Origin of the sequence: Streptomyces solitudinis, assembly GCF_036323765.1 — a bacterium.
GTDB lineage: Bacteria > Actinomycetota > Actinomycetes > Streptomycetales > Streptomycetaceae > Streptomyces.
This window is the reverse complement of record NZ_JAZDCW010000001.1, coordinates 115,344-229,206: the sequence shown is the minus strand read 5'-3', so window position 1 is coordinate 229,206 and position 113,863 is coordinate 115,344. Positions and strand designations below refer to the sequence as shown.

Genomic DNA, 113,863 nt, shown 5'->3' with positions numbered 1-113,863 from the left:
GGATGCTGCTGGCCGCGCGCGAGACCGGTCGTCTGCCCAGGCTCCACGAAACCGTTGGGACCCGGTGGGGGACGAACGGCGACCACCTCCCCGTGATCAGGACCGCCGCCCTGCCGATCGGGGCCAGGCAGGGCGGGCCCGCGGCCGTCCTCGTCCGCAGCCACGACGGCACCGCCACCGTGATGCACTCACCGATGCCGCTGCCGGCCGGAGCGGGACTGCTCCCCTGCGTCGGCATGGGCATCTCCGACCGGTTCGGAGAGTGGACCTACTCCTCCGCCACTGGTGACACCCGACTGCAGTGGGAGACGGGAAACGACGCCACCGCCCGGCGCGCCGTCGGCGAACTCGCCGAACAGGTCGCGCGGCACACTCCTGGCGGTGGTTCCGTGATCGATCCGCCGAGTGCCTACCCTCTCATCGCGCACCCGGTCGGCGGAGCCATGCTCGGCGAGGCCACCGACGCCTACGGGCGACTCCACGGCTATACCGGCCTGTACTGCCTGGACGGCGCGCTGATGCCCGGCTCGACCGCCGCGGTGAATCCGGCACTGACGATCGCCGCCATCGTCGAACGTTGTCTCGACCGCATCATCGATGACTTCGGCCCGGGGAACGGCTGACGCCGCGCCGGTGGCGGGGCGGACCGGCCCGCGTGTGCCACGGGCCGGGGGTCACAGCAGGTCGTCGAAGAGCGGCGCGGCGGGGACGGGCCGGCCGTCCTGGAGCGGCTGTTCGGTCCAGATGACCTTGCCGTCCGCCGTGTAGCGCGTGCCCCAGCGCTGGGCGAGGCGGGCGACGAGGAACAGTCCGCGGCCGCCCTCGTCCGTCGTCGCGGCCCGGCGCAGGTGCGGGGAGGTGCTGCTGCCGTCGGCCACCTCGCAGATGAGGCTGCGGTCGCGCAGGAGCCGCACCCGGATCGGTTCGCCGCCGTAGCGGATCGCGTTGGTGACCAGCTCGCTGAGGATGAGTTCCGTGGTGAAGGCCAGCTCCTCCAGGCCCCAGTCGAGCAGTTGCGCCCCGACGTCGGCACGCAGCCGGGTGACGGCCGCGGGATCGCGGGGCACCTCCCAGCGGGCGCTCTGCCCGGCGTCCAGCAGCCGGGTCCGGGCGACCAGCAGCGCGACGTCGTCCTCGCGGCGCTCGGAGAGCATGGCCGCGACGACGGCCCGGCAGGTCTCCTCCGGGGTGCGGGTGCCCCGGTCGGCCAGCGCCTGACCCAGCAGGTCCAGGCCGTTGCCGAGGTCGCGGTCGCGGCTGCGCACGAGTCCGTCGGTGTAGAGGACGAGCCGGGTGCCCTCGGCCAGCCGCAGTTCGGCCGTCTCGCACGGCAGTCCGCCCAGGCCCAGTGGCGGCGAGACGGGCACCTCGGGGAAGTGGACCTCTCCCGCCGGGCTGACGAGCGCGGGCCCCGGATGGCCGGCGCGGGCCAGTGTGCAGCGCCCCGAGGTGGGGTCGTAAACGGCGTACAGGCAGGTGGCGCCGGTGATCTGCGTGCTGTCGTCCGCGGCGGCGCGGTCCTGGTCCAGCCCGGTGACCAGCTCGTCGAGGTGGCCGACGATCTCCTCGGGCGGCAGGTCGAGGGCGGAGAAGTTGAGGACGGCCGTGCGCAGCCGTCCCATCGTGGCGGCGGCGTGCAGGCCGTGCCCGACGACGTCGCCCACCACCAGGGCGACCCGGGCGCCGGGCAGCGGGATGACGTCGAACCAGTCGCCGCCGACCCCCGCCTCGGCGGGCAGGTAGCGGTGGGCGACCTCCAGCGCGTTCTGCCCCGGCACGTCGCGGGGCAGCAGGCTGCGCTGGAGCGCGACGGCGATGTGGTGCTCGCGCGTGTAGCGGCGCGCGTTGTCGATGCAGACGGCGGCGCGGGCGGCCAGCTCGTCGGCGACGGCCAAATCGTCCTGCTCGAAGGGCTCCGGCCGCCCGGCCCGCCAGAACCCGACCCGGCCCAGGGCGACGCCGCGCACCCGCAGCGGCACCGAGGCGTGCGCGTGCAGGCCGTGGGCGCGGGCCTGCTCGGCCCACTGCGGGTCGTCGCCGGGCACGTCGCGGAAGGCGGCGGGGGCCGCGGGGACGGTGCCCGGGACCGGCGTGCCCACGGGCAGGAACGGGTGGTCCGCGCGGTGTCCGGCGAAGGCGGTGCGGCGCAGCTCCGCGCCGGCGCCGGACGGCTCGTCGCCCCGCAGGACGGAGTCGAGCAGGTCGACGGTGACGAAGTCCGCGAAGCGCGGGACGGCCACCTCCGCCAGCTCTCCGGCCGTGCGGACGACGTCCAGAGTGGTGCCGATGCGCACCCCCGCCTCGTAGACGAGCGCCAGACGGCCGCGGGCCACCTCCGCCCGTCCGGAGACCGCGCGCAGTTCGGTCGTGTCGCGCAGGGTGACGACGCTGCCGGCCGGGCCGCCGTGCACGGCCGTCGGCCGGACGTTGACGGCCAGCAGGCGGTCGCCCGCCGGGTGCACCTCGTCGGTGCACGAGCGGCCCGAGCGCAGCAGCGCGGTGAGGTCGTTCCCGAGGCCGAGGCCGTCCAGGGAGCGTCCCTCGGGGCGCGGGCCGAGGTCCAGCAGGCGCCGTGCCTCGTCGTTGGCCAGCGCCAGCCGGCGCTGCGCGTCGAGGATCAGGACGCCCTCGCGGACGGCGTGCAGCACGGCCTTGTGGTGCTCGTAGACGCGGGTCATCTCGACGGGGCCGAGCCCGTGCGTCTGGCGCCGCAGTCTGCGGCTGACGAGCGCCGCCCCGCCGGTGCTCAGCACCAGCGCGCCCGCCGCCGCGGCGAGGAGCACCGGGAGCTGCCGGTCGACCATGTCGCCGACGCTCTCGGTCTGGAGGCCCGCGGAGACCATGCCGACGACGGTGCCGCCGTCGTCGGTGACGGGCACGACCGCCCGGACGGCCTGCCCCGGCTCGCTCTGGTGGGTGTCGGTGAGCGTCTCCCCGGCCAGTACCCGGGACAGGTCCCCGTCGGCGCGCTCGCCGATCAGCTCGGGCACCGGGTCGGTGTAGCGGACGCCGTCGCGGCCGAGCACCGCGACGAAGTCCACCTGGGCGTCCCGGCGGGCCGCCTCCGCCCGGGGCTGGAGCCGGGCGGTCGGGTCCGGGGAGCGGAGCGCCTCGGCCGTTCCGGGGGCCTGGGCGAAGGCCCCGGCGGCGGCGAGCGAGCGGTTGACGGCGTGGTCGCGGCTGTCGATCCTGGCCTGGAGGACGAGCGCGAGCAGGGCTCCGGCGACGAGCACCGCCGTCACGGCGAGCTGCCACAGGAACATCTGGCCCGCGACGCTGCGCGGGCCGCGCAGCCCGCTCTCCCTCCGGCGGCCGGTGCGCGGGCGGGCGGCGCGGGGCGCCGCGCGGCGCCCCGGCACCCTGAGACGGCCGAACCAGCGCATACCCCCCTTTGTAGCACCGCTGTGCGGTCCGCCCCGAAAGGCGGGACCGGGCGGGCGGCGGCTGAACCGGGGCGCCCGGACCGCCGCCCGCCCCGGTTCAGCCGGCCGGCAGGCCGCCGAGCGCGGCGGCGACACCGAGCAGACCGGCCCCCAGCAGGGCGGGGACGACGCCGCGCCGCGCGGCCAGCAGCCACACCGCTGCCGCGGCCAGCACCCCGTACTGCCAGGCGTGCTGGAGCGCGAGCGTCAGCGGGATGGCGGAGCCCGCGATCGCCCCGATGACGGCGGGGCCCGCGCCGAGGAAGAAGTGCTGCGCGAAGGGCCGCGAGCGCAGCCGGTCGAAGCGCCGTCCGCCCGCGATGACCAGCAGGAACGACGGGCCGAACGCCACCAGCGCGGCCAGCAGTCCGCCCGCGGGACCGGCCGCCGCGTAGCCGACGACGGCGACGGTCTGGACGACCGGGCCCGGCGTCACCTGGCCGAGGGCGACGGCGTTGAGGAACTGCGCGTCCGTCATCCAGCCGTAGGTGTGCACGGCGTCGGCCTGCATCAGGGGGATGATGACGAACCCGCCGCCGTAGGAGAGCGCGCCGACCTTGAAGGCGACCCAGCTCAGTGCGGCCAGTCCGCCCGTGGCGGCGGCCGCGGGGGCGGCGGCCAGCAGCGGCCAGGCGCCGGACGCGGCCCGGGGCCCGCCGCCGTCCGGGGGCCCGTTCCCGTCCGGGGGGCCGCCCCCGCCGTCCCCGTCCGAACCGGGGGCGGGCCGGGGACGGCGGCCGCGCACGCCCGCCTCGAAGGTGCCGCAGGCCAGCAGCACCAGAACCAGCCAGGGACCGGCGGACACCGCGCCGAGCGCGCCGACCAGCAGGTAGCCGTACCAGCGTCCGCGCGCGGCCCGGCCGGCGGCCCGGCGGCGGCTGGCCGCGAGGAGGCCCGTGGCGGCGGACACCGCGACGGCGGCGACCGCCGCGCCCGCCCCGGCGGCCGCGCCGCTCACCCAGCGCGGCGGGTCCCCGGCGAGGAAGAGCGCGGCCAGCGCCAGGATGAGCAGCAGGCCGGGCGCGATGAAGCACACGCCGCCGACCAGCGCGCCCGCCGTTCCGCGCAGCCGCCAGGCGGTGAGGATGGCGAGCTGGGTGGAGGCAGGCCCCGGCAGCAGGCTGGTGGCGGCGATGCCGTCCTCGAAGTCGTCCGGCGTGATCCACCGGCGCCGGGTGACGCACAGGTCGCGCAGCAGCGCGATGTGCGCGGGCGGACCGCCGAAGCCGAGGCAGCCGATGCGCCCCCACTCCCGGCCGATCGTGCCCAGCCTGACCTGCGGGGCGGTACCGTCCACCGCGCTCCCCTCCCGTCACCGGCGCCGCGGCGGACGCCCGGAGGCGACCGCCGCGGCTGTCGTCGAGGACAGAACCTAGCGGGCCCGGGTGACGGGATCAGGACGCCAGGGTGGCGACGAGGACGGCCTTGATGGTGTGCATCCGGTTCTCCGCCTCGTCGAACACCACCGAGTGCTCCGACTCGAAGACCTCGTCCGTCACCTCCAGGGACGCCAGCCCGTGCCGCGCGTGGATCTCGCGGCCCAGCGTCGTGCCGAGGTCGTGGAAGGCGGGCAGGCAGTGCAGGAACCGCACGCCCGGGTTGCCGGTGGCCCGCAGCACCTCCATGGTGACGGCGTAGGGCCGCAGCAGCGCGATGCGCTCGTCCCACACCTCCTTCGGCTCGCCCATGGAGACCCAGACGTCGGTGGCGACGAAGTGCGCGCCGCGCACGGCCTCGGTGACCTCCTCGGTGAGGGTGACGCGGGCGCCGGTGCGTGCGGCCAGCGCGTGGGCGCGGTCGATGACGTCCTGCTCGGGCCACAGCTTCCTGGGCGCGGCCAGGCGCACGTCCATGCCCAGCAGGGCGCCGGTGACGAGGTAGGAGTTGCCCATGTTGGAGCGGGCGTCCCCGAGGTAGGCGAAGGCGGTCTCCTCAAGCGGCTGCTCGCCGTGCTCGGTCATGGTGAGCACGTCGGCCAGCATCTGCGTGGGGTGCCAGTCGTCGGTGAGCCCGTTGTAGACGGGCACCCCGGCGTGCGCGGCCAGTTCCTCGACGACCTCCTGGCCACTGCCCCGGTACTGGATCGCGTCGAACATGCGGCCCAGGACGCGGGCGGTGTCCTTCACCGACTCCTTGTGCCCGATCTGTGAGGCCGTGGGGTCGAGGAACGTGGTGGAGGCGCCCTGGTCGGCGGCGGCGACCTCGAAGGCGCAGCGGGTGCGGGTGGAGGTCTTCTCGAAGACGAGGGCGATGTTGCGCCCGCGCAGCCGCTGGGTCTCGGTGCCCGCCTTCTTCTCGGCCTTCAGTCCGGCGGCCAGGCGGACGAGGTGGCGGAACTCCTCCGGCGTGAAGTCCAGTTCCTTGAGGAAGTGGCGGCCCGTGAGGTCTGTCGCCATGGAAGGGCTCCTCGGTGGCGTGCGGGAACAAGAGGCGAACGGAAGTATATACGTCATCTCGTATCCCTATGCAGGGCGGCTCAGCCGTCCACCGGGTCGCGCTGCACGGGGCAGCTCATGCAGCGCGGGCCGCCGCGCCCGCGGCCCAGCTCGCTGCCCGGGATCTCCAGCACCTCGATGCCCTGCTCGCGCAGGTGGGTGTTGGTGGTGACGTTGCGCTCGTAGGCGACGACGACGCCGGGTTCGACGGCCAGCACGTTGCAGCCGTCGTCCCACTGCTCCCGCTCGGCGGCCCGCACGTCCTGCACGGCGGTCAGGACCCGGATCGCGTCCAGTCCGAGGGCCGCCGCGATGGCGCGGTGCATGTGCTCGGGCGGGTGGTCGCTGACCTTCAGCTCGTCACCGGCCGCGCCGGGCTCGATGGTGTAGGAGCGCAGCATGCCGAGCCCGGCGTACTGGGTGAAGGTGTCCCCGTCGACCATGGTCATCACGGTGTCCAGGTGCATGAACGAACGCTGCTTCGGCAGGTCGAGGGCCACGATCGTCCGCGCCGAGCCCGCCTCGAACAGCGCCCTGGCCAGCCTCTCCACCGCCTGCGGGGTGGTGCGCTCGCTCATGCCGACCAGCACCGCGCCGTTGCCGATGACGAGCACGTCGCCGCCCTCGATCGTGGAGGGGTGGGTGCTCTCCCCGCGCGACCAGAAGGTGAAACCGCCCCCGGCGAACAGCGGGTGGTGGCGGTAGACCGCCTCGTAGTGCACGGTCTCGCGCTGCCGCGCGGGCCAGCGCATCGCGTTGATGGCCACACCGTCGTAGACCCAGGCCGACGTGTCGCGGGTGAACAGGTGGTTGGGCAGCGGGCTGAGCAGGAAGTCGTCGGGCTCCGCGACGTGGAAGCGCACCGAGACGGGCTCGGCGTGCCGCTCCAGGAACTCACGCTTGGTCTCCCCGCCGATGAGTATCCGGGCCAGCTCGGGCGAGGACAGCTCGTCGTGGGCGGCGCGCAGGTGGCCGGCGGCCAGCGGGCCGTACTCCCTCTCGTCGAAGACCCGGTCCAGGACGAGGGCCCGGGCGGCGGGCACCTCCAGCGTCTCGGCCAGCAGGTCACCGAAGAGGTGCACCTCCACCCCGCGGTCGCGCAGCAGGCCCGCGAACGTGTCGTGCTCCTGCCGGGCCCGGCGTACCCACAGGACGTCGTCGAAGAGCAGGTCGTCCTTGTTGGTCGGGGTGAGCCGCTTCAGCTCCAGGCCCGGGTGGTGCAGGATGACGCGGCGCAGCCGCCCGGCCTCGGAGTCGACGTGGAATCCCATGCGCCCATCCTGTCCGAGCCGGGCGCCCCGTGCCCAGGGGACGCCTGGGCACGGGGCGCCCGGCTCAGCCGTCGTTCCCGGCGAGCGCGGCGCTCAGCCGGGCGATGCGGGAGGGGCCGACGCGGCAGCAGCCGCCCACGAGCCGGGCCCCGGCGGCACGCCAGCGGATGGCCGCGGCGACGTCGTAGGTGCCGGGGCCGCGCCAGGCGCGGCGGGCGGCGTCCCAGTGCTCGCCGCTGTTGGGGTAGGCGACGCCCGGCTTGCCCGTGACGCGGACGGCCGTGCGCACCGCCTGCTCGACGTCGCCGGGGGCGCAGCAGTTGACCCCGGCCGCGATGACCTGGTCGTTGCCGGCCGCCACCGCGAAGGCTTCGGCCAGCGGCTGGCCCGCGCGGGTCCGGCCCCCGGCGACGGTGTAGCTGAGCCACACCGGGAGGCCGGTGCCCTCCGCGGCGCGGAGCAGCGCCTCCGCCTCCGTCACGTCCGGGACCGTCTCCAGCGCCAGCACGTCCGGCGCGGCCGCCGCGAGCGCCTCCACCCGCGGCCGGTGGAAGCGGACCAGCTCCGCCGTGGTCAGCCCGTACCGGCCTCGGTACTCGCTGCCGTCGGCGCGCACCGCCCCGTAGGGGCCGACCGAGGCCGCGACCCACACCGGGCGCTGCCCCGCGGCCTGGCGGGCCAGGTGCACGCTGCGGGCGAACAGCGCGGCCGACTCCGCCAGTCCGGTGCCCCGGCGGGCGAAGCCCGCGAAGGACGCCTGGTAACTGGCGGTGATCAGGACCCGCGCCCCCGCCCGCACGTAGGCCGCGTGCGCGGCCGTCAGCTCCCCGGGGCCGTCCGCGAGCAGCCGGGCCGACCACAGCGCGTCGTCGAGGTCCGCGCCCTGGTCGGCGAGCTGGTTGGACAGCCCGCCGTCCAGCACGAGCGTGCCTCCGGCGAGGGCGGCGGCGAGCGGGAGCGCGGGGCGCGTCACGACAGCTGCGGCTGGACCTGGGCCGAGATCAGTTCCAGGTGGTCCAGGTCACCGAGGTCGAGCATCTGGAGGTAGATGCGGGAGGAGCCCGTCTCGGCGTAGCGGCCGATCTTGTCCACCACCTCGTCGGGCGAGCCGGCGAGCCCGTTCTCCTTCAGTTCCGCCACGTCACGGCCGATCGCGGCGGCGCGCCGGGAGACCTCGGCGTCGTCCTTGCCGACGCAGGCCACCAGGGCGTTGGAGTACACCAGGTCGCCGGGGGCGCGTCCGGACTCGGCGGCGGCGGCCCGGACCCGCCCGAACTGGCGGTCGCTGTCCTCGACCGAGGCGAAGGGGATGTTGAACTCGTCGGCGTACCGCGCGGCGATGCGCGGGGTGCGCGTCGCCCCGTGGCCGCCGACCAGCACCGGGATGCGGTCCTGCGCGGGCTTGGGGAGGGCCGGGGAGTCGGTGAGCCGGTAGTGGGTGCCCTCGTAGCTGAAGGTCTGCCCGGACGGGGTACCCCACAGACCGGTGATGACGGCCAGTTGCTCCTCCAGCCGGGCGAACTTCTCCTTCGGGAAGGGGATGCCGTAGGCCAGGTGCTCGGCCTCGAACCACCCGGTGCCCAGCCCGAACTCCACGCGCCCGCCGGACATCGCGTCCACCTGGGCGACCTGGATCGCGAGCACACCGGGCAGCCGGAACGTGCCCGCCGTCATCAGGGTGCCGAGCCGGATGCGGCTGGTCTCCCGGGCCAGCCCGGCGAGGGTGATCCAGGCGTCGGTGGGCCCCGGCAGGCCGTCCGCGTCGCCCATGGCCAGGTAGTGGTCGGAGCGGAAGAAGGCGTCGAAGCCCAGGTCCTCGGCGGCCTTGGCCACCGTCAGCAGCGTGTCGTAGCTGGCCCCTTGCTGGGGCTCGGTGAAGATGCGGAGATCCATGCCCCCCATCCTGCCGCCCCCGGTCCCCGCTCATGCGCGGCGGGCGGCGCGCGGCGTCCGTCCGGGCGCACCGCGCCACCGGCCCGGCGGTGCGGCACCTGAGCGGCCCGGCGGCCCCCGGGGCGGCGCGGCCGGCGGCCCGCTCAGCCCGGCGGCCCGTCCGCCGGAGCGGCGGTGAGACGGTGCAGCAGCCCGGCCGCGCGGTCCGCGCACTCGCCGGTCGCGTCGATGGCCTCCAGGCACTGCCAGTACAGCGCCTCCTCCTCCGTCCCGGCCGCCACCTCGGCCAGCACGGCGCCCACCGCGCCGAGCAGCAGGCCGAGTTCACGCACCGCGCGGCCCGGCTCACGCACCTCCGTGAGGCGGGCGGCCCGCACACCGGCCCCGCCGCCCGGCAGGGCGCGCGGCCAGGCTCCCGCCTCGCACAGTGCGCCCGCCTCGGCCCTGGCCCCTTCCGGGCCGGTGCGGGCCAGCAGGCCGCCCACCGCCTGCGCCAGGGCGTGCGCCTGCCACGCCTCCGCCACGATCTGGGCGCCGTCCCCGCACCGCGCGAGCGCGGAGCGGCCGACGCTGATGAGCCGTACCGCATCCATCGGTCCTCTCCGTCCGGCCACGAGCCGTGGGGCCCGGTTCGTCACTCACCGTGAGGCACGAAAGGACACAGCGCCAGAGGGGTCCGGACATCTGTGGAGGAGCCGTCCCCTGTGGACAACGTCGTCACCCCGCAGGGTGAGGACCGCCGGGGGAAGAAGGTGATCCGCCCGGTACGGGGAAGCGCCGCTCGTTGCGGTCGATCTTCGCGTCGAGGGCCTGGAGCGCGTCGACGCCGAGCACCTCGCAGAACTGGAGCAGGTACGCCAGCACGTCGGCGACCTCGTCGCGCACCCGTGCGGCCGTCTCCGGTTCCGCCATGACGCGGGACGCCTCCCCGGGCGTGAGCCACTGGAAGATCTCCACCAGCTCGCCCGCCTCGACGCTCAGCGCCGCGGCGAGGTTCTTCGGGTTGTGGTACTTCCCCCAGTCGCGGGCGGCGGCGAAGGCCGCCAGCCGCCGCTGCCGCGCGGCGAGTCCGCCGTCGTTCTCCGTGCTCATGCGCCCAGGTCTACCACCGGCCCCCGCGGGCCGTTCGCCGGGGCCGCCGTCAGCGGCGCCCGCGGCGGGTCAGCGGCCGCTGACCTCGATGCCGACGGGTGTGATGAGGAAGACGTCGGTGTCGACCCGGTGCATGCTGCCGGACAGGCCGAAGACGACTCCCCCGGCGAAGTCGAGGACCCGCCGGGCCACGTCCGGTTCGGCTCCGCTGAGGTCGAGCAGCACCGGCAGCCGCTCCATCAGGTACTCGGCGACGTCGCGGGCGTCGGCGAAGACGCGCACCCGGGCGACGACCAGCTGCCGCCCGTCCCCGGCGCGGTCCTCGGCCGGGCGGGCCGCCCGCGCCGCCGGGAGGTGCGGGACGGTGTCCCACGATCCCCACGCGTGGCCGCCGCGCAGCGGGACGACCTCGGCCAGGCCGTCCCACTCCTCTTCGGTGGCGTCACCGGGTATCCGCATGGTCACGAGTGTAGGGAAAGGACGCCGGTCGGCGGGTCGTCCGACGCCGTGTCGCGGTGCCCGGTCCGGCGGGGCCGGGCACCGCGCCTCACCCGGGGGTGAGCAGCGACGTCTCCGCCGGGGCGATGTCCAGGCACAGCACGTCGGCGCCGCCGGGCCCGAACAGGGCGATCTCGCCCTGCGCCAGCCCGCCGGCCAGCCGCCCGGCGCCCTCCCCGAGCACGGGCGTGACGGCGTCGGCGTACCCCGCGTCCAGCACCAGGACGGCGTCGAGGCGCTGCCAGTGCCCGGAGCGCGCGGGGGGCCGCCGGGTGACGTGCACGACCGTGGTCCACGGCCCGTCGGCCGCCGCCGTCGCCGGGGGCCTGCGCAGGTCCGTGACGAGGGCCTGCGGCCCGTCCCCGGCGTCCGGGGGTTCCCCGGGCGTGTCCGGCCAGCCGCCCGCGTCGCCGGTGACGGCCAGCCGGTCCCCGCAGGCGGCCTCCAGCAGCGTCCACTGGTCGGGCACCCGCGTGGCCGCGGTGACCCGCGCGCCGACCGCGACGAGGCGGCACGCCAGCAGCCGCCCGAACAGCGACTCGCCGAGCACCCCGATCCGGGTGCCGCGCGGACCGGCGCCGGGCAGGGTGACGGGCCGGCCCACGCGGTCGGCGCCGAGGTGGACACCGCTGTGGGCGGCGCGCAGCGGGAAGCCGGGCGTCTCCTGCCGCGGCCAGTCCACGGCCGGCAGCACCGACAGGTCGGGCGGCGGCACGGCCGTCCGCCGTGGCGTCGGGTTCATCTCACAGCTCCGTTTCCCTCGTGAAGCCGGTCGCCGCGGCGAGCGGCCGGGCGGGGTGGGCCAGGGGCAGCGTCGCCACCACACCGGCGCGCTGGGCGTCCGTCAGCGGCTGGGCGGTCCCGTCCGCCAGCAGCCGGTCGCGGGCCTCGGCGCAGCGCTGGGCCGCGGTGCTCACCAGCCGCACGGCCGTCCGCACCCGGGGGTGCTCGGCGCCGCGGGTGACGGTGGCGGCGGCGACGGTGCGCTCGGCGCCGGACCCGGCGAGGGCGGTGAGCAGCCGGTCCCACGCCCCGGGGCCGGTGACGCGGGCGGCCAGGGCGCAGTGCGTGGCGTGGCCGCCCGCCCAGCTGTCCGGCAGGGCCCGTCCGTCGCCCGCCGGGTCCCCGGTGCGGCGCAGCAGGTCCCGCAGGGCGGCGGCGTCCAGCGGCCGCGCGGGGACGTCGAGCCGGGCGAGGCGGGCGCGCAGCCGGGCCGAGGCGGCGGCCAGCGCGGTGTGCGCGCCGGTGGCGCCGCCGCCGCGCGCCTGCGCCACCTCGGGGGCGTCCCACGGCTCGTAGCGCAGCACCAGGTGCGAGACGACGGCGACGGGGCGGTGGACGACCGGGAGCTGCCGGTAGCCGAGCGTGGGCGCGAAGCGCCGGTGGAAGTCCCAGGCGGGCGGCCCGTGCTGCTCGACGAGGAGCTGGACGGCCGCCGGGCGGCAGGGGTCGCCCGCCAGCCAGTCGGCGAGCGTCCCGGCCGCGAGGGCGGGCAGCACACCGGGCGGCAGGGCGAGGGCGGCCGCGTAGCCGCGCCCGTCGCACAGGACGCCGACGGCCGGTCCGTTGCGGTCCGTCACCTCGCCGACCTCCAGCGCGGGGAGCAGCGCGGCGGCCAGGCCCAGGTCCGCGGCGGCCGGACGGGCGTCGGGCGGGGCGAAGGCGTCGCGGCGCAGCCGCTTCAGGAAGCGCGCGTCCGCCCAGCCGCCCTTCACGCGCAGCAGGGCGAGCACGGCGGTGGCGCCGCCCGTGGCGCCGAGCGCCCAGCCCTCAGGGCCGCCGAACGCCGCCGCGGCCAGGCCGCAGGCCGCGGCGGTCTGCACGGCGACCAGGCGGCCCCGTCCGAAGGTGCGCGGTGCGGTGGTGGTCATGAGCCCTCCCCTTCGCTGGAGTCCTCGCCCGGAGCGCCGGGGTCCGCGTCCACACCGGCGTCGGCGTCCGCCCCGGCGCCGGGGCCGTCGGTGTACCGGCCGCGCTGCTCGACGGCTGCGGCCCGGGGGTCGAGCACGGGCCCCTGCGGCAGCAGCGCGACGAACGGCTTGGGCACCGTCGGCGCGTCCTGCGGGCGGTAGCGCAGCCGCTCGACGGCCTCGGCGGAGGCGAACGGGTAGGCGGTGCCGCTGTCGGTGACCAGGGTGTGCGTACCCCCCGACCCGGCCGACGCGCTGGCCCGCACGAGCGCGCCCCGGCCCGCGGGGACGTAGACCCGGTCCACGGGGCCGAGCGCGGTGCCGTCCGCCGGGGCGACGGGCGTCAGTCCTTCGGGCGCGGGCATGCGTGCGGGCAGGTGCACGGTGGCCTCCCAGGCCGTGTCGCCCGGTGTGGAGCCGGGCGGGGTGCTGACGCACAGCGGGCCGTTCCGGTCGGGCTGGCGGGCCTTCGGCAGCCGCTCGGGCCAGGCCGGGTCGCCGGGCGCGGGGGCGGCGGAGCGGGCGGCCGCGGCGGCCTGGGCCGGGGTGAGCCGGTGCTCGGTGACGCCGGTGGTGCGCAGCAGTGTGTAGACGAGTTCGGAGACGGCGGCGAGCCCGTCCGCCCGGACGACGTGGTACTGCGGGCTGACACCGCCGAGGTCGCTGTGGGCGAGGTCGCCGACGGCCGCGGGTACCGGCAGCGGCACGTCCGGGGCGCCGCCCCGCTCGGTCTCCGGCGTGGTGAGGGCGGGGCCTTCCGGCACGGTGGCCAGCAGGGCGTCCGGCAGCGGCAGCGGTTCGGTCCGCTGGAGGCCGAGCGCCCCGCGCAGGTTCTCGGGCAGCAGGTGGCGGCGGCCCTCGGTGAGGAGCCACAGGTCGTCGCCGGGGGCGCGGACGAGGACGGTCGCCGACGGCGCGGGAGCACCGGAGCGCGTCGCCGGGGCCGCTTGGGGCACGGCGACGTACAGGGCCGTCTCCGGGCGCTGGTCGGTGTCCTGGCCGGGGACGGTGCACACCGTCCAGGCGTCCTGGCTCAGATCGCCCGTGCCGGGCAGCGCGTCGGGGGCGGCCGGGATGCCGACGGGCAGTCCGCGCGGGGCCGTCCGCAGCGCCTCGGAGCGGACCTCGGTGAGCTGGCCGCCGCCGACGAGCAGGGCGGAGGCGAGGTTGAGCGCCGGGTGGACGGTGCCGTCGCTGACGACGTACCGGTCGCCGCTGCCGCTGACGACCACCGCCCCGTTCCCGGGCAGCTCGGGGCCGCGTCCGCCGCCGAGCCATCCGGCGATGCCGAATCCGGCCATGATGAGGACGCCGACGGCGACGCCGCCCGCCAGCGAGCGGTTGAGCCGCCGTCTGGGGTCGCGCAGGGCCTCGTCGGCGCCCCGGGTGAGGCCGGTCGTGCGGCGCCGGTTCTCGTACGCGTGGGACTCGGCCCGTTCTCGTGTCGTCGCCATGCCGGTCTTCCTGTGGGTCTTCGTCGTGCGGCCCGGTGCTCGGCGCACCGGGCCGGGGGCGGGGAGCGGTCGGGTGCGCTACCCGGTTCAGCGGCCGCGGGCGGCGCCGGGTGCGGTCCGGGCGGGGCCGGGGCGGGCGGAGCCCGGTCGGGGGCCGGGCGCCGGACCGATCCGCTCCAGGGCGGCCGGCTCCGGGCGGTGCTCCCGCCGGGCCCGCGGGGCGGCGGGGGCACCGCCCGGCGGTCCCGGGCGCCAGCCGCGGGCGGCGGCCCGGCGGACGGCCGGGGCGCCGAGCAGGGTGAGCGCGACGGCCAGCAGCAGGCCGCCGCTCCACGCCAGCGCGGTGGCGGCGGCCGGGGTCAGCAGGGGCTCCTCGCGGGGGACCGCCTGGACGGGGACGGCTCCGGGGCGCCCCGCGTCGTCCGCCGCGCCCGTCCCGCCGCCGGCTCCCGCGCCCGCGTCGCCGAGGTGGGTCAGTGCCGCGAACGGGTCCACGAGTCCGGCGCCGGTGCGCGGGTTCGGGCCGCCGCCGACGGGGGCGGCCGACTCCACCAGGCGCCGGGCGACCTCGGGTGCGCCGAGTCCGGGGAAGCGGCTGCGGATGAGGGCCGCGGCCCCGGAGACCTGGGGGGCGGCGAAGCTCGTGCCCGTGACCTGCTGGTAGCCCGAGCCGCCGGACGCCGGCGCGATCTCGGCGTCCCCGTAGGCCGCGAGGTCCACCCAGTCGCCCTGGTTGGAGGCGTCCAGCGGCTGCCCGTCGGCGTCCACCGCGCCGACCGCGAGCACGCCCGGGTAGGCGGCCGGGTACACCGGTGTCCCCCGCGTGCCCTCGTTGCCGGCGGCGGCCACGACGACGACGTCCCGGGCGACGGCCCGCGCGACGGCCCGGCGCACCGGTTCCCGGTCGACGGGCAGGGCGAAGGACAGGTTGAGCACCCGTGCCCCGGCGTCGACGGCCGCGTCGATGCCCGCCGCCAGGGTGCGGCCGGTGGCGCGGTCCACGCCGTCCACGACGCGCACCGGGTGGATGCGGGCGCCGGGGGCGACGCCGGTGACCCGGCGCTCGCCGCCGCGGCGCGCGGCGAGGAGTCCGGCGACGGCGGTGCCGTGCCCCGCGCAGTCCAGGTGCGGCGCCCGCGGCCGCTGCTGCCGGAACTCCTCGGCGGTGCGGACGGTGGCCAGTTCCGTGCCCGGCTCGACGGCGCCGGACAGCTCCGGGTGGCGTCCGTCCACGCCGGAGTCCACGATGCCGACGGTGACGCCGGTGCCGTCGGCCAGGTCCCACGCCTGGACGAGGCCGAGACGGTCGGCGAGCGGGCGGCCCGGCAGCACGTCGGGCAGCGGGGCGCCCTCCTGCGGCGGGCGGGAGCAGGCGGTGTCCACCCGGTCGGGCGCGGCGTGGGCGGGCTGCGCCGGGGGCAGCGGCGCGGCGAGGGCCGCCGCCGCGGCGACCGCGGCGGCCCGCGCCCGGTGGCGGCCGCTCATGCGCGCAGCTCCAGCAGCGCGGTGTAGACCTCCCAGACGGCGAGCACCAGCGGCACCGCCGCCAGCAGGAACAGCGTCTCGACGGCGTCCAGGGTGCGGGCCAGTCGGGGGTTCTGGCGGCGGCGCCCGCTGAGCACGCCCACCGCGCAGGCCACCAGGGCCGCCACCGCGCACACCGGCAGCGCGACGCCCAGCAGCGGCACCGGCCGTCCGGCGAACGCGGCGACGGTGAACGCGGCGGCGCCCGCGAAGACGGTGAGCGCCGCGGCCAGCGCGGTTCCCACCTGGGCCGCCTCCCGGAACAGCCGGGCCCGCAGCGCGGCGAGCAGTCCGAGCGTCCCGGCCAGCACCGGGGCCCACAGGCCGCCCGAGGCGAGCAGCAGCAGGGCGCCGCCGGTGACGACGGCGAGGCTGCCCGCGAGCAGCCCGGTGAGCAGCCGGCGGGCCCGTTCCACCCGGCGGCGGAGCTGGTCGTGGCCCATCGGCGCGGGCAGGCCGGCCAGTTCCTCGGCGTCGGCGGCCAGTTCGGGGCCCGGGATGTGGGCCAGCCGCAGCGCGAGCGCCGGGAGCAGCGGGGTGACGGCGAGGGCGAGCGGGGCGGCGACGGCGGCGGCCCGGGCCGGGTCCGTGGACCACACGGCGGCGATCAGGGCGCCCGGGGCGGCGAGGACCCCGGCGGTGACCAGCGCCGCGAAGGTGCCGTCGCCGCCGCCGACCAGCAGCGGTCCGGCCGCGCCCAGCACCGCGACCACCGCGCAGACCAGCAGCAGGTGGGCGGCGCCGAAGCCGCCGTCGTCGCCGAGCAGGGCGGTGGCGCCCACGGCGGCGAGCGGCGCGGCGAGCACGGCCGTCCAGGTGCCCGCGGCCGCGTCCGCGAAGGCGCGGGAGACGAGGGCGGCGACGCCGAGGGTGAGCAGCGCGGCGGCCAGGGCGAGGATGCCGGGCAGCAGTCCGGGGGCGGCGGCGAGCGCGGCGGCCGCGCCCAGGGCCGCGGCGCTGCCCGCGGCGGCGGCGCCGCGCCGTACCCCGGCGGGCGGCCACGGATCGCGCACGCCGTGCTCGGTGATGACCTCGACCACGTCGTCGTAGAGCGGTTCGGTGGTGTCCTCGGTGCCGTGCGCGAGGAACAGCAGGTCGCCCTCGCGGACGTCCTGGGCGGACAGCGGGCGGGCGGCGTCCAGCCGGGTTCCGTCCGCGCGGCGGAGCACCCAGCCGCCGTGGGAGACGCCGCCGTCGGGCCCGGGGTCCTCACCGGCGTGCCGGACCAGGGCGGGCATCAGCCGGGCCAGCGGCACGCCGAAGGGCACGGCGAGGTCGGCGCGGCTGCGGGGTCCGGCGAGCGCGAGGCGGCAGAAGTCGCCGCCGGCCGGCCGTTCGCCCGGGCCGCCCGCGCTGTCGGGCTCCGCCGGGGTGGGGGCGAGGGCAGGGACTGCGTTCATGTGCGTGTCGTCCACTTCGCTTCGGGCGTCTTCTCGGTGCCGCGTCCGCGTGCGGGCGGCGGCTGCGTCCGCTGCCGCGGCGCGCGGGGTCGGCGGTTCACTGGGGGGCGTCCAGGCGGGCGAGCTGCACCGGGGTGGTGCCGTGCCTGCGGTGCAGCAGCAGGCCGCGGCCCTTCCTGCGTTTGGCCGAGCGGTGCCCCCAGATGCCGGGCTCGTCCTTGGGGACGCTCATCAGCACGCCGGGGAAGTTGAGTTCGCGGGCGCGGCCGAGGACGGGGTCGCCGCTGGCGCGGGCCGCGCCCCCGGCCTGCCGGGCGACGTACAGGTGCAGCCCGATGCTGCGGGCCTGCGGCAGGAACTCCACCAGCGGGCGCAGCGGGTTGCCGGCGGAGGTGGCCACGAGGTCGTAGTCGTCGACGACGAGGTAGATCTCCGGGCCGCGCCACCAGGAGCGCTCCCGCAGCTCCTCGGGGGTGACGTCGGGCCCCGGCAGCCGCTTGCGGAAACCGTCCACGAGTCCGGCGACGATGTCGGCCGCGGTCTCGTGGTTGGTCGCGTAGCCCAGCAGGCTGTCCCCGTCGAACTCCTGGAGCATCGTCATCCGGTAGTCGAGGAGCACGAGTTTGGCCTGGGGCGGCCGCCAGGTCTCCACGACCTGCCGGGCGACCGAGCGCAGCAGGGCCGTCTTGCCGGTCTCGCTGTCGCCGATGGCGATGAGGCCGTTGTCCTCGCCGGGCCGGAAGACGACCGGTTCCAGGCGGGTGCCCTCGACGCCGATGACGACGCCCGGGGCGGTGCCCGCCCGCTCGGCGGGCGCCTCGATCGCGGCGTGCGGGTAGGTGTCGGGCAGCATCCGCACGCGCGGCGCGGGCGGGCCCTGCCACGCCCCGGCGACGCGCCGCACCAGGTCGGTGATGCCGGCGGCCAGGTCCTCGTCGGTGTGCCGCCCGTCGATGCGCGGCACGGCGCCGAGGAAGTGCAGCCGGTCGGCGGTGAGGCCGCGTCCGGGCCGGTCGGCGGGGACGGCGCGCTGGAGCTTGCGGTCGACCTCGGAGTCCAGCGCGTCGCCGAGCTTCAGCTCGATCTTGGTGCCGAGCAGGTCGCGCAGGCCCATGCGCAGGTCGAGCCACCGGTTGCCGGTGACGACGAGGTGGATGCCGTAGGTGAGCATCCGCCCGGCGACGCCCATGAGGGTGGCCTCCAGGTCGGGGTAGCTCTGCCGGAGCACCTGCCAGCCGTCCACGACGAGGAAGACGTCGCCGAAGGGGTCGTCGGTGATGTGGCCCCCGGCGCGCAGCCGCCGGTAGTCGGCCATCGAGTCCACGCCCAGCTCGCGGAAGCGCAGCTCGCGCTGTTCGAGCACTTCCAGCGTCTCGGCGACGGCGCGGTTCACGGCCTCCGCGTCGAGGCGCCCGGCGACGCCGCCGACGTGCGGCAGCCCGCCGAGCGCGAAGAGGGTGCCGGAGAAGTCCAGGCAGAAGAACTGCGTCTCGCGCGGGGTGTGGCGCAGGGCGAGGGAGGCGATCAGGGAGCGGACGACGGTGGACTTGCCGCTGCGCGGTCCGCCGACGACGGCGACGTGCCCGCCCGCGCCGGAGAGGTCCAGCGTCATGGGGTCGCGCCGCTGGTGGAAGGGGCGGTCCACGGTGCCGACGACGGCGCGCGGCCCGCGGCCGTCGTCGGCGGTGGTCAGGCCGCGGCCCTCGCGGACGGTGAGGCCCGGGTGGAGCGCGTCGAGGCTGTCGGGCTCCTCCAGCGGGGGCTGCCACACCTGGTGGGCCTGCGCGCCGCGGCCGACCATCTGCTCCGTCATGACGCTCATGATCGTGGTGCCCAGGTCCTCCTCGTCCCCGAACTCGTCGTCCGCCAGGACGGGGGCGGGTCCGGCCGGGCGCAGCGCCGCGGGCACGGTGACGTAGTCGGCGGGGAAGGGCCGCACGTCCACCGGCCCGCCCAGCGCGGTGCGGCCGCCGCCCTCCCCGGTGCGGTAGGCGCCGGAGACGTAGGCGGCGCGGAACCGCTTGAGCGTGGTGGTGTCGGTGCGCAGGTAGCCGTGCCCCGGCGCGCTGGGCAGGTGGTGGGCGTCGGTGACGCCGATGGCGGTGCGGCTCTCCTGTTCGGAGAACGTGCGCAGGCCGATCCGGTAGGACAGGTGTGCCTCCAGGCCGCGCAGCCGGCCCTCGTCCAGCCGCTGCGAGGCGAGCAGCAGGTGCAGGCCCAGCGAGCGGCCGAGCCGTCCGATCTGCACGAACAGGTCGGCGAAGTCGGGCTTTTGGGCGAGCAGTTCGGAGAACTCGTCGACGACGATGAACAGGCTGGGCAGCGGCGTCAGCTGCGCGCCGCGCTGCCGGGCCCGCTCGTAGTCGCGCACGGAGACGAGGTTGCCCGCGTCCCGCAGCACCTCCTGGCGGCGGTTCATCTCCCCGGACAGCGCCTCCTGCATGCGGTCCACGAGGGTGAGGTCGTCCTCCAGGTTGGTGATGACGGCCGCGACGTGCGGCAGGTCGGCCATCCCGGCGAAGGTCGCGCCGCCCTTGAAGTCCACCAGGACGAAGTTGAGCTGCTCGGTGGAGTGGGTGGTGGCCATGGCCAGGACGAGGGTGCGCAGCAGCTCCGACTTGCCGGACCCGGTGGCGCCCACCAGCAGCCCGTGCGGGCCCATGCCGTTCTGCGCGGACTCCTTGATGTCGAGGTCCAGCACGCCGCCGTCGGCGGAGAGCCCGATGGGGACGCGCAGCCGGTCGCGCAGGGGGCGCGGGCGCCACAGCGTCTCCAGGTCGAGGCGGCCCGCGTCGTCCACGCCGATGAGGGCGGGCAGGGTGGTGTCGGCGGAGTCCAGGTCCTCGGTCTGCGCGGTGCGCGCGTCGAGCCGGTGGCCCGCGAGCTGCTGCGCCAGGGCCTCGGCCTCGGCCCGGCTCAGCGCGTCGGCGTCGCCCAGTTCGTCGGTGGTCTCCCCGCTGCGGACGGCGAGGGTGCCGTCGCTGACCTCCAGCCGCACCCCGTGCGCCTCGGTGAGCACGCGGGCGTGCCCGTCCAGGTCGATGACGGTGACGCCCTGGAGCCCGTCCGGGTCGAGCAGGGCCTCGGAGCCCATGGCCAGCCCGCCGTCGAGGACGACGAGGAGCTGCGGCGCGTCGGGGTCGGGGGCGGCGTCCCGGCTGAACCGGGTGCGGCGGCTCAGTTCGGCGCCGAGCATGTCCTCCAGACCGGCGAGGCTGCGGTGCACCATGCGGACGGGCCCGGCGTGGTCCACCTCCTCGGGGTGGTGGGCGTGCGGCAGCCACTTGACCCACGCCCAGTCGGGGCCGTCCACGTCCCGGGTGCACACCAGGACCCGCAGGTCCCGCGGCGCGTGGAAGGTCACCGCCTGCGCGAGGACGGCCCGGGTCAGGGCCCGCGCGGCCTCCGGTTCCCCGGCGCACGCCAGGCAGGCGAAGCGGCGCAGGGCCAGTTGCACCGGCAGGCCGGGCACGACGGAGTGGGCGCTGACGAAGCGCTTGAGCGCGACGGCGCTGAGCGGGTCCAGGTCCTCCACCGGCGCGGACTCGGCCGGCACCAGCGGGGTGGCCAGGTAGCGGGGTCCGGTGCCGATGCGCACCACGCCGAAGTCGTCGTCGCCCGCGCGCCGTTCCCACAGGCGCCGGCTGGCGGCGACGCCCCACAGGGTGCCGGGCTCCGGGGCGTTCCACCGCAGCGCCGCCCGCTGCGCGTCCGCGGTGCGCCGCACCTCGGCGCGGGTGCGCTCCAGGTAGCGCAGGTAGTCCCGCCGTTCGTTCTGCGCCTGCCCCCGGGACTGGCCCCGCTGCCGCAGCAGCGAGCCGGCCACCATGGCCAGCGAGGAGACGAGGAACATCGTCCCGATGACGTACCCGACGGGCCCGCGCCCCATGGTGAGCATGTACAGGACGGACCCGAGGCCGCTGAGCGCGGGCAGCGCGGTGAGCCACACGTTGTTGTTCGGGTCGGGGCCCGGCAGTTCGGGCGGCGCCTTGAGGACGACCTCCCCTTCGGGCACGACCGGCTGCGCGGCCCGGACCGGGCGCCGGAAGGTGGTGGTGGGCGTGGTCACCCGGTGTCCCCCTGCTCGACTCGTTCGTGGAAGCGCGGTGGCAGTCCGCACCGGCCGCACGGTCGCGGCGGCCCCGCCGGCGCGGACCGCGGCCGGTGCTACTGGCCCAGGACGCCCGGGGTGGCGGGCCCCGCGGGACGCCACACGGAGGCGTCCTCGGTGAGGCCCGGGCCCGGGGCGCGACGGCGTTCGCGGCCCTGCCCCGGGGCGGTGCGGGCGGCCGCCGGCGCGGGCGGCGGCCCGGCGAGGCGGTGGCGGGCGGCGGCGTCGGCGGCCCGGCCGCGCCAGGTGGCGGCCGGTTCGCCGGGGGCGGCCCGGCGCCCTCCCCCCGTGGGGGCGCCGGACCGGCCGCCCTGGGCGGGGCGCTGGCCGCCCGCGCCGGGCGGCGGCACGTAGGGCCGGCCGCCCTGGGCGGCCTCGCGGGCGGCGTAGCGGTCCGCCACCCGGGCCCGCTCGGCGAGGCTGCGGGACGCCTGGCGGGCGACCTGCTGCTGCGCGGGACCGCTGTGCGCCACGCTGGGCGGCACCGTGCCGCCGTAGAGACCGGCGAACGCGGACGGCGTCCCCACCACGCCGCCCGCGCCCGCCGGGGCGACACCGACGCCGCCGGGCCCGGCCAGCGGGCCCGGCCCGCCGCCCAGCCCGGCCAGCCGGGTCGCGTACTCGGTGACATCGCCGAAGGGCCGCCCGGTGACCGGGTCGATCCAGCGGCCGGTGACGGTGTCGAACTCGCGGCCCGTCGCCGGGTCGACGAGGAACCCGGTGCCCGGCGAGCGGACCCAGCCCGCGAAGTCCCCGCCCTCGGGGCCGACGACGCTGGAGTAGGGGTACTCCCCCACCCCGATCCGGCCGCCGCTTGCCGTCGTGACGTAGGCGGCCGGCCGCGCGTCCTCGCCGCCGTGCCCGCCCGCAGGGGCGGCGCGTCCGGTGGGCCCGCCGCCAAGGCCGGCGGAGCCGACCTCGGGCGCCGAGGGCGCGGTGCCGCCGGTGACGGTCGCGTACACGGCACTGAGCGCGTCCAGCTCGTCGCGGGCCTCGTCCTTGAGCTTCTGCATGCGCTGGGCGTGCATGGAGGCCGCCGTCGTCACGTCGGCGGCGGCCGTCTCGCGGTGGAGCCGGTGCGACTCCTCGTAGCGCTCCTCCAGGTGGAGCGCCCGTTCCACCGCCTTCGCGGTGGCCTCGGCGGCCGTCTGGAGCTGCTGGGCGATCCCGGCGGCGACGGCGCCCGCCCCGGCGCCCCAGCCGCCCACCGTGTCCAGCCGGTCGGCGAGGTCGAGCAGGCCGACGCCCGGTTCCGCCGCCGTGTCCTCGGCGATGGTGCGCAGCCGCCCCTGGCTCTGCGACGCGGCGCCGGCCAGCGCCGTCCAGGCCCCGGCCGCCGCCCGCATGGCGTACTCGCTGGGGCTGCAGATGGTGTCGGCGATGTCGTGGAAGTCGTCGGCCACCGTCAGTACACCTCGGCGAAGCCGCCGCCGCCCGAGGGCGGCGTGAGGCGCTGCTGGAAGGCGGCCTCCTCGTCCGTCATCTCCGCGATGCCGCCCGCGACGCCCGCGTTGTGCGCGATGTTGGCGACGGAGATGCCCGCCCGTTCGGCCTCCGCCAGCATCGCCGTCGCGGCCTCGGTCAGGGCCGCCTCGGCGGCCGCGCCGTTGCCGACCCGGCCGAAGATGCCGTCCACCGCGGCGATCTCCACGAAGCGCTCCCGCATCGCGGACAGCCCGTCCAGGTCCTCCGTCCGGTTCTGGGTCCGGTACAGCTCCCAGGCGTTGAGGTGTTCGGTGTCCCCCGCACCCATGGCGCGTCGCTCCTTCCGCTACCGCGTCACAGCCGGGCGGCTCGGCGCATGGCCTCGCCGCCCTCGATGCCGATGTCCCGGGTCTGGCCGATGGCGGTGTTCTTCAGGCCCAGGTCCTCGACGAACCGGTTGACGTCGCGCACGTACTGCTCGTTGCGCTCGGCTAGGACGCCCGCGAGGCCGGCGTCGATGGCGCCTTCGGGGAAGAGCGCCTCGATCCGCGACATGACGTCGCTCCAGATCTCGTTGCACTCCTCGACCTGGTCCCTGCCGATCCGCTGGATGGCGGACAGTCCTTCGCTGTTGAACGAGATCTGGCCGTCTCCGTACATCTCCCTGCTCCTCTCTGGTCAAGCGGTGGCGCGGTCGGCTGCGGGCCGGTCAGCCTTCCATGCCCTGCGACACCGAACCGGCGCGGCGCATCGCGTCCTGGGCCTGCACGTCCGTCTCCTGGCCGTGCTCGCCGGTGAGGTTCAGGTCGGACTTGAGCCCGTCGAGGGCCTCACCGAGCGCGCTGCCCGCACCGGCGAGGTTGGCGTAGTTGTCCATGGCGGTGGCCGTTCCGGCGCCGCGGTAGGCGAGGGCGACCTGCTCGCCCTGGGCGCCGATCGTCTTCGCGGACTGCGTCATGCGGTCGTAGGCGTCCGCGACGATGCCCTCGATCTCCTTGAGCCTGTCGGTACTGACGTTGACGTCGAACTCGGTCACGGCCCTCGAACCCCTTCCGGACGTGCTTCCCCGTGCGGTGCCGCCGTGCGGACGGCGGCACCGTCCTCACGGTAGGGCGGGGGCGTATCAACGGCGTATCAGCCGCGTGGCGGGGTGCCCGGTGACGCGCCGGGGGACGGTTCGCCGCCGGTGAGCAGCACGGACAGGGAGGCCGCCTCGCGGGAGTTGAGGTCGTCGAGCATGTGCCGGGCGCGGGCGTCGGCGGCGGACGCCTGCTCGGTACGGCCGAGTCCGCGCAGGGCCGCGCTCAGCATGGCGTGCAGGTGGGCGACCTGGAACGGGTCGAAGGGCTGCTCCGCGGCGTGGCCGATCCCCCGGTCGGCCCAGCACGCCGCGTCCTCGAAGTCCCCGGAGTCCAGCGAGCACTCGGCGAGGACCGAGGCGATCGACGCCAGGTGGTAGTCGAGGGGGGCCTCGCGGTAGGCGCCGGTGAGCAGGTGCACCGCCTCGTCGCGCTGGCCCAGCATCAGCTGGCACCGGCCCAGGTTGTTCAGCGCCGAGTAGACGATCTCCGGCGGTCCGCCCGCCCGGCCCTCGGCGAGGGCGGCCCTGGCCGTCTCCACCGCCTCCTCCAGGCGCCCGCTGATCGCCAGGCACGGCGCGAGGTTGTTGAGCGCGCCGAGTTCCTCGGGGTGGTCGCCCAGCCCCCGGAAGAGCCCGATGGCGCGTTCCAGGTGGACGCGGCCGCGCTCGCCGTCGCCGCGCTGGCCCGCCGCCTTGCCGAGCTGGCTGTGCGCGATCGCCCGCGCGTAGTCGTCGCCGCGCCGCTCGGCCGCCCGCAGCACCGCACCGCACAGGCGTTCCTGGGCGCGCCAGCTCAGCCGGACGACGAAGTACGTCTCCAGCGCCCGGCACGCCTCCAGCGCGAAGGCGGCCAGCGGGCGTTCCGCGGTGTCGTACTCGGGTTCGGAGAGCTGGCCGGCGAGCGCGAGGACGTCGTCCATGACGGAGTCCGCCCAGGCCATGGCCTCGTCGGTGCGGTCGAAGGTGCGGCCCTCGGGGTAGCGCGCGGCGCCCTCCCGGTAGCGCCTGCGGAAGGACTCCGGCAGCGTCAGTGGTGAGTTGAGGCGGTGGAGCGAGCCGAGGTACCAGCGGGACAGCCCGCTCAGCGCGCCGTGCGCCCGCGCGGTGGGCAGTGCGGCGGCCTGCCGGACGGCGGCGGCGCGCACCAGGTCGTGCAGGGAGTAGGCGCCGGGGCGGGGGCTGGAGGCGATCTGGGCGTCGGTCAGCCGCTCCAGCGCGTCCCTGGCCCGGGCCGGGCTGTGGCCGCCGAGGGCCGCGACGGCGGGGACGCTGTAGGTGGTGACGGCGGTGGTGCCCAGCAGCGGGAAGAGCGCGGCGGCGCGCTGGTCGTCCGGGTCGTCGGCGGCGGCGAGCTGGTCGATGCTGAGCATGAGGCTGGCGCGGGCGTCCAGGTCGGCGGTGACGAGTTCGTCGAGCCGGCCGCGTTCGTCGCGCAGGACGGCCGCCCAGTCCGCCACGCTCCAGCGGGGCCGCGAGGCGAGCCGGGTGGCGATGATGCGCAGCGCGAGCGGGAGCCGTCCGCACAGGGCCGCCAGTTCCTCCCAGTGGGCCTGGTCGCCGGGCTCCGCCGGGCGCCCGGAGACGGCCTTGATCAGGGCGACGGCGTCGGACGTCGTCAGCGCGTCCAGGTGCAGGTGCTGGGCGTGCGGGACGCCGGTGAGCACGGCCCGGCTGGTGACGACGGCCGCGCTGCCGGGCTCGGCCGGCAGCAGCGGGAGGACCTGGCGGGTGTGGACGGCGTTGTCGAGCACGAGGAGCGTGCGCCGCCCGGCCAGGAGTTCGTGGTAGAGCCGGGTGGCGGCCCCGGTGTCCGCGGGGATGTGCTCGGGGCTCACGCCGAGGGCGCCGAGCAGGACGTGCAGGGCGTCGACGGTCTCCAGCGGGGCGCGGTGCGGGTCGGCGCCGCGCAGGTCCACGTGGTGCAGCCCGCCGGGGAACCGGTCGGCGACCTCGCGGGCCGCGCGGACGGCGAGCGTGGACTTGCCGACGCCGCCGGGTCCGTCGATGAGGCAGACGGCGGGCGCGGAGGGCGCGCCCGTCAGCCGCTCGCGCAGCCGGGCCAGTTCGACGCCGCGGGCGACGAACGCGGCCGTCCCGGCGGGGAACGCCGCGCCGGGCGGCGGTCCGGCGGACGGCGCGGCGGCGGGCCCGGGGGCCGGGGAGGCGGCGTGGCCGGCCGGGGCGGGCGCGTGCAGGGCCGGGTCGGCCCGCAGGATCGCCCGTTCCAGCTCGCGCGTCTCGGGGCCGGGCTCGATGGCCAGTTCGTCGACCAGGTCCCGGCGGGCGTCCCGGTAGGCGGCGAGCGCCTCGGCGGTGCGGCCGCAGCGGTGCAGGGCCAGCATGAGCTGCCGGGTGAGGCGTTCGCGCAGCCGGTGGCGGCGGGCGGTGGCGCTCAGCTCGTCGACGACCAGTGCGTGGCGGCCGAGCGCGAGTTCCAGCTCGAAGCGTTCCTCGGCCGCGGTGAGGTGCAGCTCCTCCAGGCGGGGCCGCTCGTTGGTGCGCAGCGGGCTGTCGGTGAGGTCGGCCAGCGGGGTGCCGCGCCACAGCGACAGCGCCTCGCGCAGCAGGGCGGCGGCCTCCGCGGGGGCGGCGGAGGTCCTCTCCCGGGAGCGCAGCAGCAGCGCGCGGAAGCGGCCGAGGTCGGTCTCGTCGCGTTCGGCGGCGAGCAGGTAGCCGCCGGGCACGGTGCGGATGCGGTCGCCGGGCACCGCCTTGCGCAGTCGCATGACGTAGTTGCGCAGCGCGGTGCGGGCGTTGGCGGGCAGCCGTTCGCCCCACAGCTGGTCGGCCAGCTCCTCGGCGGGGACGGGGCGGCCCGGGTGCAGCACCAGCGCGGCGAGCAGCGTCCGCAGCATCGGCGCCGTGACGGGCAGGTGCTCGCCCCGCCCGTCCAGGGCGACGACGGGACCCAGGATGCGGAACTCCAACGGACACCTCCAGAGCCAACCGCGCCGGCCCGCGGCCGGGTCGGGTACGTACGCCGAGAGCGGATCGGCTGCGGGGGACTACAGCGGCACCGCAGACTCTACGCAATCGGCCGTGCGCACCGGTCATACGCCTGTGACGGGACGGTGGAGAACCGGCGCGTACCGGCGGGAGCCGGTCGGGAAACGGGCGAAAGCACACATGGCGCCCATACAGCCCAACAGGGAGCCTTTGCCGCTGGACTTCCGAAAACGGAAGGCTCCCCGCAGGACTGTGGCGGAGTTCACAGACCCGTATGCGAATGCAACATCATCACGACGGCACCGCAGCTGCGACACCGTCAGACCGGCGGTGGCGGGCCAAATTTGGCACCGGTCCGCGAGGCGCCCCTTTCCACCCGGTACGTCGCCGATCATCCTCTGGTGTCCGGCCGCGCCCCCCACCGGGCCGCACCGGGCGGCCCCGGCCCCGCCGTCTCCTTGTCGCAGCCTCGAACGCTGTGCTTACGTGTCCCCGCCACCGCACCTCATGGCGGGGGCCCTCCGACCGGGACGCCGAATCCTGCCGCCCGGACGGGGGTGACACCAGCCGTCGCGGCAGGAGCGGGGGAACCAGGTAAGCGCCGGACACGCACGTCGCGTGACCGGCTAGGGGTGAAGCCTGTCCCCGTTCGCATTTGCGCATCGGGGCATGGCCGGGCAGCTCCAGCCCGAATCCGACAGCTCACCTCGCAGGCGCAGGAGAGGAACCCACCCATGTCCCGTGGACGTCACAGCCGCCCGCGTCACCAGCTCGTTCTCCGGCACGTCTCCCGCGCCTCCGCGATCCTCGCCCTCGGCGGGGCCAGCGTGGCCGTGCCCCTCGCCACCGCGGGCAGCGCCGCCGCCGCTCCCGCCGCGGCCCCGGCCGCCGCGGTGGCCGCGGCCGCCCCCTCCCAGGCCGCACAGCAGTCCGCCGCCTCCCACACCGTGGCCTCCGGGGAGACCCTGCACGGCATCGCCGCCGCCCACGGCGTCGAGGGCGGCTGGGAAGCCCTCCACGAGGCCAACCGCGAGGTCATCGGAGCCGACCCGGACCTGATCCGGCCCGGCCAGGAACTGGTCCTCACCGCACCGGACGCCCGCGCGGACGAGGCCAGGGCCAGCCGCACGGCCGAGCGCACCGCCGCCCCCGCCGCCACCGCCGCCACCGCCGCCGCCAAGAGCTACCCGGACTCCCTCGACGGGTGGATCACCGAGGCCCTGGACATCATGGCGGCACACGGCATCCCCGGCTCCTACGACGGCATCCACCGCAACATCATGCGGGAGTCCAGCGGCAACCCGAACGCGATCAACAACTGGGACATCAACGCCCAGAACGGTGTCCCGTCCATCGGCCTGCTCCAGGTGATCAAGCCGACGTTCGACGCCTACCACGTGCCCGGCACCGTGAACAGCCAGTACGACCCGGTGGCCAACATCGTCGCCGCCTGCAACTACGCGGCCGACCGCTACGGCTCGATCGACAACGTCAACGGCCCCTACTGACGGGACCGCGCACCGCTGTACGGGCGGGCCGGTACCGGAGACCTCTCCGGTACCGGCCCGCCTTCGTGCGTACGGACGCGGGGCGCGGGCGAGGCGGAGGCGGGGGCGCACCGGCGGGTGTTGACGCGCCGGGGACACGGCGGTGTAATACCCGCTTGGCGTTCGAAACTGTTCGCTTGTGTTGTTTGCTGGTCGATTGAAGGAGTGGTGGTTCCGATGCGACGCACCCCACCCGGCGACCCTCCCGCCCACCACGCTCCCGCCCCGGCACCGGCGTCCCCCGCCGCGTGCCGCCGCCCCGAAACCCGGCGGCGGTGCCACGGGGCGGACGAACTCCCCACGAGAGAACCATGCCCCTCACACAACCGCTGACCGGCGGTGCGCCCCTCCTGGTCGCCCAGGACGCGCTGCGGCTCGACGCCAACGCCGTCGACTACGCGCTGCTCGCCCTCTACTTCGTCTTCGTCCTCGGCGTCGGCTACGTGGCCAGACGCTCGGTCTCCACGAGCCTGGACTTCTTCCTGTCCGGACGCTCGCTCCCGGCCTGGGTGACGGGCCTGGCGTTCATCGCCGCGAACCTCGGCGCGATCGAGATCATCGGCATGTCGGCCAACGGCGCCCAGTACGGCATGCCGACCATGCACTACTTCTGGATCGGCGCCATCCCGGCCATGCTCTTCCTGGGCCTGGTCATGATGCCGTTCTACTACGGCTCCAGGGTCCGCAGCGTGCCCGAGTTCATGCTGCGGCGGTTCGGGCCCGCCGCCCACCTGGTGAACGGCGTCAGCTTCGCCGCCGCCCAGGTCCTCATCGCGGGCGTCAACCTCTACCTGCTGGCCACCATCGTCAACGTGCTGCTCGGCTGGCCGCTGTGGACCTCCGTGCTCGCCGCCGCCGCGATCGTGCTGACCTACACCGCGCTCGGCGGCCTGTCGGCGGCCATCTACAACGAGGTGCTCCAGTTCTTCGTCATCGTGGCCGGACTCGTCCCGCTCACCATCGCCGGGCTCAACAAGGTCGGCGGCTGGGACGGGCTGGTCGACCGCGTCACCGACAGCCCCGGCGGAGCCGAACAGCTCACCGCCTGGCCGGGCACGCAGCTCACCGGCTTCGACTCCGAGCTGCTCAGCGTCATCGGCCTGGTCTTCGGCCTCGGCTTCGTGCTGTCCTTCGGGTACTGGACGACGAACTTCGTCGAGGTGCAGCGGGCGATGGCCTCCAAGTCCATGTCCGCGGCCAAGCGCACCCCGATCATCGGCGCCTTCCCCAAGCTGCTGATCCCGTTCGTCGTCATCGTCCCCGGCATGATCGCCGCCGTCTCCGTGCAGGAGCTGGCCGACTTCAAGCGCACGGGCGAGGGCGGCGTCGACTACAACGACGCCATCCTGCTGCTCATGCGCGACCTGCTGCCCAACGGCATCCTCGGCGTCGCCCTGGCCGGTCTGCTGGCCTCCTTCATGGCGGGCATGGCGGCCAACCTCAGCTCGTTCAACACCGTCTTCACCTACGACATCTGGCAGTCGTACATCGTGCGGAACAAGCCGGACGGCTACTACCTGCGCATGGGCCGCTGGGTCTCGGCGGGCGGCACGTTCGCCGCCGTCGGCACCGCGTTCATCGCCTCCGGCTACGCCAACCTGATGGACTACCTCCAGCAGCTGTTCTCGTTCTTCAACGCGCCGCTGTTCGCCACGTTCATCCTCGGCATGTTCTGGAAGCGCATGACCCCGGCGGCCGGCTGGCTGGGGCTCGTCGCGGGCACGGCCTCGGCCGTCGCGGTCTTCTGGCTCTCCGAGGCGGGCGTGCTGGAGCTGTCCGGGCAGGGCGCGAGCTTCGTCGGCGCGGGCGCGGCCTTCGCCGTGGACATCGTCGTCAGCGTCGCCGTCAGCCTCGTCACCCGGCCCAAGCCGGACGCGGAACTGGAGAACCTTGTCTACTCGCTCACTCCGAAGGAGAAGCTGCGCGAGAAGTCCACCGGCGAGGACGCGGGCTGGTACCGCCGCCCCGGCCTGATGGCGGGCATCGTCCTGGTGATCACCATCGTGCTCAACATCGTCTTCGGCTGAGAGGGAGGTACCCGTGACCGCGCAGAAGACCCCCGGGGGCCGCCGGACCGCCGGCGCCCTGGACATCCGCCTGTTCATCGCCCTCCTGCTGGGCATCTACGGCGCCGTCCTGACCGTGACCGGCGCCGTCGCGTCCGACGCCGACATCGCCAAGGCCGCCGGCCTCAACATCAACCTGTGGTCGGGGCTCGCCCTGCTCACCGTCGCCGCGGCGTTCACCCTGTGGACCCGCCTGCGCCCGGTCGTCGTCCCGGAGGAGCCGGAGGCCCAGGACTCCCCCGGCGGGGACGGCCCGGCCTGACGCACCGGGACGGCCGGGCGGTGGGGCCCCGCGACGGACCCACCGCCCGGCACGGGCGCGGCACGCCGCGACGGCACAATGGGACGTCCGCCCGTCCCCCGCACCCGACCGCCGAGGACCCGCCGTGCACAGCGACACCCCCGCCACCCCACCGTCACCTCCCGGCTTCTGGGAGGAACGCCGGACGTGCTTCCTCACCACGCTCCGCCCCGACGGCAGCCCGCACCTGGTGCCCGTCGGCGTCACCTACGACCCGCTGACCCGCGTCGCCCGGGTGATCTGCGACGGCGGCAGCACGAAGGTGCGCAACGTCCGCAAGGCGGGGCCCGGGGCCCGGGTGGCCGTCAGCCAGGTCGACGGGCGCCGCTGGTGCACGCTCGAAGGCACCGCCGTCGTCCGGGACGACCCCGGCGCGGTCGCGGAGGCCGAACGGCGCTACGCCGAGCGGTACCGGACGCCGGGGCCGAACCCGCGGCGCGTGGTCATCGAGATCACCGTCACCCGCGCCCTGGGCACCGCGAAGCCGCCGGGCTGGTGAGCCCCGCCGGGCGGGGCGGAGGCCGGACGCGTCCGGGCGCCGTGGTCAGCCGCGGGTGCGGGACGCTCCCGGTTCACGGCCCCGGCCGGGTCGCGGGGCCGCCGAGGCGGTCCAGGGCGGCGGTGGCCAGAGCCGAGATCGCGGACGGCAGGGCGGTGCGCACGTGCGGCGCGAAGTGCGGGGAGTGGTTCGGCGGCGGGCTGGAGTCCCCGGCCCACTCCCCGGGGCCCACGACGCCGACCATCCAGTACACGAGCGGCACGCCCTCCTCGCCGTGGAGGCTAAGGCCCCGGTCCCCGAAGAGGGGGAAGTCCTCGGCCGCCATCGACGGCGGCCAGTGGCCCACGCGCGCGGGTCCGTAGCGGGCGGTGTGGGCCCGGCGGACGGCCTCGGTGGCCCACGGGTCCCCCCACAGGGCGGGCGAGCGGGAGACGAGGGCCACCTCCGGCTCGCGCGGGCAGGCCGAGGCGGCGCACTCGGCCCGCACGATCCGTTCGACGGCCGCGACCGCGCGTTCCAGGGCCTCGTCGGTCGCCGCCCGGACGCCGACGCCGAGCTCCGCCCGTTCGGGCACCACGTTCGCGGCCGTCCCGGCGCGCACGCTGCCCACGGTGAGCGCGACCTGCTCCGCGGGCGCCGTCTCCCGGGAGACGACGGTCTGCAGACGGGTGATCACCGCGGCCGCGGTCACCACGGGGTCCACCGTGAGGTGCGGGGTGGCGGCGTGGCCGCCCCTGCCGTGCAGCACGACGGCCAGGGTGGCGCTCGCGGCCGCCACCGGGCCGTGGCCGCCGCCGTGCGCGACCATGCCGGAGGGCAGCGGGGCCGCGTGCTGCGCGAGCACCACGTCCGGCCTGCCGAAGCGCGCGTACAGCCCGTCCCGCAGCATCGCGCGGGCCCCGGTGAGCGTCTCCTCGGCGGGCTGGCCGACGACCACGACGGTGCCGCGCCAGTGGTCCGTGCCGCGGGCCAGCAGGTCCACCGCGCCGGACGCCGCCGCGAGGTGCAGGTCGTGGCCGCAGGCGTGCATGGCGTCGTTGCCGCTGGCGTACGGCAGTCCGGTGCGCTCGCGCAGGGGCAGGGCGTCGAGTTCGGCCCGCAGGTACACGCGTGGGCCCTCGCCGTTGCGCAGCACGCCGACGACGCCGTGGCCGCCGACGTCCCCGGTCACCTCGCAGCCGCTGCCGGCCAGCCGCTCCGCGAACAGGCGGGCGGTGCGGCTCTCGTGGCCGGAGAGTTCCGGGTGCCGGTGCAGGTCCAGGTAGAGGGTGAGCGCGGGCCGCAGCACCTCCCCGGACCGGCGCAGGACGGCGGAGGCGTCACCGGTGTCCGGCACGGCGCCGGGCTCCGGGACGGGGCCGGGAGGGCCCGGCGGGGGCGGGGGTGCGGGCGGGTTCATGGCGGGACGTCTCCTGACCGTGTGTGTCCGGGGCACCTGCCGCGTCGTGGCCCGGCGCCGGACGGTGCGGGCCTGGCCGGTGCGGTGCGGGGGCGGCGGGTGCGGTGCGGGGGCGGCGGGGCGGGCGCCGCGGACCGCTGGCACCGCGCGCCAGCGAAGTGACAGCGGGGAGAGGGCGCGGTGGTGAGCGGCTGCCGGTCCAATGAGAAGCGCACGGTACCGGGCAGCCGTCTCCCACGGCCGCCCCGACGCGAAGGAGAGAGCATGAACAAGGACCTGAGCACCCTCGCCGACGAGATCCTCGAGCTCGAGGCCGAGACCTTCGAGATCTCCGACTACTCGGACGCCAGCGAGGTCGTGCTGGCCGGCTCCACGAGCACCAGCTCCACCTCGACCTGCAGCTCCACCACGAGCACCACCTCCTGCTCCGCCTGACCTCCCGTCGGCGCGGCCTGGCCGCCCGGCGTCCGGCCCCCGGCGCGGCGCGCGCCGGGGAGCGGACGCCGGGCGTTCGCGTTCCCGCGTCCCCGCCGGGGCAGCCGCCCCCATCAGGGGAAGGGGTGCGGGACCCGGCGGATCTCGGCGTCCGTGAGGTCCGTCGCGCGGTGACCGCCGCGCCGCAGCGCGGTGCGCAGCCGGGGCAGCAGCAGGGCCCGCTGCCGGTTCCAGCCGAAGTCGATCGGCAGGAGGCCCGGCACCAGGGTGCTGACCGTGCGCAGCCCCATCCGTTCCTGCTCCGGCGTGGTCTGGTCGACGGCGATCACGTCGTGCCCGGCGCCGACGAGGGCGTCGCGGACGGCCAGGACGTCGTCGCGCAGGTCTCCGGTGCGCGGACGGCCGCCGTCCTCCCAGTCCCGGTAGACGTCGGCGAAGGAGTGCGCGGCGGCCGGTTCCAGGTAGTCACGGGCGTGTTCGGCCATGCGGGGCAGGCCGTAGAGCTGGGCGTGGTCCTTCAGGTGCCGGACCTTGGAGAAGTCGTCCGCCATGGCCTCCAGTTCGCCCCGGCGCTCCCGGGTCTGCCGGGGCAGGTGCGGCAGGTAGGTGAGCACTTCGGACAGGGCGCCCTCGACGGCCTTCCGGGGGTCCAGCGAGGCGGCGGCGGCGAAGGAGAGCGTGCCCGGTCCGCCGTCGCGGCGGACGGCGACGGCGGTGGCCACCGGCACCGCCAGGTCGATGCGGTTGTCCAGGACGTGCACGTCGTACCCCTGGAGCGCCGCCCTCTCCACCATGACGGCGGCGGTGCGGCCGCCGACGGTGGACAGGTCGACGCGGGGCAGGCGGGCCGCGCCGTACCAGGCGTTGAGGAAGGCGTCGCGCTCGACGAGTTCCAGGAGGCCGCCGAGCAGGGCCTCCTCCAGGCAGCCGCCGATGGCGCAGCCGTTGGAGCACTCGAAGACGAAGTTGTCCGCCGCCAGCCCGGCGCTGTAGTAGACCAGCCGCGAGGGCACCAGCACCGGGCGCTCGTCGCGCAGCGACCAGCCCCACTCCCAGGGGATGGGCCGGTCCGGGTCGAACGGGTCGACGAGCGGGTCCTCCCGGTAGGTCCGCGGGTCGTAGAACCCGCAGGCGGCCGGATCGACGGCGTCCGCCCGCAGCGCGTTGTAGGAGCCGGTGACCGGCACGGCGCGGCCCCGCCGGTGCGTCCCGGCGTAGCGTTCCAGCCCTTCGAGGAAGGCCAGGGTGCGGCTGGTGGCGAAGGAGTTCTCCTGGCCGCTCCAGGTGACGTCGTTGAGCCCGGCGTACCCCCGGACGAAGACGCTTCCGGCGACGGGCGCGGTGGTCGGCGAGGTGACGCTGCTCCAGGTGCCGCCGCCGAGGGCGCCGCAGACGGGGTTGGCCAGCGCCTCGGCGGGGAGGGGCAGGGCGGAGGCGGGGCGCAGGCGGTAGGTGCCCGCATCCGGCTTGGTCCGGCTGGCCGGTGTCAGCGGTGCCGGGCGGTCCGCCCCGGGGGCCGGTGCGGTGCCGGGTCCGGGGGCGCGGCGGACGCCGCAGTCGGGGCAGAGCGGGTCGGCGAGCAGCGGATACGTGCGGACCGCCAGGCTGCGCAGGTCGATCCGGGACACCTGGGGCAGGGCGCGGTCGGCCGGGTCCGTGGCGGGTGCCTCGGCCAGCGGCGCGGGGGTGAGCACGGCGGCGCACAGCGCGGCGACGGCGTCGTGCGCGTAGGGCGTCAGCAGCGGCCACGGTCCCGCGGGCCGGGGCCCGTCCGGGCCGCCGGTCTCCAGGGCGTCGCGTTCGCTGCGGCTGCGCAGCCGCTGCCAGCGCAGCGCCAGGCATTGTCCGCAGGCGGGCGCGGTGCCGTCGCCGCCCCAGGGTCCGACGAGGACGGCGGATGCGGTGACGTGGACCCGGGCGCCGGCGCGGACGGCGGCCCAGGGGTCCGCGGCGCCCCGCTCGCCGAGGGTGGCCGCCGCGTCCGTGGCGCCGACCGGCACGGCCACCGGGGCGTGGCGGCCCATGCGGCCGGTGAGGGCCGAGCGGAGCGTGGCCAGGGCCTGTTCCATCGGTTGCGGCAGCGGCCGCGTGCCGGTGCTCATGAGCTCTTCGTCCAGCGGAACGTCTTCACGGCGACGGCTCCCATCAGGAGGGCGAAGACGGCGAGTCCGGCGCAGCCCACCGCGATGTCCCCGCCGTCGCCGCGGCCGGTCAGCGCGGCGGACACGGCGTCGTTGAGGTAGCGCAGCGGCATGACCAGGGAGACCTGTTGCAGCCAGGAGGGCATGGAGTCCAGCGGGAAGAAGGACCCGGACAGGAACGCCATGGGCAGCATGAGGAAGTTGGCGACGGCGGCGACCGACTCGGGGGTGTCGGCGAAGGAGCCGATGATCACGCCCAGCAGCAGGAAGGTGGTGATGCCCAGCAGCATCACCGGGACCAGCAGCGGCCAGCCGGACGCGGGCCGCAGCCCGAACAGCGGGAGCATGGCCACGCCGACGAACAGCAGCGACTGGACGAGGCCGACGACGAGGGCGATGGCGTAGCGGGAGCCGATGACGGCGGACAGCGGGGCCGGGGACATGCGGATGAGCCGCAGGATGTCGTCGCCGCGCCACTGCATGAGGGTGAAGGCGATACCGAACACGGCGGCGTTGGCCACGCCCCAGGAGAGCACTCCGGCGGCCGTGTAGGAGATGTAGGACAGGCCGCTCTCCTCGACGGCCTGGCCCCGGAAGATCAGGCCGAAGACGACGAGGAAGAGGAGCGGGAAGGCGAAGGTGAAGAAGAGGGTCGTCTTGTCGCGGACCTGGGCGCGGTAGCCGGCCGCGGCCAGTGCGGTGTAGGTGCTCATCGCTGCTGCTCCGTGGCGTCGGCGGGGGTGGCGGGGGCGGGGCCGCCCGGCGCGTTCGCGGCGCGGGCGGTCAGGTCGAGGTAGACGTCCTCCAGGCTGGCGGTGCGGGTCTGCACGCCGTCCAGCCCGGTGAGGCGGTCGACGGCGCTGAGCACGCGTCCGGCGGTGCGCGTCTCCAGGACGAGCGAGCCGCCCTGGACCGTGACGCGGTCGACGCCGGGGAGGGCGGCGGCCTCCTCCTCGTCCAGGCGGCCCAGCGGCAGCAGCAGGCGGCTCGGCGTCTTCGAGGCGTCGACGAGGTTGTGCGGGGAGTCGGTGACGGCGATGGCACCGGCCACGAGGATGGCGACGCGGTCGCACAGGGCTTCGGCCTCGTCCAGGTGGTGCGTGGTGTAAACGATCGTGCGGCCCTCGGCCTTGAGGCCGCGCAGCACCTCCCACAGGTCGCGGCGGGCCTGCGGGTCGAGGGCGGCGGTCGGCTCGTCGAGGAAGATCAGTTCGGGGCCGTGCACGAGGGCGGAGGCGATGGCCAGGCGCTGCCGCTGGCCGCCCGACAGGTTCTCCACGCGGACGTCCCGCTGCGCGGTGAGGCCCGCGGTGGCCAGGGTGGCGTCGACGGCCGTCTTCGGGGCGCCGTAGAGCGCGGCGACGGTGCGCAGGTGCTCGTGCGCGGTCTGCCGCACGAAGAACGCCGAGGACTGGGTCTGCACGCCCAGCCGGGGCAGCAGGGCGGTGTTGCGCGGCCAGGGGGACTCGCCGAACACGGCGACCGAGCCCGCGTCGGCCCGGCGCAGCCCTTCCATGATCTCCACCAGGGTGGACTTCCCCGCGCCGTTGGGCCCGAGGAGGCCGAAGAACTCGCCCCGGTGGACGCGCAGGGTGACGTCGTCGAGGGCCTGCCGTTCCCCGTAGCGCTTGGAGACGCCCCGGACCTCGACGGCGACGGGCGGGGGGGTGCCTTCGGGGGGTGTGGGCCGCATGGCCAGTACCTCACTCATGGGGTTGCGTGCGTCCTTAAGCGTCGTGCCCTCGGATGGGGCGGGTGGCGAGGGCATCGGGCGGGGGTGGGGGCGGGGGCCGGGAGCGGGTCAGCCGAGCACGAGGACGGCGGCGGCCGCGCAGGTGCCGCCCACGGCGAGGCAGACCAGGGCCGCCCACACGGCGCCGTACGCGGTGTAGAGGACCCGGGCCCGCCGCGGGTAGGCGGTGGTGGCGGCGGCCCGGCCCTCGCGCCGGCGCAGTGTCAGGTAGGCGCGGGTCTCGGGGGCGAGCTGGGCGGCGCCGAGGGCGTGGCCCAGCATGCGGTAGCCGTCCAGCGGCGGGATGGGGACGATGTTGCTCAGCGCCTGGACGCCGCCGAGCAGCAGCAGGCCCGCCAGCAGGGGACGCTCGGTGCCGTCTTCCGGCGCGAGCGCCCACCACACCGCGAAGGGGAGCAGGAGCAGCAGGTTCACGTGGGCGCCGGCCCCGGCGATCACGAGTTTGGCCCTGCGGCCGGGCAGGAACAGGTAGTTGTCCACGGTGCAGTACATGATGGCGACCGGGAAGCGCCAGCGCAGCCCGATCTCGGCGACGCTGCCGCCGTAGTGCTGGGCGGCGACGCCGTGGCCGAGTTCGTGCAGGGTGATGCTCAGCCACAGCAGCAGCGCCACCGCGACGAGCACCGCGGGCTGTCTCACCAGCTCGGCCGCGCCGCCGAGCAGTTCCCCGGCGTGTACGGCGAGCACCACGACCATGGCCGCCTCCGCGGCCAGCAGGGGCAGTTGGACGGCCGGGTGCAGCAGCGGGCGGAGCAGCCGGTGCAGCCGCGCGGTGGTCGCGTCGGCGTCGGCGACCATGCGGCGGGTGCCCCGCCACAGGGTGCCGGTGCGCGGCGGCGCCGGTGGCGCGGGCGGCGGGTCCGGGGCGCCGTCCAGCAGGCCGCGGGCGCCGAGGAGGCCGAGCAGCCGGTGCCAGTTCTCCACGGTGAGACGGCGGCCGAACCGGGCCGCGTACTCGGGGCCGATGTCGTCGAAGTTCCGGGTGCCGTCGAGCCGGGAGATGACGAAGTGCTCCTTGGTGCCGACCTCGAACGCCGCGCCGCTGACCGGGTTCCTGACGAGGTGGACGGTGCGCGGGCCGCGCAGCAGGGGCGGGCTGAGCAGGACGCCGCCGCGCAGCGCGGGCCGGTAGGCGCGCGCTGCGGCACCGGCCCGCGCGGAGGGCTCCGCCGGGGACGGGACGCCGGTGGTCCCGCCCCCGGTGTCCGGGCTGGTGCCGGGGCCGGGGCCGGGGGCGGGGGCGGGGGAGGTGCGGTCGCGGGCGGCGGTCACGCCTCCGCCTTCCCGGCCGCGGCCTCCGAGGCGGCGGCGCCGGCCGGATCGCGCAGCACCTGGCCGAGCACGAAGGAGAGGTACGCCTCGTCGCGGATGGTCACGTGAAGCCGGTTGTTGGTCATGTGCATGTAGGGGGAGAGCAGCCGTGGCAGCACGGCCGCGGTGTCGGTGAGCGGCTGGAGCGGTCCGGTCCCGGCGGGTTCCGTGCGCTCCTGCCCGGCGTCCTCCCGGGCGGGGCCGTCCCAGGCGGGGAAGAGGAGCCGGCCGCGCCCGGCCAGTTCCACCGCCCGCGCGCGCAGTTCCAGGCAGTGGTCGGCCCAGCCGCGCAGGAACGCCGGCAGCCGCTCCGGTTCCCCGGCGGCGACGGCGGCGCGGATCGCGGCGAACCGCCGCCCGAGGGCGGGCGCCATCTCGGCGTAGGTGCGCTCGTACTCCTCCGAGCCGATGAACCCCGTCCCGGGGAAGGCCCGGTGCCAGAACGCGTAGTACCCGTCCAGGTAGTCCGCGAGGCGGTCGTCCTCGGGCAGGAAGCAGCTCGCCATCACCATCATCAGCTGGGCGGAGGTGCCGAGCAGCACGGTGCGCAGGTGCAGGTTCATGGTGCGGAAGGCGTTGATGACCAGGTCGCTGGAGTGCCGGAAGTGCCACTCGGCCAGTTCCACGCCGGCGGGCCCGCCGTACTTGGCGTACTCGGGCGCGTAGGTCTCGTAGGAGAAGGTGTTGTTCGGCCGCAGGCTCATCCGGCCGTCCTCCCCCATGTAGCGGTCCCGGTCGCCGCCGGGGAACTCGATGTCGAACAGGGCGTTGTAGAAGTCCTTGAGGAACCCGGCGTCCACCTCGTACAGGGCGGGCCGGGTGCGGAGGAACGCGGTCAGGGCCTCCTCGGCCCGCCGCCGCACCTCGGGCGCGGCGGCGTCGTGTGCGGGCCGCAGCCGCAGCCGGACGTGCGGGCCCTCCAGCCAGTAGTTGATGAAGAAGTAACCGGCCAGCAGCCCCTCCGCCGTGAGCCGCTCCACCAGCGGGCGCACGCAGTTGACCAGCATGGGCTGCGGGTTGGCGGCGTAGAAGACGTGCAGCGCGATCCACTCCCCCGGTGTCCCGGTGTCCTCCGGGGCGGTGCCGTGGGCGGCGGTGCGGGCGGGGGTCAGTTCCGGCATGCTGCGGGCTCCTCGGGGCGGGTGCGGGAAGTGAACGTCTCCACGGCCAGTTCGGCCACGTGGCGGCCCCGCTGCGAGGTCACGTGCAGCCCGTCCTCGGCCGGGAGCGCCTCGCGCAGGGTCACGCGGCTCCCGGGCTCCCGGTCCACCAGGGCGTCGAAGGCCGTCAGGGAGAGGTGGCTGTCGAAGTCGACGTGGACGGGCTTGGCGCCGGGACCGCCGCGCGAGACGGTGGCGAAGACCTGGTCGGGCAGCCCGTGGGCACGTCGCCAGCGCTGCCACTCCAGGTACCACTCCGCCTCGCCCGTCCCCGGGCGGCGCACCGGGAGCACGGACGCGTCCGCGCTCCAGCTCCGGCGGCTGATCACGACGTCGCCGTGGCGCACGCGCGGCCTGCGGGTGACGCCGTCCGCGGCGGGCCCCTGGGGGACGCCGCCCCAGATGTCGGTGGGGGTCATGGTGCTCGGGGAGAAGAGCAGCAGCGTGCGGGGGATCTCCGGCAGCGCGACGGGGACGAGGTAGCCGAGGTAGACGGGGACGACCTCGCGTCCCAGCCGGCGCGAGCGCAGGACGAGCCGGTCGGCCGCCTCGTCGTGCTCGACGTACAGGTCGTCCAGGTGGACGCGGTCCTCTTCCGGGACCGTGCTCGTCTCCCCCGGGCAGACGATCTGGTAGTCGGTCAGCCGTCCGTGCTGGTTGAGGTTGCTGGTGACCGGCCCGCCGGTCAGTTCGGCGAAGACCGCTCCGTGCGGCTGACGGGCCCGCATCTCCTCCCGCAGCAGCGCCGACAGGCCCTGCCCGGTGGACGCGGGAGCGCCGCCCGCCGCGGTGTCCCCGTGGACGGCGTCCTGGGCGGCGCCGTGGGTGGCGCCGTCGCTCGCGGTGCCGTCGTAGACGTGGGTGAACCGGCTGAACGGGAACGCCAGCCCGCCGTACGAGCGGTTGAGGACGGCCAGCGGCTGGCCGCCGCCCGGAGCGGGACGGGCGAGCTGGAGGTGGTGGCTCAGCGGCGCGAAGCCGGGCGTGATCGGGGCCAGCCCGGCGCCGACCGCCGCCAGCAGCCCGCCGGGCAGCTCGATCTCCTCGGCGCCGGTCTCCCGGGCCCGCGCCCACAGCTCCCGCATGCCGTCGACGAAGCGGCGCCGGGCGTCGTCCAGCGTTCCGAGCGCGGCCTGGCCGAGCCAGTTCTCCTCCGGGACGTAGGCGCCGTTCTCGTCGAAGGCGCTGCGCTTGGCGGTGAAGGAGACGTACTGGTCGAAGAAGTCCTCGTGGAAGTCGTGCACGAGGCCGAGCAGGTCCTCGCACCGCCCGCCGCGCCCGTAGCGGGCGGTGAAGAAGCCCCGGAGGGTGATGCGCTGGGGCAGCGTCACGTCGAACATCGGCAGCACGCCCTCCACCGCCCGCAGTGCCCGTCCGGTGGCGCCGGTCAGCACGCCCGGTCCGCACTCCAGGTCGTCACCGGCGCTCACGTCCTCGTACAGCAGCGTCTGCGGCAGCACGGGGTCGGGCGCGCCCAGTTCCCGCTGGATCTCCAGGAGCTGGCCGCGCAGGCCGGCCAGGAGCGTGCGCCGTTCGGCGATGCCGGCGGCGGGGTAGCGGTCCAGGCACGCGGCCGGACCGTCCAGGCTCCGGGCCACGTGGTCGGCCCAGGGGCTGTCCAGGTCGCGCAGCGCGTCCTGGAAGGAGCGCAGCGGGTCGGGGCTGTGCACGTCGGTGTGCAGGCAGGGCACCTGCACCATGCCCAGTTGCAGCAGGGCGGCGGCGTACCGCTCGCACTCGGCGCGCTCGGCGCCGTGCTCGTGCTGGAGCCAGTCGACCAGATCGCGGTGGCGCAGCGCGGACCGGCTGCCGAAGAGGTCCAGGAGCCGCTCCAGGGTGCCGCTGCTGCGCAGGTAGAACAGGCGGTCGCGCACCGCGTCGAAGGTGACGGCGGCGCGGTCGTCCCCGGCCGTCACCAGGTGCCGCACGTAGCGGATGCGGTCGTCGTCGCGTCCCCAGCCCGGGGACAGGACGACGGGCAGGTCCTGGCGGCGCACGGGATCGGCCGTGATCAGTTCGGCCAGCCGCCGCAGGACGACGACGTTCAGCCGCACGTGGCTGGTCCACTCCTCACCGGTGTGCAGGGCCGCCCGGCCGTCGGTGCCCTCGCCCGCGAACGTGCCCAGGGCCACGGCGGTGAAGGAGCTGAACGGGCTGGTCTTGCAGGCGGTGCGGTAGAGGTATGTCAGCGCGGAGCGCTCGATCTTGCGCATCCGCTTGCCGGGCTCGGGACCGGTGCCGCCCAGGTGGGCGTCGAGCTCGCGCAGGTAGGCGTCGAGCCGGCCGTCGAGCGTCGGGGAGGCCAGCAGCAGGCCCGCGCGGAACCGCTCCTCGCTCAGCGCCCGGCGCAGCGCGCCGCGGGCGGTGCGCAGTTCACCGGCGAGCGACGCGGCGCCGCGCTCGCGGAGGTCCGCCAGGGCCGCGCGGTCGTGCAGCCAGGCGGCGACCCGCTTCCCGGCCGGTCCGTCGAGACCGGCGACCAGGGCGGCCGCCGCCGCGGGGTCGGCGGGCAGCCGGTTGTTGAACAGGTGGCGGCGCAGGGCCAGCAGGGTGCGGCGGGCGGCGTCCCCGCCGGTGGCGTCGGCCGCCTGGACCAGGCCGTGCAGCAGCTCGCTGAGGACGGCGCCGTCGGCGCGCAGCCGCTCCTCCTCGGCCAGCACCCGGTCGGCCCAGCGGCGGGTCGCGGGGCAGCGCAGGCCGTGCACGGTCTCCACGGGCAGCCCGGCGACGCGCAGCAGGAACCGCCTCCCGGGTTCCCAGGTGGCCGCGGGCGGGGCGGGCTCGCCCTGTGCCGGGGCGGGTGTGTCGGACGTCGTGAGTGTCATCGGGTGTCTCCCAGCCCGGTCAGGCGATGTCGTGGCGGAAGTCGGCCGGCCCGGGGCGTTCGTTGCCGAGCGGCATGATCAGCAGCGGGGCCTCGTCGCCGTCGCCCAGGCCGAGCCGTTCGACGAAGGAGATGTTGTCGAAGCCGAGGGCCACCCCCGCGCCCAGGCCGAGCGCGGCGGCGGCCACGTAGAAGGTCTGGGCGACGGCTCCGGCCGTGCCCACCGCGAGCCGGTAGCCCCGGTCGCCCACGGCGTCCAGGACGGCCGTGGTGCGGACGGTCGGCACCAGGACGGCCCCGGCGCGCTCCAGGTTGTAGTTGGCCAGGAAGTAGTTCTCCTGGAGGAACGCGCCCTGCGGGCCGGGGACGACGAGCCGCAGCTCGTGCGCGTCCGCGTCGTACGCGTAGGCGCCCGGCGCGATGCCCTCGACGTGGTTCACGAAGGCGTACAGCGCGGCCAGGCGCTCGGGCGGGGGCGGTGAGGTGTCCCCCGTCGCGGCGGTCCCGGTGGCGGCGGTCCCGCCGGCGCCGCCGCCCGTCGTCGTGCCCGCGGGGCTCGCGTCGCTGTCCAGGGTGGTGGCGGCGCAGGCCGCCAGGACCGCCCCGAGCTGCCCGCCGGTGACGGGGCGGGCGGCGTCGAACCGGCCGAAGCTGCTGCGCCGGCCGCGCAGCGCGGAGCGCACCGGCACCTCGTCCGGGAAGCGCGGCGCGGGCAGCGTGAGGCGCTGCCCGCCCGGCGGCACCGGGCGGGCGGCGGCCGCGGCCAGGGCGCCGGGGGCCGGGCGGTCGGCGGCGCCCGCCACGGTCGCCTCGTGCATGGCGAGCACCGTCGGGAAGGTCAGCACCGTGCGGGAGCGCTCGACGTCCCGGTGCCGGACGGCCGGCGGGCTTCCCCCGGGTGCGGCCTGCGGCCCGGGCGGGGCGGGGCGGGGCGCGGACCCGCCCCAGGGCAGCGGGACGACGGCGAAGAGGGCCTCCTCCTGCCCGGTGAGGCCGAGCAGTTCGCCGAGCCGGGGTTCGTCGAACCACAGCACCGGGGCGACCCGCAGGCCGCGCGCGGCGGCCCAGATCCGCCAGGTCGCCACGAGGGTGCCCAGGTCGGTGGAGACGACGTGGTAGGAGAAGCTGTTGTACTTGAAGGCGTTCTGCCAGTACTTGACGCCCAGGACGAGGTACTGGTCGGTCTCCCGCGCCCAGGGCGGGGCGTCCGGCCCCAGCGCCGCGCGGACGCGGGACGAGACGTCTCCGGCCAGCAGCCGCTGCGCGGCGTGCTGCTGGACGTCGTAGTAGTGGACGCCCGGGGTGAGCGGCCCGGAGGGGCCGGTGATCCAGTAGACGGAGACGGGGTAGAGCCCGCCGCCGCCCGCGGTGCCGCGCGACCAGTTGGCGTGGGTGTAGAACGGCAGGCCGGACAGGTCGCTGTTGGCCTGGATGCCCAGCCTGCGGCCGGTCAGCCCGTAGGAGTCCTTGAGCATCGCCGACAGCAGCGGCAGCGTGAAGCCCTCCGGTCCGTCGTGCCGCGTGTCGTGGCCGGGCGCCGGGAGCAGGCCGCGGGCGACCGGTGGATCGGCGATCCGGTCGCCGTCCGGCAGGGCGAAGGACTCCACGCCCGGGTAGAACTTCCCCCGGCGCGGCGCGTCGGCCCAGTCGGGTACGAAGTCGGCGGGTTCCATCGGGACCCGGCCGCGGTGCATCACGGCGTCCGCGTATCGGTGGGCGTATCCCATGGGCTGTCCCCTCTCGGATGGCTGTCGTGCGTAGGTGGCCGGCGGTGCGGCCGTCGCTGGCGGGGGCGTCACGGGAACGGGTGCGGGGCGGGGTTGAGGTCGGCGGCGGTCAGGTCGTGGGCGCGCAGCCCGGCCTGCCGCGGCGCGGTGCGGGTCCTGGGCAGGTGCCGGGCGCGCTGCCGGGCCCAGCCGAAGTCGATGGGGACCAGCCCGGGGACGAGGACCTTCACGGTGTGCAGGCCGAGGGCGCGCTGCTCGGGCAGGGTCTGGTCGACGACGACCACGTCGAAGCCCGCGGCGGTGACGGCGCCCACCGCGCGCAGCAGGTCCGTCCGCAGGTCGTCGCTCACGTGCGTGCCGTCGGCGTCCGGCCAGGCCAGGGCGGCGACGTCCACGGCGGGGCGCGGCTTCGGCTGCCGCAGCAGGAAGTCGGCGTGGTCGCCCATCCGGGGGATGCCGTAGACGAGGGGGTGGTCGTGCAGGCTGGTGACCTTGTCGAAGTCCTCGGCCATGGCGCGCAGCCCGGCCTCGTCGCGGCGGGTGCGGCCGACGAGGTTGACGGCGTCGGTGGCGATCTCGCACAGCGCGGAGTCCAGCGCGGACTCCGGGTCGAGCCCGGCGCCCGCGCCGAAGCACATGCGTCCCAGCCCGCCGTCGAAGCGTTCGGCGACGGCGGTGACGACGGGTACGGGGAAGGTGATCCGGGTGTCGAAGAAGCGAGCCCGGTAGCCGTACAGGGCGAGCCGGTCGACCATGTGGCGGGTCGCCGTGCGGGTGCTGCTGGCCGGGTCGATCTCGGTCAGCGGTATCCGCCCGTACCAGGCCAGGAGGAAGGCGTCCCGTTCGACGACCTCCATGAGCCCGAAGTAGACGGCCTCCTCCAGGCTGCCGCCCGAGGCGCAGCCGTTGCTGCTCTCCTGCACGAACCGGTTCTCCAGGCCGGGCGCGTGGTAGTAGGCCAGGACCTCGGGGACGGGACGCGGACGCGCGTCGCGCAGCGACCAGCCCCACACCCAGGGGATCTCCCGGTCCGGGGTGAAGGGCCGCACGCGCGGGTTGGCCCGGTGGAACTCCTCGGAGTACAGCCCCGTCTCCCGGGGGTCGACGGCGTCCGGGCCGAGGTCGTCCAGGGAGACGACGAGCTGGGCGGCCCTGGTGCGGGCGCGCATCCCGGCGTAGCGTTCGAGCCCTTCCAGGACGCCGATGCGCAGGCTGTCCGCGAAACTCGCGGCGTGGCCGCCCCAGAACGTCTCGCGCAGGTACTCGCCCGAGCGGGTCGAGAAGCAGCCGACGGTGGCGGAGGTCGTGGTGGAGGCGACGTCGCAGATGACGGACGGGCCCAGCGCGCCCCAGTGCGGGTTGGCGAACGCGTCGACGGCCAGGTCGTAGGCGTCCAGGGGGCGCACCCGGAAGGCCCCGGGCCGGTGCTTGGGCGCGGGTCGCAGCGTGAGGGCGGCGCCCTCGGCCGTGTCCGGCTCGGGCCTGCCGCAGGACGGGCACTCGGGGTCGGGCACCAGCGGGTACCGGCGGACGGTCATCGTCTCCAGGTCGAGCAGGCACACCTCCGGGCAGGGCGAGCCGGAACCGGCGGGCCCGGCCGGTGCGGCCGCGGTGTCCGCCAGCAGCGCGGCGACGGCGGTGGCGGCGAACGGCGTGGCGTACGGCCAGGGGCCCGCCTCGCGGGTGCCCGTGCCGCGCTCCAGCCCTTCGCGCAGGGTCACCGAGCGGACGCCCTGCCACCGGCGTTCCAGGCAGGTCCCGCACAGCGCGCCGCCCTCGGCGGTCCGGCGGCCGATCAGCACCTGCTGCCCGTACAGGTGGACGCGCAGCGGCGCGCCGGGTCCGGAGCCGGCCGGTGGCGCGGGCGCGGTGTAGGCGTCCCGGACGCCGAGGGCGACGGCCTCGACGGCGGGCGCGGACGCCGTGCCGAGGACGTCCGCGAGGGCGTCCCTCACGTCCTCCGCGAACCGGCGGCAGGTCTCCGCACGGGCGGCCGGGGGCGTGGCCGGGGCCGGGGGCGCGAGCTGGTCAGCGGGCATCGGCGACCGCCCGGGTGAGCAGGACGCGGACGGTGTGGATGCCCGCGGTGGGCAGGTCCGCGGCGTGGGTGGGGACGACGAACGCGTCCCGGCCTCCGGCGGCGAGGCGGTCCAGCACACCGGTCCAGCCGGGCGCCGTCCCGGCGGGGCTCCAGCCCGTGCCCGTCACCGGGACCAGCGCGGCGTCGAGTTCGCGCAGCAGCGGGTCACCGCCGTCGGGCGCGTCCTGGGCGCCCTCGGCGGCCAGCTGCTCCGCCCCGAGGAGGTCCCGCACGGCGTCGACGGCGGCCCCGGCGGCGTCCAGGGCGGCGCCGACGGCCCAGCGGGCGGTGCCGCCCGTGCCCGCGCTGCGGGCCAGGACGACGGACACCCCGGTGTGCGCCCGCTCGCCGAGGTCGAGCAGTTCGACGTCCAGGCCGAGGTGCCCGGCGGACCGCAGCAGGAAGGTCATCTCAGGGTCGTCCCCGAAACCGCCGGGCGGGATGGTCACCACCCCCGCGGCGCCCCTGACAGCCCGCTGGAGCGCGTCGTGGGCGAGTGCCGACAGCAGCCCTGCGGCGGCCGCCTCCGGGAGGCCGCCGCCCGCGCCCGCTCCGGCGCCGCCCGGCTCGAAGCGCCGGTCCGCGTTGTCCGGGCCGAGCGGGCGTACCGCGGCGGCCGGGACGAGCACCTGTTCCTTGGAGAGCAGGGAGGTGGCCAGGGCCCAGGTCCCGGGCACGCCGCCGTCGGCGCCCGCGCCGGTGGCGACCGTCAGGGCGGCGGCGTCCACGGTGGGCAGCCGGCCGAGGAGTTCCGTGAAGGAGGTCCCGGCGGGGGCGGGCGCGGCGGGCACGACGTGCTCGGCGTAGACGGTGGCGGCGGCGTTGAGCGCCCGCAGCCGGGCTCCGGCGGTGTGGTGCACGTCGAAGGCCGTGATCGTGCGGGGGCCGCGCGGCCCCAGGCCCAGTTCGACGGCGCCCACCTTCAGGGGCGTCTGCGTCAGGGGCTCGTCCACGTACCGGGAGAAGACCCCGGCGTGCGGGCGGACGAGGGCCGAGCGGCGCTCCAGCTCCGCGAGGGGGCCCTCGGCGGCCTCGTCGTCGGGGGCCGTGGCGACCGTCGGCAGGAACGCGGGCCGCGCCGGGGCCGCCGCCAGGTCGACCGCTTCCGGGCCGGAGGCGGTCGCGTCCGGCGTGCAGAACGGGCAGCGCGGGTGGGGCAGCAACGGCTCGGAGGCGACGTCGAAGGAGGCCATGTCCTGGATCAGCAGCCGCCCGCGCGTCTCGTCCGGCAGGGCGCCGGTGACCAGGCGGAACACCTCGTATCCGAGGAGGTTGCCGAGCATCGCGGCGAGCGGTCCCGCGGGCTGCTGCCCCCGCGTCCCGGTGCCCAGGGCCACCCCGCTCCACAGGTCCGCGGCGGCCGGGTCCGGCCCGGCGGCGCCCAGGCGCAGCGCGGCGCAGGACCAGCAGCCCGGCGCGCCGTCCGTCATCACCGGACCGACGACGGCGCGTCCGCCGAAGGTCCAGGCCGGCAAGAGGGTGCGGCCTTCGGGGACACCCTGCCGCAGCAGCCGCAGCACCGCGCCGGGAGCGGCGGGGCCCGAGGCGGCCACGACGACGTCGTACCCCCCGTACGCCTCCCAGCCCGCGTGCGGCTCGTCCGCCGCCGCGCCGGACCGCGTCCCCGGGAGCACCGTCAGCTCCACGGGGCAGCCCTCGGCGGTGAGTTCGGCCGCTTCCCGGCCCGCCTCCTCAAGCCACCCGGGAGCGGCCTGCCCCGGTGCCCGTCCGGGGGCGGCGGCGACGGCCGCGCAGCCGTTGCGGATCAGGGACAGCACGCACCAGCGGGCGACCGGGCCGTCGCCGAGGACGGCGACGCGGGTACCGCGGAAGCGGGCGAACCGGGTGTCCGCGTCGTCGGCGTAGTGGTCGATGTAGGCGATCTGCTCGGCGAAGCGGGCGGCGGCGGCCGGGTCGGTCGCCGCCGCGCCCGCGCCGGGCTCGGGCACCGGGCGGGCGAAGCCGCGCTCGTAGAGGGCCTTCACCAGCGCGCCCACCATGGCCTTCTGCTGGTCCCCGAAACCGGCGCAGAGGTCGGCCACGGATCTGCTGCCGTCCAGGTGCGGGACCATGAGCGTGGCGAAGCGGTAGGCGGCCTTGGCGGTGAGCTGGAAGCCGCCGTCGGCGTTGTGGAAGATCACGCCGGTGGGCGTCTCGGTGAACAGGACGTCCCGGCGGACCCGGGGCCGGGTCCCGGCTGTCTCTTCGTACGCTGTCGTGGCCATGCGTGCTTCCCACCTCTGGGTCGGGGGCTGGTCGGGACGGGGTCGGACGGGCGGCGGTGCGGTCCGGGGTACGGGGCGGGAGCCGCGGGGCGGCCGGGGGGCGTGGCCGGGGGGCCGCCGGGTTCGGGTGGTGGCCGGGTCCGTGCCCGGTGGGCGGTGCCGCCGCCGGGCCGCCGGGGCTGTGGCGGCGCCCGGCGGCGGGGTCAGGGCAGCGCGGCGGGCCACCTGCTTCCGTCCGGCGAGAGCGTGCCGTTCCGGGACGGGCTGCCGAGAACGGCCGGCGGGTGGTCCGGCGGCTGGCCGGGCGGCTGGTCCGCCGGGTGCGGACCGGCCCGGCGGGCGTGGGCCCGCAGCAGTGCGTGCATCCGGAACGCCCCGGGCCGCCCCTCTTCCAGGAGTCCGGCGTCGTGGAGCCGTTCCAGCACCTCCTCGGCGCTCTCCTCGGAGACCTTGAGCGCCTCGGCGGCCCGGTGCGCGGTCAGCGGGCCCTGCGCCACCGGGCCCAGCCGCAGGTACGCGTCGGCCAGCGGCGGGGGCAGCCGGCGCAGCGCACCGTCCAGGAGCAGCGGGACGGACATCCGCGGGTCGTCGGCCAGGGCGAGCCGGTCGGGCAGGCCGCGCCGCAGCCACGCGGCGCAGTCGGCGATCCGCAGCCGGGGCCTGGTCAGCAGCCGGGCGGCGGCGATCCGCAGGGCGAGGGGGAAGTGCCCGCACACGGACGCGAGCAGCCGCGCCGCGTCCGGCTCGGCTTCGACGCGTTCCGCGCCCAGTACGGCGGTGAGCAGGGCGTACGACTCCTCCGGTTCGAGGGCGCCGAGCCGGTGCACCGTGCCGCCGTGGGTGGCGACGAGCGCGGCCAGCCCCATCCGGCTGGTGACGACGGCGGCGGCACCGGGACGGGCGGTCAGCAGCGGGCGCACCTGGTCGGGGTGGACGACGTCGTCGAGGAGCAGGAGGGCGCCGTGCCCGTCCGCCGGTGCCGCGGGCCGGGCGCGGCGCAGCTCGGCGGCGGCCTCCTCACCGGTGAGGGCGGTGCCGTCGGGCCGCGTCATGGGCAGCAGCACGCAGCCGTCGGGGAAGTGGTCGCGGACCAGGTGCGCCACGTGCAGGGCCAGCGCCGTCTTGCCGACTCCGGGTGCGCCCGAGAGGACCACGGTGACCGGGCGCGGCGGGGCGGCGTCCCCGGCCGCCGGGCCCGCGGGCCGCCCGGCCGTGAGCCGGGCCGCCAGGGCGTCGAGGGTGGCGGCGCGGCCGGTGAAACTGGGCACGACGGGCAGCGGGGCGGCGGGAACCGGCCCAGGCTCCGGGCCGGGCTCCGGGCCGGAGGAGGGCGCGCGGTCCCCGGGCGGCTCCCCGGGGGCGTCCCCGTTCCGGGCGGGGCCGGGGAGCCGCCCGGGGCGGCCGGGGTCCGCGGACGCCGTGGACGCCATGGACGCCGGGGACGCCATGGACGCCGGGGACGCGGGCGGGGAGTCGTCCGCGGGTGCGGCGGCGGGCAGGGGCGGCGGCGGGTCCGCGGCCGGGAGCGGGGCGGGGGCGGCGGGGGCGGTGATCCGGGCGGGCGGCGCCGGGTCGGGCGGCCCGAGGTAGTCGCCGCGCAGGATGGCCAGTTCCAGCCGCTGGAGTTCGGCCCGGGGGGTGACGCCCAGCTCGTCCCGGAGGTGCCGCTTCACCCGGTGGTACTCGGCCAGCGCCTCCGTCTGCCGGCCCGTCCGGTACAGCGCGAGCATGAGCTGCTCGGCGAAGCGCTCGTGCTCGGGGTATACGCGCGTAGCCTCCCACAGGTCGACGAGGACCTCCCGGCTGCGACCGCGCTCCAGTTCGATGTCGCAGACCCGCTCCAGCACGCGCAGCCGCTCCTCGGCCAGCCGGGGCACCTCGTCGCGGTGCAGCACGTCGGAGGGGACGTTCGTGAGCAGCGGGCCCCGCCACAGCGTGAGCGCCGTGCGCAGGCCGTACAGCTCCGCCTCGCCTCCCGCGGCGGCGGCGCGGGCGACCACCTGCCGGAACTGGAGCAGGTCCAGGGTGTCGGCGTCGGCCTGGATGCTGTAGCCCCCGGCGACCGCGACGACGGCCTGGTCCTCGATGCCGTACTTGGCGAAGATCCGCCGCAGCCGCAGGACGCAGCTCTGCAACGCCGCCTTGGCCGTCGCCGGCTGGTCCGCGCCCCAGACGACGTCGCGCAGATGGCCGGTGGAGACCACCGAGCCGGGACGGATGAGGAGGGCGGCCAGCAGCGCCGTCGGTTTGGAAGGCGGCAGGACCACCACGTCGTGCCCGTCCGTGATGCTCAGCGGTCCCAGCAGTTGAAAGCGCACCCCGCTACGTCCCCCTCCCTCTGAGCTACTGCCAGCCGAAGTCGTCGGTGCCGTGGCCGGGCCGGTCGGACTGCGGGAGCGGCGGGCCCGGGTGCGACGGCCCGGCGGCCCCGCCCCCGGCGGAGACAGCGGTGGCGGTGGCGGCCACCGTCAGGGGGAGGACCCCAGCCCCGCCCAGAACCAGAACCCCGCAAACGAGCCAGGACGTGTGACGCGCGTGGACCATCTGCCGAAGCCCCTTCCCCTCATCGGGTGGATCGGATCGACGTCATGGCGAGTTTTGTACGGACGGACTGACCCGGTGAAGGACGAAGCCATGGCCCGAAACGGCCATGACCCCTTCCGGCCACCGCTCCCACGTCCGGCGTCTTGACGATCCGCCGCCGGGCCGTCGCCAGGCCGACCCCCCGGCTTCGCCCCCGCGTCACCCGGGTGCGCCCGCCGCGCGGGACGGCGCCCGCGCGGGAACCGGCCACGGCGGGGACGGCCCGGCTCCCGCGCGCGGCGCACCAGCTCGCACGCGGTTTTCACCGGACCCTCACTTCCGGAGAATTGAACAGCCGTCACCGCTGTGACGGCCGTTACGCTCTTGGTGACATGCGTCCTGGCAATGGGGGAGACAATGCTGGACCAGTTGGGACTGAACGCGGTGGCGGAGACGGTGTACCGGGCCCTTCTCCGCCAGCCCCGGGCATCCCTGGAGGAGCACCGGGCCCGGCTGGGGCTGACCGCCGGGCAGGTCCGCGAGGCCGTCGAGCGGCTCCAGGAGCTGTCCCTGGTCCGCCCGGCGGCGGACGGCGACCCCCAGGACCGGGTGCACGTCGTCAGTCCCGGCCTCGGCCTGGAGTCGCTGCTGGCCCGCCAGCGCGCCGAACTCGCCGCCCACCAGCAGCGGGTCGAGGCAGGCCACGCGGCGGTGGCGCAGCTCGTCGGGGAGTTCGCCCACGCCCACCCGCTGCCGGGTGAGTCACCGGTCATCCACCTGGACGGCGTGGACCACGTCCGTGACTACCTGGCCCGCCTGCACGAGGACGTGAAGGAGGAGATCCTCACCTTCGCCACCGGGGGCGCCCAGACCGAGGAGAACATGCGGGCGTCCTACCCGCTCAACCAGGAACTGCTCGAACGCGGCGTGCGCATGCGCACCATCTACCTCGACAGCATCCGCAACCACGCCCCGACGGTGACGCACGCCGAACGGCTCACCGCCCTGGGCGGCGAGATCCGCACGGCACCGTCGCTGAGCACTCGCATGATCATCGCCGACCACCGGCTCGCCCTGGTGGCGGTGGACGACCAGGACTCCTCGCTGGGCGCGCTCGTCGTCTCCGGACGGGGACTCATCGCCGCGCTGGAGGCACTGTTCGAGAGCGTCTGGGACCGCGCGGAGCCCTTCGGCACGGTGGCGTCGCGGCAGAAGCAGTCACTGAGCCGCCAGCAGGTGGAGGTGCTGCGGCTGCTGGCGCAGGGCCACACGGACGCCGCCATAGCGACCCGTCTCGGCGTCTCCCCGCGCACCGCCCGCCGGATCGCCACCGACCTCATGGGCCACCTCGCGGCCCGCAGCCGCTTCCAGGCCGGCGTCCACGCGGTCCAGCGCGGACACCTGTCGACGAGAACGGCGTGAGCCGGGACGGGCCCGGGCCGCCCCGGGGCGCTCCGGCGTGACCGGCGCCCCGGGACCGGACGCCGGCCGGACGCGCCGGCGCGGTTTGCGCGCACGGCGCCGGGGAACCCCGTACGGCCGACCCCGGTCACCGTATGAGAGGTCCCTGAGCTGGTGAGGACGGAATCCGCTGACCCCGCGCCGCGGGCGGCCCTGTTCGACGTCGACGGCACGCTGGTCGACACCAACTACCTGCACGTCGTGGCCTGGTGGGAGGCGTTCCGGCAGGCCGGGCACCCGGTGCCCATGGCCGACGTCCACCGCGCCGTCGGCATGGGCGCGGACCGGCTCCCCGGGCACCTGCTCGGCGACGAGGGCGAACGGCTCGTCGGCGAGCAGGTCCGGCAGGCCCACTCGGTGCTGTACGCGACGTACTTCCCCACGCTCACCCCGCTTCCCGGCGCCGCCGGACTGCTGCGCGCGGTGGCGGACGCGGGCTGGCGGGTGGTCCTGGCCAGCTCCGCCAGCGGTGCGGAGCTGGCCGCCATGCGGGCGGCGCTCGACGTGGACGAGGTGATCCACGACGCCGCCAGCGGGGACGACGTCGACGTCACGAAACCCGCCCCCGACCTCGTCCGGCAGGCGGTGCGGCTGGCCGGCGTCGCCCCGGAACGGGCGGTGTTCGTCGGCGACACGGTCTGGGACATGCGGGCCTGCGGGGACGCCGGTGTGCCCGCCGTGGGCGTGCTCTCCGGCGGCGTGCCCCGGGCGGACCTCGAAGCGGCGGGCGCCGTCCGCGTGTACGCGGGACCGGCCGAACTGCTCGACCGGCTCGACACCAGCCCCCTGGCCCGCCCCCGGTCCTGACCGGCGGCCCGGCCCGGGCGCCGTCCCCTCCGGGCGCCGTCCCGTCCGCCGGGCCTACGGGCGGTGGCCGCCCCGCACCGGTCCGGCGTCAGCCGCGCGGGCGGCGCGCGCCCTGTTCCTCCCGCTGCTGCGCCTGCTTCTCCTTGAGGCGCACGGCCTCCTTGCGGACCTCGGCCTGCGTGGCGCGCTCCTTGCGCAGCCACCCCGGGTTCTCCTGCTTCAGCTCGTCGATCTGCTCCGTGGTGAGCGGCTCGGTGACCCCGCCGCGCGTCAGCCCCGAGATGGACACGCCCAGCTTCGCCGCCACCACCGGACGCGGGTGCGGGCCGTCGCGCCGCAGCTCCCGCAGCCACTCGGGCGGGTCGGCCTGGAGCGCGTTCAGCTCCTCGCGGGAGACGACGCCCTCCTGGAACGCGGCGGGGGTGGCTTCGAGGTACACACCCAGCTTCTTCGCCGCGGTCGCGGGCTTCATGGTCTGGGTGTTCCGGTGCGCCGTCATGGGGCCAGGATATCGAGTGTCCGCCCAGGTCCCGACCACGCCGGTGGCCCGGCCCGGCGGCGGGCCCGTAGCCTGGCCTGGTGACAGGCCCGCAAGCAGCCCCTCCCCCGCCCCCCGGCCCGCCGGCCGCGTTCCGGCTCGCGTACGTCCCGGGCGTGATCCCGGGCAAGTGGGTGCGGATCTGGCACGAACGCCTGCCCGGGGTGCCGCTGCACCTGCGCGACGTCGCCGCCGCCGACGCGTCCGGCGTCCTGCTGCGCGGTGACGCCGACGCGGCCCTGCTGCGGCTGCCCGTCGACCGGACGGTGCTCAGCGCCATCCCCCTGTACACCGAGACCACGGTGGTCGTGGTGCCGAAGGACCACGTCGTGACGGCGGCGGACGAGGTCTCGGCCGACGAGCTGGCCGACGAGGTCGTCCTGCATCCCCTGGACGACACGCTCACCTGGGAACAGCGCCCCGGGCTCCCCGCGCGGGACCGCCCGGCCACGACGGGGGACGCCGTCGAGCTGGTGGCGGCGGGCGTCGGCCTGCTCGTCGTGCCGCAGTCGCTGGCCCGCCTGCACCACCGCAGGGACCTCACCTACCGGACGGTGACCGACGCCCCGCAGTCCGGCGTCGCCCTGTCCTGGCCGCAGGACCGGACCACGGACTGGGTGGAGGACTTCATCGGCATCGTCCGCGGCCGGACCGTCAACAGCACGCGGGGCCGCCGCCCGGCCGCCCAGGAGCAGCCGCAGGAGACGCGCTCCCGCGCCGGCGGCAGCACCCGGCGCGGCAAGCCGTCGGGCAACCGTTCCACGGACAGGAACCCGCGCGGCGGCTCCCCCGGCCGGCGCGGCACCGGGCGCGGCACCCGGCGCCGCCGCTCGTAGCCCGCCCCCGGCTCCGGCGCGGGCGCCTTCGGCGCGGAGCCGGTGCGGACGTCGCCGACCTCAACGCGTCACCCCGGAAGACCGCAGCACCGGGTTGCGGCACTAACCTGCCGTGGTGACCGGAACCGAGCTGGACGAGTTGATCGTTGCTGACGGCGCGGCACTGCGCGCGTGGCTGCTGGACAACCACACCGCCTCTCCTGGCGTGTGGCTCGCTCTGACCAGGAAGGGCGGCTCCGTCACCACGCTGACCTGGCAGCAGGCGGTCGACGAGGCACTGTGCTTCGGCTGGATCGACGGGCAGGCCCGCAAGCGCGACGAGGGGAGTTCCTGGAGGCGGTTCACCCCGCGCCGGCCCCGCAGCGTCTGGTCCCAGCGCAACGTCGCCAACGTGGCCCGGTTGGAGGCGGCCGGCCTGATGCTGCCCGCCGGCCGCGCCGCGGTGGACGCCGCGAAGGCCGACGGGCGGTGGACGGCCGCCTACGCGCCGTCATCGGAAGCGGAGGTGCCGGCCGACCTGCGAGCCGCGATCGCCGCCGATCCAGCGGCGCAGGCGATGTTCGAGGTGCTCACCAAGACCAACCGCTTCGCCCTCATCATCCGGGTCAATGCCGCCAAGCGGGCCGAGACGCGCACCCGGAAGATCGCCGAGTGCGTGGCGATGCTGGCCCGGCACGAGACGGTCCACCCGCAGCGAGCCAAGCCGGTGGACCCGCCGACGTCGTGACTGGGCGTCCGCCGGAACGGACAAGACCACGCTGTTGAGCGGAACTGCTCCCGAAACTCTGTGCCCTCCTGCCCCCTACGCGAGTCGCTGACCCCACACCCCGCGCGGACGCCCGCCCGGTGGACCGCCGCGGCCGGTCGGCGAAGGACCACCCGGTCCGCGTGGCAGCCCCGGCCCCGGCACGCGGGCCCGGCACCGGCCTCGCGGACGGACGGAGGCAGAACCGCGCCTGCGTGGCCGAATCCGTGCGGACCTCTTCCACGGTGGCGGACCGGCCACGGTGGCAGCGGCGGGGGGAGGCCCGCCGCCTCCCACCACTGCCCGGACGCTCCAGCTACCCGTAGGGCCCGGCCGTCCCGGTCCGTCCTCCCGCAGTGCTTCCACGACACCTCCACGGGGTGCGGGGTGTTGCGTCCCCCCATCCGCGTGCGCCCCGTGGACACCGCCACGGACGGCGCCATGGCAGGCCCGCACAGCTCCACGACGGCCCCGGACGTTCACGGGCGGACGCCTCCCGGTTCGGGCGGACGCGGGCGCGGAGCCCCGGGAGGGGCCCCGGGAGCGGTTCCGGCACTGACCCCGCACGGCGCGGCCCGACGTGACGACAGGTGCCGTACGTGCTGGCAGGGGGCGTGATAACGGCCAACTTGAACCACCCGCGTCCCGCTTGTTGTCACGCCCTCGGCCTCTTCCTAGCCTGGGAGCGCTCCCACGCTTTCTCGGTGGCGCGCGTTCCGCGCGCCGCCCGCTGCGTGCTTCCCTCTGGAGGTCCCCCATGCGCATGCACCGACATCAGCCCCGGATGTGGGCCGCCGCGGTCTTCGTGGCCGTGGCAAGCCTGACAGCCACCGCCCTCGGCACCCAGGCGGGCACCGTCAGCGGCCTCGGAACCGCCGCACAGGTGACGCCCTTCACCGAGGACGACGGCGCGGACTGCCCGGTCCCCGGCCAGGGAGGCCCGCCCGCCACCTCCACGCTCCCCGACCCCTTCCGGAAGCTCGACGGCACGCGCGTCACCTCCACGTCCGACTGGCGGTGCCGGCGGGCGGAGATCAGGAAGCTGGCGGAGCGGTCGGTCTACGGCGAGAAGCCCGGGAAACCGGCGAGCGTCACGGGGACGGTCTCGCGGACCGGTGTCACGGTGAACGTGAACCACCAGGGCAGGAGCGCCAGTTTCTCCGCGAACGTCGAACTGCCGAGCGGCTCAGGCCCCTTCCCCGCCGTCATCGTCTTCGGCGGATTCGGAGCCGACACCGCCACCATCAAGGCGTCCGGCGCCGCCGTCATCAGCTACGACCCCTTCACCGTCGGACGCGAGGGCACCCAGCGCAGCAACAAGCAGGGCGCGTTCTACAGCGTCTACGGCTCCCAGAGCCGCACGGGGCTGCTCGCGGCCTGGGCGTGGGGCGTGAGCCGGATCATCGACGTCATCGAGCAGTCCGGCGGCAGCACGCTGAAGGCCGACGCGACGGGCGTCACGGGATGCTCCCGCTACGGCAAGGGCGCCTTCGTCGCCGGCGCGTTCGACCAGCGCATCGCGCTCACCATGCCGATCGAGTCGGGCAGCGGCGGCGTCGGGGCCTTCCGCTCGATCGCCAGGGAGAGCGGCGCCCAGCCGCTGAGCAGCACCTACTCCGAGCAGCCGTGGCTCGGCGACGCGTTCGGTTCCTTCACGGGCAGCCCGAACTCCCTGCCGGTGGACACGCACGAGATCGTGGGCATGATCGCGCCGCGCGGACTGTTCATCATGGACAACCCGCACGTCGACTGGCTGGGGGCCCGGTCCGGGGCCGTGGCCGCCCTGGGCGGCGCGGAGGTCTACAAGGCGCTCGGCGCCGGGAGCGACATCAGCTACTGGTCCGACGTCCAGGACGGCAGCCACTGCGCCGTCCGGTCCGAATGGCGCACCCCGCTCCAGCAGAACATCCGGAAGTTCCTGCTGAAGTCGGACAGCAGCCCCGGCGTGTTCCGGATCGCCAGCAGCAAGTCCGCCAGCCTCGCCGAGTGGCGGAACTGGCAGACGCCGACCCTCACCGGCCCCGGGACCACCGGCGGGACCACCGGGGGCGACACGGGCGGCGACACGGGCGGTGACACGGGCGGTGCCAACGGCGGCAGCACCGGAAGCACCGGAAGCACCACCGGGGGTACGGACGGCGACGCGTGCACCGCGAACTACCGCGCGGTCAACACCTGGGCCGACGGCTTCCAGGGCGAGGTGACGGTCCGCAACAGCAGGACCAGCGCGCTGAACGGATGGAGCGTCGGCATGACGCTCGCCCCCGGCCAGACCATCAGCAACCTCTGGAACGGCGAGAACTCCGGAACCAGCGGGTCGGTCACAGTGCGCAACGGCCCCTGGAACGGCACCCTCGCACCCGGGGGAACCGTCACCTTCGGCTTCGTCGCCACCGGCAGTTCCTCGACGGCCCCCGGCAACCTCACCTGCACCAGCCCCTGACCCGTCCACCCCCGCGCACGGGCCCGCCACGGGCCCGCAGCACCCACCGGGGCTCCGCCCGCCGCACGGCCGTCACCACCCGGCCGTGCGGCGGGTCGTCCGGCGCCCGGCGGGCTTCCGCCCCCAGGGGGCGTCAGGCTCCGGCGACGGGCGTCAGGCTCCGGCGACCTCGACCGCCGCCAGGTTCCTCTTGCCCCTGCGCAGCACCAGCCAGCGTCCGTGCAGGAGCTGGTCGGCCGTGGCCACCTCGTCCTCGGCGGTCACCTTCACGTTGTTCACGTAGGCGCCGCCCTCCTTCACGGTGCGGCGGGCGGCCGACTTGCTCGCCACCAGGCCGACCTCCGCGAACAGATCGGTGATCTGGCCGAGTCCGCTCACCCGGGCGTGCGGAAGCTCGGAGACCGCGGCGGCCAGTGTCGCCTCGTCCAGCGCGGCCAGCTCGCCCTGGCCGAACAGCGCCCTCGAGGCGGCGATCACGGCGGCGCACTGGTCGGCGCCGTGCACCAGCGTGGTCAGCTCCTCGGCGAGCGCGCGCTGCGCGGTACGGGCCTGCGGCCGCTCCTCGGTCGTCCTCTCCAGCTCCTCCAGTTCCTCGCGGGACTTGAAGGACAGGATGCGCAGGTACCGCGAGACGTCCCGGTCGTCCGTGTTCAGCCAGAACTGGTAGAACGCGTACGGCGTGGTCATCTCGGGGTCGAGCCAGAGCGTGCCGGTCTCCGTCTTGCCGAACTTGGTGCCGTCCGCCTTCGTCATCAGCGGCGTCGCGAGCGCGTGCACCCCGGCCTGCGGCTCCAGGCGGTGGATCAGGTCCAGACCGGCCGTGAGGTTGCCCCACTGGTCGCTGCCGCCCGTCTGGAGGGTGCAGCCGTAGCGCCGGTACAGCTCCAGGAAGTCCATGGCCTGGAGGAGCTGGTAGCTGAACTCCGTGTAGCTGATGCCCTGGTCGGACGCGAGGCGCTGGGCGACCGATTCCTTGGTGAGCATCTTGTTCACCCGGAAGTGCTTGCCGACGTCCCGCAGGAAGCCGATCACGGTCAGGCCGCCGGTCCAGTCCAGGTTGTTGACCATGGTCGCCGCGTTGTCGCCCTCGAAGGAGAGGAACGGCTCGATCTGCGCACGCAGCCGGGCCACCCACTGGGCGATGGTCTCCGAGTCGTTCAGGGTGCGCTCGGCCGTCGGCCGGGGGTCACCGATGTGCCCCGTCGCGCCGCCCACCAGCGCCAGCGGCCGGTGCCCGGCCTGCTGCAGCCGCCGGACGGTGAGCACCTGCACCAGGTGGCCGACGTGCAGGCTGGCCGCGGTCGGGTCGAAGCCGCAATAGAACGTGACGGGGCCGTCCGCGAGAGCCTTGCGCAATGCGTCCTCGTCGGTGGACTGGGCGATCAGCCCGCGCCACCTGAGCTCCTCGACGATGGCCGTCACGGTTCCGTGTCTCCTCGGGTCGCGTCTGTCGGTCGGCGGCCAGTCTAATGCTCCGCCCGTCCCGGTGACGCCGCTGCTCAGCGGCCGCCCCCGGGAGCCTGGGAGCCGGGCCGGACGGGGCGGGCGGACACGCGGTGGTCGGCCAGATTTCATGTCCGCGTCACTTGCACCCCCACATCCCGAGGCAGGCGTGGTGCGTCCTACAGGCATGCAGAGACGACTGTTCCCCTCGACGCGCCGCCACGCCCGGAAGAGAAGCCGGGACCCGCACTGGGACAACATCCGGTACATATCCGGAACCCTGGTCGTCTTCGGGCACATGACGGACTCGATCACGGACCGGGACGGGCTGCGCTGGCTGCAGATCGCCACGTGGGCGCTGCGCGTCCCGGTGTTCGTGATGGTCGCCGGGTACTTCAGCCGGGCCGACTCGCTCACCCCCAGGGAGGCGCGGCGGCTGGTCGAGTCGATCCTGGTGCCCTATCTGGCCATCGGGCTCCTGCACACGCTGGAGCAGCGCCACTTCTACGGGGACTGGACGATCCAGATCGTCAACCCGCCCTGGGCACTGTGGTTCCTGCTGTCGCTGCTCTTCTGGCGGATGGGACTGCCCTATCTGGCCCAGCTGCGGTACCCGCTGGCCACCTCCGTGGTGGCGGCCCTGGCCGTCGGCTACGTGTCCGACTTCGGACCGGCCCTCTCCCTCTCCCGGACCTTCTGCTTCCTGCCCTTCTTCGTCCTCGGCTGGAAGCTGGGGCAGGGTGCCTACGCCGACGTGCTGCGTGCCGCCTGGAGCCGGTACGCGGCGCTGGCCGTGCTCGCCGTCACCTTCGTCGTGGCGTGGTTCGTCCGGCACGACGTGCCGTTCAGCTGGCTGCGCATGAGCAGTCCGTACGACGACACCTACGGACTGCCCGTGCCGTGGGACTGGGCGATCCGTGGCGGCGTGCTGCTGTGCGGCACGGTCATCGCGCTCAGCTTCATCCGGCTCGTGCCCCGCGGCCGCATCCCGCTGATCACCTACCTGGGCGCCGGTGGCCTGTACATCTACCTGCTGCATCCGCTGGTGCTGCGCCCGGTGCTGCGCTGGTGGGGCATGGACTGGGTGGGCCCCTGGTACGAACAGGCCCTCGTCGTGGTGCTGGCCGTCGCGCTCTCCGTCGTCCTCGGCTCGGCGCCCGTGCGGCGGCTGACCCGGCCGCTCGTCCAGCCCCGGCTGCCCTGGCTCTTCCGGGACACGCCCGGCACCGCCGGACGGCCCGCCGCGCCCGCTCCGGTCGCCGGGGCCCCCGCTCCGGAGGACCGGCAGCTCGTCGCCTCACTCGCCGGTGACAGCCCCCAGCCCACCGCCGCCCGGAAGTAGCCGGGCCGCGCACGCGGCGACGGCTCCCGCGGCGGGTGTACCGCCGGGGCCGTCGCCGTACGGCGTCAGCCGCTCAGACGGCCGCTCCTGACCGCCGCCACGAACGAGGACCAGCCACCAGCCGGAAACACGAGCACCGCCCCCTGGGCGACCTTGCTGTCCCGCACCGGAACGACAGCGCCGAAGTCGTCACAGACCTCAACGCACGCGCCACCGTCCGAATTGCTGTGGGAACTCTTGCGCCATGTCAGGGCGCTCGCATCTATGGTTCGCACGGTGCTTCCTCCAACATGCGCAGGACGGTCTTCCGGGACTCGGCTGGGGAGAACGCCAGGTCACGCACAGCATCGTAGGCGCCCTGGAGCTTCTCAACTGCCGCGTTCTCCCGGATCAGTTCCCCCCGGTACGCGTTCTCCGTGTAGGCCACCGTACGGGCATCCGGCAGCCGGAGGAACCACACGTCAGTGCTGTCAAGCCCGTACGGGCCAGCGCTGAACGGAAGCACCTGGACCACGATGTTCGGCTGTTCCGTCATCTTGGTGAGGTACTCCAACTGCGACCGCCACTCCCCCGCGTCCCGCAACGGCGTCCGGAGGACCGCTTCCGACAGGATCGTCCGGAAGGGTGGGGCGTCCTCGCCCTCCAGCAGGGCGCGGCGGCTCATCCGGGCCTCGACCTGCTGGTCCAGCTCCCTGCCCCGCAGTCCACCGGCCGCCAGGACCTCACGGGCGTACCCCGGCGTCTGCAACAGTCCCGGGAGCACGCTCACCGCGAAGTGCCACAGGCTCACCGCCTTCGACTCCAGCGCCATGTAGCGCCGGTACTGCTCGCGGAACTGCGTGTGGTCACCGGCGGCCAGCTCCCACAGCGCGAGCAGCAGCCCGGGGGTGCCGTAGTACGTGTCCAGGGCCTGGACGACCTCCGGGCTCCCCAGGGTCTCGCCCTTCTCCATCTTGCCGAACAACGACCAGTCCCAGCCCAGCCGTTCACCGAGCTGCCGCAGGCTCGTCCCGCCGGACACGCGCAGCGTACGCAACTCCTCGGCGAACCGCTGGCGTGGTTCCTGGCTGCGGCCGGTGACGGCGCGTCGCTGCGGCATGCCGCTCCCTCCGGGAGGTGCGCGTGAACGGTGTGGAAGGTGTGGAACGACCTTCCCGCCGCGGGGAAGCACCTCCCCGTCCACGGCACGGCCGTCCGCGTTCGGGCGCATTCTCGTCACACCCGCGCTACGCAGCGTAGTCCGCGCTGCGCAGCCGGGTGAGGGATTCCGCAGGACCGGACCGAGAAGGATGCTGATGACGCCCACCCCGCCCCGCCCGGACGCCCCGGCGGCGGCCCGCGACGCCGCCACCGCTGACAGCGCGCCCCGCCTGACGCCGAAGATCAGGGAGGCCCACGACGCCCGTGAAGCCCTGGCCGCCGCCCTCAGCCGGGCCGGTATCCAGCTCCCCGCGATGGCCGTCCGCACGCCCTGGCCGGACGACCGCGGGGGCAGGACGCCGTACGCGCTCCTCCACCTCGGGGTGTGTTCGGCGCCCGTGGCGCTCATGCTCGCGGACGTCGTCCGGACCGGGGTCGCGCGCATGGCGGAGGAATGCGGCGGAACGGCGACGGTGGGAGCGGCCGTCCGCGACACGGCCCTGGACCGCGTCGGCCGGGTCACCGGGTACAGCGGGCCCTATCTCAAGGTGCAGCCGCTCGGTGGTGGCGCCAGCTGGGAGGCGGACCCGGGCCGCGTCCGGAGGCTTGACCAGGACGAGCTGCTGAGCGCCCTGGTCGCCGAGGCCAACGCCTGGAGCCGCCGGAACACCCGGTGACCGTGCCACCGCACCGCCGGGGTGCGGGCGCCCGCGCCCCAGGGTTTCATCCCCGGCTGTCCGTCGGCGGCGCGGTGTGTTCCTGGAGGCGCCGCGCGGTCTCCCGGCGGCGGCGCTGCTCGGCCACGTCCGCTACGGGGGCGGAGAGCATCAGGGCCCGGGTGTAGGGGTGCCGCGGCTCGGTGGTGACGGTGCGGGCGTCGCCCGCCTCGACGAGGCTCCCGTGCCGGATCACCGCCACCCGGTGGCTCATGAACCGGACGACCGACAGGTCGTGGGTGACGAAGAGGTAGGCCACCCCGGTCTCCTCCTGGATCTCCAGGAGGAGGTCCAGGACGGTCCGCTGCGTGGTGAGGTCGAGGGCGGACACGGGTTCGTCGCAGATGACGAGGCGGGGGCGCAGCGCCAGCGCACGGGCGATGGCGACGCGTTGGCGCTGGCCGCCGGAGAACTCGCGGGGCAGCCGGGACGCGGCGTCGGCGGGCAGGTGCACGCGCTCCAGCAGTCCGCCGACCCTCCCGCGTGCCTCCCGGGCACCGATGCCGTGCCCGAGCAGGGGTTCGGCGAGGGTGTCGCCGACGGTGAGGGAGGGGTTCAGGGAGCTGTAGGGGTCCTGGAAGACGACCTGGAGGTCGCGGCTCAGCGCGCGGCGGCGGGCGGGTGCGGCCCCGTCGATGCGCTCACCGGCGAAGGTGATGGTGCCCGACCGGGCGGGGACGAGCCCGAGGACCGCGCGGCCGATGGTGGTCTTCCCCGAGCCGGACTCGCCGACCAGGCCGAGGGTCTCGCCCTGCCGGATGTCGAGGGAGACGCCCCTCAGCACCTCGGTGTGCGGTGCGCGCAGGCCCCGGCCGGGGAAGGAGACGCGCAGGTCCCGCACGCGCAGCAGGGCGTCCCCGGCGGGGACGGTGGCTTCGGCGGGGGCGGTGGCTTCGGTGGGGGTCATGCGGGGGTGCTCCTCACCTCTCGCGGCTGCCAGGGGGCACGGACCGGCGCCTCGTCGAGGACGGCGTCGAGCAGGGTTTGCGTGTAGGGGACGCGGGGTGTGCGGAGGATCTCCTCGGTGCTGCCGGTCTCCACGACACGTCCGGCGCTCATGACGGCGACGCGGTCGCACAGGTCCGCGACGACGCCGAGGTTGTGGGTGACCATGAGCACGCCGAGGCCGCGCTCCCGCTGGAGGCGGCGCAGCAGGTCGAGCACCTCCGCCTGGACGCGTACGTCGAGGGCGGTGGTGGGTTCGTCGGCGATGAGGAGCGCGGGGTCGCAGGACATCGCGCCGGCGATGAGGACGCGCTGTGCCATGCCGCCCGAGATCTCGTGGGGGTAGCGGCGCATCACGCGCCCGGGGTGCGGGATCTCCACCTGGTCCAGCAGCTCGGTGGCGCGGCGGACCGCTTCCTCGCGGGAGATGCCGAGGACGTGGCGCATGGGTTCCGTGAGCTGGCTGCCGATGGTGAAGGAGGGGTCGAGGTTGCTCATGGGTTCCTGCGGGACGTAGGCCACGGTGCCGCCTCGCAGGGCGCGGTGGGCGCGTTCGGGGCCGCCGGCGGTCTCCTGCCCCCGGATGGTGATGCTGCCGCCGCTGACGCGTCCGCCCTCGGGGAGGATGCCGAGCACGGAGAAGGCGGTCTGCGTCTTCCCGGAACCGGACTCGCCGACCAGGCCCACGATCTCACCGGCGTGCACGTCGAGGTCGACGCCGTGCACGACCTCCTTCTCGGTGCCGTCGGGCCGCGCGTACGCGACGGTGAGGCCGCGCACCGAGAGCAGCGCCGAGCGGTCGGCGGAACCGGCGGCGGCGGAGGCGGCGGCAGCCGGGGCGGTGGCGGCGGCCTCCAGTGCCGTGCCGGTGCCGGGGCGCCGGGCCCGGCGCGGGGCGGCCGCCGGTCCGGTGCGCTCCTCCAGGCTGTCGCGCAGGGCCCCGGCGAGCAGGACGAGGGCGCCGTTGGTGAGGCCGAGGGCGAGGCCCGGCCACAGCATCAGCAGCGGCGCGCGCTGGATGTTCTGGAACGCCTCGTTGAGCATCGCGCCCCAGGTCGCGCCCGAGCCGCTGCCGATGCCGAGGAACTCCAGACCGGCCTGGAGGCTGATGGCGATCCCGGCGACGAGGGCCACCTGGATGATGACGGGGCCGCGCACCACGATCAGGACGTGCCGGGCGACGATGCGCAGGTCGGACAGTCCCGACACCTTCGCCGCGTCGATGTACAGCTCGCCGCGTACGCCCGTGACGATGCCGCGGACCAGCCGGAAGAAGCTCGGTGCCGCGAGCACGCCGAGCACGACCATCAGGGCCCAGACGTTGGGACCGAGCACGGCCCGGGAGGCGAGCAGCACGACCATGGCGGGCAGGGCCATGACGAGGTTGACGGCCCAGTTGGCGGCGGAGTCGAACCAGCCGCCGCGGTAGCCCGCGTACAGGCCGGAGGGCACGCCGAGGGCGCAGGCGATCGCCAGGGCGATCAGCGCTCCGCCGAGGGTGCTGCGGCCGCCGTGGAGGATGCGGGAGAGGACGTCGCGGCCCGCGGAGTCCGTGCCCAGCGGGTGTGCGCCGCCCGGGGCGGCGAAGGCGTCGCCGAGTGAGGCGGCGCCGGGGTCCTGCGGTGCGAGCAGGGGCGCCAGGACGACGGCGGTGACCAGGAGCAGCAGGACGGCGGCGGAGACCGCGCCGAGGGGGTTGCGCAGGAGCGGCCCGAGCACACCGCGGCGGGTGGCGGGCGCGTCGGCCGGGAGGCTCTCGGTCATGAGGTCCTCACCTTCGGGTTGAGCCAGGCGATCACGATGTCGACCAGGAGGTTGATCAGGACGACACCGACCACGGTGAGCATGACCAGGGCCATGATCACGGGGATGTCGCCGCGGACGGTGTAGGTGACGGTCATGCTGCCGATGCCGGGGAGGCCGAAGATCTGCTCCACGATCACGGCGCCGCCGAGCAGGCCCACGAACTGCATGCCGAGGACGGAGAGCGCGGGCGCCGAGGCGTTGCGCAGGACGTGCCGGAGCACGATCGAGGAGGACGGCAGGCCGCGGGCGCGCAGGGTGCGGACGTAGTCCTGGCGCAGCACGTCGATCACGGCGCCGCGCACCTGCTGGGAGACGCCGGCCACGGAGGCCACCGACAGGGACAGGACCGGCAGCGTGATGGTGGACAGCCAGCCGCCGGGCGACGTGGTGAACGGGGTGTACCCGATGGCCGGGAACCAGTTCAGCTCGACCGCGAAGACCAGCACGACGACCAGGGTCACCAGGAAGCCGGGGAGGGCGTAGCCCACGACGCCCAGGACCTGCACGAAGCGGTCGGCGGCGCCGCGCCGGACCCCCGCCCAGACGCCGAGCAGGAATGACACGACGGTGGTGACGAGCGTGACGCCCAGCATCAGGCTCGCGGTGACCGGCAGCCGTCCCGCGACGGCCTGGCCGACGTCCTCGCTGGTGAACCAGGAGGTGCCCAGGTCGCCGCGGACGGCGTGGCTCAGCCAGTCGGCGTACTGCGTCAAGACCGGCCGGTCCAGGCCGAGGGAGGCGTTCTTGGCGTCGACGGCCGCCTGGTCGGCGCCCTGGCCGAGGAGCTGGCGGCCGATGTCCGTGTCGGGGATCGACAGCAGCTGGTAGGAGAGGAAGGAGACGACGACCAGGAGCAGGGCCCCCGACGTGATCCTGCGGGCGATGAAGTTCAGCATGGCACTCGGTATCCGTGACCGGGCGCCGGGGCGGGCCGTGTGGCCCGCCCCGGCGCGGCCTCACTCGACGGGGGCGTAGTTGTAGATCGACGGCGCGGCCATGCCGGACTGCGGGGTGATCTCCACCGTGCCGTCCGAGACGTGCAGGTAGGTCATCCGGTAGAAGGGCACGAACCAGCCCTCCCGCACGAGGTGTGCGTTCAGCTCCCGGGCGGCCCGCCCGGCCTGCTCGTCCACTCCGGCCTGGATCTCGGGGATCAGCTTCCGCACGGTGGGGTCGGTGGTGCCGAACATGTTGAACGCGCCGGGGGTGACCAGTTCGTTGACCACGATCCAGTCGGACGCGGCCTGGCCGATGTTCATGACCATGCCGGGGTAGGCGCGGTCGGTGAACACCTTCTGGATCGCCGTGCCGCCGTCGAGTTCGTCCCAGACGAGGTCGACGCCGACGGCCTCGAAGTCCGTGGCGAGGGAGGTGGCGAGGGCGTCGTTGACGATCGCGGTGATGCGCGGGAGCTTCAGCGTGAAGCCCTCGGCGTAGCCCGCCTCCGCGAGGAGCTTCTTCGCCCTGGCCGGGTCGTGGGAGTAGTACGTGTCCAGCTTCTCGTCGTAGCCCTGGGTGTCGGGGCCGAAGACCTGGCTGGTGATCTGGCCGCGCTCCTGGCGGATGACGCTCAGCATGGTCTTGCGGTCGACCGCGTAGTTCAGCGCCTGGCGGACGCGGGAGTCCTTCAGGGCCGGTGCCAGCTTTCCGTCGCGGTCGAAGAGCAGCAGGCCCTGGAAGTCGAACGCCTGCTCCACCGTCTCCATCCCGGGATCGGACTCGATGGCGACCTGCTGGTCGGCGGTCTGGAGCAGGGCCGCGTTCACCTGCCCGGTCTTCAGGCCGTTGACGATGGCCGTCTCGTTGTCGAAGAAGCTGATCGTGAGGTTGTCGTACGGAAGCCGCTCGCCCCAGTAGTCCTCGTTGCGCTCGTAGACCCACCGGGTGCCGATGGTCGTCTTCGCCTGGTCCAGGCGGTAGGGGCCGGTGCCGTCGGGGGTGGTCTTGAGGCTGTCGCCCTGCCCGAACTTCGCCGGGTTCGCCATCAGTCCGGCCGCGTCGCTCAGGTAGAAGAGCATGGCGGGGTTGGGCTGCTTGAGGTGCAGCGTCACGTGTGCGGGGTCGACGACCTGGACCGACTCCAGATCGTTCAGCCACTTCGCGTCGGCGCCGCCGCCCTCCTTGAAGCGTTCCATGTTCGCCTTGACCGCCGCGGCGTCGAAGGCCGTGCCGTCGGCGAACTTCACGTCCTTGCGCAGGGTGAGGCTCAGTCCGGTGCGGTCGGCGTCGTACTCCCACTCGGTGGCGAGCATCGGGCTGAAGCCGCCGTCCGGTTCCCGCTTGACGAGCGTGTCGTACGTCGCCTGGAAGAACGGCAGGGCGCTGCCGACGGCCTGCGTCGGGTCCAGGCTCTGGGGAAAGGTCAGCGTCGCGACGTTCAGGGTCGACGACCCGGCGCCAGCGGTGCCGGAGTCGGCGCATCCCGCGAGGACGAGGGACGCCGCCACGCAGGCGGCGAGGGCTCCGCTTCGGGTGGTTCTGCTCATGAGGTGTGCTCCGTCTGGAGAGCCGGGCAGTCGCCCGGCCGGGATTGGCGGTGAGCCTACATGCGGAATTAACCAGTTGGTAGGTTTTTCCGCACGCAAATTAACCGACTGGTAAGTTCTGGCGCGCTCCGGTCGCGGGACCGGCCGGTCCTCCCGGCCCGGGCACCCGCCGTCCCACGCCGTAACGTGCTGTTCCACAGCCCGCCCGGGCCGGACGCACCCCGCGCGCCGCGCCCCGATGCCAGCAGGAGACCGCCGAGTTGAGCGAGCCCCCCGAGTCCGAGACCCCCCCGCCCCGCTCCCCCAAGGGCGAGCGCACCCGGGCCCGCATCCTCGACTCCGCGACCGAACTGTTCTCCCGCTCCGGCTTCCACGCCGTGTCGCTGCGCGACATCGCCGCGCACGCCGGACTGACCCACGCCGGACTGCTGCACCACTTCCCCGGCAAGGACTCCCTGCTCATCGAGGTGCTGGGCCGCCGCGACAGGACCGACGCGCAAGCGGTCTTCCCCGGCATCACCCATCCGGGCGCCCCCGAACCCGGCCCGGACGAGCGCCTGCGCCGGCTGGTCGGCCTGGTGGTGCGCAACAGCCGCACCCCCGGCCTCGTCGCGCTCTACGCGAAGCTGTCCGCCGAGGCCACCGACCCCGGACATCCCGCGCACCACTACTTCCGGGAGCGCTACCGCGTCCTCCGCGAAGAGCTGACCGTGCTGGTCGAGGCCCTCCAGGCCGCGTCCCGTCCGCCCGTGCAGGGCGACCCGGCCGTCACGGCCAGGCAACTGCTGGCGCTGATGGACGGCTTGCAGACCCAGTGGCTGCTGGAACCGGACGCCGTCGTGATGGAGGACCTGGTGACCGACTTCCTGCACCGGCTCGGGCTGGGGCCCGCAGCCGGTGCGGAAGGCGGCGGCGTCAGCCCGTGACGGACGCGAGGACCGCATCGGCCATGCTCCGGTGACCGGCCGCGTTGGGGTGGAACCCGGCCCCCTGCGCGGTGTCCTCGGGCTCGATCCAGCGGGTGCCCGCGGGCTTGCACACGTCGTGCCCGACCGACGGGCCGTAGGTGTCCACGTAGGTGGCGCCGTGGGCCCCGGCCTGCTGGGCGAGCATCGCGTTGAGCTGCTTCTCCTTGTCCCTGACCCAGGGGAAGTCGCCCGTGGCGAGCGGGACCGTCTGACGGCACGCCGTGCCGTCGTCGGGGAAGAGCGCCGGGTAGCCCACGAGGAGCACCTCCGCCTGCGGGGACCGGGCGTGGATCTCCGCCAGGACCGCTTCGATCCTCGGCGCCGTGGCGTTGACGCGGGCACCGATCTCGTCGGTGCCGAACAGGGTGAAGCTCCGCTTGCAGGGCGAGCCCTGCGGGGCCAGGTACCCCAGGAGCACGCAGCGCGTGATCACGCCGGTCAGGTCCAGGTCGTTGCCGCCGACGCCGAGGGTGACCAGGGTCGTGTCGGGGCGCAGCGCGTCGAGCTGCGGCGGGACCGGCTCCTGGCTGGCCGCCATGTGGCTGGTCTCGGCTCCCGCGCAGGTCACGTCGGTGAACGAGGCCGCGCCGACCGCGTCGGCCACCAGGGACGGGTAGTTGCTCGATGAGCGTCCGCACACCGCGTCGGTCTGTTCGGGGACGCCGGGGCCGGAGCTGAAGGAGTCGCCGAGCGCGACGTAGCGCACGTCCTCGGCGGCCTGCCCGCCGAGGCGGTGCTCCACGGGCGCCGCGAAGGCGGCGGGGGCCGCGGAGGCCAGGGCGGCGAGGGCGGCGACGGCGGCGATCCCGGCGCGTGCCGCCGGGCGGGAGGCGCCGGGGAGCGGAGCGGGGTGCTGGACGGTTGCGGGCATGGCCGTTCCTCGTTTCGCGGGAAGGGAGAAGGACGGCGCGGCCGCGGCAGGTGGGGTCGTCTCGCGGCGGCGCGGCCGAGCTCGAAAACCGTAAGGTGATCGGTTTCTAGCCGTCAATAGGTCTGCGCGGGTGCGGACCGGTCACCCGCCGCCCCGCACCCGCCGGCGGACCCGCACCCTTGACAGTGAAAACCGATCACCTTACGGTTTTCGGATCGCGGGGCCGCCGGGGCAGACCGGACTGCCTCGCTCGCCCCGGGGACGCCGGCCCGCCACCGCGAGCGCCGGCCGCTCCCCGTCCGCCAAGACCCGGACAGGTACGCCGTATGACTTCGCACACCCCACCGCCCCCGGCCCCGGACCCGGCCCTGCCCCGGCTCTCCCTCGCCGAGAAGGCGTCGCTGACCAGCGGCGCCGGCGACTTCGTCACCACCGCCGTCCCGGCCTCCGGCATCCCCGCCGTCACCCTGTCCGACGGCCCGCACGGGCTGCGGCTGCCGAAGGAGAGCGGCGACGGGGGGCAGCTCGACCTGCACAGCGCGGCCCCCGCCACCTGCTTCCCGCCCGCCGTGGCGCTCGGCAGCAGCTGGGACCCGGAACTCGCCCGCCGCGTCGCGGACGCGATCGCCGCGGAGGCGACCGCGCACGGCGTGCGCGTCGTCCTCGGGCCCGGCATCAACATCAAGCGGTCCCCGCTGTGCGGACGCAACTTCGAGTACTTCTCGGAGGACCCGCTCCTCACCGCCGAACTGGGCGGGGCCATGGTCCGCGGCCTCCAGGAGGCGGGCGTCGGGGCGGCGCTCAAGCACTACGCGGCCAACAACCAGGAAACCGACCGCATGCGCGTCAGCGCCGACATCGACGAGCGCCCGCTGCGGGAGATCTACCTGCGGGCCTTCGAACGCATCGTCCGCCGCGACCGCCCCTGGTCCGTCATGGCCGCGTACAACGCGGTCAACGGCGTCCCCCTGGCGCAGAACGCCCGTCTCCTCACGGACGTCCTGCGGACCGAATGGGGCTTCGACGGCGTCGTCATGTCCGACTGGGGCGCGGTACGCGACCGGGTCGCCGCACTGCGCGCGGGACTCGACCTCCAGATGCCGGGCACGGACGGGCGCACCGACCGCGAGGTCGAGGCCGCGGTGCGCGGCGGCGGTCTCGACGAGGCGGTGCTCGACGCCGCCGTGGAACGGCTCGTCCGCTTCGCCCGGCGCGTGACGGACGGCGCGCCCCCGGCCCGCGGGACGGCGCCCGGCGAGGAGCACCACCGTCTCGCGGGTCAGGCCGCGGAACGGTGCGTCGTACTGCTGAAGAACGACGGCGGGCTGCTGCCCCTCGACCCCGCCCGTGGCACGCTGGCGGTCATCGGCGAACTGGCCCGCACCCCCCGCTACCAGGGTGCGGGCAGCTCCCAGGTGACGCCGACCCGGCTGGAGACGCCGCTCGACGGCCTGCGCGCACTGGCCGGCGGCGCCCGGGTGGACTTCGCCCCCGGCTACGCGCTCGCGGACCCCGCACCGGCGTCCGCGGACCCGGCCCAGGACCCGGCCCCCGCGGCGGAGCTGGCGGAGGACGCCGTACGGCTCGCGTCCGCGAGCGACACCGTGGTGCTCTTCCTCGGGCTCGCCGCCCAGGACGAGTCGGAGGGCTTCGACCGCGACCACATCGACCTGCCACCGGCCCAGCTGCGCCTGCTGGAGCGGACCGTCGCGGTGAACCCGCGCGTCGTCGTCGTGCTGTCCAACGGCGGCGTCGTGCGGACGGCGCCCTGGCACACGGCCGTGCCCGCACTGGTCGAGGGCTGGCTGCTCGGCCAGGCCGGCGGCGGCGCGCTCGCCCGGGTGCTGTTCGGAGCGGCCAACCCGTCCGGCAAGCTGGCCGAGACCATCCCGCTGCGCCTGGAGGACTCGCCCAGCCACCTCCACTTCCCCGGGGAGGAGGGCCGGGTCCGGTACGGCGAGGGCGTCTTCGTCGGATACCGCGGCTACGACGCCCGCCGCTGCGAGGTCGCCTTCCCCTTCGGCCACGGACTGTCCTACACCACGTTCGCCTACTCCCGGATGCGCGTGGCCGAGGACGGGGACGGCGGCCACACCGTGACGGTGACCGTCACCAACACCGGTGGACGCGCCGGGCGCGAGGTCGTCCAGGTCTACAGCAGCGGTCCGGACGCCTCCGCGGTCGCCCGGCCGCCCAGGGAACTGCGCGGCTTCGCCTCGGTGACCCTCGCCCCCGGGGAGAGCGCCGAGGTGGTGGTGCGGCTGGACCGCGAGGCCCTCGCGTACTACAGCGAGCGCGAGGGCGGCAGCCGGGTGGAGGGCGGGGTCTACCGCATCGAGGCCGGCGCCTCCTCGCGCGACATCCGCCAGTCGGCCGAGGTGACCGTCGCCGGTGACCCCTCCCGCCTGCGGCTGGACGGACGCAACACGCTCGCGGAGTGGCTGCACCACCCGGTGGGCGGGCCGCTGCTCGCGGCACGGTTCGCCCGCACCGGGGCGCGGGGGGCGGGGCCGGGCGCCATGGACGACCCGGTGATGCGGCGCTTCCTCGCCGGGATACCGCTCGACGTGATCGCCGACTTCCCGCAGAGCCCCGTGGGACCCGCGGACGTGGCGGAACTGACCGCCCTCGCCGCCGGCCGGGACGGGCACGAGGGGTGAGCCGGCACCAGCCGGTGGGCGGGAGCGTGCGGCCCGGCTGGGAGGCCGTGCGGGACGCCTTCGCGCACGGCCAGGCGCACGACCCGGGCGCCGCCCAGCTCGCCGTCCACCACCGTGGCCGGCTGGTCGTGGACCTGTGGTCCGAAGGCCCGGCGACGAGAGCCGGGACGCGGTTCGGGCCGGAGTCGGTGAGCGTCCTGATGTCCGTGTCGAAGGGCCTGACCGCCGTCTGCGCCCACCTGCTGAGCCAGCGCGGAACCCTGGACCTGCACGCCCCCGTCGCACGCTACTGGCCGCGGTTCGCGGCGGGCGGCAAGGCGGACACGACGGTGGCCGACCTCCTCGCCCACCGCGCGGGGCTGCCCGCCTTCACCGACGAGGCCGGGGGCGTCAGGCTGCCCGGACTGCTCGACGCGGAGGCGCGCGTCCGCGCCCTCGCCGCGATGCGGCCGGTGTGGGAGCCGGGGACCGCCTTCCTCTACCACCCCCTCACCCAGGGCCACCTGATCGGCGAGGTCGTCCGCCGGGTCACGGGGGCGAGCATCGGCGCCTTCCTCGCCCGGGAGGTGGCCGCGCCGCTGGGACTGGACCTGTGGATCGGGCTGCCGCAGCGGGAGGAGCGCCGCTTCGTCCCGCAGTCCGCCGTCCGGCCCGCGCCCACCCCGGGCCAGGTCGCGGCGGCGATCGGCAGGCTCGGTCTTGCCCCGGACGACCGGCTGGCCACCGCCCTGGGCGCGTCGGCGGCCGAACTGACCGCGGCGACCGAGGCGTTCGGCACGCGCCGGGGCAGGGCCGCGGAGTTCCCCGCAGCGGGCGGCATCGGCAACGCCCGGTCCCTCTCACGGCTGTACGCGGCGCTCATCGGCCCGGTCGGCGGAGTGCGGCTGCTGTCGGACGCCGCCGTCGACCGGGCACGCGCCCCGCACACCGACCACCTGCCGCCGCCGGCGCCCCTGCACCGGCTCGACGGTCCCGACCGCTCCCGCTTCGGGCTCGGCTTCGAGCTGCCCCGCCCCGGCAACCCCCTGCTGGGCGAGGGCTCCTTCGGCCATGCCGGAGCGGGCGGACGCCTCGGCATGGCGCACCCGGAGAGCGGACTGGCCGTCGGATACGTCTGTACGGCGATGTCGTGGGACCCCGCAGCGGGCCCCGACCCGCGCTGGACGGGATGGACGGCGGCCGTCCGGCAGGCGGCGGGCGTCACCGGCACGGGCTGAGAGCCGCCCGGCCCCGCCGGGGCCGGGCGGCTCCGCCCGGTCAGGTACCGGCCGCCCGCGCCGGCCCGAGAAGCCGCATGAGGTCGTCGACCGGCTGTTCCATGTCCACCGAGCGGTCGATGAGCCACTGCAACTGGATGCCGTCGGCCACCGCCAGCAGCAGGACCGCCAGCCGTTCGGCGGGGATCACGGTGGTCATCCGCCCCTCGTCCATCCGCTCCTGCACGAACGCGGCGACCCGCTCCCGCAGCGCCGGATAGCGCTCGGCGAAGTGCCGGTGCGCCGGGTGGGCGGGGTCGCCGGCCGCCGCCGCCATGGACACGAACAGCTCCACCAGGCCGGGGGTCTTCGCACCCTCCCGGATGATCTCCCGGTAGCTCTCGGGGTCGGTGCGCTCGTCCTGCCGCAGCCGGGCCGTCTCGTCGCGCATGCGCAGCACCTGCGTGAGCAGGTCCTCCTTGGAGCCGAAGTAGTGCATCAGGCCGGGCAGGCTCAGGTTGCACCTGGCGGCCACCTTCCGCAGGGAGGTGCCCCGGTACCCCTCGGCCGCGAAGATCTCCAGAGCTGCGTGCAGGATCTCGGCGCGTTTCGCCTCGCCCTTCTCGTACGGGCCCCGTTTCGCCATGGCGGTCAGCCTAACCCGTGATGAGGGCACCGGCGGGGGCGGCGGCCCGGCCGGCGGGGAGCCGTCCGGAGCGGGCCAGGGAGCCCAGCCAGCGGGCCGACGGCTTGGGTGTGCGGGCGAAGGTGCGGGGGTCGACCGCGACGAGGCCGAACGTCGGCCGGTAGGAGCCCCACTCGTAGTTGTCCAGCGCGCTCCAGTGCAGGTAGCCGCGGACGTCCGCGCCGTCGCGCATGGCCGAGGCCAGACTCGCCAGGGCGTCCCCGGTGTACGCGATGCGCAGGTCGTCGTCGCCGGTGGCGATGCCGTTCTCGGTGACCAGCAGGGGGACGCGGGGCCCGACCACGGCGGCCGTGTGCCGCACCGCCTCGCCCAGCGCCTCGGGGTAGATCTCCCAGCCGGTCAGCGTCGTACCGGCGCCCGGCGGTACCGGCAGCGGCCCGTCCGGGCCGATCAGGTGGCGGGTGTACGCCTGCACGCCGACCCAGTCGTCCTCGCGGGCGGCCTCCAGGAAGACGTCCTCGCGCGGCCAGGCGTACGCGGCGGCACTCTCCTCCGCGCCCGGCGCGGGGTGGTACACCTGGTTGGCGACCGTCCAGCCGATCCGCAGGGCCGGGTCGGCCTCCTTCAGGACGGCGAAGGCGGCCCGGTGGGCCCGGATCAGCGCCCGGGTGACCCCGGCGTCCGGTTCGGCGGCTCCGGGGCCGTGGGCCGCGGCGCCCGCGTGCTCCCCGCCCGGCGCCGCGCCGGTCCCGGCGTCCGTCCGCCGGGCGGCCCGGCGCATCAGGGTGTGCATCAGCGCGATCATGTTCGGTTCGTTGATCGTGGCGACGTGGCGGACGCCCGCCGCCAGGATTTCGGCGGCCACCTCGGCGTAGGCCGCGAAGAGGCCGGCCGACTCCGGCGACGTCCAGCCGCCGAGTTCGCTGAACCACCGCGGCGAGGTGAAGTGGTGCAGCGTCACCACCGGCGTCAGGCCGCGCTCCAGGGCCCCGCGCACCATGGCGCGGTAGTGCTCGACGGCGGCCCGCGACACCCGTCCCCGCTCGGGCTCGATGCGGGCCCACTCGATGCTGAACCGGTAGGCGTTGAACCCGAGTCCGCTCAGCAGGTCCATGTCCTCGGGCCAGCGGTGGAAGCTGTCCGCGGCGTCCCCGCTGCGCTCGGCGACGAAGCTGTCCGGCCGGTTCTCGATGGCCCACCAGTCGCTGGAGACGTTGTTCCCCTCGACCTGGTGGGCGGAGGTGGAGGCTCCCATGAGGAAGCCGTCCGGCAGCACGAGACCGGTGTCGGTCGAGGGCGTCATGCGTGAGTTCCTTCCGCGTCGGAGCCGGGCGGCGGGCGCCCGGCCCACGACCTCATGAAAAGCGTTCATTGATCGGTTTTCGTGTTAGCGTACAGGTGGTACCGGGTCGGCAGGAAGAGGCCGCGGCGCGGGAGCACCGCCCTCCCGCCGGGCCCCGGCACCCCCGGGGCCCGGCCCCTCCCTGACGAGGACGCCGGGCCCTCGGGCCGACGCCCGCACCGGCCGGAAAGCCGACGCCACCTGGGCCGACCGCACCCACCCGGGCCGCAGACCGGCCCCGCACTACCGTGGAGGCCACCATGGACGCCGTCATCCCCCGCCCCGCACGCCGCACGCCGGCGGCGGCCGGCGGGACGCTGCCGACCGCGGGCCCCTGGCGGGTCCGCGCCGCCGACGACCGGCTCACCCCGGTGGCCGGGGCCGTGCACGCGCTGCTGGGACCGCACCTGGGCGACCGCCTGCTGCCGCTGGACCGGAATGACGGCGCCCCCGGAACCGTCCTCACCCTCGGACTCGCCCTCGACGACGCGCCGACGGCACCGCACCGCGACCCCGTGGGCGTCTCCCCGTGCGGCGCCGCCCGCCCCCCGGACCAGTCCTACCGCCTGGCGGTCACCGGGCACGGGATCTCCTGCCGGGCCGCCACCGCCGAGGGCGTCTTCCGGGCCGCCACCACGGCGCTCCAGCTCATCGCCGCGTCCGACGGCGCGATCCCGTACCAGGAGTTCACCGACGCCCCGCACTACGCCTGGCGCGGCCTGCTGGTCGATCCGGCGCGCGGCTACCTCACCCCGGACGAACTGTGCCGCGTCATCGACCTCGCCGCGCTGTACAAGCTGAACGTGCTGCACCTGCACCTGACGGACAACGAGGGCTGGCGCCTGGACCTGCCCGCCATGCCCGAGCTGACCGCCCCCGGGAACACCGGCACCGGGGACACCGCACCCGGCAGCGAGGACGCCCCGCGGGACTTCTACACCGCCGAGGACTACCGCGCCCTCCAGCGGTACGCGGCCGAGCGCTTCGTGACCGTCGTCCCCGAGATCGACCTGCCGGGCCACTGCGCCGCCCTGCGAGCGGCCCTGCCGGAACTGCCGCCCGCCCCCGCCCCGGAGGGCCTCACGGGCCGCTTCCCGTTCGTCCCCCCGCTGGACCTCGCCGACCCGGCCACCCGTGCGGCCGTCGAAGCGATCCTCACCGACGTGTGCCGCCTCACCACCGGCCCCTTCGTACACGTCGGCGGGGACGAGTCCTTCGGCATGACCCCGGACAGCTTCGCCCTCGCGGTACGCGAGCTGCGCGCCCTGGTGCGGGCCCGCGGCAAACGGCCGCTGGCGTGGCAGGAGTCCTCACGCGCCGGGATCGAGCCCGGCGACGTCGTCCAGTTCTGGGTGGACGTGCCGATGATGGACCTGCCCGACACGCAGGAGGAACTCGACCGCAGGCCCGAACTGCTCGCGGCCGGGCACACCCTCGACCTCATCAGGGCCCTCAAGACGTTCTTCGCCCCCGCCGACCACGACGCCGCCCGCACCGTGGACGGAGGCGGACGCGTCCTGCTGTCCCCGCAGTCCCACCTCTACCTGGACCGCCCCTACAGCCCGGACGTGACGCCGCCCCGTCAGGGGGCCGCCGCCCGCCTGGGCTTCCCGGCCTACCGGCCGCGCGACGTCCGGCACACAGCGGAGTGGGACCCGGCCTCCCACGGGATCCCCGAGGAGCGGATCGCCGGAGTCGAAGCCACGCTCTTCGGCGAGTCGGTCGGCGGGATCGACGACCTGACCACCCTGCTGCTGCCCCGCCTCGCCTCCGTCGCGGAGACCGCGTGGAGTGGCCGGGCACCACGGTGGGAGGACCACCGGACCCGCGTCGCCCGCCACGGGCGGCTCTGGGAGGAGCGGGGCCTGGCCTACCTGGCCTCCACGGAGATCCCCTGGACGTGACCGGGCCCGGTCACGCCCGGGTGCGCCACCGCCTACCCGACGACCGGACCGCGACGTTCCTGCCCGGCACGCCGCGCTCCACCAGGACCTCCACCGCCACCCCGCGCTGTCCGGACGGGAGTTGCGCACCGGCGTCGCCGCCGTCCTGCTCCCCGGCCCCGGCCCCACCGTGATGCTACGGGCCGGCATCGACGCCCGGCCCGTCGAGGACGACGCGGAATCCACCATCAGGTCCCAGCCACAGGGGCGTGGCACCCGCCATGCCCACCCGGCCGGGGCCACACACGCCGGGCCCGGTGCCCGGGAACACCCGCGGACCTGTGCCCGGCCCTTCCGAACCGGAGGGCTGCAGCAGTCGGAGCGCGGCTGCACGCGTTTACCGACCCCTCCCGGACCACGGGCAGCTCCTCGCGTGCCGACGCGGTGACCGGGCACTTCCCGATGCGCCAGCAGAGCGGTCCGCAGCCGGGCTTCGGCCGGAACTCGCCGTTCCGCGCTTCCTGCCCCGGGCACTCGCCCTGTGGTGGACCGGACACCGAGCGGTCGGCATGTCACAGGACCGCGCGGCCCGCTGGCCGGTATGGACGGCACGGTTCCAGGAGCAGAGCGATTCCTCGGCCTCCAGCCCTCCTCACCCCGGTGCGGGACACCCCCGAGCACGGACGACTCTTCCGAGGTAATGCACATGAACGGAAACGAGTACGCGGATTACCTGCACCTGCCGGATCTCCTGACCCTGCAGGAGCCCCGAAGCCGGAGTCAGGGGGCGGCGATCCGGTCGTCCGAGCACTTCTTCATCGTGGTGCACCAGTCGACGGAGCTGTTGCTGCGCCAAGCACTCGGCGACCTGCTCGCCGTCGTCCGTGCCAGCGGCACGGACGACTGGAACTGGGCCGGGGCACGGACGCGTCTTAGGCGCGCCGGTGGGGTGATCACCCTCCTCGGCGGGCACCTGCACGTACTCCAGCATCTCCCTCGACAGCATTTCCACGCCTTCCGCACGGCGCTGGGGGAGGCCAGTGGCGCTCAGTCCCGTCAGTTCGCCGACCTGTTCGAGCTGCTCGGAGTCGCCTCGGACACCAGCCCCCTCAGGCAGGCGGTGAAACGGGCGGCGGGGGCGCAGGAATCGGTGCCGTCGGACGTCAGCGCCGAACTCGACTGCCTGTGGCACGAAGTGTGTGACTGGCAGGTGGCTCACGCCGCCCTGGTGCAGAGCATGCTGGGGGACGAGGAGGGAACCGGGGGGACCAGCGGTGCCGACTGGCTGCGGTCCCGCATCTCCCGGCAGCACGAGGACGCCGGCGGGCCGGCGGCGGACGGCGCCCGCTGCCCGTTCGGTTCTCCGGCGGCGCTGGGGCGCGGGCCGGAAGCCGGCCATGAGCACTGAGGTCGGTCCGGCTGGTGTGACGAGCGTGCGTGCCGCCGTCCTGGCGGGGGATACAACGGCGACCGAGCAGGTGCGCGCGTGTGCTGTCGCTACGCGGCGCGGGACGGCGCTCCAGGCGTTCACGCAGGTGGACGTGGCGGCTGCGCTGTCGGCAGCCGCAGCGTCCGACCGCTGCCAGCAGCCGGAGTCCCTGCCGCTGCACGGCGTGGTTCTGGGCGTCAAGGACAACATCGACACGGCCGGTTTCGCGACGACGGCGGGGACACCTGGGCTCCGGCGGCACCGGCCCCAGCGGGACGCACGGGCGGTGGCGGCGCTGCGTGCCGCAGGTGCTCTGGTGATTGGCAAGTGCAACATGCACGAGCTGGCGTACGGAGCGACGAGCGACAACGCGGCCTACGGGCGAGTGCGCAATCCGCTGCGGCCCGAGCGCATTGCGGGCGGTAGCAGCGGGGGCTGCGCGGCCGCCGTCGCCGCCGGTATGACCACCGCCGCCATCGGCACGGAGACGGGATGCTCGGTGCGCGTTCCCGCGGCGCTGTGCGGACTGGTCGGGTTTCGGCCGACCACCGGCGCCTACCCGGGGGACGGGGTGGTGCCGGTGTCATGGACCCGGGACACCATCGGGGTACTCGCCCGGAGCGTGGCGGACGTGCAGGTGCTGGACCGCGTCCTGGGCAAGCGACCTCCCGCCTTCGGGGACGGGCGGGCCGCGGACGTGCGCGGGATGCGGCTGGCCGCTCCTCGGCTGCCGTTCCTGCTCGGCATGACAGCGGCGCTGCGGACCGCCTTCGACACGCGTCTCGCCCGCCTCGACGCGGCCGGGGCCCAGATCATCGAAGCACCTCTCCCCGCCGGAACGGATGAGCACGTGGCCGCCTGCGGAATGACGATCACCTTGTACGAAACGCCCCCCGGCGTGGAACGCTACCTCTCCGCGGCCGGGCTGCCGTCGTCGTTCGACGGGGTGGCCGCCCAGGTGGCCGGACGTGACGTCCGGGCGATCCTCGATCCTCTCCGCACCCGGCGGGTGCGGTATGACGCGTACCAGCAGGCTCTGGACCGCCGTGCGGCGCTGGGCCACGCCCTGTCCGACTACTTCCGCACCCATCAGGTCGACGCCCTTGTGGTGCCCACCACCACCATGACCGCGCCGCGGCTGCTCCCCGGCGACCGCATCGACCACAACGGCCGGATCCAGCCGGCCTTTCCCGCGCTGGTTCGCAACTGCGACATCTCCAGCGTCCTCGGGTGGCCGGCAATCACCCTTCCTTCCCTCCGTGACGAAACCGGCCTGCCCCTGGGCATCGACCTTCAGGCGCCCCCCGGCACCGAGGCACGCCTGCTGGCGGTCGCCCGTGCCTGCGAACGGGAGTGGCTGCTCCCCGGCCACCGCCGCTGACCCCGCCGGGCGAATGCGCCCGCGCGTTTCCGCCAAGCCTGCCACGCCTGTCAGGAGCAATACCCATGCACTCCCTGAACGACATCACCGGCACCGGCGACCTGTACAACCCCTACGGGGACGCGGAGCTGCTCGCACGCGCCCAGCGATGTGGGCTCGACCCCACCGACATCATCTACCTCAGCCTCGGTGAGACCTGGAACCAGGCGGCTGAGGGGCTGCGTTCGGCACTGGCCCGTGCCGTCGCACCGCACCACCACGGGTACGTCCTGACGCCCTACGGCCTCCCCGAGCTCCGGCGGCTTCTGCGTTCCTGCATCCCAGTGGATCACCACCTGCCGGACGCGGCGGTACTCGGTGAGGACTACGACGTCGCGGTGTCCCAGAACGGCACGCGCAACGCCATGTTCCACTTCGCCCGCCTGCTCGCCGAGCGGGCGGACGGTGACGCGGCGCGGCCGGTGGCCGTCTGCTCCTCACCGGGCTGGGACTACTCCGGGGTGTTCACCGCCGTCGGCTACACCATGCGGAGTTTCTCCGTCACGTCGCGGTCCTGTTACCAGCCCGACGCCGAGGAGGTGCGCACACTGCTGCGCGGGGCCCGCGCGAGGACCCGCGGACCGGTGCTTCTGGTGGTCAACGCCCAGCACAATCCGACCGGCGCCAACTGGGACGCCACCACCGTGCGTACCATGATCCGCTCCGCCCTGGAGACTGACTGTTCCATTCTCGTCGACGACGCCTACTACGCCCTGCACGACCCGCACACCGCCCCCACGTCGGCCCTGCGGATCCTGCTGGAGGAACTGGCCCCGCTGCCTGCCGCACGACGCCCGCCCTGGCTCGCGGTGCGGTCCCTGTCCAAGCAGTTCCACTGCAACGGCTGGGGGATCGGTGCCACAACGGGCCCTCCCGCGCTTCTGGAAGAGCTTCTGGGGAGGCTGCTGCCGCAGTACTGCTTCGTCTCGGCCGTCCCCCTCCAAGCAGCGATGGCCACCTGGCTCCAGGACGGAGCCAGTCGGGCCCACCTGGAGCACCAGCGGCAGGAGTACGCGGCGAAGCGGACGGAGGTCACCCGGCGCCTCACCCGCGACCTGGGGTATCCGGAGGGCTCCTACTTCGCCGGACCGTGCGGCCCCTACCTGCTCCTGCGCGTCCCGCCCTGGTTCGACGAACACGTCGCCCGGGAGGACTACCGCACGTGGTGCCTGCACCGCAGCGGCGTGCTGCTCGGTGAGGCCCGCATGTCGACACCCGGCAAGCACCACCGCGGCGACCAGGACCACGTGCGGCTCTTCCTCGGACCGCCGCGGAGCGACCTCGGCCAGGCCCTGGACCGCATGGTGGCGGCGGGCCTCGGCTGGAACGTCTCTTCCGCCTCCAGCCCCTGCTCCGTCCCCTCAGCTTCGTCCGCGCCCGTCCGCTGACCGGCGTCTTCCCGGAGGGCAGCCTACGCACTCCCCCATTCACTCCACGAAGTGACCGCTCGAAGGAGCGCATATGAACGAGCAGGAGAACAACCGGCTGGAACGCGGTCGTGCCCTGATGCGCCGCCTGTCACCCCACCTCGGTGACGCCATGACGAACGACCTCAACAGCGTCGCCCCCGACTTCGGGGACCTGCTGGCGGGATTCGCGTTCGCCGACGTCTGGGCGCGGCCGGCGCTCCCTCTGCGGGAGCGTGCCCTCGTCCGCATCGCCGCCCTGACCGCCCTCGGCGCCCCCGCCACCGCGACTGGCGCCAACATCGACTCGGCGCTCCAAGCGGGGCTGTCGCTCGAAGACGTCTCCGAAGCCATGCTTCAGACGCTCCCCTATGCCGGCTTCCCCCACGTGATCGCTGCACTGGAGCACGTGAAGCAGTACGCGGAGGCCCCCGCCGGGCCGACTGCCTCCGAAGGCCCTGATTCCGGGGGCGGGTGAGCGCCCTTCCCAGGAGGAGACGACCGGAGGCGCGCTCCGGCCCACAGCGTTCGACGCCCCGATCGCCGTGCGCAGTGGCCCGTACGCCTACCCGGGGGCCGGTCGGCCCAGCGCCTGCGACGTCGCTACCCACCTGTCGAGCAGAGCCCCGGCGGCCCCGCTGTCGATGGCGGCAGCGGCCCGCTCCACACCGTCCCGCCATTCCGCGCACCGGTCCGCCGCCCGCAGAGCCGCTGCCGCGTTGAGCAGCACCACGTCACGGCGCGGGCCCGCCGCGCCGGCCAGCACCTCCCGCACCAGGGCTGCGTTGCGCGCTGGCGGGCCGCCCGCGAGTGCGCTGGGAGCTGCCGGAGCCAACCCCAGCGCTCGGGGGTCGAGCTCGTAGTGGTCGGCCGAGGTATCACGCACCTCGACGACCCGGGCTGGCGCGGAGAGGCTCAACTCGTCCATGCCGTCTCGTGACCAGAAGGCCAGGGCATGCTGGCAACCGAGCCGGGGAAGGGCTTCGGCGAGCAGGGGCAGCATCCCCTCGTCCGATACGCCGATGATGCGGTACCGGGCGGACGCGGGGTTGCACAGCGGGCCCAGCACGTTGAACACCGTGCGGGTGCGCAGTTCCCGCAGCGAACCCATGGCGTAGCCGAAGGTGGGATGGAACACCGTGGCCGACAGGAATGTGATACCGACACGGTCCAGACAGCGGGACGCCGCCTGCGGCGTCAACTCGATGTCGACTCCGAGAGCTTCGAGAAGGTCCGCGCTGCCGCACTGGGAGGACACGCTGCGACTGCCGTGCTTGGCGACAGGCACCCCGCAGGCCGCGGTCACGATGGCCACGGTGGAGGAGATGTTGAACGTGTCGTGCCCGTCTCCACCGGTACCGCAAGTGTCCAGGACGTCCGAGCCTCCCGGGAACGGATGTGCCGACTCCATGACGGTACGGGCCAGGGTGACCGTCTCCAGGGCGGTGACGCCCTTGCCGGCCAGCCCCATGGCAAGTCCGGCGATCTGTACCGGGGACGCCTCACCGCGCATGACACTCGCCATGGCGTCCCTGGCCTCGTCCTCGGACAAGTCCCCGCGCGAGGACAGCTTGCGTAACGCCGCCAGCATCACGGACCTCTTTCGGACAGGCTGCCCCCGCCTGCTGATGATGCACCCGCCCGACTGGACCGTAAAGACCGCCCGCACCACACCTGATTTCCGCCAGGATGAGCGTCGCCTCGGAGCCGAGACATCGCCCGTCACGCCCACCGCGGGTATAACGCACACCACCCGGACCGCTCCGGAGCGGTCCAGGTCGCGGTGGCGTACCCGGCTCACCTCGCAGGTACCGCCCGGGCCGGTCAGCGCGCGTCCCCCGTCGTCGACGACGTGATGATGTCCCCGTGCGCGAAGTCACCCGGCGGAATGCCCGGATGGTGACTCCCGGGACGCGAGTGCGGGGCGGTGACGCCCAGGGCGAGCCGGGAGACGATGCGGTAGCGGTCACCCCGGTAGACCGAGTGGACGTACTCGACCGGATGGCCCGCGGTGTCCGTGGTCAGCCGCTCGATCAGCAGGGCGGGCGAGAGGACCGGCACGTCGAGCACGCCGGCTTCCGCCTCGTTGACGACGGTCGGCTCGATGGACTGCACCGCCTGGTCGACGTGGACCTGGTGGTGCTCGCGCAGATGGTCGTACAGGTCTCCCGCCTCCAGCTCCTGCGGGCTGAGGAAGGGAGCCAGGTCGGCGGGGATGTGCAGGTGCTCTATGGCGATCGGCGTTCCGTCGACCAGCCGCAGCCGGGCGATGTAGACCACCTCGGCAGCCGGGGAGACGCGCAGCTTGCGGCCGATGCGGGCGCCCGCACGGATGGTGTCCAGCCTCAGCAGCCTGCTGGACCAGGTGCCGCCGGCCCGGGGCAGGCCGAAGGCGGCGTCCTCGGAGACGAGTTCCTGGGTGATCTTGACGGGGGCGACGAACATGCCGCGGCCGTGCTCGCGGACGAGCTGCCCGGTGGCGACGAGTTCGTCGACCGCGGCGCGCAGGGTCGGGCGCGAGACGCCCAGCTCGGCGCTGAGCGTGCGTTCCGAGGGGATGGCGTCGCCGGGGCTGCGCACCTCGATCAGGCCGAGGAGGAACTCCCGGACCCGCTCCCGCTTGAGTACGGCACCTGAGGAGCTGCTCTCCATGTCTGTGACCTCTCTGCCTCACTACCCACAACTGGTGTGGTGGTAAAGGGCAGTTTAGGCGCTCGAAACTCCGCCACCGACGGAGAAAGCCATTGTTTGCCAAGGGGTTGACGCCCACATTGGTCTATGCCACCTTCGAGCCACATCGTTGTCCAGTTGACCAACTGGACAACTGTCCCCCGAGGTGTATCCAGTGATGATCCGCTTCACCCCCCCTGCCGCCGCGCCCGCGAGCAGGGACGCCCCCGACGTGACCGAGGTGGGGAACACCCAGGTCGCCCAGTACGCGCAGAGCGGCGGCGTCCTCGGCCTGAGTGACAAGGTCGGGGAACCGCGGGGCGGCAACTGGCTCCCCGGCCTCGCCGAGCCGGGGAAGGTCGACGGCAGGCCGTACGGCATCCCCTGGTACGCGGCCAACCGCGTCGTGATCTACCACAAGTACCTCTTCGCGCAGGCCGGGATCCCGGCCCCGCCCAGGACCCGCGACGAGTGGCTGCGGACCACCGGGAAGCTGAACCGGGGCACGACGCAGGGCATCCACCTGCCCGGTCAGAACTGGTACACCTGCTACGTGCCCAACCGGACGTCGCTGGCCGACGCCCTGGCGGACGACGAGGGCACCGCCGCCATGGCCGCGGCGGCCGCGCGAGGGCGCGCGACGCCCAGCTCCCCGCAGTGGGCCGCCGTCGAGGCCACCAACCCGGTCAAGGAGTACATGACCGCGGTGCTGACCGGAAGCGACCGGCGCAAGGCCGCCAAGGACGCCTCCGACGCCATCACCAGAACGCTCGGCCCGTGAGCGGGTCCCGGCCGGGGAAGCGGGCATGACGCGCCGCGCCGCCCGCCCCGGCACGGCAGCCGGGCCGGTCGCCACGGCGGCAGCTCCCGCCCCGGCGCCCGCTCCCCCGCCCGCCCCGGCAACCTCCTCCGCACCGGCCGCACGCCGGCGCGCCGTCCCCGGCGCCCTGTGGCCCTGCCTGCTCATCGCCCCCGCCGTCCTCGGCATCGTCTTCCTGCTCGCCCACCCCCTCGTCCGCCACCTGCTGATCGCCCTCCAGCACTACGGGATGGCCGAACTGATCCGGGGCGGCGCGGGCTTCGCCGGTCTGGAGAACTACCGGGAGATCCTGGACGACGCCGAGTTCTGGCAGGTCACCCGGCGCACGCTGGGGCAGACCGGGATCAACGTCGTCCTCATCATGACGATCGGCACAGCCGTCGCGCTGATGCTCCAGCGCCTGGGCAAGGGGATGCGGACCCTGGTGCTGAGCGGACTCGTGCTGGCCTGGGCCAGTCCCGTCATCGCCACGACCACCGTCTTCCAGTGGCTGTTCGCCTCCCGGCTGGGAGTGGTCGACTGGCTGCTGGTGCGCCTGGGGTTCGACTCCTTCCAGGACCACTCCTGGCTGGCGCACGGCCCGGCGGCCTTCACCGTCCTGGTGCTGCTCGTCGTGTGGCAGGCCGTGCCGTTCCTCGCCATCACGCCGCACTCCGCGCTGACCACGGTCCCCACCGAGCTGTTCGAACCGGCCCGGATCGACGGCGCGGCTGGCTCTCCTCGTTCTCGAACGTCTTCGGCACCGACTGGGGCGCCACCATGGCCGCCTCCACGCTCTTCGCGCCGCCCGTCCTCATCCTCTTCCTGGTGCTCCAGCGCCGGGTCGCCGCCGGCCTGGCCGGCGGCGCGGTCAAGGGCTAGGAGACCCCCGTGTTCCGACCGTCCGCAGAACCCGGGCTCGTCCCGGGCCCCTCGAAGCTCAGCCGGTCCGCCGGAACGTTCACCCTCGACGACACCACGGCGATCCGCGCCGCCCCGGGGGCCGGGCCCGCCGCCGCACTGCTGCGCACCCTGCTGTCCCCCGCGACCGCCTCGCCGCTGCCCCTCGCACCGGACGGCCGGATCGTCCTCGTCACGGAACCCGGCCTCACCGGCCTCGGCGCCGAAGGCTACGGCCTGAGCGTCAGCGGCGAGGCGGTGCTGCTCCGCGCCGCGGGCGCCGCCGGACTCCGCCACGGGGTCCAGACCCTGCGGCAGCTCCTGCCCGCCGCCGTCCTCGGAACGGAACCGGTACGCGGGGTGCGGTGGACCATCCCCGGCGTCGAGATCACGGACGTGCCCCGGTACGCGTGGCGCGGCGCGATGCTCGACGTGGCCCGCCACTTCCAGCCCGTCTCCTTCCTGCGCCGCTTCCCCGACCTGCTGGCCCTGCACAAACTCAACGTGCTGCACCTGCACCTGCACCTGACGGACGACCAGGGATGGCGGATGCCCGTCGCGGCGTACCCCGGCCTCACGGAGGTCGCGGGCGTGCCGCACGGCGGCGCCTACAGCCGCGACGAACCGCGCGACCTGGTGGCGTACGCGGCCGACCGGGGCGTCACCGTCGTCCCGGAGATCGAGATGCCGGGCCACGCGCGTGCCGCCCTGGCCGCCTACCCGCACCTCGGCAACTTCCCCGGGCGGCGGCTGGAGGTGTGGAAGGGCTGGGGGGTGTGCGACACCGTCCTCGGCGTCACCGACGAGGTCCTCGGCTTCTGCCGCACCGTGCTGGACGAGGTCATGGGCCTCGTCCCCTCGCCCTACGTCCACGTCGGTGGCGACGAGTGCCCGACCACCGAATGGCACCGCGCGCCCGCCGCCCTGCGGCGCGTGGCCGAGAAGGGACTGGACGGTCCCGACGCGCTCCGCGGATGGTTCACGGAACGCGTCGGGAACTTCCTGACCGGGCGCGGCAGGCGGCCCCCGGGCTGGACCGGGACCGGCCGCGACCTGCCCGGGTCCTTCGCCGCCCTGGCCTGGCGCGACGCGGACCACGAGCTGGCGGCGGCCCGCCGCGGCCAGCCCGTGATCATGGCGCCGTACCGTTCCACGTACCTCGACTACCCCCAGTCCGCCCACCCCGGCGAACCGCCCGGCCAGCCGGACGGCACGGTCGGCCTGCGGGCCGTGTACGCCACCGAACCCCGCACCCGCCCACTGGGAGGCGGCCGCCGCCGGACGGGGGCTCGGCACCCAGGCGCAGCTGTGGACCGAGTACGTCTCCACCGCGGCGCACGCCGAGTTCCTCGCCTTTCCCCGGCTGTGCGCGCTGGCCGACACCGCCTGGACCGGCGGCCGCGACTGGCCCGGGTTCCAGGCACGGCTGCACCACCACAGAACCCGGCTCGACGCTCTCCAAGTGCCGAGCCGCCCCTCCGCGATCCTTCGTTCTGAGAGGACCACCAGGTGACCAGCATCAGCACGAGCAAGAACGCGCGCACCACACGGATACGCGCGGCCCTGGCCGCCGCCATCGTGGCCGGTCTCGGCTGCGCCACCCTGTCGGCGACTCCCGCTGCCGCCGCCGACGAGCCGCTGACCGTCCAGTACCGGCAGAGCGCCACCGGCAGCAGCCAGGCCGAACCCTGGTTCAAGGCCGTCAACACCGGCACCGCCCCGGTCTCCCTCGCCCAGGTCAAGATCCGGTACTACTTCAAGGCCGACGCCGGTGCCTCCTCGTACAGCTTCGCCTGCTCCTGGGCCGTCAGGGGCTGCGCCAACATCACCGGTACCTTCGGCGCCCTCGCCCGGCCGACCGCCACCGCCGACCGCTACCTGGAGATCGGCTTCACCGCCGGCGCCGGCACGCTCGCGCCCGGCGCGGACACCGGCGACATGCAGCTGCGCTTCCACCGCTCCAACTGGCAGCCGCTGAACCAGAACGACGACTACTCCTTCGGGCCCGCCCAGACGGCGTACGGCAACTGGTCCAAGGTGACCGCCAGCGTCGGCGGCACGCCGGTGTGGGGGACGGCGCCCGAGGGCAACGACCCGGGACCCGGCCCGGACCCGACCGATCCGCCGACCGGCGGGGCCGCGCTCTTCGACGACTTCAACTACACCTCGCACACCGATCCGGCGATCGGCGCCCACGGCTGGAGCGTGCGGTCCAACGCGGGCGGACCGGGGGTGCCGGGCGCGACCTGGGCGGCGCAGAACGTCACGTTCGCCAAGGAGGGCTCCAACTCGATCATGAACCTGGAGACCTCGACAGCCGGGACGCCGGGGACCACGAAGCACACCGAGATCCTCACCCGGGCCATGAAGTTCAAGAACGGGACCTACGCCGCCCGGGTGCGGTTCTCCGACGCGCCGAAGTCGGGCCCCGACGGCGACCGCGTCGTGCAGACCTTCTTCACCATCAACGACCTCAAGGCCCCGATGGCGGACGACTACGCCGAGTACGACTTCGAGTACCTGCCCAACGGCGGCTGGGGCGAGCCCGCCAACATCCTCTACACCACCTCGTGGGAGACCTACCGGCCCGACCCCTGGGAGGCCGTCAACCAGCACTCGTCCGTACGCGCCAGCTACGCCGGCTGGCACGACCTCGTCCTCACCATCGACGACAGCAGCATCACCTACTACGTCGACGGCCAGCTGTTCGGCCGTCATGACGCCCGGTACCTGCCCGAACGGCCGATGTCCATCAACTTCAACCAGTGGCTCATCGACCTCGCGGGGCAGACCAGCACCACCCCGCGCGCCTACGACCAGAAGGTCGACTACGTGCTGCACGTCAAGGACCAGCTCCTTACCCCGGCCCAGGTCGCCACGAAGATCGCCGCCTACCGGGCGGCGGGCACGACCTTCGAGGACACGGTGCCCGCAAGCCAGTGACGCACCGACGGCGGGCGGACGCCGCGACGCGTCCGCCCGCCCCCCCGCCGCCGCCCGAACGGCCCCGCTCCGCCCGGGCCCGTCCGGTGACAGGTGTCAGGGAGTGACCACGGCGAAGTCGGGGCCGGGTCCGCTGAGGGCGACGTCGGCGTCGGGTTCGGCCACTTCGGGCGTCGGACCGGCCATGCGGACCAGGGCCCCGGTGCGCAGGCGCGGGTTCACCGGGTCCGCGCCGTGCAGGCGGAAACGGACGGTGAGATCGGCGTCTCAGCTGTGAGGGCCGTCGACACGGACGGCCAGGGAGTCCAGCAGCTGCTCCAGGGCATCGGCCTGTAAGGCACGTGCCTCCGCGTTGTCGGGCGCGGCGAACACGACGTGGTTGACGACCTGCGCGACCCAGCGGAAGTCACCGGCGGCGAACGAGTCGCGGGCGACGACGCCCCTGTGGCCGGAGAAGGCGGGCCGGTACGAGCCGTAGCCTCCGGGATGTAGTACTCGACGAGTGGGCGGGGCTCCACCCGTAGACGGACAGGTAGCCGCGCCGGACGGGGCGGAGTTGCCCGCCCGCTTCACTGTTTCGCGACCGCCGTTGAGTTCCGGAGTCGTACGACGAGACGGTGGGGAGCCGGTTACCGTGCGACCGCGCGCGATCGGGTGCGTGCACACCAGGAGCGCGGGGAGCCCCGTCGGGGCAGGGTGACCCCATGGGTCCCCTGCCCCGACGGGGCTCGGTCGGCCGGGCGGCGGGTCACCGGCGCCCGGCCGGTGCAATGTGCGGCGCTCTCCGGCTCAGCGGAAGTTCACGTCGCTGCACCACATGTAGGCCTGGTCGAGGTGCGAGGCCTGCCAGATCACGAACAGGACGTGGTGTCCGGTGTAGCCGGAGGTGTTGACGTTGAACCTGATGTCCTGCGCCGGGGCGAAGCGGCCGGTCTGCGTGATGAAGTCGAGGTCGCCCCAGCCCAGGGTCTGGGTCTTGGGGTTGAAGCCCTGCTTGCTCACGTAGACCTTGAAGTAGTCGGCACCGTGAGACGCCTGGTCGTGCAGCTGGACCGTGAAGTTGTTGCTGACGTTGGTCGTCTTCCACTGCCCGGGCTTGTTCAGGCTGGCGTTCCTCGAGAGGTTGTTGCTGCAGAGCGCCCCGTCGGGGGTCCGCGCCTGGAACTGGCCACCGAGGCCGTCGCGGAGCGCGCTCATCCAGTTCCACATGGTGTCGGCATTGGCCTGGAACGCCTGGTAACACATGGGGTCTTCGGTCTGCATGGCCGGGCTCATGTGGTTGCTGCCCCACGTCTTCCAGCACTGGTACGCGCGGGAGGCGGGGTCGACGATCGTGCCGTGAGCCTGGGCGGGGGCCGACCAGGCCAGTGCGCCGACAACCACGGCGAACAGCATGACGAGCGTCTGGAGAGGCCGGCGGAGGGCCGACCGGGAACGCCCGGTTAATGGGCTCTGTGTGCGCATGTGGGGGGAACTCCTTCAGTCGCGAGCACTATGGGAGCGCTCCCAACGGTACGACTCCTGGGCGAAATGTCAATGAAACGAACGGAGTTGATGACGACGCAGCCAGTGAGGCCGCCAGCGACACAGATCAACCTCAGCGCGCTCCAGCACAACTGAACATGCCTGACCAGCAGAAACCACCGGTCACATCCGGAGGAACACCGTCTCCCCGTACAACTGTTCGTTCCGGGGTCTTGCCGATCCTCCGGGCAAGCAGGGGAGACTGCCCCCACGACCGTCCGCCCGGTCCCCCGGCAGCACCACGCCAAGCGGGTCGATCGTCACCCCCCATCGAGATGAGGTCTCATGAACCGAAACCGAGCCACTGTCGGCGCGGTCGCCGTGGCCCTGTTCGCCACCGGGCTCGCCGCCGGCCCGGCGGCCGCCGCCACCGCCGAGGCGAAGGCCCGCGTCGGCGCCGACTGGGCGACCCAGTCGATCGTCTTCACCGCCGCCACAGGACAGACCAACGACCTCAGCATATTCACCATGTACACCAGTGACGGGATCCGGCGGATCGGCTTCAGCGACGCGGTCCCGGTCGCACCGGGCGACCACTGCGCGCACTCCAGGCCCGAGGACACCACCTCCGTCGTCTGCGAACTGCCCGCCGACAGCCCCCGGCCCGACAGGATCGACGTCTTCCTCGGCGACGGCGACGACACGATCGCCGCCTTCACCCCCGGGATCGGTACCGTCAGCGGCGGCCCCGGCGACGACGAACTGCACGCCCACACCGCACGCAGGGTGCTGGGCGGCGCGGGGAACGACATGGTCATGGGACCCGCGGCCCTGCACGGCGGCGACGGCATGGACCACCTGATGGGTGACAACGGCAACCAGCGGATGTGGGGCGGCCGGGGCGACGACATGATCGAGGGCTACGGCGGTGACGACACCGTGCACGCCGGCCCCGGCGACGACCACGTCATGGGCGGGGACGGCCGCGACATCATCTTCGGCGGCCCCGGCAACGACACGCTGGACGGCGAAGGCGGCAACGACCTCGTTTGCGGTGGCACCGGAAAGGACACCCTCGAAGGCGGACCCGGCCGCGACATCGTCCTCCCGTAAGCGCGCCTTCGTGCTCGAAGACCCCGGCCCGCGGCGCGAACAGCGTCGCGGGCACCGGGCCGCCACCGCCGGCGATCCGCCCCCCGAGCCGCGTCACACCGCGAACGCCGCAGACGGCGGGTCTCCGCGCGACACGAGGTGACCCCGCGGCGGCCGGCCCTGCCTCGCGCCGGCCACCGCGACTTCGCCCCACGATCCGCCGAGGATCCGAGCGTCAGAAACGCGCACTCCGTGGCCGGTGTGCGCGGACCGACGTACCGCGGGGACGAAAACAGGCCGGGCCCATCAAGGGTGCCGCAAATCCTCAGGTCAGGCGGCCTTCTCAGCAGGCTCCAGGATCGCCAGGCACTCCACGTGGTGGGTCATCGGGAAGAGGTCGAAGGCGCGGAGGAAGCGGGGGGCGTAGCCCGCGTCGGCGAAGTACTTGAGGTCGCGGGCGAGGGCGGCCGGGTCACAGGCGACGTAGGCGATGCGGCGCGGGCCGAGGCCGGCGAGGAGGCGGACGGTCTCCTTGCCCGCGCCGGAGCGGGGCGGGTCCAGGACGACGATGTCGGCCTCGGTGATGCCGGTGCGGGGCAGGACGCGGTCCACTCGGCCGTGTTCGATGCGCACCCGGTCCAGGTCGGCGAGGTTGTGCCGGGCGTCCTCGACGGCGCGCTTGCCGGACTCGATGCCGAGCACGGCGCCCTGCTCGCCCACGCGTTCGGCGAGGGCTCCGGCGAACAGGCCGACGCCGCAGTACAGGTCGAGGGCCATCTCGCCCTTGCGCGGGGTCAGCCCGCGCATGACGGCGTCCACCAGCAGTTCGGCGGCCTGCGGGTGTACCTGCCAGAAGCCGCCGCCACTGACCCGCCAGGTGCGCTCCTCGGCGCGTTCGCGGACGAAGGGACGGCCGTGGACCCGGTGGATGGTGCGGGTGCCGCCCTTGCCGCGGGCCTCCTCGGCGCGCAGGACGGAGACGGGCCGGTCCAGCTCGACGAGCGGCAGCCGGCCACCCGGGGCGGGGGTGAGGATGACCTGCCGGTCGCCGGAGCCGGTGGCGGCGATGGCCTCGACGGAGGCCGTCTGGGGCCAGACGCGCTGTGCGACGCCGAGTTCGCTGACGCCCTCGGCGGCGATGAGGCAGTGGTCCACGGGTTCGACCTCGTGCGAGCGGTGGCGGCGGAATCCGGCCCGTCCCTCGGCGTCCACGGCGTACTGGACCCGGGTGCGCCAGGCGGGCACCTCGCCGGCCGGGACCTTGTCGCCGGGCGCGGGCTCGACGGTGCCGTCCCAGCGCACGTCCTCGGGGGAGAGTCCGGCGAGGTGGGCGAGCTGCTCGGTGATCACCTCGGCCTTGAGGCGGCGCTGGGCGCCGGGCTTGGCGTGCTGCCAGTCGCAGCCGCCGCAGCGGCCGGGGCCGGAGAACGGGCAGGGCGCCTCGACGCGGTCCTTGGACGCCTCGATGACGCGGACGGCGTCGGCGCGCAGGAAGCGGGAGTCGGCGTGCCCCTCGGTGACGCGGGCCACGACGCGTTCGCCGGGCAGGGCGTGCCGGACGAAGAGCACCCGTCCCTCGTCGTTGCGGGCGACGCAGTGGCCGCCGTGCGCGACGGGGCCGACCTCGACCTCGTACTCGTGGCCGGTCAGTTCCTCGGGCGGGGCGGGCTGCGGTGCGGGGTTCGTCCCGTGGTCTGCTGCGGTGGACATGGCGTGCGGCTCCAGGCGGGACGGTGCTTCGGGACGGGGGGACGGCAGCCGTCCAGTCTACTGCCCCCGGCGCGTGCTGCCGTCCGTCCGGGACGGGGCAGGGCCGGGCCGGACGGGACGGACGGCCGGGCCGGGACGGCGTCAGGCGTGCCGGGCGTCCAGTTCCTCGTTCAGGGCGGCCAGGAAGCGGGCGGCGGCGTCCCGGTCGGCCGGGTCGAAGCGGCGCAGGGCGGCCTCGGTGCCGCGGGCGAGGGGGCAGAAGTACTCCCGGGCGACGTCCCGGCCGCGCCCGGCGTAGCGCAGGTGCACCACGCGCCGGTCGCCGGCGTCCCGGACGCGGCGGACGTGCCCGGCGCGTTCGAGCCGGTCCAGGCAGGCGGTGACGGCTCCGGAGGTGAGCCGGAGGCGTTCGCGCAGCAGTCCGGGGGTGGCCGGCTGGCCGTCGGGGGCGTCCAGGATGGCGATCAGCGCCTGTACGTCGGTGGGGTGCAGCCCGTTGGCCTGGGCGAAGTCGTGCGCGATGCGGTTGAACTCGCTGTTCACGCGGCGCAGCAGTACCGCGAAGACCCGCAGGTCGGCTGCGACGTCGTCGTCGTTCGGGGCGCTGGTCCCCCGGGGTTCCGTCTCACGCACGCCTCCCACGATATACATGGTTTGATGATTGAGATTCTTCACAGGTGAATCACAACCGCCGGACCGACCGAGACGAGAGTTCCATGACAGCCGTGCCGCGCCGCCTGAGGTGGCTCGTTCCCGCCCTCCTGCTGGTCGTGTGGCTGGGGGTGGGTGGCGCCTTCGGGCCGTACGCGGGGAAGCTCGGGGAGGTCTCGACCAACGACCAGTCGTCCTTCCTGCCGCAGAGCGCGGAGTCGACGCGGGTCAGCGAGGCCGTGGACGCGTTCGACACCGGTGAGTCGGTGCCCGCGATCGTGGTCTGGGTCGCCGGGGACGGCCAGGTCACCGGCGCCCAGCGGGAGGCGGCGACCGGTGCGCTGGCCGCCCTGCGGGACGCGCCGTGGGCGGCCGGTGAGGTCTCCCCCGCGCTGCCCTCGCGGGACGGGGAGGCGTTGCAGGGCGTGGTGCCGGTGGACCCCTCGCTGGACACGCTCGGCGAGGAGGCCGCGGGCCCCCTGGAGGACATCCGCGCGGCGGCCGAGCAGGTGCCGGGCACGGAGGTGTTCGTCGGCGGGCCCGCCGCCACGCAGGCCGACCTGGGCGAGGCGTTCGCCGGTATCGACGGGCTGCTGCTGGGCGTGGCGCTCAGCGTGGTGCTGGTCATCCTGCTGCTGGTCTACCGCAGCGTCTTCCTGCCGTTCATCGTCATCCTGGGCTCCGTGTTCGCGCTGGGGCTGGCCTGCGCCGTGGTGTACGCGCTGGCCGAACGGGACGTGGTCCGGGTGGACGGGCAGGTGCAGGGGATCCTGTTCATCCTGGTCATCGGCGCCGCCACCGACTACGCGCTGCTGCTGACGGCCCGGTTCCGCGAGGAGCTGACCCGCCCCGGAGCCGACCGGTTCGCCGCGGTGCGGGCCGCGCTGCGCCGCTCGGCAGGCGCGATCGTGGCCAGCGCCGCGACGGTGGCGCTCGGCCTGCTGGCCCTGCTGCTGAGCGACCTGACCAACAACCGGGCGCTCGGCCCCGTCGGGGCGATCGGCATCGTCTGCGCCGTCGTGAGCGTCACGACGTTCCTGCCCGCCGCGCTCGCGCTGCTGGGCCGGGCCGCGTACTGGCCCACCGCGCCACGCCCGGCCGCGGAGACAGCGGCGGAGACGGCGGGGGCGGGCCGTGCGGACGGGGACGCGGCGGGGGACGCGGAGGGGTCCGGGACGGCGGTGTCCGGCGGCGGGCTGTGGGGCCGGGTGGCCGCCCTGGTGGACCGCTCGCCGCGCCGGGTGTGGGCGGTCTCCCTGGCGGCGCTCGTCGCCTGCGCGGCCTTCGCGCCGATGCTCTCGGCCCAGGGCGTGCCGCTGAAGGAGATCTTCGTGAACGACGCGCCGTCCGTCAGCGCTCAGGAGGCGCTGAGCGAGCACTTCCCCGGCGGGTCGGGCAACCCGGCGGTGATCGTGGCGGACGCCGGGCAGGTGCGGGAGGTCACCGAGGCCGCCGCGGGCACCGAGGGCGTGGTGCAGGCCGCGCCGCTCACGGCGTCGGGCCGGCCGGGCGGGGGCGAACCGCTGGTCGCCGACGGGCGGGTCCGCGTCGACGCGACCCTCGCGGACGCGGCCGACAGCGACGCCGCCAAGCGGACGGTGCAGCGGCTGCGCGAGGCCGTGCACGCGGTCCCGGGCGCCGACGCCCTGGTCGGGGGGTACACGGCCCAGCAGTACGACACCCAGCGGACCGCCGAGCGGGACCGCAACCTCATCGCCCCGGTCGTCCTCGCCATCATCCTGGTGATCCTCATCGGGCTGCTGCGCTCGGTCGTGATGCCGCTGATCCTCGTGGTGACGGTGGCGCTGAACTTCGCCGCGACGCTCGGGGTGGCCGCACTCGTCTTCGAGCACCTGCTCGGCTTCAGCGGCACCGACGCCTCGGTGCCGCTGTACGGGTTCGTGTTCCTGGTCGCGCTCGGGGTGGACTACAACATCTTCCTCATGACCCGGGTGCGTGAGGAGACCCTCACGCACGGCACCCGCGCCGGGGTGCTCCGGGGGCTGACGGCGACCGGCGGGGTGATCACCTCGGCGGGCGTGGTGCTCGCGGCCACCTTCGCCGCGCTGGTCGTGATCCCGCTGGCGTTCCTGGTGCAGATCGCCTTCATCGTCGCCTTCGGCGTGCTCCTGGACACCCTCGTCGTGCGCTCCCTCCTCGTGCCGGCCCTGGTGCGCGACATCGGGCCGCGCGTGTGGTGGCCGAGCGCGCTGCGGCACGGGCACGCGCGGCACGGGCACGGAAGCACCCGGCGCGACCTGGGTGGCGGCGGAGCGGGCCGGGCCGGGTAGCGTTACGGTGTCTACCCAGGTGATCGCAGCAGGGGAAGGTGCGGGGTAGCGGCCTCATGCACATCGTCATCATGGGGTGCGGCCGGGTCGGCGCGGCACTCTCCCGAACTCTTGAGGACCAGGGTCACACGGTCGCCGTGATCGACCGGGACCCGACCGCCTTCCGGCGGCTCGGTTCCGGTTTCGGCGGGCGCCGGGTGACCGGCGTCGGCTTCGACCAGGACACCCTGCGCGAGGCCGGCGTCGAGGAGGCCGGGGCGTTCGCCGCCGTGAGCAGCGGCGACAACTCCAACATCATCGCGGCCCGGGTGGCGCGCGAGATGTTCGGCGTGCAGAACGTCGCCGCCCGCATCTACGACCCGCGCCGCGCCGAGGTCTACCAGCGCCTGGGCATCCCGACCGTCGCCACCGTCCGCTGGACCGCCGACCAGATGCTGCGCCGGCTGCTGCCGTCGGGGGCCGAGCCGCTGTGGCTGGACCCCACCGGCGGGGTGCAGCTCGCCGAGGTGCACGTCTCCCCCGCCTGGTTCGGGCAGCCGGTGCACCGGCTCCAGCAGGAGTCGGGCGTGCGCGTCGCGTTCATCACGCGCCTGGGCGAGGCGATGCTGCCCGACGCGGGCACGGTGCTCCAGGAGGGTGATCTCGTACACGTCATGATGCGCAGCACCGAGGTCGGCGAGGTGGAGGCGGTCTTCGACCGCGGGCCGGGCAAGGCGGGGGAGTCGCAGCGGTGAGGGTCGCCATTGCCGGAGCGGGGGCGGTCGGCCGCTCGATCGCGGGTGAGCTGCTGGAGAACGGGCACGAGGTGCTGCTCATCGACAAGGCGCCCACCGCGATCGCCGTGGAGCGGGTGCCGCTCGCCGAGTGGCTGCTCGCGGACGCCTGCGAGATCTCCGCGCTGGACGAGGCCGCGTTGCAGCGCTGCAACGTGGTGATCGCCGCGACCGGTGACGACAAGGTCAACCTCGTCGTCTCCCTCCTCAGCAAGACGGAGTACGGGGTGCCGAGGGTCGTCGCCCGGGTGAACAACCCGAAGAACGAGTGGCTGTTCAACGAGGCGTGGGGCGTGGACGTGGCCGTGTCCACGCCGCGCCTGATGTCGGCGCTCGTCGAGGAGGCGGTGAGCGTCGGCGACCTCGTCCGGCTGCTGCGCTTCAGCCAGGGTGACGCGAACCTCGTGGAGTTGACGCTGCCGCCGGAGGCGGCGCTCGCGGGCACCCACGTCGGTGACGTCGACTGGCCGCAGGACACGACGCTGGTCACGATCATCCGCGGCACCCGGGTCCTCACGCCGGGGCCCGAGGTGCTGCTGGAGGCGGGCGACGAGCTGCTGTTCGTGGCCGCACCCGCCCGCGAGGAGCAGCTGGAGGAGCTGCTGTCGGTGCGCCGTGAAGGCGTGGAGGACGAGGGCTGACGCCCCTCGGGCCGCGCCCCAGCCCGCACCGCCCCCGCAGGACGACGCCGCCCCGGCCGCCGTGGAAGGCGGCCGGGGCGGCTCAGGCTGCGGCGTCGGCGCGGGGGCCACGGCCTCAGCGGGGCTGCTGGGGCCCGGGTTCGCGGGGCAGGGCGTCGCGGTCCTCGGCGGCGTGCGCGATGCGGTCGGCGAGGTCGGCCGTCAGCTCCTCGGCCACCGCCTCCAGCCTGCCGCCCCCGGCGGCCTCACTCCCGGCGGCCTCGTCTCCGGCCGCGCGTTCCGCGGCCCCGTCCCCGGGAGTCTCCGGCCCGGCGGCCTCGCGCCTCTGCCGTTCCTCCTCGGCCTCCATCTCGGCGATGACGTCGATCGGCGGTGGCGCCTTCACGAGGAAGACCCAGGTCAGGTAGACGCAGAGCAGGAACGGCGGGATGCCGAGCGCGACCCGCAGCCAGCCGAGCTGGGTCGCGTCCCCCCAGAAGTAGATCGGGAAGGTGATGCAGGACTTGGCCAGCAGCACGAAGCCCCAGGCGTAGCTGGCCTTCGTGTAGGCCCGCTTGCGCCCCGGGTTGCGGGTGCGCCACGACAGGTTCTCGCGGAAGACCGGGCCGAGGATCAGCCCCAGGAGGGGCACGCCCGCCAGCGAGGTGACGAGGTAGGCGACGGCCAGGCCCAGGGTGTACAGCATGCCGGGCAGGTAGAAGTTCTTCGCCTCCCCGGACATCAGGGCGAAGACGGCGCCGATCCCGACGCCGAACACCCCGCTGAAGGCGTGCTTGAGGGTGTCCTTGCGGACGATCCGGGCGACGGCGAGCAGTCCGGAGAGCACGAGGGCCGCGACGGCCGAGATCTGGAGGTCGCGGTTGACGGTGTAGCTGAGGACGAAGACGAGACCGGGCACGGTGGTCTCCACCATGCCGCGGGCGCCGCCGAACGCCTCCAGGAAGGCCGCCTTGGTGACGTCCTGGTCCGCCACCGGCGACGCGGGCCCCTCAGCTCCCGGCGCCCCGGCCCGCGGCCGGCCGGGGTCGTCTCCAGCTGCCGCCTGCTCGCTCGTGGGCTTGTCCACTGAGGTCACCCGCTACTCCTGTCCCAGGGTCGCAGTTCGTACTTGGGGTTGAACAGCACCCGGCGGCCGCGGTTCATCGCGATCCGGCCCGACACGATCAGGTTACGGCCCGGCTCGACGCCCCCGATGGCGCGGCGGCCCAGCCAGACCACGTCCAGCGAGTCGGAGCCGTCGAACAGCTCCGCCTCCAGCGCGGGCACTCCGGCACGGGCCCGGAGTGTAACGGTACGCAGCGTTCCGGTCACCTTGACGACCTGCCGGTCGCCGCAGTCGCAGATCCTGGTGCAGCCGCGCACGGCGGTGTCCTCCTGGACGCGTACGGGAGGCGCGGCCTCCCCGGTGGCCGAGAACCGGCCGAGGAAGCGTCGTATCCGACCGCTTTGGCGCTTGTCGGAGTCGTCTCCACCGCTCATGCGGCCAGCGTACCCGCGCCCGCGCCCCATCCTGACGGGCTGTGCACGAGGTCACCGCGGGTGCCCGGCCGCTCAGGGTTCGAAGCGGTAGCCCATCCCCGGTTCCGTCACGAAGTGCCGGGGGCGGGAGGGGTCGGCCTCCAGCTTGCGGCGTATCTGGGCCATGTAGACCCGCAGGTAGTTGGTCTCCTTCTCGTAGGCCGGTCCCCACACCTCCTTCAGGAGCTGTTTCTGCCCGACCAGCCGCCCCGGGTGGCGCACCAGCACCTCCAGCAGGTGCCACTCGGTCGGGGTCAGGCGGACGTCCCGGCCGTCGCGCTGCACCTTCTTGGCCGCGAAGTCGACGGTGAAGGACCCCGTCCGCACCGGCCCGTCCCCGCGGCCGTCCGGCCCGGCCGGTTCGGCGCGGCGGACGGCCGCGCGCAGCCGGGCCAGCAGCTCGTCCATGCCGAAGGGCTTGGTGACGTAGTCGTCGGCGCCCGCGTCCAGCACGCCGACCTTCTCGTCGGAGGTGTGGCGGGCCGACAGCACGAGGATCGGGACCCGGCTCCAGCCGCGGACGCGCCGGATGACCTCCGAGCCGTCCATGTCGGGCAGCCCGAGGTCCAGGATGATCACGTCGGGACGCCGTTCGGCGGCCAGCCGCAGCGCGGTTGAGCCGTCGGGCGCGGCGTCCACCTCGTAGCCGCGCGCCTTGAGGCTGATCACCAGGGCGCGGACGAGCTGCGGCTCGTCGTCGACCACGAGCACACGGTGCATGGTTTCCCCCTTCAGGTGGTGAGCCGGGCCGGCGTGCGCGGGTCCGGGGCACCGCCCGTGCCGCGGGCCGCGCGCAGGGTGAGCACCATCGTCAGGCCGCCGCCCGGGGTGTCCTCCGCCTCCAGCGTCCCGCCCATCGCCTCCGCGAAGCCGCGGGCGACGGCGAGCCCGAGTCCGACTCCCGCGCCGCGCGGGGCGTCCCCGTGGCGCTGGAACGGTTCGAAGATGCGCTCCTTGGCGCCGTCCGGCACCCCGGGACCCCGGTCGGTGACCCGCACCTCGACCCGTTCGTTGAGCGCGCTCGCGGAGACCGCGACGGGGCGTCCCGGCGGGCTGTACTTCACGGCGTTCTCCACGAGGTTGGCGACCGTCCGCTCCAGCAGCCCCGGGTCGACGGCGACGACGGGCAGCGTCTCGGGCACGTCGAGGGACACACTGCCCTCGGGGACGCCGCTGAGGGCGCGCGGCACCACCTCGTCGAGGTCGGTCGGGCGGATGAGCGGGGTGAGGGTGCCCGTCTTGAGCCGGGACATGTCCAGCAGGTTGCCCACCAGGTGATCGAGCCGGTCAGCGCCGTGCTCGATCGCGGCGAGCAGGTCCGCCTCGTCCTCGGCGGACCAGGCCACGTCGTCCGAGCGCAGGGAGGTGACGGCGGCCTTGATGGCGGCCAGCGGCGTGCGCAGGTCGTGGCTGACGGCGGCCAGCAGCGCGGTGCGGATGCGGTTGCCCTCGGCCAGCTCACGGGCCTGCTCGGCCTCGCCGACCAGGCGCTGCCGGTCCAGGACGCCGACGGCCTGCGCGGCGAAGGCGGCCAGTACCCTGCGGTCCGCGGCGGGCAGGACGCGTCCGGCGAGCACGAGCATCCGGTGGTCGCCGACGGGCATGTCCACCTCGCCGTCCTCCGGGCGCAGCAGCGGCCGTCCGTCGCGGGGCACGCCGCTGGACGCGGCCGGCCGCCACGGCCCGCGGTCCTCCTGCCGCTCCAGCAGCGCCGCGGCCTCCATGCCGAACGTCTCGCGGACGCGGTCCAGCAGGGCGTCCAGCGAGTCGTCGCCGCGCAGGACGCTGCCGGCGAGGACGGAGAGTATCTCCGACTCGGCGCGCAGCCGGGCCGCCTGCTGGGTGCGGCGGGCGGCCAGGTCCACGACGGAGGCGACCGCCATCGCCACCAGCAGGAAGATGACGATGGAGACGGCGTTCTCGGGGTCCGTCACCGTCCAGGCCCCTTCCGGCTCGGCGAAGTGGTAGTTCAGCAGGCCGGAGCAGACGACGGCCGAGGCGAGCGCGGGGAGCAGGCCCCCGGCCAGTCCGGCGGCGACGGTGAGGGTGAGGAAGAACAGCACGGTGTTGGTGAACCCGGCGTCCACCGGGATGCCGGACAGCGCGGCGGTGAGCAGCCAGGGCGCGGCCAGCGCGATGATCCACCCGGCGACCGTGCGGGAGGTGGTGAGCTTGGCGCCGCGCGCGGCGGGCAGGCCGCGCCCCTTGGCCACCTCGTCGTGGGTGACGATGTGGACGTCGAGGTCGGAGCCCGAGTCGCGGGCGACGGTGGCGCCCACGCCGGGGCCCAGCACGTACTGCCAGGTCTTGCGGCGGCTGGAGCCGAGGACGATCTGCGTGGCGTTGACGCCGTGGGCGAAGTCGAGCAGCGCCGCGGCGGTGTCCTCGCCGATGACGTGGTGGAAGGTGCCGCCCAGGTCCTCCACGAGCGTGCGCTGCTCGGCCAGCTCGCGGTGCGGGGCCCGGGTCAGGCCGCCGCCGGGGCAGGCGATGTGGACGGCGAGCAGTTCGCTGCCGGAACCCTTGGCGGCCACGCGTGCCGCGCGCCGGATCAGGGTGCGGCCCTCGGGGCCGCCGGTGAGGCCGACGACGATGCGTTCCCTGGCCTGCCAGGTGGAGCGGATGGAGTGTTCGGTGCGGTACTGCTGGAGGTACTCGTCGACCCGGTCGGCCGTCCACAGCAGGGCGAGTTCGCGCAGCGCCGTGAGGTTGCCGGGGCGGAAGTAGTTGGACAGTGCCGCGTCGACCTTGTCGGGGCTGTGGATGTTGCCGTGCGCCATGCGGCGGCGCAGGGCCTGGGGCGACATGTCGACCAGCTCGATCTGGTCGGCCCGCCGCACGACGTGGTCGGGGACCGTCTCCCGCTCGCGGACGCCGGTGATCGTCTCCACGACGTCACCGAGTGACTCCAGGTGCTGGATGTTGACGGTCGAGATCACGTCGATCCCGGCCTCCAGCAGCTCGTCGACGTCCTGACGGCGCTTGGCGTTGCGGGAGCCGGGGGCGTTGGTGTGGGCCAGGTCGTCCACGACGGCCACCTTCGGGGCGCGGGCGATGACCGCCGCGACGTCCATCTCCTCGGACGTGGTGTCCGGCCCGGTCCACCGCAGCGCGGGGACGGTCTCCAGGCCGCGCAGGAGTGCGGCCGTCCGCGGCCTGCCGTGGTGCTCGACGAGCCCGGCGACCACGTCGGTGCCGCGCTCGCGGCGGCGGTGCGCCTCGGCGAGCATGGCGTACGTCTTCCCCACCCCGGGGGCCGCGCCCAGGTAGATCCGCAGTGTGCCGCGTCGAGCCATGCCCCCATTGTGGCCAAGCGCCCCGCGCCGCCCGCCGGGGGGCGCGGGCCGGGCGCGGCCCCGGCCGGGGCCGGGGCCTGCCGCGTCAGCGGACCTCGGTCGTCTCCGGGCCGCGGGCCAGCTTGTCGATGCCGCCGGCGAAGCGGGAGCCCTGCTCGGCGTTGTCCTGCTGCACCCCGTCGGGCACCATCTGCGCGTCCTGCGGGAGCTTGAGGACGATCGGGTCGCGCGGCGCCATCGGGGAGTCGCCGCGGACGATGACGGTGTCCTTGAAGATCTGCTCCAGCAGGCCGGCCGCCTGCGGCTGCACCGCGCCCTGGCCGGAGATCACGCCGCGCAGGAACCAGCGCGGCCCGTCGACGCCGACGAAGCGCACGACCTGCACGCCGTTCTTGCCGTCGGGGAGCTGGACGGGCACCTGCGCGCGCAGCTCCCAGCCGAGCGGCCCCTCGATCTCGTCGATGACGCCGCCCTGCTTCGTGATGCCGCCGGCGATCTCCTCACGGATCTCGTCCCAGATGCCTTCGCGCTTGGGCGCGGCGAAGCCCTGGAGCTGGATCGCGCTGTCCCGCAGGACCACGGTCGCGGCGACGATGGCGTCACCGGCGACCTCCACGCGCAGCTCCATGCCCTCGACGCCGGGCACGAAGAGGCCGCCCAGGTCGACGCGGCCCTCCGCGGGCCTGCCGACCTCCGAGACGTCCCAGGGCCCGTCGGGGCGCGGGGCGGGCGGCAGCTTCACGCGGGACGCGGAGCCCTTCCCCTCCTCCTGGGCGCCGTCGGCGTCCGCGGCATCGGCTGCCGACTCGTCGGCGCCGGCCGTCTCGTTCTCGGCCGGGAGCTTCTCCGGCTTCTCGGTGCGCTTGCGACGTCCGAACACGTCACTGTCCCTTCAGGTCGGCGGCCTCCGCGCCGCCGACCGCAACGTTGGTGGTGAATCCGCCCGTCGAGCCGAAGCCCGCGGTGGACCGTACCGACCCCGGCAGCTCCGCCACTTCGTGGAACCGCACCTTCTCGACCTGCTGGACGACGAGTTGGGCAATGCGGTCGAAACGCTCGAACCGGACGGGCTCGCGCGGGTCCAGATTGACCACGATCACCTTGATCTCCCCACGGTACCCGGCATCCACGGTTCCGGGGGCGTTCACGAGGGCGATCCCGCAACGGGCCGCGAGACCGGAGCGCGGGTGCACGAAGGCCGCGTACCCGTCCGGGAGGGCCAGGGAAACCCCCGTGGGCAGCACCGCCCGGTCCCCGGGCGCCAGCTCGCACGCCACGGTGGTGACGAGGTCGGCGCCCGCGTCGCCGGGGTGGGCCGGGGCGGGCACGGGCACGTCCGGGTCCAGGCGGCACAGCAGGACGTCCACCGGCGGCCGGGGCGCGCTCACGGGTTCACCTCGAAGGCGCGGGCGCGGCGGACCTGGTCGGGGTCGTTGATGGCGGCCTGGATCTCCTCGGGACGGCCGTTGTCGATGAAGTGCTCGACCTTCACCTCGATGAACAGGCCGTCGGCGCGCACCGCGACCGGCCCTTCCGGGCCGCCGACGCGGCCGCTGGCGGTGCAGTAGATCTTGCGTCCGTGCACGGCGGTCACCCGGGCCTCCAGGTGCAGGACGGAGCCGACGGGGACGGGCAGGCGGAAGTCCGTCTCCAGCCGCCCGGTGACCGAGATGGTGTGCATGAGCCAGTTCAGGGCGCCCAGCGTCTCGTCCAGCGCCGCGGCGAGGACTCCGCCGTGGGCGAGACCGGGGGCACCCTGGTGCTCGGGCTTGACGGTGAACTCGGCGGTGACGCTGACGTCCTCGCCCGCACGCGCGTCCAGGTGCAGCCCGTGCGGCTGGCCGGCTCCGCAGCCGAAGCACTGGTCGTAGTGGGAGCCGAGCGGCTCGCCCGGCGCGGGCGCTTCGGGGTGCCGTACGGGCGCGGCGGCGTCCCCGGGCGGCGTCAGCGAGGTTCTTGGAGCAGTCACGTCAGCAGACCCTACCGCCGCCCGGCCCGCGCGACACGGGCGCTGTCCGCCCGCGGGACGCCGCGTGCCAAGCTAAGGGGTATGCAGCCGTACGACGAACGACTGACCGCGCCGCGTTCCTGGTGGCTGACGCTGCCCACGCTGTCCGGGCTCACGCTGGGCCTGGTGCTGCTGCCGCTGGGCCCGCTGCCGATGCTGGCGGCGCTGGTGGCCGGCAGCGCGCTCGCGGGGGCGGGGCTGAGCGCGTACGGCTCGCTGCGCGTCCGCGTCGTGGCCGGTTCCCTGGTGGCGGGCAGCGCCCGCATCCCGCTGGAGGCGCTGGGCGAGGCGTGGGTGCTGGACGCGGAGGAGGCGCGGGCCTGGCGGACGCACAAGGCGGACCCGCGGGCGTTCATGGTGCTGCGCGCGTACGTGCCGACGGCCGTACGAATCGAGGTGACCGACCCGCAGGACCCGACGCCGTACGTCTACGTGTCCACCCGGCGGCCTCAGCGGCTGGTGTCGGTGCTGTCGGCGTCCAGGGCCGGCTGATCGCCGGGCGGGAGCCGGGACCAGGGCACCTGGCGCCCGCGCAGGTCGTCGCGGACGCGTCCGGCGAGCCGGGTGGTGTCGCGCCGGTTCATCACCGCGCCCACCACGGCCCCGATCATGAGCGGGGTGAGGTTGGGGAGGTTGCGCAGGGTGCGCTTGAGCAGCCGCTGGCGCAGCTCGCGGCGGAGCTGCACGCCGAGGGCGGCGTTGAGCGTGGTGGGGGCGACCGGGTCGATGCCGCGTTCGTGCGTCCACGCCTGGAGGTAGGCGAGGCCGCGCTGGCGGGCGTTGCCCGGCGGACGCAGCCCGTAGACCTCGTGCAGTTCCGCGATGAGCTTCAGCTCGACGGAGGCCACCCCGACGACCTCCGCGGTCAGCTCGGCGGGCATCGCCGGGGGCACCGGCAGCATGGCCGCCGCCCCGACTCCGGCGCCGACGGTGGCCGACCCCTTCGCGGCGGCCGAGATCAGCCGGTCGGCGATCTCCTCGGGGCCCTGACCGGGGAACTGGGCGCGCAGGGTGGCCAGGGAACGGACGGGGATGCGCGGCGCCGTGGCGATCAGCCGGTCGGCGACGGCGCCCGCGAAGGCTCTGACCCGGCCGCCGTCCTGCTCCGCCCGTGCCGCCGCGCGCTCCTTGCGGCCCGGCCCGCGTCCGGGCCTCCGCAGCAGCCCGCGGCGGCCGGTCGTCGCGGGCTCGTCCGCCGGCACGGGCGAGACCTCACCCCCGCGGTCGTCGCGGTCGTCCCCGCCGTGCGGGCCCCGCTCGGCGTCACGTGCTTCCTCGCCGGTCACAGCGCGGGCAACCGTCAGGCCGCGCAGTCGCGGCAGATGGGGTTGCCGTTCTTCTCCGCCGCCAGCTGCGAGCGGTGGTGGACCAGGAAGCAGCTCATGCAGGTGAACTCGTCCTGCTGCTTGGGCATCACCCGGACCGCCAGCTCCTCGTTGGAGAGGTCGGCGCCGGGCAGTTCCAGGCCCTCGGCCTGCTCGAACTCGTCGACGTCGACGTTGGACGCCGACTTGTCGTTCCGCCTGGCCTTCAGCTCCTCGATGCTGTCCTCGTTGAGGTCGTCATCGGTCTTGCGTGGAGTGTCGTAATCCGTTGCCATGTCGTTCTCCCCCTCTGGGTTCTGTGACGTCTCAGCGCACGTAACGCGTGAGGGGCCGGTCTTGTGCCCGACCCGAAGCGGAGATTTTGCCTCACATCAAGGTCTGTTACTCAATCGACACCCGACCGGCCCCCTGAAGAGGTGACCCGCGCGGGTGCCGGTTGAGGGTACTGCGGTGGACGGGCCGGACGGCACGCGGGCCGTCCCGGGTCTTTCCCGTGTTACAGACCAGCGGAAACCTCGCTTTTGTAAGGCTTTCACCCGAGTTGCCGGGCACCCAGCGTACTGCGCCGGGGGCTCGCGTGTGGGATCGGTCACAGGTTCGGATCGCCGGGGGACGTACCGGGACCGGGCCGCACAAATTGCGCTGTGAGCGAACACCGGGCTCCTCCCCCTGCTCCAGCCCCCCGCGACGCCCGCACCCGCGCCCCGCACGGGGGTCACACCGGCAGGGCGACGCGCATCAGCAGGCCGCCGTCCTCACGCGGTATGGCGGTGATCGTGCCGCCGTGCGCGCGGGCCACCGACCGCACGATCGAGAGCCCGAGGCCCACCCCCTTGTCACTGCCCGTCCGGTCCGTGCGCAGCCGCCTGAACGGCTCGAAGAGGTTGTCCACCTCGTACGCCGGCACCTGCGGTCCCGTGTTCTCCACGGTGAGCACCGCCTGCCCGGAACGAGCCTCGGTACGCACCGAGACCCAGCCGTGCCGGGGCAGGTTGTACCGGACGGCGTTCTGGACGAGGTTCAGGGCGATCCGCTCCAGCAGCACGCCGTTGCCCTGGAGGCGCGCGGGCTGCCGCGTGCCGCGCAGCTCCACACCCCGCTCACCGGCCTCCGCGCGCACCTGCTCCACGGCCTGCGAGGCGACCTCGGCCAGGTCCACCGGTTTGCGGTCGACGATCTCGTTCTCGCTGCGGGCGAGCAGCAGCAGGCCCTCGACGAGCAGCTCGCTGCGCTCGTTGGTGGCCAGCAGCGTCTTGCCGAGCTGGTGGATCTCCGGGGACGCCTCCGGGTCGGAGAGCTGCACCTCCAGCAGCGTGCGGTTGATCGCCAGCGGTGTGCGCAGCTCGTGGGAGGCGTTGGCCACGAAGCGCTGCTGGGCGGTGAAGGCCCGGTCCAGCCGGTCGAGCATGTCGTCGAAGGTGTCCGCCAGCTCCTTCAGCTCGTCGTCCGGGCCGTCCAGCTCGATGCGGCGGTGCAGGTCGGAACCGGCGACCTGGCGTGCGGTGCGCATGATGCGGCCCAGTGGCGCGAGCACCCGCCCGGCCATGAGGTAGCCGAGCGCGAAGGCGAGGACGGCCAGGCCCAGCAGCGCCAGCAGGGAACGTTTGAGCAGCGAGTCGAGCGCGAGCTGGCGCTGCTGCTCCAGGCAGGCGTGCACGGCGTCGTTGAGGTCGCTGCCGAGGCCCTGGCTGGGCAGGTAGCAGGCGTCGGAGGTGGCCTCGAAGTTGCCGCCGAGGATGCGGATGGGCATCGCGGCGCCGTCCCGCAGGGCCTGCGCGGCGAGCAGGTAGATGATCGTCAGCAGGACCACTCCGGCGATCAGGAACATCCCGCCGTACAGCAGGGTGAGCCGGATGCGGATGGTGGGACGCAGCCAGGGGTACGCCGGGGGCGGCATGGGCGGGTCCCAGGTGGGCCGTGGCGGGGCGGCGGGCGGGCCGCCGGAGGCCGGCGGAGGGGCGGGGGGCGGCGCGGGGGCTGTCATGGCGGCTCGGATCACACTCGGGGGGACGGCCGGGGCGGCCGCGGACGGTCGGGTGGCCCGGCACGGCCGGGCGGACGGGGGCGGGGCCCGTGGCGGCGGAAGGCGGGGCGGGCACGGCGGGCGGCGTCAGACGCGGTAGCCGGCGCCCGGCACGGTGACGATCACCGGCGGCTCGCCCAGCTTGCGGCGCAGCGTCATCACGGTCACCCGGACGACGTTGGTGAACGGGTCGGTGTTCTCGTCCCACGCCTTCTCCAGCAGCTGCTCGGCGGAGACCACCGCGCCGTCGCCGCGCAGCAGCACCTCCAGGACCGCGAACTCCTTCGGCGCGAGCTGGATCTGCCGGCCGTCCCGGAAGACCTCGCGGCGGCCCGGGTCGAGCCGGATACCGGCCCGTTCCAGGACCGGCGGCAGGGCGACGGTGGTGCGGCGGCCCAGGGCCCGCACCCGGGCGGTCAGCTCGCTGAAGGCGAAGGGTTTGGGCAGGTAGTCGTCCGCGCCCAGCTCCAGCCCTTCCACCCGGTCGCTGACGTCGCCGGACGCGGTGAGCATGAGGACCCGGGTCGGCAGGCCCAGCTCGACCACCTTCCGGCACACGTCGTCCCCGTGCACGACGGGCAGGTCCCGGTCGAGCACGACGACGTCGTAGTCGTTGAGGCCGATCCTCTCCAGCGCGGCGGCACCGTCGTAGACGACGTCGACGGCCATCGCCTCGCGGCGCAGGCCGGTGGCCACGGCATCGGCCAGGAGCTGCTCGTCCTCGACGACGAGTACGCGCACGGTGCGGTCCTTTCGTGGGCGGGGCGTGAACGCGGGGCCCCCGGCGCCGGAACACCGGCGGAACGGCGGGGAGCGCCGCGTCCGGGCGGCGGATACCGCCCGTCCGGCCTCCATCGTGCCCCGAAGGCCGATAAACCGGCGGTAAGGGGTAACCAGCGCGGGTGACGCGGAATTTTCCCGGACTTGAGGTTTCCCTGAGGATCGGTATGGGGAGGAAGGATTCACACCCTCGATCACGCCCCGTAGGCGGCATGCCACCAAGGACGGGACCGTACCGGTGCGCCGGACGGTTCCCGGCTGCCGACCGTCCCAGGGACCACTTCGTGATCGCCTCACCCCCGGCACACCCCCGTGCCGCCGACCCACGACGAGGGGGCGCACCATGGACGCGTTCACCGCAGGGCTCCTGCAGCGCATAAGGAGCACCGAGCACGACCTGCACCGCGCTCGCGAGGCCGGTGACGACTTCCTGGCGGACGTCGAGCAGTCCGAGCTGGAGGATCTGCACCGGCTCGCCAGCGAGTACGGCGTGGAGGTCAGCGCCGCGCTGTGAGGCCGACGGGCGCCACGGCCCCCCGTTCTCTTTCCGGCGGCCCCCGGCCACATGGCCGGGGGCCGCCGCCGTGCCCTCTGGCGACGGCGGCCGTGCCGGGGACGGCGCCGCGCCGTACGTCGCAGGCCCCGCGTGCCGGGGCCCGTCAGTCGTGCCAGGCGCCCAGGTCCTCCAGGAGCGGCTGGAGGAGGCGGAAGACCCCCGGGGAGGCGGCCACCGCCAGCTCCGGGCCCTCCGGCTGTCCCGGGCGTCCGCCGGTGAGGGCTCCGGCCTCACGGGCGATGAGCGCGCCCGCCGCGTGGTCCCACGGGTGGGTGCCGCGTTCGTAGTACCCGTCGAGCCGCCCGCAGGCCACGTCGCACAGGTCGAGCGCCGCCGAGCCGGAGCGGCGGACGTCGCGCACCCGGGGCAGCAGCAGCCGCGCCACCTCCGCCTGGGCGGTGCGCCGGTCGTGCACGTAGTTGAAGCCGGTGGCGATCAGCGCCTGGTCCAGCGGCGGTGCGGGCCGGCAGCGCACCGGCCGCCCGTCGCGCCGCGCGCCGCCGCCGAGCACGGCCTCGTGCGTCTCGTCGCGCGCCGGGGCCGCCACGACGCCCACGACCGTCTCGCCGCGCAGCTCGGCGGCGACCGAGACGGCCCAGTCGAGCCGCCCGTAGAGGTAGTTCACGGTCCCGTCGAGCGGGTCCACGATCCACCGCACCCCGCTGCTGCCGGTGCGGCTGGCGCCCTCCTCCCCCAGGATGCCGTCGTCGGGGCGGTGCTCGGCCAGGAAGGAGGTGATCAGCTTCTCGGCGGCCAGGTCCATCTCGGTGACGACGTCCACGGGGCTCGACTTCGTCGCGGCCACCCCGAGGTCGGCGGGGCGCTCCTCCCGCAGCAGGGCGCCCGCCCGGCGGGCGGCCTCCCGTGCGGTGTCCAGCAGTTCGGCGGCCAGTTCGCCGGTCAGGTCGGTCATCGTGCTCCTCAGCGGCCTTCGGGGCGGTGGTCGGGTCGGGGTGCGGCGGGGCGGTCAGGCGAAGGGGCTGTCGGCGCCCGCCGCGGCCGGGCGCGGGGTGCGGGCGGGGCAGCAGCCGACGGGGCACACGTCGTGCGAGGGCCCCAGCGCGCCGAGCGCGCACCGCTCGGGCCGCTCGCCCCGCTCGGTGGCGGCCCGCTCCAGCACCAGGTCGCGCAGCCCCGCGACGAAGCGGGGGTCGGCGCCGACGGTGGCCGAGCGGACGGCGGGCAGGCCCAGCTCCCCGGCCTTGGCGAGCGCCTCGGTGTCCAGGTCGTACAGGACCTCCATGTGGTCCGAGACGAATCCGACGGGCACCATGACGACCGCCGGTGCGCCCGCGCCGTGCAGCGTCTCCAGGTGGTCGCAGACGTCCGGCTCCAGCCACGGGATGTGCGGGGCGCCGCTGCGGGACTGGTAGACCAGCTCCCAGGGGCGCTCCACGCCGGTCGCGGCCCGGACGGCCGCGGCGATCCGCCGGGCCGCGTCCAGGTGCTGGGCGACGTAGGAGCCGCCGTCCCCGTGAGTGGCCACCGGCCCGGAGGTGTCGGCGGACGCGGTGGGGATGGAGTGCGTGGTGAACGCCAGGTGCGCCCCGTCCCGCACGTCGGCGGGCAGCGCGGCGAGCGCGGTGAGCACGCCCTCGGTCATGGGCTCGACGAAGCCGGGGTGGTTGAAGTAGTGCCGCAGCTTGTCCACCCGCGGCGGGGTGAGGCCCTCGGCCTGGAGGGCGGCGAGCGCGTCGGCCAGGTTCTCCCGGTACTGGCGGCAGCCCGAGTAGGAGGCGTAGGCGCTGGTGGCCACGGTCAGGACGCGGCGCCGGCCGTCGCGCACCAGCTCGCGCAGGGTGTCGGTCAGGTACGGCGCCCAGTTGCGGTTGCCCCAGTAGACGGGGAGGTCCAGGCCGTGGGCGGCGAAGTCCTCGCGCAGCGCCGCGAGCAGCTCCCGGTTCTGGGCGTTGATCGGGGAGACGCCGCCGAACAGGAAGTAGTGCTGGCCGACCTCCTCCAGGCGCTCGCGGGGGATGCCGCGGCCGCGGGTGACGTTCTCCAGGAAGGGCACCACGTCGTCCGGGCCCTCTGGTCCGCCGAAGGAGAGCAGCAGGAGGGCGTCGTAGGGGTGTGGTCGTTCGTCGGGCATGTCCCGATCCTGCCATCCGGGACCGGCCCGGGGATCACGGCCCGCCCCGTAAGCTGATTCAGTCCGAACGTGCCTTACCGACTGCGAGGGTCCGCCGTGCCCGGTGCCTACCGCGCCCTCTTCGCCCCGCCCGGGACGAAGGGCTTCACCACCGCGGGGCTGCTGGCGCGGATGCCGGTGGCCATGCTGGGCATCGGCATCGTCACGATGGTGTCGCGCATCACCGGGGAGTACGGGCTCGCCGGAGGGCTCGCGGCGACGGTCGCGCTGTCGTCGGCCGCGCTCGGTCCGCAGGTGTCCCGGCTGGTGGACCGGCACGGGCAGCGGCGGGTGCTGCGCCCGGCCGCGGCGGTCACCGTCACGGCTGTCATGGGGGTGACGGCCAGCACCGTGCTCGCGTGGCCCGTGTGGACGCTGTTCGCGTGCGCCGCCTGCGCCGGGTGCGTACCGAGCGTCGGTTCGATGGTGCGGTCCCGCTGGGTGGCGCTGTACCGGGACCGCCCGGCCCGGCTGCACGCCGCGTACGCGTGGGAGTCCATCGTCGACGAGGTGTGCTTCATCTTCGGCCCGATCCTGTCGATCGGGCTGTCCACGACGTGGTTCCCGCAGGCCGGTCCGCTCAGCGCGGCGCTGTTCCTGGCCATCGGCGTGTTCTGGCTCACCGCCCAGCGCGCCACCGAACCGCCCGTCCACCCGCGCGACGGGCACAGCCGCGGCACGGCGCTGCGCACCCAGGGGCTCAAGGTGCTGGTGTGCGCCCAGCTGATGGTGGGGGCGATCTTCGGCGCGGTGGACGTGGTCACCCTGGCCTTCGCCGAGGAGCGCGGCCACCAGGCGGCGGCCAGCCTGCTGCTGGCCGTCTACGCCCTCGGCTCCTGCCTGGCCGGCGCCGTCTTCGGGCTGCTGCGCCTGCGCGCGGCGACGGCCCGGCGCTGGCTGGCGGGCGTGTGCGCGGTGGGCGTGAGCATGGTCCCGCTGCTCCTGGTGGACACGCTGCCGCTGCTGGCCGCCGCCCTGTTCGTCGCCGGGATGAGCGTCGCGCCGACGATGGTGACGACGGTCGCCCTCGTCGAGCGCCTGGTGCCGCGGGCCCGGCTGACCGAGGGCATGACGTGGGCCAGCACCGGCATCGCGGTGGGGGTGGCCCTGGGCGCGGCCGCCGCCGGGTACGCCGTGGACGCCGCCGGGGCCGGACGCGCCTACGCCGTGCCCGCCGCGGCCGGGGCGGTCGCCGTGGCCATCGCCGTCGCCGGCCACCGCCGGGTGCGCCCCGCGCCGGTGGCGCTCACCGCGGAACAGGCGTAGCCGGCGCCCGGCCGCGCCGCCGGACCGGCGGCGCCGTGCGGTGTCCGCCGTCCCTCCGGGGGCTGCCCCGGGGCGGCGCGCCGTGAGTATGATCCCCTCCACCGGCGCGGCAGGAGGGGACGGCCATGAGCGCACCGCGCGGCATCAGGGCGGGTGGCAGGGGCGGTACGTGGCGCAACTGGGCGGGCTGTGCCACCGCCCGGCCGCAGCGCACGGTGGCCCCCTCGACGACGGAGGCCCTCGCCGCCGCCGTGCGCCGCGCCGCGCAGGACGGGCTGCCGGTGAAGGCGGTCGGTTCGGGTCACTCGTTCACCGCCGTGGCCGCCACCACGGGGATGCTGATACGCCCGGAGCGCCTCTGCGGCGTCAGGGCGGTCGACCGGGCCGCCGGAACGGTCACGGTGGCCGCCGGGACACCCCTGCGGCAGCTCAACGAGGTGCTGGCCGGCGAGGGGCTGTCGCTGACCAACATGGGCGACATCATGGAGCAGACCGTCTCCGGGGCGGTGAGCACCGGCACCCACGGCACCGGACGCGACTCGGCCTCCCTGGCCGCGCAGGTCGCCGCGCTGGAACTCGTCACCGCCGACGGCACGGTGCTGCGCTGCTCCCCGGAGGAGAACGCCGACGTCTTCGCCGCCGCCCGGCTCGGGCTCGGTGCCCTCGGCGTCATCACGGAGCTGACGTTCCGCGTCGAGCCGCTGTTCTGGCTGACGGCCCGGGAGGAGCCGATGCCGTTCTCCCGGGTCACCGCCGAGTTCGACCAGCTCGTCGCGGAGAACGAGCACTTCGAGTTCTACTGGTTCCCGCACACCGGCAACTGCAACACCAAGCGCAACAACCGCTCGCCGGGTCCGGGGCGTCCGCTGCCCCGGATACGCGGCTGGGTGGACGACGAACTGCTGTCCAACGGCGTCTTCCAGGCCGCCTGCTCGCTCGGCAGGGCCGTCCCGGCCACGGTGCCGCACCTCGCCCGGGTTGCGAGCCGGGCCCTGTCCCCGCGCACGTACACCGACATCCCGTACAAGGTGTTCACCAGTCCCCGCCGGGTGCGCTTCGTGGAAATGGAGTACGCGCTGCCCGCCCCGGCGGCGATGCCCGCGCTGCGCGAACTGCGTGCCCTGGTCGACCGCTCGGACCTGCGGGTCGGCTTTCCCGTCGAGGTACGCACGGCGCCGGCCGACGACATCCCGCTGTCGACGGCCGCAGGCCGCGACACCGCCTACCTGGCCCTGCACGTCTACCGGGGCACCCCGCACGCGGCGTACTTCACCGCGGCCGAGCGGATCATGACCGCGTACGGCGGACGTCCGCACTGGGGGAAGCTGCACAGCCGCGACGCCGGGTACCTGGCCGGGACCTACCCCCGCTTCGGCGAGTTCACCGCGCTGCGGGACCGGCTGGACCCGCAGCGGGTGTTCGGCAACGACTACCTGCGCCGCATACTCGGCCCCTGAGCCCGCGGGGTCCCGGCAGCCGTCACGTACCGCCGCGTCCGGCGTCCCCCGTTCGGCTGCCTTTCTCCCCGCTTGTCCGCATCCGTCGCGGATCACGCGTGATTCCCCCTGTGCACGCATGAGTGACAGTTGGGGCGGGGTCGGACGTTCCGCTTCCGCCGGCGCTGTGAAGATCACCACCCCGGCCCCCCTGCCCACTTCCCGGCGCAGCACGGCGGGGATACGGTCAACTCCCTTGCCTTGGCCGAATGTCGGTGGCGGATCCGGCGGCGCGCCGGTCCGTTCCCCGATGGTCCTAATGGAGTAGTGTCGCCACCGTGGCCCCGGAGCCGCCTGGGCTGCGTGGCGAAGGGCGAGCGGCGACGAGTGGTACGGTCACCCGGCGTGGCCAACCGGTTACCGTGACACACGGGCGGATCGGGGTGCGGGCCCGACACGCCGGGCAAGTCGGTAAAGGGTGTGGCAGGCTGCACTTCGGGCACGCCACACTCGTCTAGCGGGAGCAGCGACGCACGTGACGTCGGCAGGCACCACCCGGGAGGTTCCCATGCCCGAACTGCGTGTCGTGGCCGTCAGCAACGACGGCA

General features: G+C 74.9%; 94 protein-coding genes, 3 pseudogenes and 1 riboswitch (2 of these 98 only partly in view). Of the genes and pseudogenes, 34 read left to right on the top strand and 63 right to left on the bottom strand.

The genetic code is table 11. The annotated features are described in order from the left end of the window. Nucleotides 1–623, top strand: partial view of a GMC oxidoreductase gene (locus tag V1J52_RS00890; protein ID WP_330137559.1) — the final stretch only. 862 nt of this gene lie to the left of the window's left edge; 623 of the gene's 1,485 nt are visible here — the last part of the coding sequence; its start codon lies beyond the left edge, outside the window; the stop codon is at nt 621–623. A 51-nt stretch (nt 624–674) separates the two neighbouring features. Here V1J52_RS00890 and V1J52_RS00885 read toward each other — a convergent pair whose 3' ends face one another. The 20 genes from V1J52_RS00885 to V1J52_RS00790 all read right to left on the bottom strand — a co-directional run bounded on the left by V1J52_RS00885 (nt 675) and on the right by V1J52_RS00790 (nt 26,443). Continuing rightward, complete coding sequence (locus V1J52_RS00885) at nt 675–3,383, bottom strand: SpoIIE family protein phosphatase (RefSeq protein ID WP_443075672.1); 2,709 nt, start codon at nt 3,381–3,383, stop codon at nt 675–677. A gap of 97 nt (nt 3,384–3,480) precedes the next feature. After that, nucleotides 3,481–4,719, bottom strand: a complete 1,239-nt coding sequence (chrA, locus tag V1J52_RS00880; RefSeq protein ID WP_330137558.1) for a chromate efflux transporter — start codon at nt 4,717–4,719, stop codon at nt 3,481–3,483. A gap of 97 nt (nt 4,720–4,816) precedes the next feature. Further along, nucleotides 4,817–5,818 (bottom strand): ornithine carbamoyltransferase, encoded by a 1,002-nt coding sequence (gene argF, locus V1J52_RS00875; RefSeq protein ID WP_330137557.1) that lies wholly within the window; start codon nt 5,816–5,818, stop codon nt 4,817–4,819. Between the two features lie 80 nt (nt 5,819–5,898). Then, a complete protein-coding gene (locus V1J52_RS00870) occupies nt 5,899–7,128 on the bottom strand; it encodes an arginine deiminase (protein ID WP_330137556.1) in 1,230 nt (409 codons plus the stop codon). A gap of 64 nt (nt 7,129–7,192) precedes the next feature. Continuing rightward, nucleotides 7,193–8,101: a homocysteine S-methyltransferase gene (mmuM, locus tag V1J52_RS00865; protein WP_330137555.1), complete on the bottom strand. Its 909-nt coding sequence runs from the start codon at nt 8,099–8,101 to the stop codon at nt 7,193–7,195. Then, complete coding sequence (locus tag V1J52_RS00860; protein WP_330137554.1) at nt 8,098–9,021, bottom strand: LLM class F420-dependent oxidoreductase; 924 nt, start codon at nt 9,019–9,021, stop codon at nt 8,098–8,100. Before V1J52_RS00860 ends, mmuM begins: the two co-directional genes overlap by 4 nt. 143 nt (nt 9,022–9,164) lie before the next feature. Continuing rightward, complete coding sequence (locus tag V1J52_RS00855; protein WP_330137553.1) at nt 9,165–9,614, bottom strand: DUF6099 family protein; 450 nt, start codon at nt 9,612–9,614, stop codon at nt 9,165–9,167. A gap of 124 nt (nt 9,615–9,738) precedes the next feature. Beyond that, complete coding sequence (locus V1J52_RS00850) at nt 9,739–10,113, bottom strand: nucleotide pyrophosphohydrolase (protein WP_330137552.1); 375 nt, start codon at nt 10,111–10,113, stop codon at nt 9,739–9,741. 69 nt (nt 10,114–10,182) lie between these two features. Further along, nucleotides 10,183–10,572, bottom strand: a complete 390-nt coding sequence (locus tag V1J52_RS00845) for a cell division protein SepF (RefSeq protein WP_330137551.1) — start codon at nt 10,570–10,572, stop codon at nt 10,183–10,185. An 88-nt stretch (nt 10,573–10,660) separates the two neighbouring features. After that, nucleotides 10,661–11,353, bottom strand: coding sequence for a hypothetical protein (locus V1J52_RS00840; protein ID WP_330137550.1), 693 nt, complete (start codon nt 11,351–11,353; stop codon nt 10,661–10,663). A gap of 1 nt (nt 11,354) precedes the next feature. Beyond that, complete coding sequence (locus tag V1J52_RS00835) at nt 11,355–12,482, bottom strand: type VII secretion protein EccE (protein ID WP_330137549.1); 1,128 nt, start codon at nt 12,480–12,482, stop codon at nt 11,355–11,357. After that, entirely contained in the window at nt 12,479–13,975 is a 1,497-nt protein-coding gene (eccB, locus tag V1J52_RS00830; protein WP_330137548.1) for a type VII secretion protein EccB, read from the bottom strand. The genes V1J52_RS00835 and eccB overlap by 4 nt, the downstream gene beginning before the upstream one ends. A gap of 87 nt (nt 13,976–14,062) precedes the next feature. Beyond that, nucleotides 14,063–15,460, bottom strand: coding sequence for a S8 family peptidase (locus V1J52_RS00825; RefSeq protein WP_330137547.1), 1,398 nt, complete (start codon nt 15,458–15,460; stop codon nt 14,063–14,065). Then, a complete protein-coding gene (gene eccD / locus V1J52_RS00820) occupies nt 15,457–16,899 on the bottom strand; it encodes a type VII secretion integral membrane protein EccD (RefSeq protein ID WP_330137546.1) in 1,443 nt (480 codons plus the stop codon). The genes V1J52_RS00825 and eccD overlap by 4 nt, the downstream gene beginning before the upstream one ends. Nucleotides 16,900–16,996: 97 nt before the next feature. Continuing rightward, nucleotides 16,997–20,968 (bottom strand): type VII secretion protein EccCa, encoded by a 3,972-nt coding sequence (eccCa, locus tag V1J52_RS00815; RefSeq protein ID WP_330137545.1) that lies wholly within the window; start codon nt 20,966–20,968, stop codon nt 16,997–16,999. A 98-nt stretch (nt 20,969–21,066) separates the two neighbouring features. Continuing rightward, complete coding sequence (locus V1J52_RS00810; protein ID WP_330137544.1) at nt 21,067–22,413, bottom strand: hypothetical protein; 1,347 nt, start codon at nt 22,411–22,413, stop codon at nt 21,067–21,069. A gap of 2 nt (nt 22,414–22,415) precedes the next feature. Then, nucleotides 22,416–22,763: a hypothetical protein gene (locus V1J52_RS00805; protein WP_330137543.1), complete on the bottom strand. Its 348-nt coding sequence runs from the start codon at nt 22,761–22,763 to the stop codon at nt 22,416–22,418. 26 nt (nt 22,764–22,789) lie between these two features. Continuing rightward, entirely contained in the window at nt 22,790–23,095 is a 306-nt protein-coding gene (locus V1J52_RS00800; protein ID WP_330137542.1) for a hypothetical protein, read from the bottom strand. Between the two features lie 49 nt (nt 23,096–23,144). Then, nucleotides 23,145–23,471 carry an aliphatic sulfonate ABC transporter substrate-binding protein gene (locus V1J52_RS00795; protein ID WP_330137541.1) on the bottom strand — a complete coding sequence of 109 codons (327 nt, stop codon included), beginning with the start codon at nt 23,469–23,471 and terminating at the stop codon, nt 23,145–23,147. 98 nt (nt 23,472–23,569) lie between these two features. After that, the gene (locus V1J52_RS00790; protein WP_330137540.1) at nt 23,570–26,443 is read right to left on the bottom strand and encodes an AfsR/SARP family transcriptional regulator; all 2,874 of its coding nucleotides are present in this window, start codon (nt 26,441–26,443) and stop codon (nt 23,570–23,572) included. A gap of 574 nt (nt 26,444–27,017) precedes the next feature. Then, nucleotides 27,018–27,193: riboswitch (cyclic di-AMP (ydaO/yuaA leader) on the top strand. Nucleotides 27,194–27,196: 3 nt separating this feature from the next. On the opposite strand from V1J52_RS00790, the gene V1J52_RS00785 reads away from it, so the two are divergent. The 4 genes from V1J52_RS00785 (at nt 27,197) to V1J52_RS00770 (ending at nt 30,875) form a co-directional block, all read left to right on the top strand. Further along, the gene (locus tag V1J52_RS00785; RefSeq protein ID WP_330137539.1) at nt 27,197–27,970 is read left to right on the top strand and encodes a LysM peptidoglycan-binding domain-containing protein; all 774 of its coding nucleotides are present in this window, start codon (nt 27,197–27,199) and stop codon (nt 27,968–27,970) included. 350 nt (nt 27,971–28,320) lie between these two features. After that, nucleotides 28,321–30,036 (top strand): sodium:solute symporter family protein, encoded by a 1,716-nt coding sequence (locus tag V1J52_RS00780; protein ID WP_330137538.1) that lies wholly within the window; start codon nt 28,321–28,323, stop codon nt 30,034–30,036. A gap of 13 nt (nt 30,037–30,049) precedes the next feature. Beyond that, nucleotides 30,050–30,337, top strand: a complete 288-nt coding sequence (locus V1J52_RS00775; RefSeq protein WP_330137537.1) for a hypothetical protein — start codon at nt 30,050–30,052, stop codon at nt 30,335–30,337. A gap of 124 nt (nt 30,338–30,461) precedes the next feature. Further along, nucleotides 30,462–30,875 (top strand): pyridoxamine 5'-phosphate oxidase family protein, encoded by a 414-nt coding sequence (locus V1J52_RS00770; protein ID WP_330137536.1) that lies wholly within the window; start codon nt 30,462–30,464, stop codon nt 30,873–30,875. Between the two features lie 73 nt (nt 30,876–30,948). Here V1J52_RS00770 and V1J52_RS00765 read toward each other — a convergent pair whose 3' ends face one another. Further along, nucleotides 30,949–32,274: an amidohydrolase gene (locus V1J52_RS00765; protein ID WP_330137535.1), complete on the bottom strand. Its 1,326-nt coding sequence runs from the start codon at nt 32,272–32,274 to the stop codon at nt 30,949–30,951. Nucleotides 32,275–32,538: 264 nt separating this feature from the next. On the opposite strand from V1J52_RS00765, the gene V1J52_RS00760 reads away from it, so the two are divergent. Continuing rightward, nucleotides 32,539–32,709 (top strand): thiazolylpeptide-type bacteriocin, encoded by a 171-nt coding sequence (locus tag V1J52_RS00760; protein ID WP_030757923.1) that lies wholly within the window; start codon nt 32,539–32,541, stop codon nt 32,707–32,709. Between the two features lie 113 nt (nt 32,710–32,822). Here the strand turns inward: V1J52_RS00760 and V1J52_RS00755 are convergent, their stop codons facing one another. The 10 genes from V1J52_RS00755 to V1J52_RS00710 all read right to left on the bottom strand — a co-directional run bounded on the left by V1J52_RS00755 (nt 32,823) and on the right by V1J52_RS00710 (nt 50,248). Next, entirely contained in the window at nt 32,823–34,811 is a 1,989-nt protein-coding gene (locus V1J52_RS00755) for a TOMM precursor leader peptide-binding protein (RefSeq protein WP_330137534.1), read from the bottom strand. Further along, nucleotides 34,808–35,563: an ABC transporter permease gene (locus tag V1J52_RS00750; RefSeq protein WP_330137533.1), complete on the bottom strand. Its 756-nt coding sequence runs from the start codon at nt 35,561–35,563 to the stop codon at nt 34,808–34,810. Before V1J52_RS00750 ends, V1J52_RS00755 begins: the two co-directional genes overlap by 4 nt. Next, the gene (locus tag V1J52_RS00745; RefSeq protein ID WP_330137532.1) at nt 35,560–36,561 is read right to left on the bottom strand and encodes an ABC transporter ATP-binding protein; all 1,002 of its coding nucleotides are present in this window, start codon (nt 36,559–36,561) and stop codon (nt 35,560–35,562) included. The genes V1J52_RS00750 and V1J52_RS00745 overlap by 4 nt, the downstream gene beginning before the upstream one ends. 90 nt (nt 36,562–36,651) lie before the next feature. Next, on the bottom strand, nt 36,652–37,722 hold the full coding sequence (locus V1J52_RS00740) for a peptidase M50 (protein WP_443075704.1): 1,071 nt from the start codon (nt 37,720–37,722) through the stop codon (nt 36,652–36,654). Nucleotides 37,723–37,871: 149 nt separating this feature from the next. Continuing rightward, nucleotides 37,872–39,035, bottom strand: a complete 1,164-nt coding sequence (locus V1J52_RS00735) for a lantibiotic dehydratase C-terminal domain-containing protein (RefSeq protein WP_330137530.1) — start codon at nt 39,033–39,035, stop codon at nt 37,872–37,874. Then, a complete protein-coding gene (locus V1J52_RS00730; protein WP_330137529.1) occupies nt 39,023–41,899 on the bottom strand; it encodes a lantibiotic dehydratase in 2,877 nt (958 codons plus the stop codon). Before V1J52_RS00730 ends, V1J52_RS00735 begins: the two co-directional genes overlap by 13 nt. Before the next feature lie 19 nt (nt 41,900–41,918). After that, the gene (locus V1J52_RS00725) at nt 41,919–43,625 is read right to left on the bottom strand and encodes a nitroreductase family protein (protein ID WP_330137528.1); all 1,707 of its coding nucleotides are present in this window, start codon (nt 43,623–43,625) and stop codon (nt 41,919–41,921) included. A 68-nt stretch (nt 43,626–43,693) separates the two neighbouring features. Continuing rightward, the gene (locus tag V1J52_RS00720; protein WP_330137527.1) at nt 43,694–45,664 is read right to left on the bottom strand and encodes a TOMM precursor leader peptide-binding protein; all 1,971 of its coding nucleotides are present in this window, start codon (nt 45,662–45,664) and stop codon (nt 43,694–43,696) included. Beyond that, nucleotides 45,654–47,930 carry a TOMM precursor leader peptide-binding protein gene (locus V1J52_RS00715; RefSeq protein ID WP_330137526.1) on the bottom strand — a complete coding sequence of 759 codons (2,277 nt, stop codon included), beginning with the start codon at nt 47,928–47,930 and terminating at the stop codon, nt 45,654–45,656. The genes V1J52_RS00720 and V1J52_RS00715 overlap by 11 nt, the downstream gene beginning before the upstream one ends. Before the next feature lie 203 nt (nt 47,931–48,133). Next, the gene (locus V1J52_RS00710; RefSeq protein ID WP_330137525.1) at nt 48,134–50,248 is read right to left on the bottom strand and encodes a BTAD domain-containing putative transcriptional regulator; all 2,115 of its coding nucleotides are present in this window, start codon (nt 50,246–50,248) and stop codon (nt 48,134–48,136) included. A gap of 622 nt (nt 50,249–50,870) precedes the next feature. Between V1J52_RS00710 and V1J52_RS00705 the strand changes: the two genes are divergently transcribed. Both V1J52_RS00705 and V1J52_RS00700 read left to right on the top strand, forming a co-directional pair. Then, on the top strand, nt 50,871–51,875 hold the full coding sequence (locus tag V1J52_RS00705) for a LuxR C-terminal-related transcriptional regulator (protein WP_330137524.1): 1,005 nt from the start codon (nt 50,871–50,873) through the stop codon (nt 51,873–51,875). Nucleotides 51,876–52,028: 153 nt separating this feature from the next. After that, nucleotides 52,029–52,721, top strand: coding sequence for an HAD family hydrolase (locus V1J52_RS00700; RefSeq protein WP_330137523.1), 693 nt, complete (start codon nt 52,029–52,031; stop codon nt 52,719–52,721). An 88-nt stretch (nt 52,722–52,809) separates the two neighbouring features. Here V1J52_RS00700 and V1J52_RS00695 read toward each other — a convergent pair whose 3' ends face one another. Beyond that, nucleotides 52,810–53,220 carry a DUF5997 family protein gene (locus tag V1J52_RS00695; protein ID WP_330137522.1) on the bottom strand — a complete coding sequence of 137 codons (411 nt, stop codon included), beginning with the start codon at nt 53,218–53,220 and terminating at the stop codon, nt 52,810–52,812. A gap of 80 nt (nt 53,221–53,300) precedes the next feature. On the opposite strand from V1J52_RS00695, the gene V1J52_RS00690 reads away from it, so the two are divergent. The 3 genes from V1J52_RS00690 (at nt 53,301) to V1J52_RS00680 (ending at nt 57,283) form a co-directional block, all read left to right on the top strand. Beyond that, nucleotides 53,301–54,095, top strand: coding sequence for a LysR substrate-binding domain-containing protein (locus V1J52_RS00690; protein ID WP_330137521.1), 795 nt, complete (start codon nt 53,301–53,303; stop codon nt 54,093–54,095). Nucleotides 54,096–54,207: 112 nt separating this feature from the next. Beyond that, nucleotides 54,208–54,822: a YdeI/OmpD-associated family protein gene (locus tag V1J52_RS00685; RefSeq protein ID WP_330137520.1), complete on the top strand. Its 615-nt coding sequence runs from the start codon at nt 54,208–54,210 to the stop codon at nt 54,820–54,822. Between the two features lie 775 nt (nt 54,823–55,597). Further along, the gene (locus V1J52_RS00680; protein WP_330137519.1) at nt 55,598–57,283 is read left to right on the top strand and encodes a glucuronyl esterase domain-containing protein; all 1,686 of its coding nucleotides are present in this window, start codon (nt 55,598–55,600) and stop codon (nt 57,281–57,283) included. A gap of 153 nt (nt 57,284–57,436) precedes the next feature. On the opposite strand, the gene tyrS is transcribed toward V1J52_RS00680, so the two are convergent. Continuing rightward, a complete protein-coding gene (gene tyrS / locus V1J52_RS00675) occupies nt 57,437–58,705 on the bottom strand; it encodes a tyrosine--tRNA ligase (protein WP_330137518.1) in 1,269 nt (422 codons plus the stop codon). A gap of 208 nt (nt 58,706–58,913) precedes the next feature. Between tyrS and V1J52_RS00670 the strand changes: the two genes are divergently transcribed. Continuing rightward, complete coding sequence (locus V1J52_RS00670; RefSeq protein WP_330137517.1) at nt 58,914–60,068, top strand: acyltransferase family protein; 1,155 nt, start codon at nt 58,914–58,916, stop codon at nt 60,066–60,068. A 65-nt stretch (nt 60,069–60,133) separates the two neighbouring features. Here V1J52_RS00670 and V1J52_RS00665 read toward each other — a convergent pair whose 3' ends face one another. Further along, on the bottom strand, nt 60,134–60,343 hold the full coding sequence (locus V1J52_RS00665) for a DUF397 domain-containing protein (protein ID WP_330137516.1): 210 nt from the start codon (nt 60,341–60,343) through the stop codon (nt 60,134–60,136). Further along, entirely contained in the window at nt 60,331–61,167 is an 837-nt protein-coding gene (locus V1J52_RS00660; protein WP_330137515.1) for a helix-turn-helix domain-containing protein, read from the bottom strand. Before V1J52_RS00660 ends, V1J52_RS00665 begins: the two co-directional genes overlap by 13 nt. Before the next feature lie 196 nt (nt 61,168–61,363). Here V1J52_RS00660 and V1J52_RS26080 point away from each other — a divergent pair, with 196 nt between their 5' ends. Continuing rightward, on the top strand, nt 61,364–61,885 hold the full coding sequence (locus tag V1J52_RS26080) for a hypothetical protein (protein WP_443075671.1): 522 nt from the start codon (nt 61,364–61,366) through the stop codon (nt 61,883–61,885). Nucleotides 61,886–61,931: 46 nt separating this feature from the next. Here V1J52_RS26080 and V1J52_RS00650 read toward each other — a convergent pair whose 3' ends face one another. Genes V1J52_RS00650 through V1J52_RS00635 form a run of 4 tightly spaced genes read right to left on the bottom strand, consistent with a single transcriptional unit; the run spans nt 61,932 to nt 67,161 of the window. Beyond that, a complete protein-coding gene (locus tag V1J52_RS00650; protein WP_330137514.1) occupies nt 61,932–62,831 on the bottom strand; it encodes an ATP-binding cassette domain-containing protein in 900 nt (299 codons plus the stop codon). Next, nucleotides 62,828–64,633 carry a dipeptide/oligopeptide/nickel ABC transporter permease/ATP-binding protein gene (locus tag V1J52_RS00645; protein ID WP_330137513.1) on the bottom strand — a complete coding sequence of 602 codons (1,806 nt, stop codon included), beginning with the start codon at nt 64,631–64,633 and terminating at the stop codon, nt 62,828–62,830. Before V1J52_RS00645 ends, V1J52_RS00650 begins: the two co-directional genes overlap by 4 nt. Then, nucleotides 64,630–65,571 carry an ABC transporter permease gene (locus V1J52_RS00640; protein ID WP_330137512.1) on the bottom strand — a complete coding sequence of 314 codons (942 nt, stop codon included), beginning with the start codon at nt 65,569–65,571 and terminating at the stop codon, nt 64,630–64,632. The genes V1J52_RS00645 and V1J52_RS00640 overlap by 4 nt, the downstream gene beginning before the upstream one ends. Nucleotides 65,572–65,631: 60 nt before the next feature. Next, nucleotides 65,632–67,161: an ABC transporter substrate-binding protein gene (locus V1J52_RS00635; RefSeq protein WP_330137511.1), complete on the bottom strand. Its 1,530-nt coding sequence runs from the start codon at nt 67,159–67,161 to the stop codon at nt 65,632–65,634. 260 nt (nt 67,162–67,421) lie between these two features. On the opposite strand from V1J52_RS00635, the gene V1J52_RS00630 reads away from it, so the two are divergent. Beyond that, nucleotides 67,422–68,087 carry a TetR/AcrR family transcriptional regulator gene (locus V1J52_RS00630; RefSeq protein WP_330137510.1) on the top strand — a complete coding sequence of 222 codons (666 nt, stop codon included), beginning with the start codon at nt 67,422–67,424 and terminating at the stop codon, nt 68,085–68,087. Here the strand turns inward: V1J52_RS00630 and V1J52_RS00625 are convergent. Next, the gene (locus V1J52_RS00625; RefSeq protein ID WP_330137509.1) at nt 68,077–69,000 is read right to left on the bottom strand and encodes an SGNH/GDSL hydrolase family protein; all 924 of its coding nucleotides are present in this window, start codon (nt 68,998–69,000) and stop codon (nt 68,077–68,079) included. The two genes, V1J52_RS00630 and V1J52_RS00625, sit on opposite strands and share 11 nt — an antisense overlap. A 326-nt stretch (nt 69,001–69,326) precedes the next feature. Between V1J52_RS00625 and V1J52_RS00620 the strand changes: the two genes are divergently transcribed. Next, nucleotides 69,327–71,660 (top strand): glycoside hydrolase family 3 C-terminal domain-containing protein, encoded by a 2,334-nt coding sequence (locus tag V1J52_RS00620; RefSeq protein WP_330137508.1) that lies wholly within the window; start codon nt 69,327–69,329, stop codon nt 71,658–71,660. Next, nucleotides 71,657–72,877: a serine hydrolase domain-containing protein gene (locus V1J52_RS00615; protein WP_330137507.1), complete on the top strand. Its 1,221-nt coding sequence runs from the start codon at nt 71,657–71,659 to the stop codon at nt 72,875–72,877. Before V1J52_RS00620 ends, V1J52_RS00615 begins: the two co-directional genes overlap by 4 nt. A 40-nt stretch (nt 72,878–72,917) precedes the next feature. Here the strand turns inward: V1J52_RS00615 and V1J52_RS00610 are convergent, their stop codons facing one another. After that, complete coding sequence (locus V1J52_RS00610) at nt 72,918–73,502, bottom strand: TetR/AcrR family transcriptional regulator (protein WP_330137506.1); 585 nt, start codon at nt 73,500–73,502, stop codon at nt 72,918–72,920. A gap of 10 nt (nt 73,503–73,512) precedes the next feature. After that, on the bottom strand, nt 73,513–74,805 hold the full coding sequence (locus V1J52_RS00605; RefSeq protein WP_330137505.1) for a glycoside hydrolase family 1 protein: 1,293 nt from the start codon (nt 74,803–74,805) through the stop codon (nt 73,513–73,515). Between the two features lie 299 nt (nt 74,806–75,104). Here V1J52_RS00605 and V1J52_RS00600 point away from each other — a divergent pair, with 299 nt between their 5' ends. The 5 genes from V1J52_RS00600 to V1J52_RS00580 all read left to right on the top strand — a co-directional run bounded on the left by V1J52_RS00600 (nt 75,105) and on the right by V1J52_RS00580 (nt 81,460). Beyond that, on the top strand, nt 75,105–76,748 hold the full coding sequence (locus V1J52_RS00600; RefSeq protein ID WP_330137504.1) for a family 20 glycosylhydrolase: 1,644 nt from the start codon (nt 75,105–75,107) through the stop codon (nt 76,746–76,748). A 580-nt stretch (nt 76,749–77,328) separates the two neighbouring features. After that, entirely contained in the window at nt 77,329–78,135 is an 807-nt protein-coding gene (locus V1J52_RS00595; protein ID WP_330137503.1) for a tryptophan 2,3-dioxygenase family protein, read from the top strand. Then, nucleotides 78,125–79,537 (top strand): amidase family protein, encoded by a 1,413-nt coding sequence (locus V1J52_RS00590; RefSeq protein ID WP_330137502.1) that lies wholly within the window; start codon nt 78,125–78,127, stop codon nt 79,535–79,537. Before V1J52_RS00595 ends, V1J52_RS00590 begins: the two co-directional genes overlap by 11 nt. Before the next feature lie 65 nt (nt 79,538–79,602). After that, nucleotides 79,603–80,964, top strand: a complete 1,362-nt coding sequence (locus tag V1J52_RS00585) for a pyridoxal phosphate-dependent aminotransferase (protein WP_330137501.1) — start codon at nt 79,603–79,605, stop codon at nt 80,962–80,964. 73 nt (nt 80,965–81,037) lie between these two features. Beyond that, on the top strand, nt 81,038–81,460 hold the full coding sequence (locus V1J52_RS00580) for a carboxymuconolactone decarboxylase family protein (protein ID WP_330137500.1): 423 nt from the start codon (nt 81,038–81,040) through the stop codon (nt 81,458–81,460). An 87-nt stretch (nt 81,461–81,547) separates the two neighbouring features. On the opposite strand, the gene trpD is transcribed toward V1J52_RS00580, so the two are convergent. Together trpD and V1J52_RS00570 are read right to left on the bottom strand one after the other, a co-directional pair. Further along, the gene (trpD, locus tag V1J52_RS00575; RefSeq protein ID WP_330137499.1) at nt 81,548–82,573 is read right to left on the bottom strand and encodes an anthranilate phosphoribosyltransferase; all 1,026 of its coding nucleotides are present in this window, start codon (nt 82,571–82,573) and stop codon (nt 81,548–81,550) included. Between the two features lie 233 nt (nt 82,574–82,806). Further along, the gene (locus tag V1J52_RS00570; RefSeq protein WP_330137498.1) at nt 82,807–83,634 is read right to left on the bottom strand and encodes a GntR family transcriptional regulator; all 828 of its coding nucleotides are present in this window, start codon (nt 83,632–83,634) and stop codon (nt 82,807–82,809) included. Nucleotides 83,635–83,854: 220 nt separating this feature from the next. Between V1J52_RS00570 and V1J52_RS00565 the strand changes: the two are divergent. Next, nucleotides 83,855–84,433, top strand: a pseudogene (locus tag V1J52_RS00565) (extracellular solute-binding protein); the annotation flags it as partial. Between the two features lie 315 nt (nt 84,434–84,748). Here V1J52_RS00565 and V1J52_RS26075 read toward each other — a convergent pair. Beyond that, nucleotides 84,749–85,114 carry a hypothetical protein gene (locus V1J52_RS26075; protein WP_443075670.1) on the bottom strand — a complete coding sequence of 122 codons (366 nt, stop codon included), beginning with the start codon at nt 85,112–85,114 and terminating at the stop codon, nt 84,749–84,751. Between the two features lie 69 nt (nt 85,115–85,183). Here V1J52_RS26075 and V1J52_RS26070 point away from each other — a divergent pair. The 3 genes and pseudogenes from V1J52_RS26070 to V1J52_RS00545 form a co-directional block, all read left to right on the top strand. Beyond that, a pseudogene (locus V1J52_RS26070) lies at nt 85,184–85,333 on the top strand (carbohydrate ABC transporter permease); the annotation flags it as partial. A gap of 9 nt (nt 85,334–85,342) precedes the next feature. Next, nucleotides 85,343–86,864 (top strand): annotated as a pseudogene (locus V1J52_RS00555) (beta-N-acetylhexosaminidase). Between the two features lie 5 nt (nt 86,865–86,869). Then, nucleotides 86,870–88,294 carry a cellulose binding domain-containing protein gene (locus V1J52_RS00545; RefSeq protein ID WP_330138079.1) on the top strand — a complete coding sequence of 475 codons (1,425 nt, stop codon included), beginning with the start codon at nt 86,870–86,872 and terminating at the stop codon, nt 88,292–88,294. A gap of 96 nt (nt 88,295–88,390) precedes the next feature. Here the strand turns inward: V1J52_RS00545 and V1J52_RS00540 are convergent, their stop codons facing one another. The 3 genes from V1J52_RS00540 to V1J52_RS00530 form a co-directional block, all read right to left on the bottom strand. Beyond that, a complete protein-coding gene (locus V1J52_RS00540; protein ID WP_330137497.1) occupies nt 88,391–88,516 on the bottom strand; it encodes a hypothetical protein in 126 nt (41 codons plus the stop codon). 45 nt (nt 88,517–88,561) lie between these two features. Continuing rightward, nucleotides 88,562–88,867: an alkyl sulfatase dimerization domain-containing protein gene (locus V1J52_RS00535; protein ID WP_330137496.1), complete on the bottom strand. Its 306-nt coding sequence runs from the start codon at nt 88,865–88,867 to the stop codon at nt 88,562–88,564. A 216-nt stretch (nt 88,868–89,083) separates the two neighbouring features. Next, entirely contained in the window at nt 89,084–89,758 is a 675-nt protein-coding gene (locus V1J52_RS00530) for a lytic polysaccharide monooxygenase auxiliary activity family 9 protein (RefSeq protein ID WP_503676887.1), read from the bottom strand. A gap of 345 nt (nt 89,759–90,103) precedes the next feature. Here V1J52_RS00530 and V1J52_RS00525 point away from each other — a divergent pair, with 345 nt between their 5' ends. Beyond that, nucleotides 90,104–90,871, top strand: coding sequence for a calcium-binding protein (locus tag V1J52_RS00525; RefSeq protein WP_330137495.1), 768 nt, complete (start codon nt 90,104–90,106; stop codon nt 90,869–90,871). A gap of 309 nt (nt 90,872–91,180) precedes the next feature. Here the strand turns inward: V1J52_RS00525 and V1J52_RS00520 are convergent, their stop codons facing one another. Continuing rightward, complete coding sequence (locus V1J52_RS00520; protein ID WP_330137494.1) at nt 91,181–92,560, bottom strand: class I SAM-dependent RNA methyltransferase; 1,380 nt, start codon at nt 92,558–92,560, stop codon at nt 91,181–91,183. A gap of 141 nt (nt 92,561–92,701) precedes the next feature. After that, complete coding sequence (locus tag V1J52_RS00515) at nt 92,702–93,133, bottom strand: MarR family winged helix-turn-helix transcriptional regulator (RefSeq protein WP_330138077.1); 432 nt, start codon at nt 93,131–93,133, stop codon at nt 92,702–92,704. A 143-nt stretch (nt 93,134–93,276) separates the two neighbouring features. Here V1J52_RS00515 and V1J52_RS00510 point away from each other — a divergent pair, with 143 nt between their 5' ends. Genes V1J52_RS00510 through V1J52_RS00500 form a run of 3 tightly spaced genes read left to right on the top strand, consistent with a single transcriptional unit; the run spans nt 93,277 to nt 96,916 of the window. Beyond that, on the top strand, nt 93,277–95,502 hold the full coding sequence (locus V1J52_RS00510) for an MMPL family transporter (protein WP_330137493.1): 2,226 nt from the start codon (nt 93,277–93,279) through the stop codon (nt 95,500–95,502). Between the two features lie 56 nt (nt 95,503–95,558). Next, nucleotides 95,559–96,236 carry a potassium channel family protein gene (locus V1J52_RS00505; protein ID WP_330137492.1) on the top strand — a complete coding sequence of 226 codons (678 nt, stop codon included), beginning with the start codon at nt 95,559–95,561 and terminating at the stop codon, nt 96,234–96,236. Next, nucleotides 96,233–96,916 carry a potassium channel family protein gene (locus V1J52_RS00500; RefSeq protein WP_330137491.1) on the top strand — a complete coding sequence of 228 codons (684 nt, stop codon included), beginning with the start codon at nt 96,233–96,235 and terminating at the stop codon, nt 96,914–96,916. The genes V1J52_RS00505 and V1J52_RS00500 overlap by 4 nt, the downstream gene beginning before the upstream one ends. 115 nt (nt 96,917–97,031) lie before the next feature. On the opposite strand, the gene V1J52_RS00495 is transcribed toward V1J52_RS00500, so the two are convergent. The 7 genes from V1J52_RS00495 to V1J52_RS00465 all read right to left on the bottom strand — a co-directional run bounded on the left by V1J52_RS00495 (nt 97,032) and on the right by V1J52_RS00465 (nt 103,699). Continuing rightward, nucleotides 97,032–97,991 (bottom strand): DUF3159 domain-containing protein, encoded by a 960-nt coding sequence (locus V1J52_RS00495; protein WP_443075669.1) that lies wholly within the window; start codon nt 97,989–97,991, stop codon nt 97,032–97,034. After that, nucleotides 97,988–98,395: an OB-fold nucleic acid binding domain-containing protein gene (locus V1J52_RS00490; RefSeq protein WP_330137490.1), complete on the bottom strand. Its 408-nt coding sequence runs from the start codon at nt 98,393–98,395 to the stop codon at nt 97,988–97,990. Before V1J52_RS00490 ends, V1J52_RS00495 begins: the two co-directional genes overlap by 4 nt. Before the next feature lie 72 nt (nt 98,396–98,467). Next, nucleotides 98,468–99,154, bottom strand: a complete 687-nt coding sequence (locus V1J52_RS00485) for a response regulator (RefSeq protein ID WP_330137489.1) — start codon at nt 99,152–99,154, stop codon at nt 98,468–98,470. An 11-nt stretch (nt 99,155–99,165) separates the two neighbouring features. Further along, the gene (locus tag V1J52_RS00480; RefSeq protein WP_330137488.1) at nt 99,166–101,730 is read right to left on the bottom strand and encodes an ATP-binding protein; all 2,565 of its coding nucleotides are present in this window, start codon (nt 101,728–101,730) and stop codon (nt 99,166–99,168) included. An 85-nt stretch (nt 101,731–101,815) separates the two neighbouring features. Next, a complete protein-coding gene (locus tag V1J52_RS00475; protein WP_330137487.1) occupies nt 101,816–102,610 on the bottom strand; it encodes a DUF3710 domain-containing protein in 795 nt (264 codons plus the stop codon). A 1-nt stretch (nt 102,611) separates the two neighbouring features. After that, complete coding sequence (dut, locus tag V1J52_RS00470) at nt 102,612–103,118, bottom strand: dUTP diphosphatase (protein WP_330137486.1); 507 nt, start codon at nt 103,116–103,118, stop codon at nt 102,612–102,614. Further along, nucleotides 103,115–103,699, bottom strand: coding sequence for a PaaI family thioesterase (locus V1J52_RS00465; protein WP_330137485.1), 585 nt, complete (start codon nt 103,697–103,699; stop codon nt 103,115–103,117). Before V1J52_RS00465 ends, dut begins: the two co-directional genes overlap by 4 nt. Nucleotides 103,700–103,780: 81 nt before the next feature. Here V1J52_RS00465 and V1J52_RS00460 point away from each other — a divergent pair, with 81 nt between their 5' ends. Continuing rightward, a complete protein-coding gene (locus V1J52_RS00460) occupies nt 103,781–104,230 on the top strand; it encodes a DUF3093 domain-containing protein (RefSeq protein WP_330137484.1) in 450 nt (149 codons plus the stop codon). Here V1J52_RS00460 and V1J52_RS00455 read toward each other — a convergent pair. From V1J52_RS00455 to V1J52_RS00440, 4 genes are all read right to left on the bottom strand, one after another. Next, the gene (locus V1J52_RS00455) at nt 104,188–105,024 is read right to left on the bottom strand and encodes a hypothetical protein (protein ID WP_330137483.1); all 837 of its coding nucleotides are present in this window, start codon (nt 105,022–105,024) and stop codon (nt 104,188–104,190) included. The genes V1J52_RS00460 and V1J52_RS00455 overlap by 43 nt on opposite strands. Nucleotides 105,025–105,038: 14 nt before the next feature. Then, nucleotides 105,039–105,338: a DUF4193 domain-containing protein gene (locus V1J52_RS00450; RefSeq protein WP_330137482.1), complete on the bottom strand. Its 300-nt coding sequence runs from the start codon at nt 105,336–105,338 to the stop codon at nt 105,039–105,041. A gap of 440 nt (nt 105,339–105,778) precedes the next feature. Further along, nucleotides 105,779–107,047, bottom strand: a complete 1,269-nt coding sequence (locus tag V1J52_RS00445; RefSeq protein ID WP_330137481.1) for a sensor histidine kinase — start codon at nt 107,045–107,047, stop codon at nt 105,779–105,781. 126 nt (nt 107,048–107,173) lie between these two features. Beyond that, nucleotides 107,174–107,827, bottom strand: coding sequence for a response regulator transcription factor (locus V1J52_RS00440; protein ID WP_330137480.1), 654 nt, complete (start codon nt 107,825–107,827; stop codon nt 107,174–107,176). 382 nt (nt 107,828–108,209) lie between these two features. Between V1J52_RS00440 and V1J52_RS00435 the strand changes: the two genes are divergently transcribed. Then, a complete protein-coding gene (locus tag V1J52_RS00435) occupies nt 108,210–108,380 on the top strand; it encodes a hypothetical protein (RefSeq protein WP_330137479.1) in 171 nt (56 codons plus the stop codon). 145 nt (nt 108,381–108,525) lie between these two features. Here the strand turns inward: V1J52_RS00435 and V1J52_RS00430 are convergent, their stop codons facing one another. Continuing rightward, nucleotides 108,526–109,335 carry an inositol monophosphatase family protein gene (locus V1J52_RS00430; RefSeq protein WP_330137478.1) on the bottom strand — a complete coding sequence of 270 codons (810 nt, stop codon included), beginning with the start codon at nt 109,333–109,335 and terminating at the stop codon, nt 108,526–108,528. A 54-nt stretch (nt 109,336–109,389) separates the two neighbouring features. Further along, nucleotides 109,390–110,514, bottom strand: a complete 1,125-nt coding sequence (locus V1J52_RS00425) for a ferrochelatase (RefSeq protein WP_330137477.1) — start codon at nt 110,512–110,514, stop codon at nt 109,390–109,392. Between the two features lie 96 nt (nt 110,515–110,610). On the opposite strand from V1J52_RS00425, the gene V1J52_RS00420 reads away from it, so the two are divergent. From V1J52_RS00420 to sepH, 3 genes are all read left to right on the top strand, one after another. Continuing rightward, nucleotides 110,611–111,819 (top strand): MFS transporter, encoded by a 1,209-nt coding sequence (locus V1J52_RS00420; protein WP_330137476.1) that lies wholly within the window; start codon nt 110,611–110,613, stop codon nt 111,817–111,819. A gap of 125 nt (nt 111,820–111,944) precedes the next feature. Next, nucleotides 111,945–113,276, top strand: a complete 1,332-nt coding sequence (locus V1J52_RS00415; protein WP_330137475.1) for a D-arabinono-1,4-lactone oxidase — start codon at nt 111,945–111,947, stop codon at nt 113,274–113,276. Between the two features lie 514 nt (nt 113,277–113,790). After that, nucleotides 113,791–113,863, top strand: partial view of a septation protein SepH gene (gene sepH, locus V1J52_RS00410; protein WP_330137474.1) — the start only. Its footprint extends 989 nt past the window's final position; only the first 73 of its 1,062 coding nucleotides appear in the window; it begins with the start codon at nt 113,791–113,793; its stop codon lies off the right edge, out of view.

What these genes read in the sequence shown, in the direction of transcription:
- V1J52_RS00505 (WP_330137492.1), top strand. Translation starts at nt 95,559, where the DNA reads ATGCACATCGTCATCATGGGGTGCGGCCGGGTCGGCGCGGCACTCTCC.
- V1J52_RS00715 (WP_330137526.1), bottom strand. Translation starts at nt 47,930, where the DNA reads ATGGCCACGACAGCGTACGAAGAGACAGCCGGGACCCGGCCCCGGGTC.
- trpD (WP_330137499.1), bottom strand. Translation starts at nt 82,573, where the DNA reads ATGCTGGCGGCGTTACGCAAGCTGTCCTCGCGCGGGGACTTGTCCGAG.
- V1J52_RS00640 (WP_330137512.1), bottom strand. Translation starts at nt 65,571, where the DNA reads ATGCTGAACTTCATCGCCCGCAGGATCACGTCGGGGGCCCTGCTCCTG.
- V1J52_RS00600 (WP_330137504.1), top strand. Translation starts at nt 75,105, where the DNA reads ATGGACGCCGTCATCCCCCGCCCCGCACGCCGCACGCCGGCGGCGGCC.
- V1J52_RS00850 (WP_330137552.1), bottom strand. Translation starts at nt 10,113, where the DNA reads ATGAGCACGGAGAACGACGGCGGACTCGCCGCGCGGCAGCGGCGGCTG.
- V1J52_RS00620 (WP_330137508.1), top strand. Translation starts at nt 69,327, where the DNA reads ATGACTTCGCACACCCCACCGCCCCCGGCCCCGGACCCGGCCCTGCCC.
- eccD (WP_330137546.1), bottom strand. Translation starts at nt 16,899, where the DNA reads ATGAACGCAGTCCCTGCCCTCGCCCCCACCCCGGCGGAGCCCGACAGC.
- V1J52_RS00780 (WP_330137538.1), top strand. Translation starts at nt 28,321, where the DNA reads ATGCCCCTCACACAACCGCTGACCGGCGGTGCGCCCCTCCTGGTCGCC.
- V1J52_RS00485 (WP_330137489.1), bottom strand. Translation starts at nt 99,154, where the DNA reads ATGCACCGTGTGCTCGTGGTCGACGACGAGCCGCAGCTCGTCCGCGCC.
- V1J52_RS00625 (WP_330137509.1), bottom strand. Translation starts at nt 69,000, where the DNA reads ATGCCCGCAACCGTCCAGCACCCCGCTCCGCTCCCCGGCGCCTCCCGC.
- V1J52_RS00445 (WP_330137481.1), bottom strand. Translation starts at nt 107,047, where the DNA reads ATGACAGCCCCCGCGCCGCCCCCCGCCCCTCCGCCGGCCTCCGGCGGC.
- V1J52_RS00660 (WP_330137515.1), bottom strand. Translation starts at nt 61,167, where the DNA reads ATGCCGCAGCGACGCGCCGTCACCGGCCGCAGCCAGGAACCACGCCAG.
- V1J52_RS00645 (WP_330137513.1), bottom strand. Translation starts at nt 64,633, where the DNA reads ATGACCGAGAGCCTCCCGGCCGACGCGCCCGCCACCCGCCGCGGTGTG.
- V1J52_RS00870 (WP_330137556.1), bottom strand. Translation starts at nt 7,128, where the DNA reads ATGGGATTCCACGTCGACTCCGAGGCCGGGCGGCTGCGCCGCGTCATC.
- V1J52_RS00570 (WP_330137498.1), bottom strand. Translation starts at nt 83,634, where the DNA reads ATGGAGAGCAGCTCCTCAGGTGCCGTACTCAAGCGGGAGCGGGTCCGG.
- V1J52_RS00525 (WP_330137495.1), top strand. Translation starts at nt 90,104, where the DNA reads ATGAACCGAAACCGAGCCACTGTCGGCGCGGTCGCCGTGGCCCTGTTC.
- V1J52_RS00765 (WP_330137535.1), bottom strand. Translation starts at nt 32,274, where the DNA reads ATGAACCCGCCCGCACCCCCGCCCCCGCCGGGCCCTCCCGGCCCCGTC.
- V1J52_RS00650 (WP_330137514.1), bottom strand. Translation starts at nt 62,831, where the DNA reads ATGACCCCCACCGAAGCCACCGCCCCCGCCGAAGCCACCGTCCCCGCC.
- V1J52_RS00585 (WP_330137501.1), top strand. Translation starts at nt 79,603, where the DNA reads ATGCACTCCCTGAACGACATCACCGGCACCGGCGACCTGTACAACCCC.
- V1J52_RS00860 (WP_330137554.1), bottom strand. Translation starts at nt 9,021, where the DNA reads ATGGATCTCCGCATCTTCACCGAGCCCCAGCAAGGGGCCAGCTACGAC.
- V1J52_RS00595 (WP_330137503.1), top strand. Translation starts at nt 77,329, where the DNA reads ATGGACGGCACGGTTCCAGGAGCAGAGCGATTCCTCGGCCTCCAGCCC.
- V1J52_RS00530 (WP_503676887.1), bottom strand. Translation starts at nt 89,758, where the DNA reads ATGCGCACACAGAGCCCATTAACCGGGCGTTCCCGGTCGGCCCTCCGC.
- V1J52_RS00730 (WP_330137529.1), bottom strand. Translation starts at nt 41,899, where the DNA reads ATGACACTCACGACGTCCGACACACCCGCCCCGGCACAGGGCGAGCCC.
- V1J52_RS00755 (WP_330137534.1), bottom strand. Translation starts at nt 34,811, where the DNA reads ATGAGCACCGGCACGCGGCCGCTGCCGCAACCGATGGAACAGGCCCTG.
- eccB (WP_330137548.1), bottom strand. Translation starts at nt 13,975, where the DNA reads ATGGCGACGACACGAGAACGGGCCGAGTCCCACGCGTACGAGAACCGG.
- V1J52_RS00735 (WP_330137530.1), bottom strand. Translation starts at nt 39,035, where the DNA reads ATGCCGGAACTGACCCCCGCCCGCACCGCCGCCCACGGCACCGCCCCG.
- V1J52_RS00580 (WP_330137500.1), top strand. Translation starts at nt 81,038, where the DNA reads ATGAACGAGCAGGAGAACAACCGGCTGGAACGCGGTCGTGCCCTGATG.
- V1J52_RS00680 (WP_330137519.1), top strand. Translation starts at nt 55,598, where the DNA reads ATGCGCATGCACCGACATCAGCCCCGGATGTGGGCCGCCGCGGTCTTC.
- V1J52_RS00745 (WP_330137532.1), bottom strand. Translation starts at nt 36,561, where the DNA reads ATGAGTGAGGTACTGGCCATGCGGCCCACACCCCCCGAAGGCACCCCC.
- V1J52_RS00705 (WP_330137524.1), top strand. Translation starts at nt 50,871, where the DNA reads ATGCTGGACCAGTTGGGACTGAACGCGGTGGCGGAGACGGTGTACCGG.
- V1J52_RS00450 (WP_330137482.1), bottom strand. Translation starts at nt 105,338, where the DNA reads ATGGCAACGGATTACGACACTCCACGCAAGACCGATGACGACCTCAAC.
- V1J52_RS00695 (WP_330137522.1), bottom strand. Translation starts at nt 53,220, where the DNA reads ATGACGGCGCACCGGAACACCCAGACCATGAAGCCCGCGACCGCGGCG.
- V1J52_RS00605 (WP_330137505.1), bottom strand. Translation starts at nt 74,805, where the DNA reads ATGACGCCCTCGACCGACACCGGTCTCGTGCTGCCGGACGGCTTCCTC.
- V1J52_RS00425 (WP_330137477.1), bottom strand. Translation starts at nt 110,514, where the DNA reads ATGCCCGACGAACGACCACACCCCTACGACGCCCTCCTGCTGCTCTCC.
- V1J52_RS00845 (WP_330137551.1), bottom strand. Translation starts at nt 10,572, where the DNA reads ATGCGGATACCCGGTGACGCCACCGAAGAGGAGTGGGACGGCCTGGCC.
- V1J52_RS00520 (WP_330137494.1), bottom strand. Translation starts at nt 92,560, where the DNA reads ATGTCCACCGCAGCAGACCACGGGACGAACCCCGCACCGCAGCCCGCC.
- V1J52_RS00670 (WP_330137517.1), top strand. Translation starts at nt 58,914, where the DNA reads ATGCAGAGACGACTGTTCCCCTCGACGCGCCGCCACGCCCGGAAGAGA.
- V1J52_RS00760 (WP_030757923.1), top strand. Translation starts at nt 32,539, where the DNA reads ATGAACAAGGACCTGAGCACCCTCGCCGACGAGATCCTCGAGCTCGAG.
- V1J52_RS26075 (WP_443075670.1), bottom strand. Translation starts at nt 85,114, where the DNA reads ATGGCGAGGAACGGCACGGCCTGCCACACGACGAGCAGCACCAGGACG.
- V1J52_RS00635 (WP_330137511.1), bottom strand. Translation starts at nt 67,161, where the DNA reads ATGAGCAGAACCACCCGAAGCGGAGCCCTCGCCGCCTGCGTGGCGGCG.
- V1J52_RS00435 (WP_330137479.1), top strand. Translation starts at nt 108,210, where the DNA reads ATGGACGCGTTCACCGCAGGGCTCCTGCAGCGCATAAGGAGCACCGAG.
- V1J52_RS00885 (WP_443075672.1), bottom strand. Translation starts at nt 3,383, where the DNA reads ATGCGCTGGTTCGGCCGTCTCAGGGTGCCGGGGCGCCGCGCGGCGCCC.
- V1J52_RS00480 (WP_330137488.1), bottom strand. Translation starts at nt 101,730, where the DNA reads ATGGCTCGACGCGGCACACTGCGGATCTACCTGGGCGCGGCCCCCGGG.
- V1J52_RS26080 (WP_443075671.1), top strand. Translation starts at nt 61,364, where the DNA reads ATGACGCCCACCCCGCCCCGCCCGGACGCCCCGGCGGCGGCCCGCGAC.
- V1J52_RS00800 (WP_330137542.1), bottom strand. Translation starts at nt 23,095, where the DNA reads ATGTACGGAGACGGCCAGATCTCGTTCAACAGCGAAGGACTGTCCGCC.
- V1J52_RS00720 (WP_330137527.1), bottom strand. Translation starts at nt 45,664, where the DNA reads ATGCCCGCTGACCAGCTCGCGCCCCCGGCCCCGGCCACGCCCCCGGCC.
- V1J52_RS00430 (WP_330137478.1), bottom strand. Translation starts at nt 109,335, where the DNA reads ATGACCGACCTGACCGGCGAACTGGCCGCCGAACTGCTGGACACCGCA.
- V1J52_RS00415 (WP_330137475.1), top strand. Translation starts at nt 111,945, where the DNA reads ATGAGCGCACCGCGCGGCATCAGGGCGGGTGGCAGGGGCGGTACGTGG.
- V1J52_RS00805 (WP_330137543.1), bottom strand. Translation starts at nt 22,763, where the DNA reads ATGGGTGCGGGGGACACCGAACACCTCAACGCCTGGGAGCTGTACCGG.
- V1J52_RS00610 (WP_330137506.1), bottom strand. Translation starts at nt 73,502, where the DNA reads ATGGCGAAACGGGGCCCGTACGAGAAGGGCGAGGCGAAACGCGCCGAG.
- V1J52_RS00725 (WP_330137528.1), bottom strand. Translation starts at nt 43,625, where the DNA reads ATGGGATACGCCCACCGATACGCGGACGCCGTGATGCACCGCGGCCGG.
- V1J52_RS00840 (WP_330137550.1), bottom strand. Translation starts at nt 11,353, where the DNA reads ATGAACCCGACGCCACGGCGGACGGCCGTGCCGCCGCCCGACCTGTCG.
- V1J52_RS00855 (WP_330137553.1), bottom strand. Translation starts at nt 9,614, where the DNA reads ATGGATGCGGTACGGCTCATCAGCGTCGGCCGCTCCGCGCTCGCGCGG.
- V1J52_RS00825 (WP_330137547.1), bottom strand. Translation starts at nt 15,460, where the DNA reads ATGAGCGGCCGCCACCGGGCGCGGGCCGCCGCGGTCGCCGCGGCGGCG.
- V1J52_RS00785 (WP_330137539.1), top strand. Translation starts at nt 27,197, where the DNA reads ATGTCCCGTGGACGTCACAGCCGCCCGCGTCACCAGCTCGTTCTCCGG.
- argF (WP_330137557.1), bottom strand. Translation starts at nt 5,818, where the DNA reads ATGGCGACAGACCTCACGGGCCGCCACTTCCTCAAGGAACTGGACTTC.
- V1J52_RS00835 (WP_330137549.1), bottom strand. Translation starts at nt 12,482, where the DNA reads ATGACCACCACCGCACCGCGCACCTTCGGACGGGGCCGCCTGGTCGCC.
- V1J52_RS00510 (WP_330137493.1), top strand. Translation starts at nt 93,277, where the DNA reads ATGACAGCCGTGCCGCGCCGCCTGAGGTGGCTCGTTCCCGCCCTCCTG.
- V1J52_RS00590 (WP_330137502.1), top strand. Translation starts at nt 78,125, where the DNA reads ATGAGCACTGAGGTCGGTCCGGCTGGTGTGACGAGCGTGCGTGCCGCC.
- V1J52_RS00460 (WP_330137484.1), top strand. Translation starts at nt 103,781, where the DNA reads ATGCAGCCGTACGACGAACGACTGACCGCGCCGCGTTCCTGGTGGCTG.
- V1J52_RS00490 (WP_330137490.1), bottom strand. Translation starts at nt 98,395, where the DNA reads ATGAGCGGTGGAGACGACTCCGACAAGCGCCAAAGCGGTCGGATACGA.
- V1J52_RS00750 (WP_330137533.1), bottom strand. Translation starts at nt 35,563, where the DNA reads ATGAGCACCTACACCGCACTGGCCGCGGCCGGCTACCGCGCCCAGGTC.